The sequence below is a fragment of the Pseudomonas sp. 14A genome, assembly GCF_018132745.1.
GTDB classification, from domain to species: domain Bacteria; phylum Pseudomonadota; class Gammaproteobacteria; order Pseudomonadales; family Pseudomonadaceae; genus Aquipseudomonas; species Aquipseudomonas mercuritolerans.
On sequence record NZ_JAGRQJ010000018.1, the window covers coordinates 57,160 to 172,502 of the forward strand.

Sequence of the window (115,343 nt, forward strand, 5' to 3'; positions counted from 1 at the left end):
TATCTGTCATTCACCCGACCGTACCTCGACTTCCCGATCGTCATCCTCGCCCATGTCGGTGGCGCCCAGCCGCGCAAACTCGATGATCTGTATGGCCTGAAAATCGCCGTGGTGGACAACTACGCTCCCCACGAACTGCTGCGCACTCACCACCCCGACCTGAATCTGGTCGCCATGCCCAACGTCAGTTCGGCGCTGCAAGCTTTGGCGACCGATGAAGTGGACGCGGTGGTCGGCGATCTCGCTTCCAGCGTCTGGAGCCTGCGCCAGCTCAAGCTCGACGGCCTCTACGTCAGCGGCGAAACCCCGTATCGCTATCAACTGGCAATGGCCGTGCCTCGCGATAACAAGATGTTGGTGGGCATCCTCGATAAAGTCCTCGCCGATATGACGCCGGCAGAAATCAGCAGCATCCAGGAACACTGGGTCGGTAACGTGCTCGACCACCGGACGTTCTGGTCAGATCTGCTGATGTATGGCCTGCCCGGCCTGTTGCTGCTGATGACAGTGCTGGCCGTGGTGATTCGCATCAACCGCCGCCTGAGCTCGGAAATCACCCGGCGCATCGACCTTGAGCAGGAATTGCGCAGCAGCGAATATCACTACCGCGGCCTGGTCGAGAGCCTGTCGGCGATTGCCTGGGAAGCGCGGATGAGCGACTTCACCTACAGCTATGTTTCGCCGCATGCTGAAGACTTGCTCGGCTATCCACAGTCCCATTGGCTGATTCCGGGCTTCTGGCACAACATCATTCACCCCGCCGACCTGACCCGCACGCAGAACTATTGCAAGGAAGCGCTACGCCAGGGCCGCGATCACATCGTCGATTACCGCGTGATAACCGCTGACGGCCGCTGCCTGTGGGTGCGCGATATCGTCAGCCTGATCGAGCATGGCCACGAACCGGTGATGCGCGGGCTGATGATCGATATCAGTGAAATCAAGCGCACCGAAGAGGCGCTGCGCCTGTCCGAGCAAAAGTTCGCGTCGGTGTTCGAGCAGTGCCCGGACATTCTGGTGATTGCGCGTCTGTCCGACGGCTGCCTGCTAGAGGTCAACGAAGCCTTCGAGGAGCAGATCGGCCTCAGGGCCGAGGACGTCATCGGCCAGACCGCCACCAACCTCAATATCTGGGGCATTCCCGGCGTCGGGCCGGGCCTCTTGCAGCGTTTGCAGGCCGGCAGCATCCGTAATCTGGAAATGCCCTTTCGCCGCAACAACGGCCAAGTCTTCACCGGGCTGATTTCCGCCGAGCCTTTCGACCTCGACACCACGCCGGCGCTGGTGGTCGTGGTGCGCGACATCAGCCAGCTCAAGGAAACCCAACAGCAACTGCAAACTTCTGAAGAGAAATTCGCCAAGGCTTTCCATGCGTCGCCGGACGGCCTGCTGCTGTCACGCCAGAGCGACGGCCTGCTATTGGAGGTCAATGAAGGCTTCAGCCGCATCACCGGTTTCAACAGCGCGATGTCGGTGGATCGTTCGACGCTGGATCTGGGCATCTGGGTCAACCTCAACGAACGCAAACAGATGCTTGACCTGCTGCAACGCGACGGTTTCGTCCGCGACTTCACATGCCACATCCGTCGCAGCGACGGGCAGATTCGCCTGTGCGAAGTGTCCAGTCGCCCGCTGCCGATCGGCGACGAGGATTGCATGCTGACCATCGCCCGCGACATCACTGAACGCCATCTCATGCAGGAAAAACTGCAGCAGGCCGCGACCGTTTTCGAGAGCACGGCAGAAGGCGTGCTGATCACCGATACCCAACAACACATCAGCGCGGTCAACCGTGCCTTCACCGAAATTACCGGCTACAGCGAAAGCGAAGCACTGGGCCACACGCCACGCTTGCTGGCGTCAGGGCTGCATGACAGCGCTTTCTACGCAGCGATGTGGCATCAATTGACCGACGAGGGACACTGGCAAGGCGAGATTTCCAACCGGCGCAAGAACGGCGAGCTGTACCCGAGCTGGCTGACCATCAGCGCCGTGCGCAATCGCGACAAATTCATCACTCACTTCGTTGCGGTGTTTGCCGATATTTCCAGCCTCAAGCATGCCCAGGCCAAGCTCGATTATCAGGCTCACCACGATCCGCTCACCGGCCTGCCCAATCGCACCCTGTTCGAAAGCCGCCTGCAGATGGCCCTGACCAGCCAACAGGAAAATGGCGGCCAGGGCGCGGTGCTGTTTCTCGATCTCGACCGCTTCAAGCACATCAACGACAGCCTCGGCCACCCGGTCGGCGACCTGTTGCTCAAGGGCATCGCCGTGCGCTTGAAGGAGCAACTGCGCGATATCGACACAGTCGCACGGTTGGGCGGCGACGAGTTCATCATCCTGTTGCCAGGCTTGCAGCAAGCCAGCGACGCCGACAACATCGCGACGAAACTGCTCAACTGCTTCGGCGCGCCGTTTCAGGCCGGCGAACACGAGTTCTTTATCAGCGCCAGCATTGGCACCAGCCTCTATCCGCGCGACGGTTGCGATGTGGCCACCCTGGTGAAAAACGCCGACGCGGCGATGTACCGCTCCAAAGCCAAAGGACGCAACCGCGTCGAAAGCTACACCCGCGACCTCACCGCCCAGGCCAGCGAGCGCATAGCGCTGGAGCACGAACTGCGCCGTGCCATCGAGCGTGATGAGCTGTTTCTCTATTACCAACCGAAAATCAGCCTGGTCGATCACAGTCTGGTCGGTGCAGAGGCGCTGATTCGCTGGCGCCACCCAACCTTCGGCGACGTGCCGCCCGAGCATTTCATTCCGTTGGCGGAAGAGAACGGAATGATCCTGCAGATCGGCGATTGGGTGCTGGAAACCGCTTGCAGGCAAATGTTCGAGTGGAACGAGATCTACCAACCGCTGGGGCCGCTGTCGGTGAACCTCGCCGGCGCGCAACTGCGTCAACCGAACCTGTTGGTGCGCATCGAACAACTGCTCAAGGACAACCGCCTCAGGCCGGATTTACTGCAACTTGAAATTACCGAGAATTTCATCATGAGTCAGGCCGAAGAGGCGCTGGCAGTGCTGCACCAACTCAAACACCTCGGCGTGCAGCTGGCGATCGATGACTTCGGCACCGGCTATTCCTCGCTCAGCTACCTCAAACGCCTGCCACTGGACATCCTCAAGATCGACCAGTCCTTCGTCCGCGGACTGCCTGACGACCCCCACGACGCGGCGATTGTGCGCGCCATCATCGCGCTCGGCCGCAGCATGCAGTTCACGGTAATTGCCGAAGGCGTGGAAACCCAGGCGCAACAACAATTCCTCGCCGCAGAAGGTTGTGAACAGATCCAAGGCTACATCGTCAGCCTGCCCCTGCCACCGGACGAATTCGCCGCGACGTTTCTGCATGTAACCGTATCGGATTTTTCGGATAGCACAGCCGCGAAACCGTCGCTATAATCCGCCGCCTACTGAGGGCCTATAGCTCAGTTGGTTAGAGCAGAGGACTCATAATCCTTTGGTCCACGGTTCGAGTCCGTGTGGGCCCACCAACTCCAAAGCCGCGCATTGCGCGGCTTTCGCGTTTCTGGCGGAACCATCGCGGATACAGTCCTATGGTCAAAAGGTACAAATTAGGTACAGTGCGGCTTCGCTTGCACGCCTTTGGAGTCCTTCAGATGGCCACAATCGTTAAAACCCCTGCCGGCACCTGGAAGGCCGTCATCCGCAAAACCGGATGGCCGACCAACGCCAAAACCTTCCGCACCAAACGCGACGCCGAGGACTGGTCACGACGCACCGAAGACGAAATGGTGCGCGGCGTGTACATCCAGCGCAGCGGATCCGAGCGACTTACGCTCGAAAAGGCGCTCCAGCGCTATCTCCGTGAAGTGAGCCCTACCAAGAAGCCGACTACACAGCGAGCAGAGGCCACCAAGGCGCAGCAGTTGATACAGCATCTGGGCAAGTATTCCCTCGCAGCGTTATCGTCCGAAGTGATCGCCAATTATCGCGACACCCGACTGGGCTCACTCACCAACCGCGGCAATCCCACGAGTAACAATACGGTGCGGCTGGAGCTGGCTTTGCTTAGCCATCTGTTCACGGTTGCGATTCAAGAGTGGGGGCTCGGATTAACCTTTAACCCAGTGCTCAATATTCGTAAGCCGAGCCCAGGCGAAGGTCGAAATAGACGCCTCATGGCTGATGAGGAAAAACGCCTATTGGCAGCAGTGAACAAGCACAGCAACCCCATGCTGGCGTGGATTGTCCAGATTGCCTTGGCAACGGGCATGCGCGCTTCTGAGATCGCGAGCCTACGTCGCTCACAGATTGATATCCAAAAACGGATAGTGCGGCTCTCAGACACGAAAAACGATAGCGCTCGTACCGTCCCTCTGAGCAAATTAGCTACCGAGGTATTTCGTACCGCCCTGGCGAACCCGGTACGTCCTATAGATTGTGATTTGGTCTTCTTCGGCGAACCAGGAAAGGACCAAAAGCGTCGCCCTTATGCGTTCACGAAAATCTGGGGCACGATCAAGAAAAAGGCTAACGTACCCGATTTCCGATTCCACGATCTTCGACACGAGGCTGTCAGCAGGCTTGTCGAGGGAGGACTTTCTGATCAGGAGGTTTCCGCGATCAGCGGTCATAAATCAATGCAGATGCTCAAGCGCTATACGCATTTACGTGCCGAGGATCTGGTGCGTAAGCTCGATCAGTTTGGCTGAGTGCGTAATTGCATGGACTTGACCACCCATTTGCATCGGATTTGACCAGCGCACTGGGTGGCCTTGACCGGCAAAAAACGGCCAGAAGCAGGCGTTTACGCTCAAGACGCATGGCACCTCGCTAAATAATAAATGACACTGGTATCATTGCCCGCCATACGTTTAATAGAACTCGAAAACTAAACTTTTTAGAGAGAAAAGGGAATTTCCATGCTCGAGAACGAACGATTGATAAAGGAGATACTCACTGGATTCTCTACATACCAGCATTACGTCCAGAACTGCGGTAAAACTGGAAATCTAGATACAAACAAAGCTGCAGAAGGGTTTGTGGCACCGCTTCTGAATACGATCTTTGGCTGGAATCTTGAGCTAGTTGGTTCAGCAAACTACCCTGGTATAGATTTGGTCGATCGAACACAAAAAATTGGCATTCAAATTTCATCCGACCAATCTTCAGGCAAGATAAATAAAACTCTTGAAGTCATCGCAACATCAAACTTAAAGCAGTCCATTAATAGTTTGTATTTCTTCTTTCTGCAGCCGAAGCAGAAAACCTATACCGTGAAGCTTTGCTGCGTGGGTGTGGTCTTTGATGTCGGTCAGCACGTTATGGATTTTGATTTGTTAATCCAGAAACTTAATACTTGCAATTTGGGTGTATTGCGAAAAACTGCAAGTGTCGTGAAGAGTTTTTTACCCCATTTATTTCAAGAAAAAACCGCCTTCCTAAAACAATCTCAAAAAGAACTAGCGGCGAATCTGACTTTCCTAGATCGGGCAGTTTTTTATCAGCTTGAACGGCACGAAGAACCTTTTGACATGTTGACAGCTATTCGAGAAGTTCGCATTAGCCTACAGAAGAGTGGTTCCAAGCTAATTTCCAACGCTGTAGCCGCTGAGGAATTCTCCAACATTTGTAGAACTCTACAAAACTGCGAAAATAGCGTACGGGAAAAATTTCCAATCTTGTGGGACAGCGTTAGTCGGAACTGCCGGCCTACGGCCGAAGACGCTCAAAAAGGTGAGTTCTGGAAATCTTTCGCTATCATGATGGGAATTCGCGACCCTATCGCTGCAAGCGCAGACCAAATCAAAGACGAACTACTAAGAATTAACGCGAATCTAAGTCAGTGAGATTTTTTATATTATATTTAGATCAGGGTCTTTTACACAGCGCTGCCTTATCGTCGCGCAATTAGGAATAATGGGTTCGGATTTAAATTATACGGTAAAAAATAGATCAGACCCGCGAAGACCAATCGAGGCCAGCACTTCAGATGCTTATTTCCAAAATAAAAGCAGGAAACAAAACTATACTAATGAGGGATAGCGCCACATCTAATATTTTCGATGTGTGTTCATTATCATTACTGATCGGACCCAACGGTTCAGGCAAAAGTATGTTACTCAAACAGATCGCCGAGTACTTTTCCGGACAGTTCAATAGTGTGATTGCAAGTGAAATCCAAGTCCATATGGTGAACGATGGCCCTTTGCACAGTTCCTCCGCTGTCGAGGATTGGGGCGTGATCTACTATTCAGCCGTCCCTTATGGGCCGACTTTCAAGAGGCTAGACAATTTGCTCGATGCTTCCGCTCGCCGCTCGAATAATCTCGATATGTTCGAAATCGCGAAGCAAGCCCGGGTGATGGAGTTTTTTGGATTTAAGCCAATTATCGAATTCAATGCCAACTGGAATATCTCGGAAACTATCCAAAATGTAATAGATGTTCTTTATGATCATGAAGTGCCTCCAAAACTAAGCTTGTTTCCAGGCACCCCTATTTTCGATCGGCTGTATGATATGGCCCTTGACCCGGAAGGGGTAAATGTGGTCAATTTTTGGGACCAAAAAGAGGCAGCCCGCTCAGCGCTGCATGCCTACCTTTCCTATGAGGTTGATCGCGGGTTAGCCATGGCAACACTACTGGTACTTCAGAAAGCAGTCAGACAAAAAAATAGTCGCGACATAATTCTAAGTATTTTAGATATATGCCTATCAACTCCTTTGAGCGGAAGACTTGCAAAACCTGAAAAATCGACCCAACGATACGTTGATGATATTTATAATGCGTACTATATATTGGGACACACTAATTTATTTCGTCGAGCTCAATCAAAATTAGCGTCGAAATTATCAAAGCGCTTTACACTTCCTATTGAACACTTCGCTCCATCCTCTCCAGAGGCCGCGAGCGTTGGATATTTTACTACTCGTCTAGATGGCATGAGCTCCGGTCAGGCAGCGCTGATGTCACAATTCTGCCGAATAGCGAAAGCGTTGAGTGCGATGGCAAAACGGCGAAAAAACATCTTGCTATTGATAGACGAGGGAGATGCCTTTCTACATCTAGAGTGGCAGCGAATTTATATACATCAGTTAAACCAATTCTTAGCGATGGAAAGAGATAAGCGCGGTTTGGAGACATTGCAAGTCGTAATGAGCACACATTCGCCTCTGCTGGCTACCGATGTGCCCAAGCAATTCGTATGCCGCCTGGATGACGGCGCTCATGGCAAAACACCCATTGCGTTTGCGGCCACGTTGCATGCCTTGCTTAATCAGTCTTTTCAGTCCAGAACGATCGGCGAATTTGCGTCTCAGCGTATTAATGAGCTCATCAATAATCTAAAAGAGGGTATTGAGGGTAAAAGGGATAAGATCGTCACGGACAGCATTGACAATCCGATCATCTTAGCAGAACTCGACAGGCTGGTGAGCTTTGAGGGGAACGAATGATCATTTCGATTTCTAGTAATTGGGATGATGCTAGAGCAGAACATCGGGCATTTCTCAAGAGCGTTATAGAACGCTATTTTAGAGCAGCAATGAAACAGGGTGGTCCTCATACAATCACATTTGGATTTATACGCCAGGTCGAAGCATTACTGCACTCTTCTGACTTACAAGATGTTACTAAAAGCATCATTACTTTTGAAGCTTACAAGAAGAAAGCAGGCGACTTTCGAGAGCAGTTCGTGATTGAACTTCAGAAAATTTTTAGCTACGATAACTTTATTAAGAAAAAAGTTGGCTGGGACGCCTACAAGCTCTGTGAAAAATCAAGAATTAAAGTATGCCCATATTGCCACCAGGTCGATGCCAAGACGGTACTTGATTCTAAACGGAAACGCGGTTATCGCCCTCCTCTGGATCACTTCTACTACAAGGATGCGTATCCCCATCTAGCGCTCACGCTTAGTAATCTCATTCCCGCCTGCACTAATTGCAACACCTCTCTGAAAGGTTCGGCGGACTTCCACAAATATCAACACTTACACCCTCTGTTTGACTCCGAACAGATATCGTTCCATCTCTACCATCCTCTTAAAAATAGCTACCTGCTGGATATGCTTGAAAGCGATCCGAATGGTATTAAAATTGGCGTGAGTGCACGGCGGTCAGGTTGCGATACCACAAAGCGCTCGCTAGAAACGTTCATGATAGTCGAACGATATGCTCAATCTCTATGTGACGCTGTGGAGTACGCCAATGCAAAACTTGCATGGGAAAATTTACAGGCCAATCCACAGCTGAATCTTACCACTAATGAAAAAACATTGACTAGATTTGACCGAGGAGATTATCGCAGCCGCACGTTAGGAAAGTTGTTTGCTGATATTCACGACCTTCTGGCACCGTAGCTGCCTGCAGTATTTGCGATTTAAGCGTGTTTATTGGCTGGGGCTAAACTCGCAATCGTCTAATAAAATCGTACTCCCAATCGCTCCTTGTGTAGAAAGGAGCTACAGCAGACTGTCTGCTTCTGGCCGATTCTGTTGAAAAAGTCGGTTTCGAATTCCCCGCGAGAAAGTACGCGCCTGAGATTGAAATCTGAATTTTTTGCAGAACTTTCAGGACTCGGAGTTCACGTAGCCGCGTGCAACTGAGGTGTTTTCATCCATCAATATTCTAGTATTTCGGGAAAGCCGGCTTTTTTCAACACAATCGGTCGACTTCAGCCAGTCAGGGCCACCCAGTGTGCTGGTCAAACCCGACGCAAACGACTGGTCAAGTCGAATGCAAATGTGTGGTCAGGTGGAGTGCAATTACCCAGCTGAGTTCCCGACCTTAAAAAGAATGTAGCAGCTATCCGGCTGCTGCCTTCTATTGTTTTCCTTCTGTTATATTTTGTTTTCTTTAGTTTTCCTGTGTTTTTTAGTTGTTACCAATTTGTTTTTCAACACAGCCACACTACTGTTGGCGACGACTTCCCAGCAACCCCCTACCTTTACTGTCACCAAACTTAATTGATAGCTTTCTCCGAACATTACAAATGATACGTAAGCCAACGTAACTACGGAGAAATATATGACTTCCGAACAATACCTTTTGGACCGGTTTGGCCCGTTGATGAGCATGGCTCAAGTCGCAAACTTGTTGGACCGTTCTGCAGACGGATTCAGAGTAGCGATGTACAGCGACTCAGAGCTCTCCAGAAAGCTGAAGCCTGCGGTTGTTCGCGTTGGGCGTCGAGTCTATTTCCGAACTCTGCAAGTCAACCAGGCACTGTCTCTTGATACCCCAGCTCTTCAGGCCTGAACATGAGCTACAGGACTATAGACTGGGTTTATAACCAGCAGCTACCTGCGCAAGACAAGCTCATTCTCGTTTATATCGCTAAATGCGAAAACGAACAGGAGCCCTGTTTTGCCAGCGTAAAACTGTTAGCTGCTAAATGCGGTGTTTCGGCCCGAACAGTACAAAGGATCTTGAAGAAGCTCTGTGAAGCCGGACTTGTCTCCTCTACCCCACGGTTTAGAACTGACGGCTCACAAACCAGTAACTTCTACACTATTAACGTTGAGCAGGATGTCACAGCTATGTCACCCCCCCATGACATTCAACTGACAGGGGGGGATGTCAGCCGGGTGTCACCGCCCGACGCCACGCAGATGTCACGCCTTGAACTACCAAATAAAATCAAATCAAAGCCACTACTACCTTCGGACACGTCACCCAGGCATCTGGTTTATCCACAAGGGTTGACGAAGCACTCCAAGGATTCAGTTGGCAGGATCCTGCAAGGAATCCCCACCGATGCCGCCCAGACGCTTCTGGATGAACTGGCCGGGGCTATGGCCGCAGGTTTCATCAAAAAGGGACCTGAATACTGGCTCTCTGGGGTAGCGATGAAATATCGGGCCGGGCAATTCAAACCGAACCTTGGTTTGGAGATAGCAAAAAACAGAAGACCTCAGGCGAGCCTTCCCTCACCAAACAAGCCGCCTGCAAGCGACGTGAAGGTGGACCGAGGAGTGGGGAACAGATTCCTCGCCCAGTTACGACCACAGCGAACGCCATGATGACGTTTTTTAAGAACTCTAGGCCTCTCCGCGCTCCGCTTGGGCAACCCCTTCGGTTGCACCCCGCATCCTATCCTTGCCGGACTGGCGGCAGGGGCAGGTCCTGCGGCTTCGCCTGGTTCCTACCCCTGGCGCTAGGCTTGGACGCTTGCAGCTGTATCAAGGGTAAAGGCTGCGCCCATCATCCTCGCCCGTTCGGTGCTCGCCCTGAAGGGCTCCGCTCCGCTGCGGCCTCCGGTGATGCCCTTGACACATCTTCCAGCTCAGACGGCGCTGTAGAGCGTACAAAATCACTCAAATCCAGATCACCGTCTACAAAAGCCTGAGCGCGAGCTTCATCCTCGGTGCTTAGGCTGTAACCCGAAAGCTCGGTCGATGCTCGAGCATAATCGACCGCTTCCTGCCTGCGCTTACGCTCTTCGTCGGTAATGGTATTGCGTAGCTTCATTGATCACTCCGAAACACCGACAGATTAATAACAAGACAAATTCAGCGCGGACTCAGTGGGTCAAGGGCGGCACCACAAGCCGCAGCCCGCGAAGCGGGACCGGGTGAGGATGCCGGCGAAGCGAACCCTTGACGCGCTTTTCACGATGACCCTATTGGCTGGGTTGCGGGAGGCGTTATCCCCGCAGCCCTGCCACCCGGCGAGGGGCAGGAAGTCCAGAGGGGCAGAGCCCCTTTGGGTGAGCCCGCCAGGGCGCGCAGGGCAAACATACATGCAGCCAGAAGAGGTCGATGGAGGACGATTAGCCTTGTCCAATCCTTCCACCTTTCGCATGGCCCCAATTCTTGCCTAAGTTTTGCACTACGTGTTGCCGGTAAGCTGGATTCCAGAGGGTATTACCCGCCACCAAATGATTTGTACGTCCAGCTGTCACCATCATGCCGGACTCCATATCACGCCGCGTACTCGGAGCATTCATCAACCGAGCAGCAGTTCGAATAGGCGAGGCAGCGCCCTGAGCCATCGCGCGCAGCGTGACTGCCGCACTACTGATCCCACCGGCAAGCTGCCCTGCAACTGAGTTCGCCTCACCCAGCAGCCAGAACATGACAATGGTGAAGGTGATCAGAACCAGAGACGTGAACAGTGGATTTTGCTCGCTATCCAGGTCAACGCTGTTTATCAGCGCATCGAACCCTTTGAATGCCAGCCCTACAACAGCCGCCATGAGGGCGATACGCAATACATAGGTCATAACCTGGCCAAACCAGCTATCGAAGAAACGAGCAGTGGCAGGCCACATCAAAGCGATGAGAAAGAAAGGGCCTATACCGAGCATGATCGTTAACCCCGCCTTAGCAACAACGATCATTCCGCCAGCCGGAATACCCAGCAAGCCGGTTGCTACCGCAATGATGCCGGCATTGAAATACTCACCAAATGCCATGCCGATTTCCGACCAATCACGATTGGCCGCCCGCTCCCAAAGGTCACCAGCGATTCCCCATCCTCGACCTAAGGCGTGATCTACTACTTGATACACGGATGTGGCCTCCCCGCCAGAGGAACCCGTGCCGGCAAAGGCCGAAGTGAAGCCCACCTCCAAGGACCGAATGCCCCCGACAATCCATTCCATATACATGTCAGCATTCAGCGCAAATGCTGCGATCAAAATGAGCTTGGCGCAGGTTTTCAGAAAGGTGGACATCGGCGCTTCGATATACCCCCAGCCGATCATGTAACCCATGACAGTCAGGTAAAGCGTGGTGCCCCCAAGCGCGAACAGCGTAAACATCGTAATGACGTTGCCGGCGGTTTGGCTCACGAATGCATTCAATGCAGTATCGAGAAAAGCCCCGATGAACTGAAAAATCATTGGCCCTTCCATGTTCAGTCTCCCTTCTTGCCGAGATCGACCGCACCTGGGGTTAGCCATCCGCGTCGGGCATTGGCTTTTTCGTTGTCGGCCTGCTGCGCATTAACGCAGTTCGGCGAAGCGGCCAATTCGCCAGAACTGGCTTTACATTTGGCAACCATCGCCTTTCTTTCCGAGTCGTGCTGTTTGTACCAGTCGACAGTTTGCACGGGGGTGTTTTCGCCACATCCAGCCAGTCCTACGGCGATCAGCAGAGTTAGAAAAAAACCTCTCATTTCCGCACCTCCTGCTTTTCTACATCGATCACAACACCTCGACTCGACCCATGACGAGCCTCATGTTGCTGCGCGAAATTCAAAGCGTAAGCAAGCTCAGCAGCATCGATGATGCAAAGCGTCGCGACAGTTCGCAGGGCGCTTTCCCGAGTGCCAGCCCAATGCCCAGCGAAGCGACTTCCAGAATCGCGTAACGCCAGCGCTGCACCACCTAAACACCCAACTGAAAGAAAAGCGGCAAGCACCGGTGAAACCGGTCCTTCCTGGTACGGCAATGGAATCCCGAACCAATCGACCGCTGCGATTACGAAGGGCAAAAATGCGAGCGATGCAACGAGGATGTCAGTGTGAACCAACGCAGGTGCGCGACGGCCCACCTCCCGAAGGAAGCCCATCTTGTGGATGCAGATCCAGAAACGGCGCATGGCTAGCAAGAGGAAAAAACAGACTGCCAGAATGGGAAGTTGAATGAACGAAATCATGACGTCCCCCCTCAGTTTAGGTTGTTCGATGCATTCGGCTGTATCCAACCACGTCGGGCATTGGCCTGGGCGTTGAGCTCCCGCTGCCGTTGTTGCTGCAAACGGTCCTCAGCCTGCGCCACCATCTGAAACATCTGAAGCTTGGTTTGCTCGTTCTGGATCTTCGCTTGTTCAATCGCAATCCGGCCTTGCAACTCCGCGATGGCCTTCGGATCTTGCGTCGTATTGATACGCGACATCAGCCCATCGATTTGCGAAAGTCGGCTTTTAGCCGCGTCATAGGCATCAAGGGCAACCGCTTTGTCTTGCGACGGTTTGACCGCCCGCGCTTCACACGCCCGTTGCGCGTCGCGGGAGTTGATGAAGCTGCAGCTATCAAATGTCTTGTTGGCGGCATAGACCTGTTTACCGCGACCAGTCAGGCCGGCATAGCCACCGTCCCTCACCGAGTCATAGACCTGTTGCCAGTCTTGCGGCAAGTAATCACGCAGAGCCGGGTTGTCCATGATGCTGCCCATTCCACGCGATCCGGTGATCGACTGGTACTGCTGCTTCATCTGGTCAATCTGCGACGTCATCTGCTCGACTTGCTGCGCCCAGCGCGCAGTGTTGGCCGCGAACTCGGCCATCGTCATCGGCGAATCACTTGCTTGGGTGGTTACTGTTACAGGGATTTGCGCGAACGCTGCTGACGGCATCGCAATGCCTACAGCCAAGAACCAAGACGGTAGGGGATTTTTCATATTCGCCACTCCAAAGGTTGGGGGCGAACGCAGGATCGTACTGTTCCGATCTGTCGGTCTGTTTAGGAACCGCGCCCGGCACGCTGGGCGTTCTTGGGGCGACTAGGCGGCCATTCTGTTCTTGGCGGTCAGGCCCTTCTTCTCAGGCCGGCACCCGGTACGCGCGAGGCGTTCTTGGGGTAGAGCAACGTTCGTTAGAAGACCAAAACTATTCATTCTGGCGTGCGACATTTTCCCATTTTGGCTAGAAGATGTCGATCACGCAAAAACGTTTAGCCAGCAATTTGCTCGCAGTTTAATGAGCACACTCCCCGGTCGAAAACTTCGTCATGACGAAGAAATGCAAAGGTATGAGGACTAGTGCAGGATAGGCTAATCGCCGGTAAAGTGTCATACATTCTGTACGCCACTTGGTCAACCTAGCCTAACCAAGGTTCGTTTTATGGGTATTGAGAAGAAATCACCGATTCTTAGTGTGAGGCTAGGGCCTGACCTTAAAGAGCGCTGGGAAGCATATTGTGAAAGGCTAGGCCGGGCACCCAGCTCGGCCATCAAAGAGGCGATTGAGCAACAGCTAAAAGCAGCCGACGCCTTACCAGCTCCCAAAGCGTACCGACAGACTGAAAAGCTGAGAGAGCCCAAGGAGCGATTCGAAATCCTTCTAACGATTTCCGAAAAGGCCGCCGTTAAAGAGCGCGCTCGGATTGAGCGCTGTTCTATGCGGCGCTGGATCGTCGATGCAATCCGTACCGGCCTCACTCACGAACCACAATTCGGAATGTCAGAAATCGACGCCTTAGGCGAGTCCAACTATCAGTTGCTCGCCTTAGGCCGGAATTTGAACCAGATTGCTCGGCGCTTAAACGAAGGGAGTCCCGAGCCGTTCACCCTGGAACATATCGAGGCGCTTCGCCGCTTGATCGATAAGCACACCGAAGTCGTAAGTAACGCGATTCGGGCCAATCTTGAGCGCTGGAGCCTCGAATGATACGAGGTGGCTCAGATTTGAAATCAACGAATGAGCCGCAGCCATAGCCTGGGACGCAGCGTAAGACTGGACGAAAATACTGGCGAAGCCAGCCATTATGTCGCCACAAGCGGGTTAACGCAGCAGACTGAGCCTCTATAGGGCAGAATCTGCGCCAATTCCGCAATACTATCGTGCCATTACGTGAAGTTTCGGTAATATTCGGTGAACTCAGGACTACCGAAGGTCAGAAAATGGATTTCACCCTCTCCGTCGATCAGATGCCGGGCACGCTGACCTGGATCACGCCGGCTACACTGCTCATCAATTTGCTCAAACCGCATCCAGGCAAAGTCGACATGGGCGAACAGTTAACGGATCGATGCGCCCACTGGAGCCCCCAACGGCAGACGTTACTCGCCCTACACAATGCCGCGACACGTGAAATCCCCCGAACGCCCGCACATTTTTCTTGCACTCAGCCATCGCGGTGCTGGAAACGAATGCCCCAGATCGGGGAATTTTCGATAGCTAAAAGCAGACGCAGCGAACTCATATGCCATATAAGCGTGCGCCTAGGCCGAGACTCTCAAAAGGCTGAAGAATCTACAAGTTATAAACAACTCATAATTCGGGCAAAATCATGATTGAATTTATCTCTCAGAACAACAAAAAGAACCTGATTTTATTTGTACATGGTTTTTGCGGCGGAGAGGCAACTTGGCGAAATGGCACTGCAAAATCCTTTCCAGAGCTACTTCTCGACGACCCTGAAATTTCAGGCAATTACGACGTCGCCTATTTTTCATACTTTACGAAACTGCTAAATCTTTTTGCAAAAGCAGGAAAAGTATCAACTATCCTGAAGAGAGTCTTCTCCACCTCTCACGGAAAATTAGCAAACAACATAAGCATTGAAGAGATCGGAAACCTACTTAGAACCGAGATACGCTTTCGGCTTCAATCTTATGAAAACCTAATAATAGTCGCGCACAGCATGGGCGGACTGGTAACAAAAAGCGCAATAACCAAGGACATTCAAGAAAAGACCCCTTCAAAAATCAAACTCTTTATTTCCTTAGCTGTACCTCACCATGGTGCCGAAGCAGCCACATATGGCAGTCTAATCAGCGAAAACCTTCAAATTGAAGGACTAGCACCTCTCAACGACTTCATACATAAAATTAGTGATGAATGGCTGAAAACCAGCATCAGACCTACCACTAAATATTTTTATGGAACTTATGACACAATCGTAAAAAAAACTAGTGCAGCCCCATCCGACAAAGAAAAATCAGATATTATTCCGGTCAGCGAAGACCACACAAGCATAACTAAGCCTGAGGGTCCGAATAGCACGGTCTACATTGCAGTTCGTCAAACAATATTGGACTTTGAAAAATGCGATCCTGGGATGTCCAATCTAGAATTCCAAGAACTTTTAGACGACACCAATTTTGACGACGAGCTATTTGTACTGAAGCTTATTAGCGCAGACATTCATAAAACCTCTATAAGGGAAGCCAAGGAAGTGTTTCTCAACGCCGAGTACATAAGAAAAATATTCAATAGCCCGTCCGACCAGAAGCGACTTGCTGATTTGTATAAAAAAATTAGAAAAATATACCAAACCAGCTACTCAAAATACGTCCATGACGGCATTCCTAATTCAGGGCTGTTATTAACGGATGTCCATGAGACGATTCTAAAGGAAGACAAAACTTTTTTAGACACATTTATCCCATTCATTAATGCCATCCATAAACAAGGGATGCTTCACCAGCTTTCTAATTCAGAGGATGAAGAAATTTGGTGGACTAAAAACATCCCAGCCTCCTCCTTGAAAAAACTTCTCAAGGAGGCAGAGGATGACTAGCCTACCCTACATACAGCCTGAGAGAGAACTTCATTACAATCTCGGAGTGCTATTGTTAGTACTAGGCTCTTTAGCTGAAACAAAAAAACGCAAAAAAATATTGAGCATTGATAGAATTCAATCATTTTACTTCCTGACTACCCGTCCGTCGCTGCTCAATAGGGTTCTCCTCCTAGCTAACAAAAACCAAATCAATATTGATGAAAGTGATTACTACACGGTCGGAAACTTATCACCAAATATTGAAGAGCTTTTCGATAGAAATCGTTTACTAACGATGCTTAAGATTCTCGCATCTAAAAATTTTTTATCTATCGAGTACTCAAACAGCGAAGGTTTTTTATTTGGCTTAACAGAAATCGGAAAACTTAAATCCCAAGAATTAACTGAAGGGTACTTTCAGAAAATCTCTTATTTCATTGAGTTACTATCAGAGCTCCAATCACAAACCCCTACAAAACTCAACGGATATATAAATTCAGCTTTAAGGCAGGAGGTACGGTGAATACATCTCAAGGTCTTCTCTTGAAGAATTTAGTTCTTCACGGACATAGAAAAGATTATCGAGTCCCTTTCTATCCAGGTATCAATATAATTTACGGTGATGCTGACACTGGAAAATCAAGTATCCTGCGACTTGTTTATTATCTGCTCGGGGGTAAAGAGATCAAGCTGGACAAAGAAATAACATCCTCCGTGAAATACGCGACTCTTGAAATACATATTAACGGTCACCCCTATTGTATAAGTCGAGATATATTCAATGCATCAAAAGACGTAGATGTTTACTTTTGCGAGCTATCCAAGATATCAGAAACATTCCCAGAGAAATATAAATCCAGCGTAAGCAAAGGGGACGACCAAAACAAGAGCCTCTCTGACTTTTTGTTAGAGGTTTTAGAATTCCCTTCTGTCCGACTGAAGCAAGCTCCGACAAAAGACTCGTCCGAAACAGCTAGATTAAGCTTTCTTGATCTTTTTAAGTTTATGTACCTTGATCAAGACGATGTTGGCAGCGCTAATATGCTAGACATAGGAAACTACGTCCTCGAAACGAAAAACAGAGAGGTTTTAAAGTATATATTCAATGTTCTAGACTCTAGTATTTCCGAGCTAGAAGTGGAAATTTCAAAAAAAACGCACGATAAAACACAGCTGATCACCCAATACACAGCAATTACCACGTTTTTGAATCAAACAGAGTTCAAAGATACCGAGGCGCTAGACGAGGAAATCAACAATATAGACTTAATCAAAATTGAGCTAAAAGAGCAGATTTCAGATTTAAACAAGAGAATGACAAGCGACAACGCGCTCTACGAGGGCCTTAAGGAAGCGCTAAACACGATTAGCCTTAAAATCGAGCAACAAGAAGACACAAAAAACTCCACATTACGGAATATAGAACGATTCACTCGACTACTCAACGAGTATCAAAATGATATCGAACGAATAAAGGCTGGCTTATCCGCTAAAGAGATCATCGGCAGGGATATCCCAGAGCAAACAAACTGTCCAATTTGCGAAACCAGTATTGAAATCCAAAATCTGTCTGAGAAATTTGACATCCCCAGCGACACCCGTCTAAAAAACGAGCTCACATCGATCACCCGTAGAACCAAGGACCTTAAGCAATTAATCTCCGAAAATAGGAGTGATCTTGAGAAGGCCAACAATCTACTTTCAGCCCTATATTTAGAAAAAAACAAAGCTCGGGAAATGATAGATGATGAGCTTAAAAGTTCTATATCACCTTACTTGGCTGAGCGAGACGCAATTATCTCTGAACTAGCTCAGATTGATGAGCGGAGAGGAAAAGCAGTTCACTCCCTGCGAGTTCGGAATACTCAGACAGGGATTGCAGATCAAATAGGCCGCCTAGCAGGCAACATCGAAAACCTAAAAATCAAACTAGATGAGCTGAAAAAGAATTCACCATCTCTCGACGACGTAATGAAAGACTTAGGCATCGATCTCAATAATTTTATAAAAGACGTTAAGATCAAAAACCACTACGGCGTGGGAATAGACAACAAAACCTTTTTCCCGGTTGTCAGAGACACAGAGTATCGAAAAATCAACTCTGGTGGTCTTCGCACGATTGTGTCCATAGGGTATCTAACTTCAATCCTTTCTCAAAAACTGCGGAAGGATACCAATCTTCCGGGGCTGCTTATGGTTGACACCGTAGGAAAATTCTTGGGTAAGACTCCCGAAAATCCGGAATCGGACCAACTTGCTACGCTCAACGACGCAGACGGCGTGGCAGATCCGGAGAAATACAAGAACCTTTTCGAAGCTCTAATTAAAACCGCAGAAAAATTTGATGAGAACAATAAGCTCTGTCAAATTATATTGGTGGATAATGATATCCCGCAGAATGTTGCTTTTGAAATACAAGGATTGGAAATAGCACACTACAGGTCAAATGGAGTAAATGGGTTACCGACCGGCCTCATTGATGACTGGGATTCAGTTGACACAAATAATCGCTCACAAACACAACCAGAATAAGGCAACTTTTTCTCAAAACTACAAACGCCTCATATATATCTAAATGGACACTGCGACTACACTTAAAGGAATATATAGATCCATGGACATCAGAAACGCCGACTACGAAACGCAATTTGCTCTACATCAAGTATGCACGTCTTCAGATCCGCTTCTAGCACTACGTGCATATGAAAAAAACCAACATCTACTAAAAGACTGGAGAATCATCTATGCAGCTGAAGATGATGCGGGGCCATTTAAACTAAGGCGCAAAGGATTCGCTGACAGAGGATTTATATCAACGTGTTTTCGGGGAAAGTCACTTTGGATACTAGACTCAGAAGCCATCAGTACTTTATCTCCAGTAAGATTCCAGATAGGATATGGCACCTTCGTTGATTCAAATGCAGCCAGCTTTATCAAAGCACTTGCATACCGCGAGAACCCATCTCCGGAGCTAATTAAGCACGGCCTATCTATAAGGGAAAACTTTAATAGCGAGGAACTGGCAAACCTCAATCCGTACTTGTATCTGTGGGAGGCACAAAGATCCTGGAACTCACAGACCATTGAAAATGGCCGGATGACTCTCGCGGCAATACATGCGCTATCACTAGACCCATATCCATTAGATGAAGGTTGGGGAGTACGATTTAGAACGTTTTATAAAGAGCAAGCAGAAGCTTACGCAGATGAGCTACTAGCCGACTTTCAGAAGCAATTAGACGGTGGATTACATGAAGGTATCGAACAGCAAGTAAACCTTGTTGAAAGCATGATCTTGCGCACCAAAATAATTGAAGCAAGCTCTTCCAAATCAGTAGAACATAAGATGGAAGAGCTTGTGCAATTTATGCATGAAGACTTATCGACTTTTATGCTACGAGAGTTAATTGTTTGTGCCGATATCATATGTCGTAGCGGGCGGTCTGCGCTTTCAAAAAAACTTAACTCCGTACTGGACAAAAAAGATCCGCTTGCCGTAATAAAGAATTGCTCATGGGACCTTTATCTCCCGCGAGCGTTGGATGCGATGGCGAATACAAATACCCTACCCGAAGCTGACTTTTACCTCGGTAATTTAGTAACCTTCGACACGGATGTAGCTGACATTTTGAAACTGACAGAGCTGCGAGCAATGGCACTACACCGAGAATCACCACTCACATTTCCTTTCTTTAACGAAGAATTCGTGGACTGGCTAGTAACTCGGCTGGGTGAAAAACGCATGAGTTCTCTTTCGGATATTTTTCAAGCTGAAAGCTTTGAGCTCCGAGCAAAGCAACGTAGTCATGAAAAAGTTAAAAGCATACTTATGGAGGATCGCGCAAAATTACTCTTCCTAAAAAAATCAAAGCAATAACTTTAGACGTTTCGGAACCCTGATTAACGCGTCATTTATGTAGTACATTTACTGACCGGTGGATCAGAATTCCCGGCCTATGATTCCAGCAACAGGGGAGCTTAGGCCTCATACACGAGCCCGCCCTCTGAAATCTGGCTGATAGGGCCTGCAAAAATCAGTACAACCACGGTACAGTACCCAGCTTGAGCTACCTTCTCAGAATTACGCTCAACACCAGTAACGACGGGGCCTCCAGCTATGCCAACCTACGTTCACCTTCGAACGATTTCTCTAGGCATAGCAACTCGCCCAGCAACTCATAATCCTTTGGTCCACGGTTCGAGTCCGTGTGGGCCCACCAAATTGAAAAGCCGCGCTTGATGCGCGGCTTTTTTGTGGGTGCAGTTATCAAGTCTTGCGAATTCCGACCCAGGAAGAAAGCTGCGTTATCTGTAGGAACATTCTGAAGCGATGTTTCAGGGACGTTTGCAGCCTTGTTAGGCTTTCCTGCGAGCAATTAATCTCCTGACGCATCGCCGCCCAGGATTGTTTCCATGCTCATGAATGCTGCTCCAACAATCAGGGAGGCAGCCGGCCAAGCAACCTGGATCGATCTTGCCCTACCCGACTTGAGAACACTCTCGAAAGAACTTCGATCAGCCGCAATTGCAGAAATAAAAAGGGCTGACGATGCAGCGGGTGCCTTGGGAATACTCTTGGAATACTTCGGATTCATCGATGAGTCCGTTATGGCCGTCACCATCCTGACGCCGATTGGAAACGTTGCGGTTGCCAGAGAAAAACTGGCCCACATCGTTGAAAAACGCACGGACTCCCGCGAGCGCTATGTTCGACACGCTATCGATACCTTAACGGGACCCTTTGAAATATGGAAAGTCCAATACGATAACGGCGGACACCGCGTGGCATTTATCAATGCCTATGAGGCAAAAAATGACATGCTTGTGGTTGTGGACATTCGGGATGGACACGTTCTCTGGAATTTTATGAACGCTCCGGCGAGAGCCATGAACAGGCATCGAAAAGGCGAGCTTTTGTATAGGCGGTACATTCTTACGGACAAAAAAAGGGCAGCCATCGGGCTGCCCGTAACATCTAAATCCTGATATTTGCATCCCCAGGAAATGGGATGAAGAGGTCTCACCTGACACCGATGTTGCAGCATCGCTGAGGTACCTACATCTGCTAATGCCCTGCAAGGCAGCAGATTTCGCGCTCTTGTTGGCATTCTTGGGAAACAGGGCAGACAAGTCAAATCAATTGTCAGAACATTTGTTTCACCAAGTTCACCTGTGACCACTTTGCTATGGCGCAAAAGCCTTTCCTTATTTGCCTGTAAAGTGCGCCTCCCTCCGACTCAACGCCAATGGAGCCTCCCTTGCCAGACACCCGCCACCCCAGCCTCGATGAAATCGACCGCCAACTGATCGCCGCGCTGCAGATCAACGCCCGTGAAAGCGTGGCCATGCTCGCCCGTCAGCTAGGCATTGCTCGCACGACGGTGACGTCGCGTCTGGCACGCCTGGAAAAGGCCAAGGTAATCACCGGTTATGGTGTGCGCTTGGGTCAGCGTGTGGTCGATGGTGGCTTGCAGGCCTACGTCGGAATCAAGGTGCAGCCGCGTTCCGGCAAGGACGTGCTGCGACGTTTGAGTGCGATGGCGCAGGTGCAGCAGCTGTGTGCGGTGAGTGGCGAGTTTGATTATGTGGCGTGGTTGCGCACCGATTCGCCGGAGCAGTTGGATCAGTTGCTGGATCAGATCGGCAGCGTCGATGGGGTGGAGAAGACCACGACGTCGATCATTCTGAGCAGCAAGATTGATCGCGGGCAGCCGGTCTGAGCATTGGCCGGGCATTCTGGCTGAGCCGCTTCGCAAGCGTGCTCGCTCCCACTTTTTTGGTCGGTATGCAGCCCGCAATCGTCAGTCTGCACAACAATCAGGCAAAACGACGACACATTGCGTCTTATTAACGCGCTCCACGCTCCCTAGAATGGCTGGCATCTTTTCCTATACTCAGACGCGAATCCTGCGTCGGGTCGTCAACAAGGTCAGCCATGAACAAGAACAACCGCCATCCTGCAGACGGAAAAAAACCAGTCACCATTTTCGGTCCGGACTTTCCGTTCGCGTTTGACGACTGGATCGAGCATCCCGCCGGGCTGGGCAGCATTCCCGAGCAACACCATGGCGCCGAGGTGGCGATTGTCGGTGCAGGCATTGCCGGTCTGGTGGCTGCGTATGAACTGATGAAACTCGGTTTGAAGCCGGTGGTGTACGAGGCGTCGAAACTCGGTGGTCGTCTGCGCTCGCAGGCCTTCAACGGCACCGATGCTATCGTCGCCGAGCTCGGTGGCATGCGCTTTCCGGTGTCCTCCACCGCGTTCTATCACTACGTCGACAAGCTCGGCCTGGAAACCAAGCCTTTTCCCAACCCGTTGACCGGCGCTTCTGGTAGCACCGTGATCGATCTGGAAGGCGAAACCTATTACGCCGAAAGCCTGAAGGATCTTCCTGCTTTGTTCCAGGAAGTCGCTGACGCCTGGGCAGATGCGCTGGAAGCCGGTTCGCAGTTCTCCGATATCCAGCAAGCCATTCGCGATCGCGATGTGCCGCGCCTGAAAGAGCTGTGGAACAAGCTGGTGCCGCTGTGGGACGACCGAACCTTTTATGACTTCGTCGCCACCTCCAAGGCCTTCGCCAAACTGTCGTTCCAGCACCGCGAAGTGTTCGGTCAGGTCGGTTTCGGCACCGGCGGCTGGGATTCGGACTTCCCCAATTCGATGCTGGAAATCTTCCGCGTGGTGATGACCAATTGCGACGATCACCAGCACCTGGTGGTCGGTGGCGTCGAGCAGGTGCCGCAGGGCATCTGGCGCCATGTGCCGGAACGCTGCGTGCACTGGCCGGCCGGCACCAGCCTGAAATCCCTGCACCGTGGCGCGCCGCGTTCCGGTGTGAAGAAAATTGCTCACGCACCGGAGGGCCGTTTCGCCGTAACCGACAACAACGGTGACACCCGTGAATATGCCGCTGTGCTGACTACCTGCCAGAGCTGGTTGTTGACCACTCAAATCGAGTGCGACGAAACCCTGTTCTCGCAGAAGATGTGGATGGCCCTCGACCGCACGCGCTACATGCAGTCGTCGAAGACCTTCGTGATGGTCGATCGGCCGTTCTGGAAAGACAAGGATCCGGAGACCGGCCGCGACGTGATGAGCATGACCCTCACCGATCGCCTGACCCGTGGCACCTATCTGTTCGACAACGGCGACGACAAGCCGGGGGTGATCTGCCTGTCGTATTCGTGGATGAGCGACGCGTTGAAAATGCTCCCGCATCCGGTGGAAAAACGCGTTGAGCTGGCCTTGAACGCACTGAAAAAGATCTACCCGAAAGTCGACATCGCCGCGCGCATCATCGGCGATCCGATCACCGTGTCGTGGGAAGCCGATCCGTATTTCCTCGGAGCTTTCAAAGGCGCCCTGCCCGGCCATTACCGCTACAACCAGCGCATGTATGCGCACTTCATGCAGGACGACATGCCGGCCGAGCAACGCGGAATTTTTATCGCTGGCGACGACGTGTCGTGGACACCGGCGTGGGTCGAAGGCGCGGTGCAGACTTCGCTCAACGCGGTGTGGGGCATCATGAAACATTTCGGCGGCTCGACACATAAAGAGAACCCGGGCCCGGGTGATGTGTTCAAAGACATCGGCCCTATCGCCCTGCCCGAGTAAGAGGATTCCCCGATGCGCGTAGCCGTTTACCAATGTCCACCGCTGCCACTGGACCCCGTCGCCAACCTGCAGCGCCTGCATCAGGTAGCGATGGAGGCCAAGGGCGCCGACTTGCTGGTGCTGCCGGAGATGTTCATGACCGGCTACAACATCGGCGCCGAAGCGGTCAGCACGCTGGCCGAGGTCTACAACGGTGAATGGGCGCAGCAGATCGGCCGGATTGCCAAGGCTGCGGGTCTGGCGATCGTTTACGGTTACCCGGAGCGCACCGCCGACGGGCAGATCTACAACGCCGTGCAACTGATCGACGCCCATGGCGAGCGCCTGTGCAATTACCGCAAGTCACACCTGTTCGGCGACCTCGACCGGTCGATGTTCAGCCCCGGTGACTCCGACTTGCCGGTGGTTGAATTGAACGGCTGGAAGCTCGGCTTCCTGATCTGCTACGACCTGGAGTTTCCGGAAAACGCGCGGCGCCTGGCCTTGGCCGGCGCCGAGCTGATTGTGGTGCCGACGGCGAACATGATTCCGTTCGATTTCGTCGCCGATGTCACCGTGCGCGCCCGCGCTTTCGAAAACCAGTGCTACGTGGCTTACGCCAATTACTGCGGGCATGAAGGCGAGATTCAGTACTGCGGGCAAAGCAGCATCGCCGCGCCGGACGGTAGCCAAATCGCGCTGGCAGGTCTGGACGAAGCGTTGATCGTCGGTGAGCTGGACCGCCAACGGATGAACGACTCACGCCAGGCCAACCGCTACCTCAGCGATCGCCGTCCAGAGCTTTACGGCGCGCTCAACCGCCGCTAATCCGCTAGCATGGGCACTTCACTGTTCTGGAAGTGCCCATGCCTGCGTCGACTCATCCTCGCCCTCACACAGAAACCCTGGCCAACGGCTTGCGCGTGACCCTGCGCCACGCGCCCGGCCTCAAGCGCAGCGCTGCTGCGTTGCGCGTGACGGCCGGCAGCCATGACGTGCCGTTGGACTGGCCGGGGCTGGCGCATTTTCTTGAGCACTTGCTGTTTCTCGGCACCGAGCGTTTTCCCACGGACGAAGGGCTGATGGCCTACGTGCAACGTCACGGCGGGCAGGTGAATGCCAGCACCCGCGAGCGCACTACGGATTTTTTCTTCGAGTTGCCTGTGTCGGCCTTCAGCGCGGGGCTCGAGCGTCTGTCAGACATGCTCGCCCGGCCACGTATGAATCTGGACGATCAACTGCGTGAACGGGAAGTCCTGCAGGCCGAATTCGTCGCCTGGTCGCAGGATCCGACAGCGCAACAGCAGTTTGCCTTGTATGAAGGTTTATCAGCGGAGCATCCGTTGCGCGGTTTTCATGCGGGCAATCGGGACAGTTTGCAGGTCGAATCGCCTGGGTTTCAGTTGGCATTGAAAGATTTCCATCAGCGGTTTTATCGAACCGGGCAAATGAACCTCAGCCTGGTCGGTCCGCAGAGTGTTGATGAATTGCGGGAGCTGGCGCAGCAATTCGCAGCGGTTTTGCCGGTTGGGGATAAAGTTGCCCAGGCCGCACCGCCACCGTTGGCAGTGAAAAGTTATCAACAGGTTGGCGCTCACACGAACCTGTTATTTGCTTTCGATGCCTTGCCCGAGTCACCCGCCGAGGCGATGGCCTTTCTCTGCCATTGGTTGAACAGCGCCAAACCCGGTGGATTGCTTGCACATTTGCGCCAGCAAAAACTGGCAGATGGTTTGAAAGCCGCGCCGCTTTATCAATTTGCCGGGCAAGCAATGCTGCATCTTCAATTCAATGCCGACGGCGAGCAGTTGAACGCCATTCACGAACAGCTGCTGGATTGGCTGAGCTTCTTCGCCCGTCAGGACTGGACGCCGTTGCGCGAGGAATACGCCGCCCTGCTTCAGCGCCAGCAGCAAGTCAGCGGCGCATTGCAACTGGCGCGAACCGACATCGAGCAGCATGCATTCGGCCTGTCCGAATCAGCTGCCGCCGCGCTTGAGCGCATCCTGCGGGAAATCGGCGTTGTGGATAACTTCAGCGAACAGTGGCGCCTGCCCGCAGCCAATCCTTTCCTGCGCGCCAGTGAACCGCTGGCCAACGCCGGGCTGATTCGCGGCCAGACCAGCGCCCACCGTGGCCTGCGCACCTTCGCCCAGGATCGCTCGCGCAGTCGTCGCGAGCGATCGCCGATGCAGTTCAGCCAGGCGCTGCCGGACAACAGCGATGAGGGCGCGATTTACCTGCGCTGGCAGGTCGAGGCGGCAGCCAGCGCAGATCTGCTCTCCAGATTGCAGCGCAGTCTGCGCCAGACCCGACAGGATGCGTCCGAAGCCGGAGTGGACTTGTCTTTCAGCGCCACAGGTAACCAATGCCTGCTGAAAATGACCGGATTACAGGAACCGATGCCCAGCGTCCTCGAGCATGCGCTGAAATGTCTGACGATGATCGACGCCGATTCGCCGCGCGACGAGGTGCAGATACCGTCGATGCCGATCCGCCAACTACTCGAAGCGTTGCCGGAAAAATGCCTGCCCATGATTGAAACCAGCGATGACGCCCATCAGCTGTGGACAACTTCGCGCTGGGACGACCTAGCTCTAGGCCTTTACCAACAAACCCAATCAGCCTTGGGCCTGGCGCTGAGCCGCATTCCCGGCACACCGGACAATCAGCTACCGGTGACACCGATCACCCAAGCCCAGTACCACTGGAGCCAGATCAACACGGCCTCCAGCGAACACGCCTTGCTGCTGGTCTGCCCGACTGCCAGCCGCGACATCGCTGATGAAGCTGCATGGCGCCTTCTGGCTCAGGTGTGCCAGACGCCTTTTTACCAGCGCCTGCGTGTCGAATTGCAATTGGGGTACGCCGTGTTCAGCGCGCTGCGTCAGTTGCATGGCAGGACTGCGATTGTCTTTGGCGTGCAATCGCCGACGACTGCGGCGGGCAAGTTGCTCGAATACATGCATGAGTTTTTCAATGGCATTCCCGCGTTGATCGAAACGCTCGATGACGCAAGCCTCAAGCAACAGCGCCAAAGCCTCGCCGATCAGTTCGACGATGCCACACTGTCCAGCAGCGATGCTGCCGAGCTGCTGTGGCAAGGCAAACTTGCCGGCCATTCGTCGGATTACCGTGAGCAGTTGGTCGCGGCGATCCAGCAGCTGAATCGCCAGGCCTTGCTCGATGCTGCGCAACGTCTGATCAATGCCGAGGGCGGCTGGCATTGCCTGGCCAATGAATCGATGCCGGACGCGCCGTGGCCAGCGACAAACTGATCATTACCGAGGCTGCAAGGAGCTTTCTCAAAGATTCACGGGTCACGCCGTTGAAATTTTGAGTAACATAGCCGCCTAACTAATTGGAACATCATCGCGCTGCCGTGGACTATAACTATGGATAGCGCTATCCCAACCCTCAGAAGGAGACATCTCATGGCCTGGACCAAACCTGCTTACACCGACCTGCGTATCGGCTTCGAAGTCACCATGTACTTCGCCAGCCGCTGAGTTCTGCTAACGCAGAATCGCAGTGCAACGCCTCGGCTCGCCGAGGCGTTTTATTTTCCGCGTTGAAATGATGGAGCGTTCATGTTCGTCCAGATTCTGGGTTCGGCCGCCGGTGGCGGTTTTCCGCAGTGGAACTGCAACTGCGTCAACTGCGCAGGCTTTCGCGACGGCAGCCTGAATGCCAAGGCCCGCACCCAATCGTCCATCGCCATTTCCGATGACGGCGTGAACTGGGTGCTGTGCAATGCCTCGCCGGACATCCGCGCGCAACTGCAAAGCTTCGCCCCGATGCAACCGGGCCGGGCCCTGCGCGACACCGGCATCAGCGCGATCATCCTGATGGACAGCCAGATCGACCACACCACCGGCCTGCTCAGCCTGCGCGAAGGCTGCCCGCATCAGGTCTGGTGCACGGACATGGTTCACGAAGACCTCAGCACCGGTTTTCCCCTGTTCAAGATGCTCACCCACTGGAACGGCGGGCTGGACTGGAACCGTATCGAGCTCGACCAGAGCTTCACCGTAGCGGCCTGCCCGAACCTGCGTTTCACCCCGCTGCCATTGCGCAGCGCCGCGCCGCCGTATTCGCCGCACCGTTTCGATCCGCATCCGGGCGACAACATCGGTTTGATCGTTGAAGACCTCAACACCGGCGGCAAGCTGTTCTACGCGCCGGGGCTGGGCAAGGTCGATGCGCCGCTGCTGGAAATCATGGCGGGCAGCGATTGCCTGCTGGTCGACGGCACGCTGTGGGATGACGATGAAATGCAGCGCCGTGGCGTCGGCACCCGCACCGGTCGCGAGATGGGCCATCTGGCGCAGAACGGCCCCGGCGGCATGCTGGAAGTGCTGGAGCAGTTGCCCGAGCAGCGCAAGGTACTTATCCACATCAACAACACCAACCCGATCCTCGACGAGGATTCCCCGCAGCGTGCGGAGCTGGTGCGGCGTAATGTTGAAGTGGCGTTTGATGGCATGAGTATCGTGCTTTAAGCAATCGAGACCGCTGCGCGGTCTATCGCGAGCAGGCTCGCTCCCACATTGGAATGCGATCAACTGTGGGAGCGAGCCTGCTCGCGAAGAGGCCAGCACAGACACCAGAGATTTCCAGGGTTGTTCCCGGAGAACAGAGATGACCGACACCCCGCTGTCCCCCGCCGAATTCGAAGCGGCCCTGCGCGCCAAAGGCGCCTACTACCACATCTACCACCCGTACCACGTGGCGATGTACGAGGGCCGTGCGACCCGCGAGCAGATTCAGGGCTGGGTCGCCAACCGCTTCTACTATCAGGTGAACATCCCCCTGAAAGACGCGGCGATCCTCGCCAACTGCCCGGATCGGGAAATCCGTCGCGAGTGGATTCAGCGCTTGCTCGACCACGACGGCGCACCCGGTGAAGATGGCGGCATCGAAGCCTGGCTGCGTCTGGGCCAGGCTGTTGGCCTCGACCCGGAGCAATTGCGCTCCCAGGAACTGGTGCTGCCCGGCGTGCGTTTCGCTGTCGATGCATACGTCAACTTCGCCCGTCGCGCCAGTTGGCAGGAAGCCGCCAGCAGCTCGCTGACCGAATTGTTCGCGCCGCAGATCCACCAGTCGCGCCTCGACAGCTGGCCGCAGCATTACCCGTGGATCGACCCGGCCGGCTACGAATACTTCCGCACCCGTCTCGGTCAGGCGCGGCGTGACGTCGAACATGGGCTGGCGATCACGCTTGAGCACTACAAGACTCGCGAAGGCCAGGAGCGCATGCTGGAAATTCTCCAGTTCAAACTGGACATTCTTTGGAGCATGCTCGATGCCATGAGCATGGCTTATGAACTGAACCGTCCGCCGTATCACAGCGTGACTGAACAACGGGTCTGGCATAAAGGAATCACCTTATGAGTTTCGACCGCAGCCAAGTGCCGAAATGGCGCCCGGGCTATCGTTTCCAGTACGAACCGGCGCAAAAAGGCCATGTCTTGCTGTACCCGGAAGGCATGATCAAGCTCAACGAAACGGCCGCGCTGATCGGCGGCCTGATTGATGGCGAGCGCGATGTTGCGGCGATCATCGCCAACCTCGAAGAGCAGTTCCCCGACGTGCCCGAGCTTGGTGACGACGTCGAGCAATTCATGGAGGTTGCCCGTGAGCAACACTGGCTCACCCTTGGCTGATCTGCCGGCCAAACCGCAAGTCGGCCTGCCGCTGTGGCTGCTCGCCGAGCTGACCTACCGCTGCCCGCTGCAATGCCCGTACTGCTCCAATCCGCTGGATTTCGCCGAGCAGGGCAAAGAGCTGACCACCGAACAATGGATCAAGGTGTTCCGCGAAGCGCGGGAGATGGGCGCGGCGCAATTGGGCTTTTCCGGCGGCGAACCGTTGGTGCGCCAGGACTTGGCCGAACTGATCCGTGAAGCGCGGCAGTTGGGTTTCTATACCAACCTGATCACCTCCGGCATTGGCCTGACCGAGCAGAAAATCAGCGACTTCAAAAAAGCCGGGCTCGATCACATCCAAATCAGTTTTCAGGCCAGCGACGAGCAAGTGAACAACCTGCTCGCCGGCTCGAAAAAGGCCTTTGCGCAGAAGCTGGAAATGGCTCGTGCGGTGAAGGCCCACGGCTACCCGATGGTGCTGAACTTCGTCACCCATCGGCACAACATCGACAAGATCGACCGCATTATCGAACTGTGCATTGCGCTGGAGGCTGACTTCGTCGAACTCGCCACTTGCCAGTTCTACGGCTGGGCGCAGCTCAACCGTGTCGGTCTGTTGCCGACCAAGGAACAACTGGTGCGCGCCGAACGCATCACCAACGAATACCGGGCCAGGCTGGAAGCCGAAGGGCATCCCTGCAAGCTGATTTTCGTCACCCCGGATTACTACGAAGAACGCCCGAAAGCCTGCATGAACGGCTGGGGCAGCATCTTCCTGACCGTCACGCCGGACGGCACCGCCCTGCCCTGCCATGGCGCCCGCCAGATGCCGGTGCAGTTTCCCAACGTGCGCGATCACAGCATGCAACACATCTGGTACGACTCGTTCGGCTTCAACCGTTTTCGCGGTTACGACTGGATGCCCGAGCCGTGCCGCTCTTGCGACGAGAAAGAAAAAGACTTCGGCGGCTGCCGCTGCCAGGCGTTCATGCTCACCGGCGATGCCAGTAATGCCGACCCGGTGTGCAGCAAGTCCGAACATCACGGCGTGATCCTCAAGGCCCGCGAAGAAGCCGAGACCGCCACCCAAACCATCGAACAACTGGCCTTTCGCAATGAACGAAACTCACGCCTCATCGCCAAGGGCTGAGCCTTTCAGCGCCGCCCAGGCCGTCGCTGCCGGGACAGACTTCGCCGAACTGCAGCTCGGCGCCCATGGTGTGTTCTGGAATGAATATCGCCCCGAGGATGCCGCGTGCCGAATCTGGCATTGGCGTGATGGCGTGGCGAAACGTCTGACGCCGGACGGCTTCAGCGTGCGTAGCCGCGTGTACGAATATGGCGGTGGTGCGTTTTGTCTGACGCCTGACGGGGTGGTTTTCGTCAATGAAGCGGATCAGCAGATGTATCGGCAGGCGCTGGATGGCGAGCCGGTCGCGCTGACATCGACTGACTGCCGCTACGGCGATCTGCAATTCGCCGCTGGCCGGGTGTTGGCGGTCGAAGAGCAGCAGGATCGACATCGCCTGGTGGCGATTGATCTGGCGAGCGGTACGCGACAGGTGCTGGCCGAGGGTGCGGATTTCTATGCATCGCCAACGCTGAGCCCGGACGGCCAGCGGTTGGCATGGATCGAGTGGAGCCGACCGCATCAGCCGTGGACCTCGACGCGGTTGATGGTCGCGCAAGGCGATTTTTCTGCGCCTCGTTGTGTTGCCGGTGAGCAGATTGAGGAGTCGATCCAACAGCCGCGCTTCGACGCGGACGGCCGGCTCTACTGCCTGACAGATCGTGGCGGCTACTGGCAGGCGTGGGTCGAAACGTCCGATGGCTTGCACGCGCTACCGAGTGCAGAGGCCGATCACGCGCCCGCGCCCTGGCAACTGGGCGGCTGCACTTGGCTGCCTGTCGGTGATCAATTCTTAGCCAGCTGGAGCGAGGATGGTTTCGGTCGCCTGGCCCTTGGAGTTGAAGATTTCAGCGGTGGCTACAGCCGCTTCCGCCACCTGGCGATGGATCAACAGTTCATCTATTGCATTGCCGCATCGCCGGTGAGCCCGTCAGCAGTGATTGCCATTGATCGTGTCTCTCATGCAGCGAAAATCCTCGCTGGCGGCGTGGCTCCATTGCCCGCCGAACGCATCAGCCGTCCGCAGACCTTGCGTTATCCGAGCGGCTCCGGCGAGGCGCACGGCTTCTTCTACCCGGCCATGAGCGGTGAAGCGAAACCGCCGCTGGTGGTGTTTATCCACGGCGGCCCGACGTCGGCGTGCTATCCGATCCTCGATCCGCGCATCCAGTACTGGACGCAGCGCGGTTTCGCCGTCGCCGACCTCAACTATCGCGGCAGCAGTGGCTATGGTCGTGAATATCGGCAAGCGCTACATCTGCGCTGGGGCGAGGTGGATGTCGAGGATGCCTGCGCGGTGGTCAGCTATCTCGCTGGCCAAGGTTTGATCGATGGTGACCGCGCGTTCATTCGCGGTGGCAGCGCGGGCGGGTACACGACACTGTGCGCGCTTGCGTTCAGACAGGTTTTCCGCGCAGGTGCCAGCCTCTACGGCGTCAGCGACCCGGTGGCTTTGGCACGGGCCACGCACAAGTTCGAGGGCGATTATCTGGACTGGCTGATCGGCGATCCCGAGCGAGATGCCGAACGCTATGCCGCCCGCACGCCATTACTGCACGCAGACAACATTCGCGTGCCGGTGATTTTCTTTCAAGGTGAACTGGACGCGGTGGTCGTGCCGCAACAGACCCGCGACATGGTCGCGGCGCTGGAGCACAACGGCATCCCTGTCGAAGCGCATTACTACCCTGACGAACGCCACGGCTTTCGTCGCGCGGCTAACCAGGCGCATGCGCTGGAGCGGGAATGGACGTTTTATCGGCGAGTGATGAGGCTGGTTGACTGAAAACCGTGTCGTCCCATTCGCGAGCAGGCTCGCTCCCACATTGGATCTGCGTCATTCACAAATCTCCTGTGGGAGCGAGCCTGCTCGCGAAAGCTATCTAATAGACGCTACCGGACTCAACGCTTGGCGATGATATACACCGCATGCACGATCCCCGGAATGTAGCCGCACAACGTCAGCAGAATGTTCAGCCAGAACGCCCCGCCAAACCCGACCTGCAGAAACACGCCCAGTGGCGGCAACAGAATAGCGATGATGATACGAATGAAATCCATGGGGCAGCTCCTGAATGGGGGTTGGCTCACTTGAGCCATACAAGCTAATCGACCTGCGCCGTTCGTCAGGGTTCAGTGCAATAGCTGCGTCAGGCTCAAGCGAGAATTTTCAACCCATGTTTTTGTACGATGCTCAGTAGTTTGAGCGCCATACCGCTGGGATGTTTGTCACCCGATTCCCATTGCTTGACCGTGGATGCACTGGTGTTGAGATAGCGTGCAAACACCGGCTGGCTGACCTTGTTACGCTCGCGTAGCGCCTTGATCTCCTCAGCCGGGATCGCTAAGGGAACCGATGCCAGACAGGAGTCATCGAATTCTCGCATCGTTGCTTTGTTGATTGCTCCGACAGCAAGCAACGCCCCGGCTGATTCGTGTATCGATTCAAAGACTTCACTTTTGAATTTCTTACTCATGACATATCTCCACAAACTCCTTCATCGCCAACAAGTCGCTGATCTGCTCTTCGGTCAGTTGCGCATAAACCTTTGCCAATTTACGTAAATCCTTCAATTCTGTTGGCGTGATATTGCTTTGATCCTGCTTGGCGAAAAGCACTTGGTAGATCCAGTAATGTCCACCTTTTGCCAAAACAATCGAACGGTGGCGGTTCGCCTTCAAGCGCTTCTTCCACACGCCTCCGCCAAGATCGTCCGCCTGTCCCTGAAGCATCTGGTGAAACGCCTCCTGCAACTCTTCATCTGTGATCCACGCCCTGCTGGCCTGGAGGGCGAAGCGTTTGGTCTTGAACAACCTCAATGGCATAGGTATCCCTTCCAAAAACATACCACCCAGTGGTACAGATCGCAAAACGGCTTTTTCGGTGATACTGATCAGGCCGTGGCCGCATCCCTTGCTGGCATTCTCTAAAAGACCATCCGCGGTACGATCCCTCAAGCTCTAAATCCCGTCTGTAAAACCCGGCCACAAAAAAACGCCCTACGCCAAAAGAATCAGGCGTGGGGCGTGCGTTATACCGCGAGACGGTTCGGGTAATCGGTTGGAGCTGCTCAGCTCAGACGGCAATGCCCTTGCGGCATTGCAACTGGGCGGTGCGCACTCGCGAGAAGGCGCGGCCCAGGCGCAGCAGCATTTCGTCGATGTTGGCTTTGCCGACAGTGAGGGCCGGGGTGAAGCGCAGGCAGTCAGGCTGCGCGGCGTTCAATATCAGGCCTTCGTGAAGTGCGGCGTGAACGACGGCGTCGGCGCATTCGTCGGACAGCGTCAACCCGTAAAACAGGCCTTGGCCGCGCAACTCGCCGTGACCGTAGCGGTGCGCCAGTCGCGCCAGGCCTTCGCGCAGGTGCTGGCCGTTGTCGTTGACCTGCTGAAAGAAGCTGCGGTCATGGATGCTGTCGAGCACTACCAGACCGGCCGCCGTGATCAAGGCGTTGCCGTGATGGGTGCCGCTCAGCTCGCCAGTGGCGAAGCAGCAGGCCTTGCCTCGCGCCAGCAAGGCCGACAGCGGCAAGCCGCCGCCAAGGCCTTTGCCGAGCACGACGATATCGGCGCGAATCCCGTAGGACTGTTCGGCGAGCAAGCTGCCGCAGCGGCCCAGACCAGTTTGCACTTCGTCGAGAATCAGCAGAATGCTCAGGTCACGACACAGTCGCTCGACCCCTTTGAGGTAGTGCTCGGTCGCCGGAATGACCCCGGCATCGCTCTGGATCGGCTCCAGCATGATCGCCACGGTCTGCGCATCAACCGCCGCATGCAGCGCCGGCAAGTCGTTGAATGGCACTCGATCGACCGTCGACAGACTGCGGCCATGGCAGCCCTGCTGCGCCACGATGATCCGCGAAGCGCCGCCACGATGCAGTTGCCCCCATTTGCGCGCCAGTTTGATCGCCGCGTCACAAGCCTCGCTGCCACTGTTGAGCAGGTACGCCTGATCGCTGGACGTACTGGCGCACAAACGTTCGGCCAGGCTGAGCATGCCGCGATTGTGCAGATTGAAGCCTGGATTGATCAGCGCCTGGGCCTGATTGGCGATGGCTTTGACCAGCGCCATGGGGCTGTGGCCAAGGCTGTTGGCGCCGCCGGCCTGGGAAAAGTCGAGGTAGGCGCGATCGTTGCTGTCCCACAGCCATGAACCCTGGCCGCGAACGAACACTTGATGCGGCCGCTCGACACTGGGCATCAGGCGTTGGGCATTGAGATGGTCGGTCATAGCGGATGGCCCCGCCTCTAAGCAGAGGTCATCCAGACTCGGCGTCTGGCGCCGCAAACTGAACAGATTCATGCAGAAAAACCTCGCTTGAGGTTTTTTGAACTGCCTATGTAATCACGAACGAAGCAAATGGAATTCGTCACGCTTTCTGGCCCTGCAAGCCTTGTGAATGCGGTTAGACTAGGCGCGCAAACGGCTTCAGGCCATTTCGATTTTTCAGCCATTTCGATAAGCGCTACTTATGGATTTCAAACAACTGCGTTATTTCGTCGCGGTCTACGAAGAAGGCCATGTCGGCCGTGCGGCTGAGCGCTTGTCGATCTCGCAACCGGCGCTGTCGCAACAGATCCGTCAGCTGGAGCAGAATCTCGACGTCACCCTGTTCGAACGCAGCAGTAAACGCCTGCTGCCGACCCTCGCTGCGCACACGCTGTACAACCACGCGTTGCCGCTGCTCGATGGCTTGCAGCGGGCGCGCGAGGCGTTGGGTAATTTCAAGGGGCAGGCGTTGCGCACCCTGGCGATCGGTGTGCTGCAAACGGTGCACACCAGCCTTGTGCCGCAAATGCTCGAGCGTGTGCGCAAGGCGCAGCCGCATCTGGTGGTGCAGATCTATGAACTGACCGGGCTGGAAATCGAGCGGCGTCTGCTCAATGGTTCGCTGGACATCGGCATCAGCTATCTGCCGCCGCGCCAACCCGGTCTGCACGGGGTGTTGCTGTATGAAGACGAACTGACGCTGGTGATCCCGGCAGACCATCCCTTGCGCGAGTTCAAGAAGGTCTCGATGCGCCAGGCTGCTGAGCTGCCCATGTTGCTGCTCGGCGAAGAGTTCCAGATCCGGCAGATCTGGCAGGCACAACTGACCAGCCTCGGTCGACGCCCGCAGGTGCAGGCCGAGCTGAACAATATGTTGGGGATTCTCGACAGCCTGCCGCACACCCGGCTGGCGACGGTGCTGCCGGGACGTTCGCAAAAGGAATACGACGATGGCGATCTGCTGTGGAAACCGCTGAGCGAACCACGGGTGCCGTTGAAAGTTGGCCTGGTGTGCCGCGATGTACAGCGCCAGCAGGCCTCGCTGGCACTGCTGCGGACATTGCTTGAAGAGGTAATCGATCGCGAAATGAAGCCGCCTCTCGATCCGCTTGCCTGAAACTTTTCTTCAGGCAAAAGAAAACCCCGCCGAAGCGGGGCTTTGCAGACTGTTTCCCTGACATCCATTTCACTCCGCCACCCTGGCAGAATCCTACGTGTCCGTGTTGTTTACTTTGCGCTTCCTGCGCGACGTCCATGAAATGTAGATTAGCCGTGGATCCAATATACGGATATGGGAGAACAGCAGCACGTCACGTAAGCAAATGCTTACATGACGTCTACGGGATCAAAACTGCGCCGCATCCAGCAGGAACAGCGACTCGCTACCGGCCTTGACCGACGCGCTCAACGAGTGGATACGCGGCAGCAAACGGGCGAAATAGAAGCGTGCGGTGCCCAGCTTGCTCGCATAGAAATCATCTTGCGCTTCCTTGCCCAGCGAGGCTTTGGCCATCAACGCCCACATGTAGGCGTAAGCGGTGTATCCGAACGCTTGCAAATATTCGACCGAGGCCGCGCCGATTTCGTTCGGATTGTTTTTCGCCCGGTCCAGCAGCCACGCGGTCAGCTCGTCGAGGGTGTCGACGGCATCGTTCAACGGCTTGGTGAACTCGCCCAGATCAGCACTGGCGGTAGCGGTGAAATGGCGGATCTCTTCAGCGAACAACTGGTAGAACGCGCCGCCACTGCCAACGATCTTGCGCCCGACCAGGTCCAGCGCCTGAATACCGTTGGTGCCTTCGTAGATCTGGGTGATGCGCACGTCACGCACCAGTTGCTCCTGGCCCCACTCGCGGATGTAGCCGTGGCCGCCGAAAATCTGCTGGCCGTGGACGGTGGTTTCCAGACCCAGGTCGGTCAGGAACGCTTTCGCTACCGGCGTCAGCAACGCCACCAGATCTTCCGCGCGCTTGCGGGTGGTCGCATCTTCGCTGAACTTGGCGGTATCCAGTTGCATCGCCACATACGTGGAGAACGCACGACCGCCTTCGTTCGAGGCTTTCATGGTCAGCAGCATGCGCCGCACGTCCGGGTGGACGATGATCGGGTCAGCGACTTTGTCCTTGTTCTGCGCGCCGGTCGGCGAACGGCTCTGCAGACGATCGCGCGCATATTCAACAGCGTTCTGATAAGAGCGCTCGCCGGTGGCCAGGCCCTGAATGCCAACGCCCAGGCGCTCGTAGTTCATCATGGTGAACATCGCCGCCAGGCCTTTGTTGGGCTCGCCGACCAGATAGCCGACGGCTTCGTCGAAGTTCATCACGCAGGTCGCCGAAGCCTGGATGCCCATCTTGTGTTCGATCGAACCGCAATTGGCCGGGTTACGCGCACCAAGGCTGCCGTCGGCATTGACCATGAACTTTGGCACCAAAAACAGCGAAATGCCTTTCGGACCGGCCGGGGCGTCCGGCAGCTTGGCCAGTACCAGATGAATGATGTTTTCGGTGAGGTCGTGCTCGCCGCCGGTGATGAAGATCTTGGTGCCGCTGACCGTGTAGGAACCGTCAGCCTGAGGTTCGGCTTTGGTGCGGATGATGCCCAGGTCGGTACCGGCGTGCGGCTCGGTCAGGCACATGGAACCGGCCCAGATGCCGGCGTACATGTTCGGCAGGTACGCAGCTTTCAGTTCTTCACTGGCGTGGGCGTTGATCGACAGGCAGGCGCCGGCGGTCAGCATCGGGTACAGACCGAACGCCAGGCTGGCGGAGTTGACCATTTCTTCGACCTGCGCCGACACGGCTTTGGGCATGCCCATGCCGCCGTAGGCCGGATCACCGCCGACGCCGACCCAACCGCCTTCGGCATAAGTCTGATAGGCCTGTGGGAAACCGGCCGGCGTGGTGACGGCACCGTCCGCCCAATGGCAACCTTCCTCGTCAGCGGCACGGCTCAGCGGCGCGATGCTTTTGCTGGTGACCTTGCCGGCCTCTTCGAGAATCGCTTCAACGGTTTCGGCATCGACGGTCTCGGCCAGCGCTGGCAGCTCGGCCCAGAGTTTGGCGACTTCGAACACTTCATTGAGGACGAAGCGCATATCGCGCAGCGGCGCTTTGTAGTCAGCCATGGCAAACCTCGCAAGATCTAAACAGGTGATTCGTGGAATGATGTTTTCGTTGAGCCCGAGTGTACCTCAACAACTTTTGCGACACATAGGGTCAACCGGTGACTGATTTGTTATTTTTAGTCACCACAAAAAATCGCAACCTCGCCAGCTCCTTCAGACAAAACGCGATCCGGTGGAGCTGCCGAAGGCTGCGATCTTTTGATCTGCCCTATAAAGCAAACGCCTGCGCGGGCAAATTCATCAAACAATCACTGCCTGCCTCGATCGCTGCCTGATGCGCAGCCGTGCGCGGCAACAAACGCTTGAAGTAGAACTCGCACGTCGCCAGTTTGCCTTTGAGGAAATCAGCCTCACCCTCGCCCGCCTCCAACTGTGCCTGGGCAACCAACGCCATGCGCAGCCACAGGTAGCCAAGGATGATGTAGCCGCTGTACATCAGATAATCGACCGATGCGGCACCGACTTCGTCCGGGTTCTTCATGGCGGCCATGCCGACCTTCATGGTCAGGTCGCCCCACTGTTGATTGAGCCCGTTGAGTTGCGCGACGAAGCTGCCCAGTTGGGGATGGTCGGCGTTCGCTGCGCAGAACTTGTGGACGATTTTGGTAAAGCCGCGCAGCAGCTTGCCCTGACTGCCCAGCACCTTGCGCCCAAGCAGGTCCAGCGCTTGAATGCCGTTGGTGCCCTCATAGATCGGCGCAATCCGGCAATCGCGCACCAGTTGCTCCATGCCCCACTCGCGAATGAAACCGTGGCCGCCAAACACCTGCATGCCGTGGTTGGTCACTTCCAGCCCGGTGTCGGTCATGAACGCCTTGCAGATCGGCGTGAGGAACGCCAACAGGTCTTCGGCCTCCTGACGCGCCTCGGCGTCGCTGCTCAGGTGCGCGACATCGAGCATCTGCGCGGTGAAATAGGTCAGCGCGCGGTTGCCTTCGTTGAAGGCTTTCATGGTCAGCAACATGCGCCGCACATCGGGGTGGACGATGATCGGATCGGCAGGTTTTTCCGGAGCCTTGGCGCCGGTCAGCGCGCGCATCTGCAGGCGGTCATTGGCGTACTTGATCGCGCCCTGAAAACTCGCCTCGCCCAGACACAGCCCTTGCATGCCAGTGCCGAGGCGCGCGTGGTTCATCATGGTGAACATGCAGTTGAGGCCTTTGTTCGGCTCGCCGATCAGGTAACCGGTGGCGGCATCGAAGTTCAGCACGCAGGTGGCTGAAGCCTTGATGCCCATCTTGTGCTCGATCGAGCCGCAGGAAACGCCATTGCGCTCACCCGCTTCGCCTGCTGCATCGGGCAGAAACTTGGGCACGATAAACAGGGAAATGCCCTTGGTTCCGGCCGGTGCGTCCGGCAGCTTGGCCAGGACCAGATGGATGATGTTGTCGCTCAGGTCATGCTCGCCGGCGGAAATGAAAATCTTGCTGCCGGTGATCGCGTAGCTGCCGTCGGCCCGTGGCACCGCGCGGGTCTTGATGATGCCCAGATCAGTGCCGCAGTGGGCTTCGGTCAGGCACATGGTGCCGGTCCACTGGCCGGCGGTGAGTTTGCTCAGGTAAGTGTCTTTCTGCTCGGCGGTGCCGTGGGCGTGAATCGCCGACATAGCGCCGTGGGTCAGGCCGGGGTACATGCCCCAGGACGTGTTGCTGGAGCCGACCATTTCGCTGATCACCAGCCCCAGCGAGCTCGGCAACCCTTGGCCACCGTAAGCCGGATCAGCCGCCAAACCGTGCCAGCCGCCCTCGACATATTGTGCGAAGGCCTGCTTGAAGCCTGTAGGCGTTGTCACCACACCGTTGTCGAAATGGCAGCCCTCTTCATCGCCGCTGCGATTGAGCGGGGCCAGAACGTTCTCGCAGAACTTCGCGCCTTCTTCGAGGATCGCGCTGATCATGTCCGGGCTGGCGTCATGCGCGCCGAGACTGGCGTAGCTGGTATGGAAGTCGAAGACGTGATCGATCAGAAAGCGCATGTCGCGCAGGGGAGCTTTGTACTCGGGCATGGTGGCTTCTCCGTCAGCAGATTCCTCAAACCTACTGCTGGCCATCACGCGCGACAATCACTGTACAGGCGCTGAATGCGCCGTCATCACTCAACCCGCAGCAGTGTCCATGCGCACCGCGCCACGGCGGTTCTGCCCGAATGCCATGACGCAGTTACGCCCGGCGCCCTTGGCGCTGTACAACGCCTGGTCGGCGGACTTGAGCACTTCTTCGGGAGTGCGCTGCTCGACACGTTCGGCGACACCGATACTCACCGTCACCGACACTGCCGACGCCCCGGAACCGCTGCGGCGCTGGCGCCCTTGCTGGTCGTCCTGCGGGCGGTTTTCCTGGTTGCGCAACTGAATGCTGTAGGAAGCGATCGACTCACGAATCACTTCCAGGTGCGGCATGCACTCCTCAAGGGTTTTGCCTGCAAACACCAAGGCAAATTCCTCACCGCCGTAGCGATACGCCCTACCGCCGCCACTGATTTTCGACAGCTTGCTCGCAACCAGACGCAAGACCTGATCACCGACATCGTGGCCGTGGGTGTCGTTGAATTTCTTGAAGTGATCGACATCGCTCATCGCCAGCACATAGTTGCGCCCCAGACGCTGCATGCGCTCGTTGAGCGCGCGACGGCCCGGCAGACCGGTGAGCTCATCGCGGAAGGCCATTTGATAGGCCTCATGCGCAACCGCCGCGGCGATCATCAGCATCACCTGGCTGCACATGATGTTCAGGGTGAACGGCAGAATGAAGGTCTTCGGCAGCATCCAGAACACCCCGAGCAAGCCGACCAGTTGCGCCGCGTGCAGCGGACGCGGGTTGCGCCAGTATTGCCAGGCCAGGAGCAGGAAGGCCGAGATGAACACCGGATAGGACAACTGGATCAGACTCATCCATGCGCCATGCAGCGCCGGCCAGCGAATCTCCGACAGCCACAGCAGCAGCGCCTGTGGGTAACTTTGCTCCAGGCCCAGCGCCACGCTGCCGAATGCCAGCAGCACAGCGAACCGCGCAACCATGTCCTGAAAGAGATGGGTTCGTTCCTGCCATGCGGCGAATAATCCAAACAACAACGGCAGCAGCAGGCAGACCAGATGAAACACCACCGCAGCGTCTTCGCGAACCTTGCCGTTGTCGCGGTAGAAATCGGTCTGGGTGTCCAGCAGAAAGTAGGCGATGTACACCGTGAGCATCAGAAACAGTTCGCGCTGACGCCGATACACCGCGCAATACGCCCCGCCCAGCAGCAGGACCAGGGTCGGCAGGACGTTGAACAGGGACGTGAAAAACACGCTGAGGTCTTTGACATACGCAGCCGCCAGCCCCGCAAGCAATAACAGCAGTGATGGCAGGAAATGGCTGAAACGTACAGCGGAAGAACGCGGCAAGGGTAAGCTCCGACCCGTCATAGCAAAGAGATGGCATTGTGCCTGCAAAGTGCGGCCAAGCCCATACAATGTGATCCAGATCACACACGGTCTCTGTAACGGCCGGAAGCTCGACTATCTGAGCGATCCGCCAATAAAAAAACCGCTGCCCCCCTAACGGGAGCAGCGGTTTTCGTCAGACTGCGTTAAGGCTTAGTAGCCCAGCGCGAAGTCTTCTTCTTTCATGTCCATCAGGTTGCCAGCACCCGACAGCATAGTGGCCACGTGCGTACGGGTACGCGGCAGGATGCGCTGGAAGTAGAAGCGCGCGGTTTGCAGCTTGGCGGTGTAGAACGCCTCGTCGCTGGTGCCGGCAGCCAGTTTTTCCGCAGCCAGACGCGCCATGTCAGCCCAGAAGTAGGCCAGGCAGGCATAACCGGAGTACATCAGGTAGTCCACGGAGGCCGCGCCGACTTCTTCGCGATCTTTCATGGCCGCCATACCAACCTTCATGGTCAGCTCGCCCCACTCTTTATTCAGTGCAGCCAGTGGCGCGACGAATTCCTGGACGGCTTCGTTGCCTTCGTTGGTCTGGCAGAACTTGTGGACGATCTTGGTGAAGCCTTTCAAAGCTTCGCCTTGAGTCATCAGCACTTTACGGCCGAGCAGGTCGAGAGCCTGGATGCCGGTGGTGCCTTCGTACAGCATCGAAATGCGGCTGTCGCGAACGTTCTGCTCCATGCCCCACTCGGCGATGAAGCCGTGGCCGCCGTAGATCTGCACGCCGTGGTTGGCGGCTTCAAAACCGACTTCGGTCATGAACGCTTTGGCGATCGGGGTCATGAACGCCAGCAGCGCGTCGGCCTTCTTCTTCTCTTCTTCATCGACGCCGTATTTGACGATGTCGACCTGCTTCGCAGTGAAGTACACCATCGCGCGGTTGCCTTCGGCGAACGCCTTCATGGTCAACAGCATGCGGCGCACGTCCGGGTGGACGATGATCGGGTCAGCGGCTTTGTCCGGCGCTTTCGGGCCAGTCAGCGAGCGCATTTGCAGGCGATCACGAGCGTATTTCAGACCGCCCTGGAAGCCGATTTCGGCGTGAGCCAGACCTTGCAGCGCGGTACCGAGACGAGCGGTGTTCATGAAGGTGAACATGCAGTTCAGGCCTTTGTTCGCCGGGCCGATCAGGTAACCGGTGGCGCCGTCGAAGTTCATCACGCAGGTGGCGTTGCCGTGGATGCCCATCTTGTGTTCCAGCGAACCGCAGCTCACTGCGTTGCGCGCGCCAATGGTGCCATCGGCGTTTGGCAGGAACTTTGGAACGATGAACAGCGAGATGCCTTTGGTACCAGCCGGTGCATCCGGTAGACGCGCCAGTACGATGTGGACGATGTTATCGGCCATGTCGTGTTCACCGGCCGAGATGAAGATCTTGGTGCCGGAAACTTTGTAGGAACCGTCGGCCTGAGGCTCGGCCTTGGTGCGCAGCATGCCCAGGTCGGTGCCGCAGTGCGGTTCGGTCAGGCACATGGTGCCGGTCCATTCGCCGGAGACCAGTTTGGTCAGATAGGCTTCCTGCTGCTCAGGGGTGCCGTGCTCGGAGATGGTGTTCATCGCACCGTGCGACAGTCCTGGGTACATGCCCCACGACCAGTTGGCTTCGCCGACCATTTCGCTGACCGCCAGGCCCAGCGACTCAGGCAGACCTTGGCCGCCATGCTCGACGTCGTGGGCCAGGCTTGGCCAGCCGCCTTCGACGAATTGCTTGTACGCCTCTTTGAAGCCAGTCGGGGTTTTCACGCCGGACTCGCTCCAGGTGCAGCCTTCGATGTCGCCCACGCGGTTCAGCGGCGCCAGTACCTGCTCACAAAACTTGGCGCCTTCCTCGAGGATGGCGTCAACCATGTCCGGCGTGGCATCTGCGCACGCTGGCAGGCTCTGATAGTGCGCTTCGTAGCCGAGCAGCTCGTCACGAACGAAGCGAATATCACGCAAGGGGGCCTTGTAGTCAGGCATAGCGATAAACCTCTGCTGATGTAACCGGGAATGAACGACCGTGTTGAGTTGTTGTGACGGTCAAACAGTTGTTTGAAACATACGTTTACGCCGAAATCTTGTCAAGCGTCGTTCTTTTGCCGTTCGTCATCAGTTTTGCCAAATGTCGAAGACGACAAATCGCCGCGACTTCAAACAAGCCACGAGCGTTGAAGAAAGATTAGTTGAGCAAGAAGGACTTAAACGAAAAACGCCGCGACAGGGCGCGGCGTTTCGAGGTCTACAACAATTTCGATCAGGCGAAGGTATCGATGATCGTCCCGAGCACTTCGTCGGAAGCCTTGGCCACCTTCACACCCAGCTCTGCCTGGATCTTGCCCTGCGACAGCTCGACGATATTGCTCGTCAGATCCGATTCTTGTGCGCGATCCACACCGCGCAGGCGATTGACCTGCACTTCGGACGACTGGCTGGTCACCGAACGTTCGATAGTGTTATTGGCGATCTGACTGGCAGCCTGATCGACGCGGTTCTGCCCGGACTGAATCGAGCTCAGCCCCGCATAAAAAGCTGTGTTACCTGAGATTTCCATAGTCGCTCTCATCCTTGCAAAGGATCAATGGTCGCCATTGAAGCAGACGCGCCGGCAAAACGCCCGTCAAAAACACTAATGGCACAGTGCCTGTTCATAGCGAGAAACTTAATCGAGCAAATCCAGTTGCAAATGCTCGGCCACCGCTTCGGCGCTCAACGCCTTGAGTTTTGGCACCCGCCCCAGGCACGGCGCGGGGATGCGCTCGGCCAGGGTCGCAAGGTTTTCCTCAAGCCGCGAAGTTTTCGGATCGATGATATTCGCCACCCACCCCGCCAATTGCAGGCCATCGCGGGCAATCGCCTCGGCGGTCAGCAACGCATGACTGATGCACCCCAGCCTCACGCCCACCACCAGAATCACTGGCAGCTTCAGTGCGATCGCCAGGTCCGAGAGATTGTCCTGATCGGCCAACGGCACCCGCCAGCCGCCCGCGCCTTCGATCAGGGTGAAATCGGCGTTCATCGCTAGAATCCCGCGCATTGGCGCCAGCAGCGATTGCACCGTCAGCGCCACACCTTCTTCGCACGCCGCCAGATGCGGAGCGATCGCTGGCTCAAACGCCACCGGGTTGACCTGTTGATAAGTCAGCGGCAACGAACATTCGGCCAGCAGCGCCAGGGCGTCGGAATTGCGCAAGCCCTTGGGCGTGACGTCGCAACCCGATGCCACCGGTTTGCCCGCCGCCGTGCTCAAGCCTGCCGACCGCGCAGCATGGAGCAATCCGGCAGCGACGGTGGTCTTGCCGACATCGGTGTCGGTACCGGTGATGAAATAGGCTGCGCTCATAGAGGTTTCTCCAACACGGCGTACACCACCTGATACGTTGCCGGCAGCCCCGACGCCTGACGGAACCGCTCATACGCGTCGATCAGCCCGAGAATCCGCGCCCGTCCTGTCAAACCGCCCGGCCGCCCGGGATTCAGATTATGCGCGCCCAGCGCCTTCAGCTCGTGAGTCAGGCTGCGCACATCCGGGTAATGCAACACGTGCGGCTGATTCTCCAGCGCCAAAATGCGCATGCCACTGCCGGCACATAACTGTTCATAGCGGGCGAACTCGCGGAAGCGATTGACGTGCACCAACCCGTCGACCTGCTGCCAACTCTCACGCAACTCGAACAACGTTCCTGTACACAGACTAGCAAAGGCAAAAATCCCGCCCGGTTTCAGCACGCGCAAGGCTTCGCTGAGCACCGCCTCGAAGTCGGCGCACCACTGCACCGCGAGACTGGAGAAAATCAGATCGACGCTCGCATCCTGCAACGGTAGCCGTTCGGCATCGCCGGCAATGAAATGCTCAGCGCCACCCAACGGCCGTGCGTGATTGAGCATGCCCTCGGCGATGTCCAGCGCGACACCGCTGCCCTGGGTGAAACGCGAGGCCAGCGCGCGGGTGAAATAGCCAGTGCCGCAACCGAGATCGAGCCACCGCGACGGCATGAAACTCCCAGGCAAACGCTCAAGCAGCTGCGTGCCGACGTCACGCTGAAACTCGGCGACGCTGTCGTAACTGGCCGCAGCACGAGAAAAAGACGCCGCCACCTGGCGCTTGTCGGGCAAGCCCCCAGGCAGCACAAGGGACAGGTCAGTCATCAGCGCACTCATGAAGAAAAGCCTGGATCGCGCCCGCGACTCCGTGCGGGTCTTCCAGCAGAAAAGCATGGCTGGCCTGTTCGATCAGACCAATTTCGATATCCGGCAACAGCTCGAACAATGCGCCGGCCGCTTCCGCCGGGACCAGCGCGTCCTGACCGCCGAACAGATGCAACTGCGGGCCGCGAAACCCCTGCAACGCCTGGCGCGTATCCAGTTGCGCAAGCAGCTCCAGACCCGCCATCAGCGCAGTCGGCGCGGCTGCCGGCGCACCACCGAGCAGCAACCGCGACAAGCCACGCGCGTCTGGTGAACCTTGCGCACATAAAAGAGAGAAGCGTTTGAGCGTGGTACGCGGATCGGCCTGGCAACCGGCAAGAAATGCATCGAAAGTCTCGCCGGGCATCGCGGTCGGCCATTGCTCATGGGCGACAAACGCAGGATTGCTCGCCAGCGTGAGCAGCCCGCAGCACGCCTCACCGCGTCGTGCCGCCAACTCAGACGCGAGCATGCCGCCCAGCGACCAGCCACCGAGCCAGACTTCCTGTGGAATGCGCGCATCGAGTTCGTCGAGCCAGTCTTCAAGATCAGCGGAATCCAGCTCCGGCAGCGGTTCGATCTCGACCTGCAGATGTTCGTCGAGGCCACGCAATGCTGCGGCCAGCGGCTCCAGCGGCGACACGCCGAGGCCCCAGCCGGGCAGCAGAATCAGACGATTACGCATGGCCTGGCTCCAATGACAATCGGGCGAAACAATCTGCCAACCCTTCCAGCAACAGTTGCACCTGCGCCTCGCTGTGGGCGGCGGTCAGAGTAACGCGCAACCGCGCGCTGCCGGCCGGCACGGTCGGTGGGCGAATTGCGGTCACCATCAAGCCGCGCTCGCGGAGCATTTGCGACAGTCGCACGGCGCGCCCGGCATCGCCGATCATGATCGGCTGGATCGGCGTGAAGCTGTCCATCAGTTCCAGTCCGATCTGCTCGGCGCCGTGGCGGAACTGGCGAATCAGCGTCTGCAAGTGTTCACGGCGCCAGTGTTCGCTGCGCAACAGCTCGAGGCTTTTCAGCGTCGCGCAGGCCAGCGCCGGCGGTTGGCTGGTGGTGTAGATGTACGGGCGGGCGAACTGGATCAGGCTTTCGATCAACTCTTCGCTGCCAGCGACAAAGGCCCCGGCGGTGCCGAAGGCTTTGCCGAGGGTACCGACCAGCACCGGCACATCGTCCTGATTCAAACCGAAATGCTCGACGCTGCCGCCACCGTTGGCGCCCAGCGGACCGAAGCCATGCGCGTCGTCGACCATCAGCCACGCGCCTCTGGCCTTGACCGCGCGGGCCAGCGCCGGCAGGTCGGCAATGTCACCGTCCATGCTGAATACACCATCGGTCACCACCAGCGTGTTGCCAGTGGCTTTCTCCAGGCGCTTGGCCAGACTCTCGGCGTCGTTGTGCAGATAGCGGTTGAAACGCGCGCCGGACAACAGGCCTGCGTCCAGCAACGAGGCGTGATTGAGCCGGTCTTCCAGCACCGTATCGCCCTGCCCGACCAGCGCGGTGACCGTGCCGAGGTTGGCCATATAGCCGGTGGTGAACAGCAGCGCACGTGGGCGTCCGGTCAGATCGGCGAGTGCTTCTTCCAGCGCGTGATGAGGGCTGCTGTGGCCGATCACCAGATGCGACGCGCCACCGCCGACACCCCAGCGCTCGGCACCGGCGCGCCAGGCTTCGATCACCTGCGGATGATTGGCCAGGCCCAGATAGTCGTTGTTGCAGAAAGCGAGCAGCGGTTGGCCGTCCACCACGACTTGCGGGCCTTGCGGCGAGTCGAGCAGCGGGCGCTGCCGGTAGAGGTTGTCGGCACGGCGGGCAGCAAGGCGTGCGGCGAGATCGAAAGACATGCAGGCCTCGATTTTCAAATGACACAGATCCCCTGTGGGAGCGAGCCTGCTCGCGAATGGGCGTCACATCCAACATGGATGTTGGCGGCCAAACCGCTTTCGCGAGCAGGCTCGCTCCCACAGGGGTTTTGCATTCCTTCAGCGCAATGCGCGCGGTTTATTACACCGCAGCGTTGTAGAACTGCTCACTACTCTTCTGCTCCACCAGCGCCTGCTCGATCGCAGCTTGATGAACCTCATCGGAATGCTCTTCGCGAGCCTCCGGCTGGATACCGAGGCGCGCGAACAGCTGCATGTCCTTGTCCGCCTGCGGGTTGGCGGTGGTGAGCAATTTGTCGCCGTAGAAAATCGAGTTGGCGCCGGCGAAAAATGCCAGGGCCTGCATCTGCTCGTTCATCGCTTCGCGGCCGGCGGACAGGCGCACGTGGGATTGCGGCATGAGGATGCGCGCCACGGCGAGCATGCGGATGAAGTCGAACGGGTCGATGTCTTCGGCGTTTTCCAGCGGCGTTCCGGCGACTTTCACCAGCATGTTGATCGGCACCGACTCCGGGTGCTCGGGCAGGTTGGCCAGCTGGATCAGCAGATTGGCGCGGTCGTCCAGCGATTCGCCCATGCCGAGAATGCCGCCGGAGCAGATTTTCATCCCAGACTCACGCACGTAGGCCAGCGTTTGCAGACGCTCGCTGTAAGTGCGAGTGGTGATGATGCTGCCGTAGAACTCCGGCGAGGTGTCGAGGTTGTGGTTGTAGTAATCGAGACCGGCCTTGGCCAGCGCTTCGGTCTGCTCCTGATCGAGACGGCCGAGGGTCATGCAGGTTTCCAGGCCCAAGGCTTTCACCCCTTCAACCATCTTCAACACATACGGCATGTCTTTGGCCGACGGATGTTTCCACGCCGCGCCCATGCAGAATCGCGTCGAACCAATGGCTTTGGCGCGGGCCGCCTCTTCGAGGACCTTCTGCACTTCCATCAGCTTTTCTTTTTCCAGCCCGGTGTTGTAGTGCCCGGACTGCGGGCAGTACTTGCAGTCTTCCGGGCAGGCGCCGGTCTTGATTGACAGCAGTGTCGAGACCTGCACGCGGTTGGCGTTGAAATGTGCGCGGTGCACCGTTTGCGCCTGGAACAGCAAGTCGTTGAATGGCTGTACGAAGAGTGCTTTGACTTCGGCCAGAGACCAATCGTGACGCAGGGTGGCTGTGGTGCTCGCGCTCATGGGCAATTCCTTGGTTATGCTTGGCTGGCGCCGGGGGAAATGGAATATCCACAGGCGCTACACGGATGTTCGGCATATTTAAGGAAGAGTGATGCGCTGTCAACCGCAATACCAAGGACAGGTTTACATCTGTTTAAAAAACGTACAGACCTGTTTGCTGTGCGATGAGCCCGCAGAAGCACAAATGCCAATGTGCGAGGCCTGCGAAACCGAATTGCCCTGGCTCGGCAGCCATTGTCAGAGCTGCGCTTTGCCGCTGGCGGCGGATGGCCTGACTTGCGGCGAGTGCCTGCTAGAGCCTCCGGCCTTCGAGCAGGTTGCCGTGCCGTGGGTTTATGGTTTCCCGGTGGACAGCCTGATCACGCGCTTTAAACACAACGCGAAATGGCCGTTTGGTCACCTGCTCGCCGACGTTCTCGGCCAATACCTGCAGCATCGCTTCGCCGAGGACTTGCCGCGACCCGATGTGTTGCTACCGGTGCCGTTGGCGAATAAACGACTGCGTCGGCGAGGATTCAATCAAGCGGCGATGCTCGCGCGCTGGTTGAGTGTGTCGCTGGATTTGCCCTGTGAAGAACAGGTGCTGCGGCGAGTCATGGACACCGATGCCCAGCAGGATCTCGATGCCAAGGCGCGCAAACGCAATTTGCGCAATGCCTTTGCGCTGGCGCCTGATGCAGAGCTAAGCGGCCGCCATTTCGCGCTGGTGGATGATGTTCTGACCACGGGCGCGACCGTTCAGGCACTGGCGCGGTTGTTGATGAATGCAGGTGCGGCGCAGGTTGATGTGTATTGCCTGGCCCGGACGCCGAAGCCCGGTACCTGAAGCGAATACAGATCTCATGTGGGAGCGAGCCTGCTCGCGAATGGGCGTCACATTCAACAAAGCTGTGGTTGGTCAAACCGCTTTCGCGAGCAGGCTCGCTCCCACAGGGGCTCGGCGTCAGACTTGACTCGCGCGTTGCAAGTGGCCAACGTCCCTCTCATCGCCCGAGCCAGAAGCGTTCTGCCATGTCCCTGCCCACCCTGCTCTCCCAGCACATTGTCCGCCGCCCGCAGCGCATTGCCCTGCTGCAACACATCGCCGAGCAAGGCTCGATCACCCGCGCGGCGAAGAGTGCGGGGCTCAGTTACAAGGCAGCGTGGGATGCGATCGATGAGCTGAACAACCTGGCGCAGAAACCCTTGGTCGAGCGCGTGGTGGGCGGCAAGGGCGGCGGCGGCGCCAGACTGTCCAGCGAGGGCGAGCGAGTGCTGCGCCTGTATCAGAAATTGCAGGCGTTGCAGGCACAGGTGTTGGAAGCGGCCGAAGACGCCAGTGATCTCGACCTGCTCGGGCGGCTGATGCTCAGGACCAGCGCGCGCAATCAGCTGCATGGCACGGTCGCGGCCATTCAGGCGCAGGGGCACAACGATCTGATCCGCCTCGAACTGGCAGAAGGCATTGCTCTGGAGGCACAGATCACCCACGACAGCACCGTGCATCTGGAATTGCAGATCGGTACCGAAGTGATGGCGCTGATCAAGGCTGGCTGGCTTGAACTGCTCGGCACCGATCAGCCGGCCACGCCCGGACACAATGTCCTGCGCGGCACCATCGAAGCCATCCTCGATGCCGAGGACGGCCCCAGCGAGGTGCGCATTTCCCTGCCCAACGGCCAGACACTTTGCGCCTTGGCCGAACCGCTGCACTTGCGCAACCAGCAACTCGGCGTGGGGTCTGCGGTGCAGGTGCAATGTGCGCCGTCCAACGTGCTGATCGGCACGCCGCTCTGATTCGCACTTGCCACAAAAGCGTCATCGACCCGCATTAAGGTGTTGCCCATAACCAAGCAGGGAGCCTGATGTGAGCCTATTAGAAGAAAACCAATCCACTGACCTGGAAAAAATGGTCGGCCTCAGCCGTCGCGGTTTCATCAGCGCCGGCGCGTTGTGCGGGGCGGCGATGTTCCTCGGCGGCAACCTGCTGAGCCGCAGCGTCATGGCCGCCAGCGTCAGCGCCGGCAACAGCCGCCTGCTCGGTTTCGAGAGCATTCCGGCGGCGACCACCGACGCCATCAGCCTGCCCAAGGGCTACAAGTCTTCGGTGCTGATCAGTTGGGGCCAGCCGTTGCACAAGAACGGCCCGGCCTTCGATCCGAGCGGTAACGGCACCGCTGCCGCACAGGAAGTGCAGTTCGGCGACAACAACGACGGCATGAGTCTGTTCGCCTTCCCGGACGACAAGAACCGCGCGCTGATGGCGATCAACAACGAATACACCAACTATCGCTACCTGTATCCGCATGGCGGCATGCCGCAGTCGGCTGAGGATGTGCGCAAGGCATTGGCCTGCGAAGGCGTGTCGGTGATCGAAGTGCAGCGCAAGAACGGCCAGTGGCAATTCGTCCAGGGCTCGCGCTACAACCGTCGGATTCACGGTAACTCGCCGCTGCGCATCAGCGGTCCGGCCCGCGGCCACGACTTGATGAAAACCGCCGCCGACAAGCACGGCAAGAAAGTCCTCGGCACGTTCCAGAACTGCGCCAACGGCAAGACGCCGTGGGGCACCTATCTGACCTGCGAAGAAAACTTCACCGACTGCTTCGGCAGCAGCAACGCCCAGCAGCAATTCGATGCGGCGCAAAAGCGCTACGGCGTTGTCGCCAGCAGCAAAGACATCAACTGGCACCCGCACGACCCGCGCTTCGACATGGCCAAGAACCCCAACGAACTCAACCGCCACGGCTGGGTGGTCGAGATCGATCCGTTCGACCCGCAATCGACTCCGGTCAAACGCACCGCGCTGGGCCGCTTCAAGCATGAAAACGCCGCGCTGGCCGAGACCGACGATGGTCGCGCTGTGGTGTACATGGGTGACGACGAGCGTGGCGAGTTCATTTACAAATTCGTCAGCCGCGACCGCATCAACCATCGCAATCAGAAAGCCAACCGCGACATCCTCGATCACGGCACGTTGTATGTGGCCAAATTCGACGCCGGCGACGGCAACCCTGATCACCCGAAAGGCCAGGGCCAGTGGATCGAGCTGACCCACGGCAAGAACGGCATCGACGCCAGCAGCGGGTTTGCCGATCAGGCAGAAGTGCTGATCCACGCGCGCCTTGCCGCCAGCGTCGTCGGCGCAACACGCATGGATCGACCGGAGTGGATCGTTGTCAGTCCCAAGGACGGCCAGGTTTATTGCACCCTGACCAACAACGCCAAGCGCGGCGAGGACGGCCAACCGGTGGGCGGGCCGAACCCGCGCGAGAAGAACGTTTACGGGCAGATTCTGCGCTGGCGCACCGACCGCAACGATCACGCCTCGAAGACGTTTGCCTGGGATCTGTTTGTGGTCGCCGGCAACCCGGGCGTGCATGCCGGGACGCCGAAGGGTGGCTCATCCAACATCACCCCGCAGAACATGTTCAACAGTCCCGACGGTCTGGGTTTCGACAAGGCCGGCCGCCTGTGGATTCTCACCGACGGCGATTCGAGCAACGCCGGCGACTTCGCCGGCATGGGCAACAACCAGATGCTCTGCGCCGATCCTGCGACCGGTGAGATTCGCCGTTTCATGGTCGGGCCGGTGGGTTGTGAAGTGACCGGGATCAGCTTCTCGCCGGATCAGAAGACCCTGTTTGTCGGCATCCAGCATCCCGGCGAGAACGGCGGTTCGACCTTCCCCGAGCATCTGCCCAATGGCAAGCCAAGGTCTTCGGTGATGGCGATTACCCGCGAAGACGGCGGGATTGTCGGCGCCTGATAAACCGCTCTCGCGAGCAGGCTCGCTCCCACAGGGAATCGCATTCCAAGGTGGGAGCGAGCCTGCTCGCGAAGAGGCCCGGGCAGACACCAACACCCTTCGCGCCGCCATCTGCGCTACCATGCCGAGCCGGACGCAGCAGCCTGCTGCGCGCAGGAGTCAGCATGGCCCACCCGTTTGAAACCCTCACCCCCGATCTCGTCCTGGATGCCGTTGAAAGCATCGGTTTCCTCAGCGACGCGCGCATTCTGGCGCTCAACAGCTACGAAAACCGTGTGTATCAGGTCGGTATCGAAGACTCCGAGCCGCTGATTGCCAAGTTCTATCGTCCGCAGCGCTGGACCAACGAGGCCATCCTCGAAGAGCACCAGTTCACTTTCGAACTGGCCGACATCGACATTCCGGTGGTAGCGCCGCTGATTCATAACGGCGAAACCCTGCATGAGCATGCCGGCTTCCGCTTCACCCTGTTCCCGCGTCGTGGTGGCCGGGCGCCGGAGCCGGGCAATCTTGATCAACTGTATCGCCTCGGCCAGTTGCTTGGGCGCATGCATGCGGTGGGCGGCACCAAGCCGTTCGAGCACCGCGAAGCCCTCGCCGTGCAGAACTTCGGCCATGCCTCGCTGAACACTTTGCTCGAAGGCAATTTCATTCCCAAGAGCCTGCTGCCAGCTTACGAGTCGGTTGCCCGCGACCTGCTCAAACGCGTCGAAGACGTCTACGCCGCCACGCCGCACCAGAACATCCGCATGCACGGCGACTGTCACCCCGGCAACATGATGTGCCGCGACGAGATGTTCCACATCGTCGACCTCGACGATTGCCGCATGGGCCCGGCGGTGCAGGACATCTGGATGATGCTCGCCGGCGATCGCCAGGAGTGTCTGGGGCAGTTGTCGGAACTGATGGACGGCTACAACGAATTCCATGATTTCGACCCGCGCGAGCTGGCGTTGATCGAACCGTTGCGCGCACTGCGCCTGATGCACTACAGCGCCTGGCTGGCGCGGCGCTGGGACGACCCGGCGTTCCCGCACAGCTTTCCGTGGTTTGGTACCGAGCGGTATTGGGGCGATCAAGTGTTGGCATTGCGTGAGCAACTGTCCGCGCTTAACGAAGAACCCTTGAAGTTGTTCTGAATTAAAGATCAAAAGATCGCAGCCTTCGGCAGCTCCTACATGGATCGCATTCCCCTGTAGGAGCTGCCGAAGGCTGCGATCTTTTCGCTTTCTGACACGACACATCTATACAACCTCCTTACAATCCCTCCTTTGTCAGCTGCCTGAGCAAGGATTCTGCATGCAAGCCGCCAACCCGCGTCGCGGGTACATTCTGGGCCTGAGCGCCTACATCATCTGGGGCCTGTTCCCGATCTATTTCAAAGCCATCGCCGAAGTCCCGGCCGTCGAGATCATCATCCACCGGGTGCTGTGGTCGGCGCTGTTCGGTGCGTTGCTGCTGATGGTGTGGAAACACCCGGGCTGGCTGCGCGAGCTGCTCGACAATCCCAAGCGCCTGGCGATTCTGGCGCTGAGCGGCACGCTGATCGCGGCCAACTGGCTGACCTACGTGTGGTCGGTGAACAACGGCCGCATGCTCGAGGCGAGTCTGGGTTACTACATCAATCCGCTGGTAAACGTGCTGTTAGGCATGGTGATCCTTGGCGAACGGCTGCGGCGCATGCAGTGGGTGGCGGTCGGGCTGGCTGCTATCGGCGTGGCGCAGCAGGTGTGGCAGGTCGGCAGTCTGCCGTGGGTGTCGCTGGCGCTGGCGCTGACCTTCGGTTTCTACGGCCTGATCCGCAAGCAGGCGCCGGTCAAAGCGCTGCCGGGGCTGGTGGTGGAGACCTGGATGCTGGTGCCGATCGCGATTGCATGGTTGCTGTTCAATCAGACTGCGACGAGTGTGCAGCCGGCCTTCTGGACCACCTCCGAAGCCTGGTGGCTGGTGGCCGCCGGCCCGGTGACACTGGTGCCGCTGGTGTGTTTCAACGCCGCCACCCGCCACTTGCCCTACACCACCATCGGCTTCCTGCAATACATCGCGCCGACGCTGGTGTTGCTGCAAGCCGTGCTGCTGTTTGGCGAGCACTTATCTTCGAGCACGCTGGTCGCGTTCATGTTTATCTGGGCCGGTCTGGCGGTCTATAGCGTCGATGCGTGGATAAGTTTGCGCCGGCGCACCTGATCAAAAAACGCACAAAGCTCCGCAGGCCACGGTCCTCGTGGCCTGCATCGTTCCTTCCCAAGCTTATCCACAGCGTGATCCCCGCCGTTTGTGCGCAAGTCACTGAATGTTGGCGTTTTTTTGATCAAAGGGCGCAAAGCCCCGGCCGGCGTGGCGTGGCGGTCTGTCTCTACAGGTTATCCACAGGCAGGTGCACGTTAAACCTGAATAACCCTGTCTGCGCTTAAACCTCTGTGCGTAACACCAGTTCGACCATCAGATCATCGGCCAGGGTTTCCAGGCGCGCCTGCAACACATCCAGCGACAGCGTCAGTGGTACCGCGAGAATCGCCTCGGCGTGAAACAGCGGCTCGCTGCTCATCGGCGCCGGGCGCACCTCAGTTACCAGCCGCTCCAGGTTCACACCCTGCTCGCTCAACAGCCGAGTGATATCGCGGACGATACCCGGCCGGTCATTGCCGACCAGTTCCATGGCGATCGGTTTCCACGTGCAGGACTGCTCCACTCCGCTTTCGGCAATCAGTACCCGAATGCCATGGGCCGACAGCGCTTGCAGGGCATCGACCAGTTCGTCGTAAGCCTCCGCCGGCACACCCACGCGCAGAATCCCGGCGAACTGTCCGGCCATGCGTGACATGCGGCTTTCCAGCCAGTTGCCGCCGTGCTCGGCAATGCATTGGGCGATGCGCTCGACCTGCCCGGGCTTGTCCGGGGCGAAAACGGTGAGTACGAGATGGTCCATGGCGCAGCCCTCTTGTCATGACTTTTGTTATCGAAGGGCAAGTATAGGCAAGGGCTGATTTTGTGTTGAATCGACTGGCCCCTTCGCGAGCAGGCTCGCTCCCACAGGGGTCGCATTCCAAATGTGGGAGCGAGCCTGCTCGCGAATGGCAGCACTGGGGATCTGCGCGACAGACAAATCGTGTACAACTTTCGATATTTAGCTGGAACAATCCAATGCTTTTTTGAGAACATCCCGTTCCGCGACGTGACCGCAATGCGTCATGAGGTCGCAGAACGACGTAATTAGTCTGATTTTCACAAGCGCAACTCATCATGTAGTATGCCGCAGCGCGCACTACATAACGCTGGATCGATGTCTGCCCAAGGCCCTTCGCAACCCTGAAAGCCCCGTCAGCAAGGCCTCCAAGCCGTTGATTGGTCCTAGCCCAGCCGCCAGCAATGGCATGTACTGGTCCGCAGGTTTGTGGTTTAAATGGCCAGAAGCTTCATTGTTAAATTGACGAGCTGAAAAGCGAAATAGCTGAGCAGAGTGAGGCAAGCAATGACTGAACACGTTCAAGTCGGTGGCCTGCAGGTCGCCAAAGTCCTGTTCGACTTCGTGAACAACGAAGCCATTCCCGGTACCGGCCTCACCGCCGAACAATTCTGGGAAGGTGCCGACAAGGTCATTCACGACCTGGCGCCGAAGAACAAAGCCCTACTCGCCAAACGCGATGACTTCCAGGCGCGCATCGATGCCTGGCATCAGCAGCATGCCGGCCAGGCGCACGATGCCGTGGCCTACAAAGCTTTCCTGCAAGAGATCGGTTATCTGCTGCCAGAAGCGGCTGATTTCCAGGCGACGACGCAAAACGTCGACGATGAAATCGCCCGCACCGCCGGCCCGCAATTGGTGGTGCCAGTAATGAATGCGCGCTTTGCGCTCAACGCTTCGAACGCCCGCTGGGGTTCGCTGTACGATGCTCTCTACGGCACCGACGCGATCAGCGAAGACGGCGGTGCGGAAAAAGGCAAAGGCTACAACAAGGTGCGTGGCGACAAAGTCATCGCCTTCGCCCGTGCTTTCCTCGACGAAGCCGCACCACTGGCCGCCGGCTCCCACGTCGATTCGACCGGCTACAAAATCGCTGACGGCAAACTGGTCGTCACTCTGAAGGGCGGCAGCAACAGCGGCCTGCGCGATGACGCTCAGTTGATCGGCTTCCAAGGCGACGCCAACGCGCCGATCGCGGTGCTGCTCAAGCACAACGGCCTGCACTTCGAAATCCAGATCGACGCCAGCACTCCGGTCGGCCAGACCGACGCCGCCGGCGTCAAAGACATCCTCATGGAAGCGGCGCTGACCACGATCATGGACTGCGAAGATTCCGTGGCCGCCGTCGATGCCGACGACAAAGTGGTGATCTACCGCAACTGGCTCGGCCTGATGAAGGGTGACCTCGCAGAATCCGTGTCCAAGGGCGGCCAGACCTTCACCCGCACCATGAACCCGGATCGCACCTACACCGCGCCCAATGGCGGTGAAGTGACCCTGCACGGTCGTTCGCTGTTGTTCGTGCGCAACGTCGGCCATCTGATGACCATCGATGCGATCCTCGACAGTCAAGGCAACGAAGTGCCGGAAGGCATTCTCGACGGTCTGGTGACTTGCCTGGCCGCAATGCACAACCTCAACGGCAACACCTCGCGACGCAATACCCGCACCGGTTCGGTGTACATCGTCAAACCGAAAATGCACGGCCCGGAAGAAGCGGCGTTCACCAACGAGCTGTTCGGGCGTATCGAAGATGTCCTGCGCTTGCCGCGCAACACCCTGAAAGTCGGGATCATGGACGAGGAGCGCCGCACCACGGTCAACCTCAAGGCCTGCATCAAGGCGGCCAGCGAGCGCGTGGTGTTCATCAACACCGGTTTCCTCGACCGCACCGGTGACGAAATCCACACCTCCATGGAGGCCGGCCCTGTCGTGCGCAAGGCTGACATGAAGGCCGAGAAGTGGATCGGCGCCTACGAGAACTGGAACGTCGATATCGGTCTGAGCACTGGCCTGCAAGGTCGTGCGCAAATCGGTAAAGGCATGTGGGCCATGCCTGATCTGATGGCCGCGATGCTCGAACAGAAAATCGCTCACCCACTGGCCGGCGCCAACACTGCCTGGGTCCCTTCTCCAACCGCCGCTGCGCTGCACGCGCTGCACTACCACAAGGTTGACGTGTTTGCGCGTCAGGCCGAACTGGCCAAACGTGCGCGCGCCTCGGTGGACGACATCCTGACCATTCCATTGGCAGTGAACCCAAGCTGGACGCCAGAGCAGATCAAGAACGAACTGGACAACAACGCCCAGGGCATTCTCGGTTACGTGGTGCGCTGGATCGACCAGGGTGTGGGCTGCTCGAAAGTGCCGGACATCAACGACGTCGGCTTGATGGAAGACCGTGCGACGCTGCGCATCTCCAGCCAGCACATCGCCAACTGGCTGCGCCACGGTATCGTCAGCCAAGAGCAAGTGATGGAAAGCCTCAAGCGCATGGCGCCGGTGGTTGACCGCCAGAACGCCAACGACCCGCTGTATCGCCCGCTGGCACCGGACTTCGACAGCAACATCGCCTTCCAGGCGGCGGTCGAACTAGTGATCGAAGGCACCAAGCAGCCGAACGGCTACACCGAGCCGGTGCTGCACCGTCGTCGTCGCGAGTTCAAGGCCAAGAATGGTCTGTGACTTGAGTTGATGGTTGGAATGAAAAAGGCCCTGATCGAGAGATCAGGGCCTTTTTTGTTTGTGAGGTGGATTGGATTCTTGTGGTGGGCTTGAGATCCATCCCCCTCACCCCAGCCCTCTCCCCCAAGGGGTAGAGGGGAAAGGGAGCAGATTGGGGAAGCTTCAACTCCTGAGTTCGACTCATGAATTTCAGGTCGGTGTACCTCTGACATTCACCGCGGTCAGTCCCCTCTCCCTCCGGGAGAGGGTTAGGGTGAGGGGCTTCTAGGGCTCGATGCCCAATTCATGTTTCACCAACTCAAGCAGCTTCCCCGTATCAATCGGCTTGAGCAGAAAATCCACCACGCTCAAGTGCATCGCTTCGATCGCGTCTTTTACGTCGGCATCGCCGGAGACGATGATGATCGGCATCGCTGCCCGTACCGATTCGCGCACCTGGCGAATCAGCTCGAGGCCGTCGACATTGCCCATGCGCAGGTCGGTAATCACAAGGCCGATCGAAGGCTTTTCATCGAGCATTTTCAGCGCGGTTTCACCGCTGGCTGCGGTCATGCAATGAATGCCATCGAGCGCGAGAATCTCCGACAACAGCTCGCGGGCGTCCTTGTCGTCGTCGACGATCAGGACACGCTGCGGCGGCAGATCAGGTTCGAGCATCACTGCGCTGAGCGCTTCCCGCTCGGCGTCGCTCAAAATATCGTGGTCGGACATGGCGCTCTCTAAATGTTCAAACAATCCCTGGCAAGTCGTCAGACATCACCGGACAGCGCTTCAATGTGCACTTCGTCGGAATTTTTTCCAAGTGGCCAGCGCAAGCTTTTCCGAGCTTTTGCGTAGGTTATTTCCGAAAATCGGCCAATGGTGGCAAAACCTAGACTTACGTCCAATGGGCACCCTGCCCGCCGGGGCCGACCATGGCTGCAACGATCCGACAACAACAATTCGAAAAAGACTGCGGTAATGGTTATGAGCAAAGCGGACGCCTTCACCCAGGCAGGGAAAACCGCGGTATTGCAGAACATTCAGGGCACCCTGCAATTCCTTCAGCGCTTCCCGCCCTTCAATCAGATGGAACACGCCCACCTCGCCTATCTGGTGGAGCAATGTCAGCTGCGTTTTTTCGCCCAGGGCGAGAGCATCATCAAACCGGCCGACGGCCCGGTGGAACACTTTCATATCGTCAAACAGGGTCGGGTGGTCGGCGAACGCCAGCACATCACCAAGCCTGGCACCGAAACCACCTTCGAAATCACCACCGGCGAGTGCTTTCCGCTGGCCGCGCTGCTCGGTGAGCGCGCCACGCGCACCGAACACCTGGCGGGCGAAGACACCTTCTGCCTGCAACTGAACAAACTGGCGTTCATCAAACTGTTCGCCCTGTCCAGCGCCTTCCGCGATTTCGCCTTGCGTGGGGTCAGCAGCCTGCTCGATCAGGTCAACCAGCAAGTGCAACAAAAAGCCGTGGAGACCCTCGGCACCCAATACTCGTTGAACACTCGTCTCGGTGAACTTGCGATGCGCCATCCGGTGACCTGCAGCGCCGAGACGCCGTTGCGTGAAGCGGTGAAGCTGATGCACGAGCAACAGGTCGGCAGCATCGTCGCGGTGGATGAGCACAAGGCGCCGCTGGGGATTTTCACCCTGCGCGATTTGCGCCATGTGGTCGCCGAAGGTGTCGGTGATTTCAGCGACGCCATCGAACAGCACATGACTCGATCACCGTTTTATCTGTCGCCGGATCACAGCGCCTTCGATGCGGCGATCGCCATGACCGAGCGGCACATTGCTCACGTCTGCCTGGTCAAGGATCAGCGCTTGTGCGGCGTGGTGTCCGAGCGTGATCTGTTCTCCCTGCAACGGGTCGATCTGGTCCACCTCGCCCGGACCATCCGCAGCGCGCAACGGGTCGAACAACTGGTGACCCTGCGCGGCGAGATCGGCCAACTGGTCGAGCGCATGCTCGCCCACGGCGCGTCGTCGACGCAGATCACCCACATCATCACCCTGCTCAACGATCACACGGTGTGCCGGGTGATCGAACTCACCCTGGCGGAAAAAGGCGACCCGGGCGTGCCGTTCAGCTGGCTGTGTTTCGGCAGCGAGGGCCGGCGCGAGCAGACGCTGCACACCGACCAGGACAACGGCATCCTGTTCGATGCCCGCGACGCGGCGCACGCAGCAGAAATACGCGGCAAGCTGCTGCCGATTGCCCAGCAGATCAACCACAGCCTGGCGCAGTGCGGCTTCACCCTGTGCAAGGGCAACATCATGGCCGGCAATCCCGAGCTGTGTCTGTCGCGGGCCGAATGGGCGCGGCGCTTCGCGGCGTTCATCCGCGAAGCCACGCCGGAGAACCTGCTGGGCTCGAGCATTTATTTCGACCTGCGCGTGGTCTGGGGCGATGAGCAAGGCTGCGAGCAATTGCGCCGGGGCATCCTCGATCAAGTCGCTGACAACCGTCTGTTCCAGCGCATGCTCGCCGAAAATGCGCTGCGCAACCGCCCTCCCGTTGGGCGCTTCCGTGAATTCGTGCTGGCACGCAAGAACGGCGAGAAGGCCACGCTGGATCTGAAAATCCAGGGCCTGACGCCGTTCGTGGACGGCGCCCGACTGCTGGCGCTGGCCAACGGCATCGACGCCAACAACACCCTCGAACGCTTTCGCCAACTGGTCGATAAAGAGGTCATCGAGCCGCTCGACGGCGCGGCGTATGAAGAGGCCTATCACTTCATTCAACAAACGCGGATGCAGCAGCATCAGTTGCAGACCCGGGAGAACCAGCCGTACTCCAACCGCGTCGATCCCGACAGCCTCAATCATCTCGACCGGCGCATCTTGCGCGAATCCCTGCGCCAGGCGCAGCGCCTGCAAAGCAGCCTGACCTTGCGGTATCAGCTATGAGCCTGTTCTCCTGGCTGCGCCCGGCCAGCCCCGTGGTGTCGGCGGACTTGCAGCAGCGGCTGGCGAAGCTGCCGGCGCTTGCCGAGCTGAACGAATGCAGCCTGCGCGAGCAGCGCTGGGTGGTGCTGGACCTGGAAACCACCGGCCTGAATATGAGCAAGGATCGGGTCCTGTCGATCGGCGCGGTGGTGATCGAGGACGGCGCGATCGATTTCCGTCAGCAGTTCGAACGCACCTTGCAATGCCGCGAATTGAAGCTCAGCCCCAGCGTGCTGATTCATGGCCTCGGCCCTAGTGCAATTGCCGCAGGCAGCGACCCGGCGGAAGCGTTGCTGGAGTTGCTGGAGTTCATCGGCGACAGCCCGGTGCTGGCGTTTCACGCGCCGTTCGATCAGCACATGCTCGGGCGCGCAGTGAAGGAGCACTTGGGGCACAAGCTGCAACATGTGTTTCTGGATGTGGCGGATATCGCGCCGCTGTTATGTCCGCAGGCGCAGATTCGCGAGGCGGGGCTGGATGAGTGGATCGAATGGTTCCGGCTTGAAGTGTTCGAGCGGCATAACGCGAGTGCCGATGCGCTGGCCACGGCGGAGCTGGCATTGATTCTGTTCAGCCGGGCGCGGGCGCAGCAGATTTACAGTCCGTTGCAGTTGCAGCAGCGGTTGAATCAGTGGAAGCGCAGGCAGCAGGCGCCGTCCTTTTAGAATCATTCAGATCAAAAGCCCCTCATCGGAACGCCGCCCGCCCAGACCTCTCCCGGAGGGAGAGGGAGCCGATCGTGGTGTCTGAAGCCTTATATCGACCTGAAAGACCGAGTCGATTGAGGAATCGTGAAAATCGTTCAGGTCGGTGTACCTCCAGAATATCACCCGATCAGTCCCCTCTCCCCCCGGGAGAGGGCTAGGGTGAGGGGCTGCCCTTGAATCATCACCTGACCAGTGGCCAATTGCTAACCATTCCCACCTCTGCCAGAATCGCGAACTATTCTCGTTAGTTAACATTTCCCAATCGGTGATGTCCGGTGTCGTCAGTGCCCAACCCCCACAGTGAGCTCGTCGGTGCGATGTATCGCGACCATCGCGGTTGGCTGCTGGCGTGGTTGCGGCGCAATGTGGCGTGTCCGCAGCGTGCCGAGGATTTGAGTCAGGACACGTTTGTGCGCCTGCTCAACCGCGACGAACTGCTGACGCCGCGCGAACCTCGGGCGTTTCTGGTGGCGATCGCCAAGGGCCTGTTGTTCGACTATTTCCGCCGCGCCGCGCTGGAACAGGCCTACCTCACCGAACTGATGCTGATCCCCGAAGACGAACAACCGTCGGTGGAAGAACAGCAAATGATCCTCGACGACCTCAAAGCCATCGATCGCCTGCTCGGCAAGCTGTCGACCAAGGCGCGCGCAGCCTTCCTGTATAACCGCCTCGACGGCCTCAGCCACGCCGAGATCGCCGCCAGACTCGGCGTCTCAGTGCCGCGCGTGCGGCAGTATCTGGCGCAAGGCCTGCGCCAGTGCTACATCGCCCTGTACGGTGAGCCGACATGACGGCGGCCAGTTCGCGGCCGGTGCCGGCTCATGTGCTGGACGCGGCGATTGCCTGGCAATTGACCCTCGATTCGAGCACCGCGCTGGAACGCGAGGAGTTCGCCAAGTGGCATGCGGCCCATGAAGAACACGCCCGCGCCTGGCGCCAGTTGGGCATGCTCGATCAGCGTTTCAGCGTCGCCAAGGGCCCGGCCCGAAGTGCGTTGCTGCAATCGCGCGAAGGCATCCGTCGGCGGGTGCGCAAACTCGGCAGCGGGCTGGCCAGTGTAGTGATGGTCGTCGGGCTGGGGCTGTTTGTCAGTGAGCGTTTTCTGCCGCTGGATTACTGGCTCGCCGATCAGCGCACCGCCACCGGTGAACAGCGCACGGTGCGCCTGTCCGACGGCTCCCTGCTCAACCTCAATACCCACAGCGCAGTCGACGTACGCTTCGATGACAAGCGCCGCTTGATCGTGTTGCAGGAAGGCGAAATCCTCGTCGAAACCGGGCATGGCGATGCGCGGCCGTTTATCGTCGAAACTCGCGAAGGCAGCATGCGTGCGCTGGGCACGCGGTTTCTGGTCAAGCGCGAGGACGATGGCACACGCCTGAGCGTGTTGCAGTCAGCGGTGGCGGCCCATGCCCAGGCCAACCCGCAAGAACAGATTCTGCGCGAAGGCCAGCAGGTGTTGCTGCGCAGTGACGGGTTGGGTTCGATTGCTGCCCTCACCCCCGGCGCCGATGCCTGGACGCGCGGCATGCTGGTGGTGGACAACGCACGGCTCGGCGATTTGGTGCACGAGTTGGGGCGCTATCGTCGCGGGCATCTGGGCGTGGCGCCGGAAGTGGCCGATCTGCGCATTACCGGCAGCTTTCCATTGCATGACACCGACAAGGCCCTGAGTGCATTGCTGCCGACCTTGCCGGTGCAGATCGAGCGGCATACGCCGTATTGGGTCACCGTGGCGAAGGCTGATATCAAGCCTGAGTAATGCGTCGGCAGGAAAACCGCCTTCGCGAGCAGGCTCGCTCCCACATTGGAATGCGATCACCTGTGGGAGCGAGCCTGCTCGCGAAGGCGCCATCAGCCGCACAACCATTTCCTGCAAAAAGAATTTCCACCCAGCCCTATCACTTTTCCAATCTCGTCCGGCACACAGGCAATTGAGAAATATTTCCATTCAGGAGCCGCCGTATGTCCCGTTCGCCAGACACCTTGTTGCGCCCCAGTCTGCTGGCTTTTGCCATCGCTTTCGGCACGCCGCTGATCAGCAGCCCGTTGCTCGCCGCTGAGCAAGCTTCCAGCGTGCGCGCCTACAACCTGCCGGCGGCGCCGCTGTCGACCACCCTGAACCAGATCGCCAGCCAGGGCGGCCTCGCCCTGTCGCTCAATCCTGCGCTGGCCGCCGGCAAGACCTCAGCGCCGGTCGACGGCCAGTACGACGCCGCCGGCGCCCTGCGCGCGGCCTTGCGCGGCACCGGCCTGCAACTGGAACAGAGCAGCGCCGGCACCTACACCCTGGTGGCCGTGCCGGAAGGCACGCTGGCCCTGCCGGAAACTTCGGTCATCGGTGTGGAAAACTTCGAAAGCGCCTGGGGCCCGGTCGAAGGCTACACCGCGACCCGCACCGCCGCCGGCACCAAGACCGACACCGCGCTGGTCGAAGCACCGCGATCGATTTCGGTGGCGACCCGCCAGCAGATGGACGACCGCAGCGTGCACAGCCTCGATGACGCCGTGCGCTACATGCCGGGTATCACCGCCAGCAGCTACGGCAGCGACACCCGTGCCGACTGGTTGCGCGTACGCGGTTTCGAACCGACCCAGTTCCTCGATGGCCTGCCGCTGCCCAAAGGCGTGTACGCCAACCCGAAACAGGAAACCTGGAACCTCGACCGCCTCGCCCTGCTGCGTGGCCCGGCTTCGTCGGTGTACGGCCAGACCCCGCCGGGCGGTTTGCTCGACATGGTCAGCCGCCGCCCGAGCGCTGAAGCCAGCAGCGAAATCCAGCTGCAATACGGCAGCGACAACCACCGCCAGATCAACTTCGCCAGCACCGGCAAGATCGATGACGCCGGGCAGTTTCTCTATGGCCTCAGCGGCGTGGTGCGCGACAGCGGCACCCAGGTCGACCACGTCGACAACAAGCGCTACAACATCGCGCCGAGCCTGACCTGGAACATCGACGACGACACCAAACTCACTCTGCTGAGCCAGTTCACCCGCGACGACACCGGCATTACCAGCCAGTTTCTGCCGATCCAAGGCACGAAGATCAAATCGCCGCTCGGTGATATTTCCCATCACAAGAATCTCGGCGATCCGGATTGGGAATACTACGACCGCACCTACTACGCGCTGGGTTATGCCTTCGAACATCGGTTGAACGATGTCTGGCAGTTCAAGCAGAACCTGCGCTACACCAAGTCGGACCTGTCGTTCCAGTCGCTGACACCCGGTTCCTACCCGTTTACCACCGTGGATGCAGAGGGCAACGTCGGCCGCACCAGCACCAGCGTCGACGAAGACATCAGCCAGTTTGCCGTGGACAACAACTTCCAGGCCGACTTCGCCACCGGTGAGGTTCGCCACACCTTGCTGCTGGGTCTGGATCACCAGCGCAGCAACACCAACTACACCTCGATCTTTGGCGATGGTCTGCAAACCAACGTCATCAACCCGATCTACGGCCAGCCGATCGTACGTCCAGCACGCTCCACCGCGTTTTACGACTACAACCAGAAGACCTACCAGACCGGTCTCTACGTGCAGGACCAAATGGCCCTCGACCAGTGGCGCCTGACCCTCGGCGGCCGTGAAGACTGGGTGCACACCAGCACTGAATTCTTCAACAAGGGCGATGCGACCAACACCCAGCGTGACAAGAAATTCAGCGGCAACGCGGCGCTCAGCTACGTCTTCGATAACGGCTTCGTGCCGTACCTGTCCTACGCCGAATCCTTCCAGCCGACCACCGGCGCCGATGCCACTTCGACCGGCTCGCTCAAGCCAACCGAAGGCAAGCAGTGGGAACTGGGCATCAAATACCAGCCTCCGGGCAGCAAGACCCTGCTGACCGCCGCCGTGTATGACCTGACCCAGAAGAACGTCGCGGTGAATACCTTCGTCAACAACGTCTCGGTGACCAGCCAGACCGGCGAAGTGAAGGTCAAAGGCCTCGAGCTCGAAGCGGTGTCGGATGTGACCGACAACCTCAAAGTCATCGCCGCCTACACCCTGGCCAAGTCCGAAGTGCAGAAAGGCGTCGACAAGGGCAATCGTCTGCAACTGATGCCCAACCAACAAGCCTCGCTGTGGACCGACTACACATGGCACGCCGGCGTGCTCGACGGTTTCGGTATCGGTGCCGGCGTGCGCTACACCGGCAACACCTACGGCGACAAGGCCAACACCTGGCTGGGCAAGGCTGACGCCTACACCGTGTTCGACGCCAGCGTGCATTATGATCTGGGCCGTCTGGACAACAGCCTCAAAGGTGCGTCGCTGGCGGTGAACGCGACCAATCTGTTCGACAAGGACTACATTTCCACCTGCGACAGCTTCTACTGCTACTACGGCGACCAGCGCAGTGTCGTCGCCAGCGCCACCTACAAGTGGTAAGCCAGTGAGCTGAACCAGGCCCTGTTCCCAGGCCGTCCGTACCGGGCGGCTTTGGTGTTTTTGAAGGTCATGCAATGAAAAGTAAAACCATCCGCCGCTGGTCGTTCATCCACACCTGGACCAGCCTGATCTGTACCGTGTTTCTGCTGATGCTGGCGCTGACCGGTCTGCCGCTGATTTTCAGCCACGAGATTGATCACGCGCTGGGCAACGCCCCGGAGCTGCGTGAGATGCCGGCCGACACGCCGCAACTCAACCTGCAGCAACTGGTGGATGCCGCGCAGAAACACCGCCCGGGCGAAGTCATGCAGTACTTCGGTTATGACGACGAAGAGCCGAACGCGGCGTTCGCGATCATGGCCAGGACGGCCGACACCGAGCCGAACTCTTCGCACACCTTCATGCTCGATGCGCGTACTGGCGAAGCGCTGGAAACCCCTTCGGCCAACGGTGGCTTGATGCTGTTCATCCTGCGCCTGCACGTCGACATGTTCGCCGGGCTGCCGGGCAAGCTGCTGCTGGCGTTCATGGGCCTGTTGTTTGTCGTGGCGATCATCTCCGGCACGGTGCTGTACCTGCCATTCATGCGCCGCTTGAAATTCGGCACCGTGCGTCAGGACAAATCCACGCGGCTGCGCTGGCTCGATCTGCACAATTTGATTGGCGTCGTGACCCTGACCTGGTGCCTGGTGGTGGGCGTGACCGGGGTGATCAGCGCCTGCGCCGACCTGCTCATCGCCGCTTGGCGCAACGACGCGTTGACCACGCTGATCGCGCCGTATCGCGATGCGCCGCCCCTGACCCAACTGGCGCCGGCCACGCGGCTGCTCGACATCGCCGAGGAAGTCGCACCGGGGATGAAGCCGGATTTCATCGCCTTCCCCGGCACGCGCTTTTCCAGCGAGCACCATTACTCGGTGTTCATGAAAGGCGGCACGCACCTGACCTCGCATCTGCTGACGCCGGTGCTGATCGATGCCACGACACTGCAAGTGACAGCTGTGGCCGAACGGCCGTGGTACATGGACGCCATGGGCATGTCGCAGCCGCTGCACTTTGGTGACTACGGCGGCATGCCGATGAAGATTCTCTGGGCGACGCTGGATGTGCTGACGATCATCGTGTTGGCCAGTGGTATCTATTTGTGGGTGGTGCGGCGCAAGGCGGCAAAGCCTGTATTGGAAACCGCGGAGGCCTCGGCATGAAGCCGCGTCAGTCGAGTTTCTGGAAGGTCTTCAGCACACCGATCGTGATCGCCCTGCTCAGCGCGGCGGGGCTGTTTGCGGCGTTGCTGGGGGATGGAATCTGGGATGCCTTGAGCTGGGTCGGGCTTGGCGTTCCGGCATTTCTGGCCATAAGAGGTTTTCTGCCGCGAAGCTGAAAAACCCTTGTGGGAGCGAGCCTGCTCGCGAAAGCGCCCGGACACTCAACGTCAAAGTCGACTGTCACGACGCCTTCGCGAGCAGGCTCGCTCCCACATGGGTTCTGCGCCGGACGCGAGCAGGCTATGCTGCCCGATCATTGTCCTGATCGAGACCTTGCCATGTCCGCCCCCAGCATGACCCTGTACCACAACACTCTGTCGCCCTTCGTCCGCAAGGTCATGGTGCTGCTGCACGAAACCGGTCAGCAGGATCGTGTCGCGCTGCAGGACTGTGTGCTCAGCCCGGTCGGCCCGAACCCGGCGCTGATTGCCGACAACCCGTTGAGCAAGATCCCCGCCCTGCGCCTGGCCGATGGCAATGTCATCCATGACAGCCGCGTCATCCTTGAGTACCTCGACCAGCAGCACGTCGGCAATCCGTTGATCCCCCGTGAAGGTGCGGCGCGCTGGCGGCGCCTGACGCTGGCGTCGATGGCTGACGGGATCATGGATGCTTCAGTGATGGTGCGTTATGAAACCGTCCTGCGCCCGGTGGAAAAACACTGGGACCAATGGCTCGACGCCCAGCGCGACAAGATCCGCCGCGCCCTCGCCGTGCTTGAGAACGAAGCGATTGCCGAGCTGACCAGTCACTTCGATGTCGCGGCGATCAGCGTGGCCTGCGCGCTGGGCTATCTGGACCTGCGCTTCCCGGACATGGACTGGCGTGCAGCCAATCCACAACTGGGCAATTGGTATTTTGAAGTGAGTCAGCGACCGTCCATGGTGGCGACGATGCCCAAGCCTTAGATCTGGGCTGCCTGTTCCGGCCTCTTCGCGAGCAGGCTCGCTCCCACAGTTGACCACATTCCAATGTGGGAGCGAGCTTGCTCGCGAATGCACCAACTCGGTTTCGGAGGTAGTGACGCAATAAGCAGCGTCACCAAAACCTCCGCTTCACGCTGTTCCTCGCGTAACCCAAGCCACCCGCTCATTGCATCGCCTCCACGTCAAACTCCAGCGGCTTGGCGGACTTCAAACCAATTCCGTACCAGTCCAGTTTGCGCGTGAGCACCATGAACACCCCGAGCAGACCGAACAGCATCAGCGAGCCCATCAGCAGCGCGTAATCCTCGGCGCTGAGCAAGCCGTACAGCAAGCCATACAGCGCCGCCAGCCCGGCCGAAAAACTCAAGCCATGCCGCGCGCTGCGCAGGACGTGGCTGACATAGAAGCCGATCAGCAACACGCAGCCACTCGCCGACAACAGATACGCCAGCGCAAAACCGATGTGTTCGGACAGCGACAACAGCAGCAGGTAAAAGATCGCCAGCGCGACACCGACCAAGGCATATTGCACCGGGTGCACCGCCAGGCTCTTGAGCACTTCGAAGAGGAAGAAACCGGCGAAGGTCAGGACGATGAACAGCAGCGCGTATTTGATCGCCCGGTCGCTCTTCAGGTACTGATCCACCGGATCGATGAAGCTGACGCCGAAGCTGCGCCCGTTGAGTGCATCACAGTCGCCAGCGACGCAGCGCTCCATCGCCTCTTGCAGGTTGGTGGAGAAAAACGAGGTCTGCCAGTCGGCGCTGAAACCCTGATCGTTGATCTCGCGCTTGGCCGGCAGGAAGTTGCCGACGAAGCTGGGGTGCGGCCAGTTGGCGGCGAGGCTGACACTGCTGGTCTTGCCCACCGGCACCACACGCAGCGAGCCGGTGCCTTGCAGGCGCAGGTCGAAACCAAACGTCAGTTGCGTGGCTTTGCTGGCGTCGAGCGCCGGCAGGGTCACGTGTACGCCCTCACCGATCCAGGCGACTTCGCTGCCGGGCACGAAGTCCAGTTGCTGGCCGGCAAATTCCAGTTTCAGGGCATTTTCGATGCCACGAATGTCGCTGATACCCACGGCAAGGAACGGCGCGTCGAATTGGTAATCGGCAAAATTCTCCTTGATGCCCAACTGCGCCGGCAGGGAAAAATGCCCATCGATGCGGTTGTCGGCGTGGAACAGTCGCGCCTCGTAAATGCCGCGTTTGCGCAGTTCGGTTTGCACCTGGCCGTCGAGTTCAAAACGCTCCGGCAGAAAGTACAGACGCCCGCGCGCTTCACTGACTTCTTCGTAGCGCTTGTTGGTTTTCTCGTTGGTCTTCCAGGTGCGCACCACCTTGCGATACGGCACCACCATCACCGGTCCGGTCAGCTGCTGGCTGTAACTGGAGCTGCGCGCGATGTCTTCGAGCACACCGTCGCGCAGTTGCTGACGCTCATCGATGATGCCGTCGATCATCAGCAACGAGATCAGCAACAGCAGGATCAGCAAGGCGATCGCGCCGAGTTTGATGGTCAGATTCTTGTTCATGGGACTCTCCCTGTTTGGATGGGGGGAGTCTGGCGATGCGGTGTGGAGGGAATGTGCGGGGAATATGGAGATTGTGTGGAGAATGCATTCCCCTGTGGGAGCGAGCCTGCTCGCGAAGGTCGCGACTCGGTTTCAAGGCAGGCGCAATACCACCTCAACCCCGCCCTCGACATTGCCAATGCGCATCACCCCACCATGCAACTTGACCACTTCTTCAACGAAGTTCAGCCCCAGCCCGGTGCTCTTGCGTCCGCTGTCCGGGCGCGGCAACGAGTAGAAGCGTTCGGTCAGGCGTGGCAAGGCGTAATCGGGAATCGGCGTGGTCTGGTTGAACAGGCGGAATTCGATCTGCTCACCAACCCGCTCGGCACTCAAGCGCAACAAGCCCTGCGCCGGGGTGAAATCCAGGGCGTTCTCGAGCAGATTGCCCAACGCCTGACGCAGCAGAAAAGGCTCGCCAATCAGCAGCAACTCCTCACCGATCGCTTGCTCGACGCGCAGTTGTTTGCCCTCGATCCGCGCGGCCTGCGCCTTGAGCAATTCTGCGACCAACAGCGCCAGCGGCACTGCCACCCTTTCTTCCAGCCCTTGGCGCTGTTCCACCTGCGCCAGGTTAAGCAGGCGCTCGATCAACTGCTGCATTCGTGCGCTTTCGCTGTCGATATTGCTGACAAAGCGCAAACGCTGGACGGGCGGCATCTCGCTTTGCAGCAACTCCGCCGCGCCCCGAATCGCCGCCAGCGGACTTTTCAATTCATGGGTCAGGGTGTGCACGTAACGCTCGACGTAGGCCTTGCCTTCGAGCTGGGTGCGCATCTGCTCAACCGCTGTGGCCAGTTGCTCCAGCTCACCGCCGCGATAATGCGGCACTTCCACGCGCCGGCCTTCGCTCACCGCTTGGGCATAACCGGTCAAACGGTGCAGCGCGCGGCTGAGCCACCATGAGAGCAAGGCACCGAAGAGCAGGCCGAGGCCGATCAGTCCGGCGCCGTAAAACAGCAAGCGCCGCTCGGTGCGATCAACGTAGGGTTGCAGCGAACTGTTGGGCTTGGCCACGGTGACCACGCCGATGATCTTGCCGTTGTCGCGGATCGGCGCGCCGACGTGCATCACTGAAGAGCTCGGATCGTCAGGATCACTGCGGCTGGAGCGCGCGCCGTACTCGCCGCGCAGGGTCAGGTAGACGTCGTTCCAGCGCGAATAATCCTGGCCGACCGCGACGCCGCTGGAGTCGAGCACAACGATGCCCTTAGCGTCGGTGACGTAGATGCGGTGGTTGACCTGGTTTTTCGGCAAGCCCCAGATGGTCGCTTGCGGCTGCCGCTCGCCATAGGCACGGAGCAATTGCGGCCAGCGGTTCTCGCTGAGGGTGCCGGCCTTGAAATCGTCGCGCAGGATTTCTGCCATCAGGTTGGCGGTGTCCACCAGCGTCTCTTCGGTGGACTGGCGCACGCCGGGGCGAATTTCTTCCATCACCGTGTTGAGGACGAAATAACCGGTCAGGCCGACAAACAGCACATACACCAGAAAAATCCGCAGCCCCAGCGACATCAGCTGTGCCCCGGGCTGTAGCTGTAACCGAGGCCGCGATGGGTCTGGATCGGCTCGGCCTCGGCGCACACCAGGCGCAACTTGGCGCGCAGGCTTTTGATGTGACTGTCGATGCTGCGCTCGTACCCGGCATCAGCGGCAACGCCCAGCGCATCAAGCAATTGCTCGCGGCTGAACACCCGCTCAGGTTGTTCGAGCAGGCATTGCAACAAGCGGAATTCATGGCGGGTCAGGCTCAGCGGCTGGCCGCGATAGCTGATCTGTACGCGTTCGGCATCGATGCGAAACAGCGTTGAGCCTGCTTCCAGGGTTGCGCGCGGCGCCATGCGTTTGAGGATGGCCTTGACCCGCGCCGCCACTTCACGCGGGCTGAACGGCTTGACCACGTAATCGTCGGCACCGATCTCCAGACCCACCACGCGGTCGATCTCGGCGTCGCGGGCGCTGAGAAACAGCACCGGCACTTCCGTGAAGCGCCGCAATTGCTTGCAGGTTTCGAAGCCACTGATGTCCGGCAGACCGATATCGAGAATGATCAGGTCGGCCGGGGTTTGCCGCTGATGCTCCAGCGCCGCCGCGCCAAGGTTCAGCCACGTGGTGCTGAACCCCTCGCCCTGCAAGGCAAAAATCAATGTGTCGGCAATCGCCGCTTCGTCTTCGACAATCAGGATGTGCGGCATGGCGTCCGAGCCCGTGGCAGTTAGTGCGCGAACGGTGCCCCAAGCCCGGGGTTACGTCAATCAGACCACTTAGCAGTCAGGCTTGTCGGCGGTGTAACGCCGCGCCGGATTGACCGCCGCGCCGAACTCGCGCAAGGCCTTGGCGCCGATCAGCAGCGGATAGTTGAAGTGGCTGCGGTCGGTCAGGTTGACCTCGACGGTGCGCTTGACGTTGCCCAGGCACAGTTCCAGATCGACCACCGGGCGCTTGGCGACATCGCTGCTGTCACGCTCTTCATCGTCCTCGTCGGAACGGCTTTTGATCTTGCTGATGCGCGCGACCTTGTGCTCGAAAACCTTGTTGCTGGCGTCCTTGGTGGCGAGGCGGAAACGTACCCAGTCTTCGCCGTCGCGGGTGAAGGTCTCGATGTCCTTGGCCGACAGCGAGGCGGTCAGCGCACCGGTGTCCATCTTGGCCTTGAGCACTTCGCCGCCGATTTCCGGCAGCGCGATGTATTCGTAACGACCGTACAGCGTCGGCTCGGCGGCCATGACCGGCAGCGCGACGAGGGCAAACAGAGCAAGGAGGGATTTCACGTAAGGGGCTTCCTTGGGAGGTTGGGCAACGGGATTTTAGACCGTCGCGCGGTTGATCGTTCCCACGCTCTGCGTGGGAATGCATCCAGTGACGCTCTGCGTCACAGGGGACGCGGAGCGTCCCGGGCGGCGTTACCACGCAGAGCGTGGGAACGATCAGGTTAACGGGACTGAAGTGAAACATTCGTCAGCACCGATTTGGCCTGCTGCGCGAAGCTGCTTATCATGGCTCGCCCCTGCCACTTCATAGAGTTGCTTATGCGCCGCCTGCTCACCGGCTGTTTCGTCACCCTGTTGCTGTTGCTCAACACCCTGATCCTGATCGGGCCGTTGATGGTGTTTGCCCTGCTCAAACTGGTCGCACCCGGGCGCTGGCGGGATTACGCATCAGGTGCGGTGATGTGGATCGCCGAGACCTGGGCCGAGATCGACAAGCTGATCTTCCGGCTGTGCATTCCGACCCAGTGGGACATTCGCGGCGGCGACGATCTGCGCCGCGACACGTCTTATCTGGTGGTCAGCAATCATCAATCCTGGGTGGACATTCCGGCACTGATCCAGACCCTCAACCGGCGCACGCCGTTCTTCAAATTCTTTCTGAAAAAAGAGCTGATCTGGGTGCCGTTTCTCGGCCTGGCGTGGTGGGCGCTGGATTACCCGTTCATGAAGCGCTACACCAAGGCCTTTCTGGCGAAGAATCCCGAGCTGGCGGGCAAGGACCTGGAAATCACCAAAGCGGCGTGCGAGCTGTTCAAGCGCCAGCCGGTGACGGTGGTGAATTATCTGGAAGGCACGCGCTACACCCTGGCGAAAAGCACCCAGCAGGAATCACCGTTCAACCACTTGCTCAAACCCAAGGCCGGCGGCGTGGCGTTCGTGCTGGCGGCGATGGGTGAACAACTCGACGCGATGCTCGATGTGACGGTGGTGTATCCGCAGGAAAAAATCCCGGGGTTCTGGGATCTGATCAGCGGCAATGTGCCGCGAGTGATCATCGACATCAGGACCCGCGAACTCGACCCGGCGCTGTGGCAGGGCGATTATGAGAAAGATCCGGCCTTTCGCCAACACGTCCAGAACTGGGTCAACCAGCTCTGGATCGAAAAGGATCAGCGCATCGCCGAACTGCGCAACGAGCGCGGCTGACTCAAGTGCCGGTGCCGACACCCCAGATGCTGCCCAGGCTGCTCAACAGCGAACCACCGACGCCCTGCTGACCGAGGTATTGCAGCAACACCGGGGCAAACTGGCCGATCATGCCGCTGTCCATGCCCAGCGCACTGAACGCATTGTTGAGGTCGTTGCTGTCTTTGACATTGCCCAGTGCATTCTCAAGGCCTGCGGACTTGCCGGACGAACCGAGCAAAGCCCCGAGCGCCGCCAGATTGCCGCTGCCACCGGACAACTTGTCGATGCCCGGCACTTCCTTGGCCAGTTGCGAATAGTCGGTGCTGCTCAACTGATTCTTCGCCAGCCCGAGCATCGCACTGGTACCGCCAACGGCCTGCTCCGGCGTGACGTCCAGCGCACTCAGCGCACTCAACAAACCAGCGGTCTCCGAGGTCGGCGCCGCAGCGGCCGCCTTGTCACCACCCTGCATCCCCGCTACCGCCCCGGCCACGTCGTTCAAACTGAAACCGGCAAACACCGGCCCGGCGGCCAGAGTCAGGAGCGATGCCAGGGCAAAACCGCGTGAAATCTTCATTCAGACATCCTCTTGGGAAAAGCTGCCACCGGACAACGGCGACGAAACTGCCGGTTTGACCGGGTATCGGGCGGCATGTTCCTGGCGACGCATCCCATTCTCTATGCACTCACCTATATGAATTGTTCAATCTTTGAATAGCCACTTCGTTATTCGACTTCAAACTGAAAACACGACTGTTTATTTCGACTAGAACTAAAAAACTGTCAGATCTGACAGTTGGCAGTCATAACGATGCAAGTGAATATCTCTACTCCTATTACGTAACAGAGTACGAAATGATGAAGTTGAAAATTGTCACTGGCGCCCTGCTTGGTCTGACCATGATGAGTACTGCCTATGCTGCAACCTGCCCAACGATATCAGTGACCCATGCGCAAGGCGCGGAAGATGTCACCTTCACTTCTGCCCGACTTAAAGATAAAGACACTGTCAATTCAGTTGTCATCTGCCGATACGAAGGTGACGCAGACCTTGGCGTCTCGGCTGGCTACAGAAACGACACTCCGGTTCAAGCCACCGGTAGCAATTGGAACGGTGATGAGTGTGCAACCAAGGATGGTGACGCCCGCAAATGCGCCTTTAAATAACTGGTCGAACACAGAACGAAAAAGGGCAGCCCGATCGGCTGCCCTTTTTACATGGGTAGAACTTACGCCGCACTGAACAACTTATGCGGATCAATCACAAACTTCTTCGGCACGCCGGCATCGAACTCGCCATAACCTTCCGGCGCCTGATCGAGGCTGATCACTTGCACGCCGACCACTTTGGCAATGTTGATGCGGTCCCACATGATCGCCTGCATCAACTGGCGGTTGTACTTCATCACTGGCGTCTGGCCAGTGTGGAAGCTGTGGGATTTGGCCCAGCCCAGGCCGAAGCGGATGCTCAGGCTGCCCATTTTTGCGGCGGCGTCGACGGCACCTGGATCTTCGGTGACGTACAGGCCAGGGATACCGATCTTGCCGGCAACGCGCACCACGCCCATCAGTGAGTTGAGTACGGTGGCCGGGGCTTCGGCCTTGACACCGTCGTGGCCGTGGCCGCGTGCTTCAAAGCCAACGCAGTCCACCGCGCAGTCCACTTCCGGCTCGCCCAGCAGTGCAGCGATCTGTTCGTGCAGCGGGGTGTCCTTGGACAGGTCGACGACCTCAAAACCCTGGGCCTTGGCGTGGGCCAGGCGGATGGTGTTGACGTCGCCGACAATCACCACCGCCGCACCGAGCAAACGTGCGGAAGCGGCAGCGGCCAGACCGACCGGACCGGCGCCGGCGATGTACACGGAGCTGCCCGGGCCAACGCCGGCAGTCACGGCGCCGTGGTAACCGGTCGGGAGGATGTCGGAGAGGCAGGTCAGGTCGCGGATTTTCTCCATGGCCTTGTCGCGATCCGGCAGTTTCAGCAGGTTGAAGTCGGCGTACGGCACCAGCACGTATTCAGCCTGGCCACCGGTCCAGTCGCCCATGTCGACGTAACCGTATGCGCCGCCGGCACGGGCCGGGTTGACGGTCAGGCAGACGCCGGTGTGTTGCTCCTTGCAGGAACGGCAGCGCCCGCAAGCTACGTTGAACGGAACGGAGACCAGATCGCCGATCTTCAGGTTTTCGACGTCGGAGCCCTTCTCGATCACCTCGCCGGTGATCTCGTGGCCCAGTACCAGACCGGTCTGCGCCGTGGTCCGGCCGCGCACCATGTGCTGGTCGGAGCCGCAGATGTTGGTGGAAACCACTTTGAGAATGACCCCGTGCTCGATCTTGCGACCGCGCGGGTCTTGCATTTTCGGATAGTCGATTTTCTGTACTTCGACCTTGCCAGCGCCGAGATACACCACACCACGATTGCCAGACATGCTTTCACCTCGCTGTTGTTTTTATGGAACCGCGTTGCCCGGGTTGGGCAGCGCGTTGAGTGCTCGGGTATTGCTTGTTGGTCTTGCGTTGTTTGTTATGGCCCCTTCGCGAGCAGGCTCGCTCCCACATTGGAATACATACCCCTGTGGGAGCGAGCCTGCTCGCAAAAGCGATCTAGAGAACGACGGTTCTGTTGGCGTTCAGGAACACCCTTCTTTCGATGTGATACCCAACCGCCCGCGCCAGCGTCAGGCCTTCGATATCGCGCCCCTTGGCAATCAGGTCCTCGGGGTAATGACTGTGATCCACCGCCTCGACGCCCTGGGCGATGATCGGCCCTTCATCGAGATCGTTGTTGATGTAATGCGCCGTCGCGCCCACCAGTTTCACGCCTTTGTTGTAGGCCTGGTGATAAGGCTTGGCGCCTTTGAAGCCCGGCAGCAGCGAGTGATGAATGTTGATCGCCTTGCCATCGAGCTTGCGGCACAGCTCCGGCGATAGCACCTGCATGTAGCGGGCGAGGATCACCAGTTCGGCACCGGCCTCTTCGATCACCTGCCAGACCTGACGCTCCTGCGCCGGTTTGTCATTGGGGTCGAGAGGGAAATGGTAGTAGGGAATCTGGTGCCAGTCGGCCAACGGCTTGAGATCCGGATGGTTGGACACCACCGCGGCCACGTCCATCGACAACTGGCCGATGCGCTGGCGATAGAGCAAGTCGTTGAGGCAGTGATCGGCCTTGGACACCATGATCACCACTTTCGGCCGGTAGTTCGGCGCGGTCAGCTCGAAGAGCATGCCGAACGCCGCTCCGCGCTCGGCCAAACCTGCGCGGAAGGATTGTTCGTCGAAACCATCAGGCTGACGGAATTCCACGCGGATGAAGAAGCGCCCCGAGAGGCGGTCATCGAACGAGTGGTGCTCGGTGACATAACAGCCCTGCTCGAACAGAAAACGCGTGACCGCGTCCACCGTGCCGAGGACGCTGGGGCAGTCGGCGGTCAGAATCCATGTGTCTGGGGCGCGGCTCATGGTGCGGTGACTCCTGTTCTTGTGCGGGGTGTCAGGGGGATTTTTTTCCCTCACCCTAGCCCTCTCCCGGAGGTAGAGGGGACTGACCGAGGTGTTCTTTCGAGCTACGCCGACCTGAAATATCGCGGCGAACTCAGGCTCGAAAAACACACAAACCTGCTCCCTTTCCCCCCTCTCCCCCCTGGGGGAGAGGGCTGGGGTGAGGGGGTGGCTCTTGATCTTTTTCAGGCCTGAACGCTCAACCCGTACTCGGCCGAAGCATCCTGCAACCACAACCACCAGTAATCCGAGAAGCTGCGACGGATCAGCAGCTCCCAAGTGTCTTCGGCGGTATGGCGAATCATCAGCTGCGACTTGGCGAACACCGTGCCCACCGCTTTACCGACCGGAAAGTTGTTCGGGTGCACGTCATAGCTGGTGGACTTCATCAGCACCTGGCGCACGTTCGGCCCGCTCAGTTCGAGGATCTGCTGGCCACCACTGACGTTGACGATGGCGATGTGCAGATCACCCAGCGCTTCACGCAGTTTCTGCTCGGCGGCGAATTCTTCGCCGCTTGGCACGATCAGCAGCCACTCGTCCGGGCCCATCCATTGCAGGCTGGTTTCGCCTTTGACGATCACGCTCAGCGCGCCGGGCAATTCAATGCCAAGCGCTTTGTGCACACCGGCCGCGAAGGCTGCATCGTGGCCATCGCCACGAATGGTCAGGTGGCCGAGGAGTTTCTTTTCCCGCACGATCACGCCGGCGTTCTTGCGGCCCTTGCCGACCAGGCTGGCGAGGTCGGCATGGTGCAGCGACGACTCGGCACGGGCGCCGGTGGTCGGGCGTTGCTGGTAAACATTGGCTGTGGTCATAAAGCACCTTCTGAATTCTGTTGGTTCCTGTGGTTGCTGTGCCGCCGCCTTCGCGAGCAGGCTCGCTCCCACAGGGGAACGCGATCGAATGTGGGAGCGAGCCTGCTCGCGAATAGCCGCCCGCCCACCGCTCCCGAGGTTGTCAGATGTTCTGGCGATCACCCTTCGGATCAAAGAACACCGAAGAAACAATCTCCGCCTCGATCACGCTGCCATCGGCCAGCGGTGCGAACACCCGCTCACCCATGCGCTTGAGACCGCCCTTGACCACGCCCATGGCAAACGAATAACCGAGGGAGTTGTGCGCGTAACTCGAGGTCACGTGGCCGACCACGGTCATCGGGATCGCCTGCTTGGTGTTGAACACCAGCTGCGCACCTTCCGGCAGCCATTTAGTCGGGTCGATCGGCTTGAGGCCCACCAGTTGTTTGCGCTGGTCTTTCACGCAATCTTCGCGGTTCATGCCGCGCTGGCCGATCCACGAGAACGGTTTGCTGCGACCGACACACCAGCCCATGTTCAGGTCGTCCGGGGTCATCGAGCCGTCGGTGTCCTGGCCGACGATGATGAAGCCCTTCTCGGCCCGCAGCACGTGCATGGTTTCGGTGCCGTACGGGGTCAGGTTGTACTGCTTGCCGGCCTCGACGATTTTCTCCAGCACGCCCATCGCATAATCGGCCTGCACGTTGACTTCGTACGACAGCTCACCGGTGAACGAGATACGGAACACCCGCGCCGGCACATCGCCGACCAGACCTTCTTTCCAGGTCATGAACGGGAACGCTTCGTTGCTCAGATCGATGTCGGTCACGGCGCTGAGCAGCTTGCGGCTGTTCGGCCCGGACAGGGTCATGGTCGCCCAGTGGTCGGTGACCGACGTGAAGTACACCTTCAGCTCCGGCCATTCGGTCTGGTGGTACAGCTCCAGCCACTGCAGTACGCGCGCGGCGCCGCCGGTGGTGGTGGTCATGACGAAATGGTTGTCGGCCAGACACGCGGTCACCCCGTCGTCGAAGACCATGCCGTCTTCCTTGCACATCAGACCGTAGCGCGCCTTGCCCACGTCGAGCTTGGTCCAGGCGTTGGTGTACACGCGGTTGAGAAACTCGCGGGCATCCGGGCCTTGAATGTCGATCTTGCCGAGGGTCGAAGCATCGAGCAGGCCAACGCTGTCGCGCACGGCTTTGCATTCGCGCTTGACCGCCGCGTGCAGGTCTTCACCGTTTTTCGGGAAGTACCAGGGACGCTTCCACTGACCGACGTCTTCAAACTCGGCGCCGTTCTTCACGTGCCATGCATGCAGCGCGGTGTAGCGCACCGGTTCGAAGATGTGCCCGCAATGCCGACCGGCCACGGCGCCGAAGGTCACCGGCGTGTAGTTCGGACGGAACATGGTGGTGCCCATCTGCGGGATGGTCACGTTCAGCGACCGGGCGGCAATGGCCAGACCGTTGACGTTGCCGAGCTTGCCCTGATCGGTGCCGAAGCCCAGCGCGGTGTAGCGTTTGACGTGCTCGACCGACTCGAAACCTTCGCGGGTCGCCAGTTCGATGCCACCGGCGGTGACGTCGTTCTGGAAGTCGACGAATTGCTTCGGTGCTCGCGCCGAGTTCTTCTCGTGCGGCACCTGGAACAGCGCCAGAGTCGGCTCTTCGAGACGGCTCAAGGCTTTCGGCAACACGCCTTCAACGGTCTGGAAACCGGCTTCAGCAGCAGCGCGCACGCCACCTTCGAAACCGTCGGCCAGCGAATCGCCGAGCGCGTAGACGCCATTGATGCCACCGACGCACACGCGTTTCTGCGGTGCTTCGCCCGGTACGAAACCGAGAATGTCTTCACGCCAGACCGGTTTGCCGCCCAAGTGCGACGCCAAGTGAACCACTGGGCTGTAGCCGCCGGAACTGGCAACCAGGTCGCAGTCGAGCCACTCGCCTGGGCTAGTCACAGCGTGTGCTTTGACGTCAATCGCAGCGACGCGGGCAGCGCTGACACGCTTGCTGCCACGCACTTCAATGACCGCGCTGCCGGTGAGGATGCGAATGCCTTTGGCGCGCGCTTCTTCGACCAATGCACCGCGCGGATTGCTGCGGGCGTCAGCGATGGCGACGACTTGCAGACTGGCATCGAGCCAATCCAGAGCGACGCGATAGGCGTGATCGTTGTTGGTCGAGAGCACCAGTTTCTTGCCTGGCGCTACGCCATAACGACGCACGTAAGTCGACACCGCACCGGCGAGCATGTTGCCCGGCACATCGTTGTTGCCGTAGACCAGTGGACGCTCGTGGGCGCCGGTCGCCAGCACCACGCGCTTGGCGCGGACACGGTGGATGCGCTGACGCACCTGACCGATCGGCGCGCGGTCACCGAGGTGATCGGTGAGGCGTTCGTGAATGGTCAGGAAGTTGTGATCGTGGTAACCGTTGACCGTGGCGCGCGGCAACAGCAGCACGTCCGGGGTGTTTTTCAATTCAGCGATGACGCTGGCAACCCATTCCATCGCCGGCTTGCCGTCGAGGCTTTCGCGCGAGTCGAGCAGGCTGCCGCCGAACTCTTCCTGCTCATCGGCCAGAATCACGCGGGCACCGCTGCGCGCAGCGGCCAGGGCAGCGGCGAGACCGGCCGGGCCGGCACCGACGATCAGCACGTCGCAGTGCTGGTTCATGTAGTCGTAGGTGTCCGGATCGTTCTCGGTCGGCGAACGGCCGAGGCCGGCAGCCTTGCGGATGTACTTCTCGTAAGTCATCCAGAACGATTGCGGGTACATGAAGGTTTTGTAGTAGAAACCCGGCGGCATCAGCTTGCCGCCGACCTTGCCGAGAATCCCCATCATGTCGTTGTTGACGCTCGGCCAGCCGTTGGTGCTGGTGGCGACCAGGCCCTGATACAACGCCTGTTGCGTGGCGCGCACGTTGGGGATCTGCGTGGCTTCGGTAGCACCGATCTGCAGCACCGCGTTCGGCTCTTCGGAACCAGCCGCGAAGATGCCGCGAGGGCGCGAATACTTGAAGCTGCGGCCGATGATGTCGACGCCGTTGGCAATCAGGGCGGCGGCCAGCGAGTCGCCTTCGTAGCCTTTGTAGGTCTGGCCGTTGAAGGTGAAGCTCAGCACTTTGTTGCGGTCGATCCGTCCACCGTTGGACAGGCGATTGGTCTGGCTCATACCTTCTCTCCCAGCGCCGTCGTGGCTGTTTTCGCAGTGCCAGCCTTGTCGGTGAATTGCGGCTTCTCGCCGATCTTGTAGCTCTCGAGAATCTCGTAGGTCACGGTATCGCGAGTGACGTTGAAGTACTGGCGGCAACCGGCAACGTGGTCCCACAGCTCGTGATGCAGACCGCGCGGGTTATCGCGGAAGAACATGTAGTCGCCCCACTCTTCATCGGTGCAGGCGTTCGGATCCAGCGGACGCGGGATGTGCGCCTGACCGGATGCGTGGAATTCCTCTTCAGAGCGCAGTTCGCCGCAGTGAGGACAGAAGATATGCAACATGGGGATTTCTCCTGTTAGTGGGCAACCGCAGCAGCGCCGTGTTCATCGATCAACGCACCGTTGTGGAAACGGTCGATGGAGAAAGGTGCAGCCAATGGGTGCATTTCACCCTTGGCCAGACTCGCGGCAAACACGTTGCCCGAGCCGGGTGTAGCCTTGAAGCCACCGGTGCCCCAACCGCAGTTGAAGAACATGTTCGGTACTGGCGTTTTCGAGATGATCGGGCAAGCGTCCGGGGTGGTGTCGACGATGCCGCCCCACTGGCGGTTCATGCGTACCCGCGAGAGCACCGGGAACATCTCGACGATGGCCTGAATGGTGTGTTCGATTACCGGGTACGAACCACGCTGGCCGTAGCCGTTGTAGCCGTCGATACCGGCGCCGATCACCAGGTCGCCCTTGTCGGACTGGCTGATGTAACCGTGGACGGCGTTGGACATGATCACACTGTCGATAATCGGTTTGATCGGCTCGGACACCAGCGCTTGCAGCGGGTGGGATTCGATCGGCAGGCGGAAACCGGCAAGCTTGGCCATGTGCCCGGAGTTACCGGCCGTCACCACGCCGACGCGCTTGGCGCCAATGAAACCCTTGTTGGTTTCAACGCCGATGCACACGCCATTTTCCTTGCGGAAACCGATCACTTCGGTCTGCTGGATCAGGTCCACGCCCAAGGCATCGGCGGCACGGGCGAAGCCCCACGCCACGGCATCGTGACGGGCGACGCCGCCGCGACGCTGCACGGTCGCGCCCATGATCGGGTAGCGGGTGTTTTTCGAGCAGTCCAGGTACGGAATCTCGTCCGCAACCTGCTTGGCGTCGAGCAATTCGCCGTCGACGCCGTTGAGGCGGTTGGCACTGACCCGACGCTCGGAATCACGGATGTCCTGCAGGGTGTGGCACAGGTTGTAGACGCCACGCTGGGAGAACATCACGTTGTAGTTGAGATCCTGCGACAGGCCTTCCCACAATTTCATCGCGTGTTCGTAGAGGTGCGCCGACTCGTCCCACAGGTAGTTGGAACGCACGATGGTGGTGTTGCGCGCGGTGTTACCGCCGCCCAGCCAGCCTTTCTCGACCACGGCGACATTGGTGATGCCGTGCTCCTTGGCCAGATAGTAGGCCGTCGCCAGGCCGTGCCCGCCGCCGCCGACGATGACCACGTCGTAGACTTTTTTCGGGGTGGGCGTGCGCCACATGCGCTGCCAGTTCTCGTGGTGGCTGAGCGAGTGTTTGAACAGGCCGAAGCCGGAATAGCGTTGCATAGTCATTACTCCAAAACCGACTCAGCGATAAACCGGGAAGTCTGCGCACAGGGCCGAGACCTGCTGGGCGACATTGGCCTCGACATCGGCGTCGCCGAGGTTGTCGAGGATGTCGCAGATCCAGCCGGCGAGGGTTTCGCACTGGCTGACCTTGAAGCCGCGCGTGGTCACCGCCGGGGTGCCGATGCGCAGGCCCGAGGTCACGAACGGCGACTGCGGGTCGTTCGGCACGGCGTTCTTGTTCACCGTGATGTGCGCGCGGCCCAGCGCGGCGTCGGCGTCCTTGCCGGTCAGGCCCTGACGGATCAGGCTGACCAGGAACAGATGGTTGTCGGTGCCGCCGGAGACCACATCGTAGCCACGCTTGATGAACACGCTGGCCATCGCCTGGGCGTTGTCGATCACTTGTTGCTGATAAGCCTTGAAGCCAGGCTCCAGCGCTTCCTTGAAGCACACCGCCTTACCGGCGATGACGTGCATCAGCGGTCCGCCCTGGGCGCCGGGGAAAACGGCGGCGTTGAGCTTCTTCTCGATCTCTTCGTTGGACTTGGCCAGGATCAACCCACCACGCGGACCGCGCAGGGTCTTGTGCGTGGTGGTGGTGACCACGTCGGCGTACGGCAGCGGATTCGGGTACAGGCCCGCAGCGACCAGACCGGCGACGTGGGCCATGTCGACGAACAGCAGCGCCCCGACCTTGTCGGCGATCTGACGGAAGCGCGGGAAGTCCAGAGTCTTCGAGTAAGCGGAGAAACCGGCAACGATCATTTTCGGTTTGCACTCGACCGCCAGACGCTCGACTTCGTCGTAGTCGATCAGCCCGGTGTCGGTGTTGATGCCGTACTGCACGGCGTTGTAGAGCTTGCCCGAGGACGACACTTTCGCGCCGTGGGTCAGGTGACCGCCGTGGGCCAGACTCATGCCGAGGATGGTGTCACCCGGCTGGATCAACGCAAGGTACACGGCGCTGTTGGCCGAGGAGCCGGAGTGCGGCTGGACGTTGGCATAGTCGGCGCCGAACAGTTGCTTGGCGCGTTCGATGGCCAGTGCTTCGACTTTGTCCACATGCTCGCAGCCGCCGTAGTAGCGCTTGCCCGGATAGCCCTCGGCGTATTTGTTGGTCAGGCCGCTGCCTTGCGCCTGCATGACGCGTTTGCTGGTGTAGTTCTCCGACGCGATCAGCTCGATGTGATCTTCCTGACGTTGCTCCTCGGCATTCATCGCCGCCAGCAGTGCATCGTCGTAACCCTGGATCTGGTCTTGCTTGCTGAACATCGCGTCTCTCCCAGCGGCATCTGTGCGCCATTCGTCTCGGTAAGGCACTGGCAACGATGGCAGTGCCCTTTGATGCGATGGTATGGCCGGTGCAGACAGCTCAAATGCCTGCGGACGCCACGCAAAGGTGCGTTTACGACATGGCTGGAAATGACCCGAAGAATGCACTCCCCCTGTAGGAGCTGCCGAAGGCTGCGATCTTTTGACTTTGACTTTGAAGATCAAAGGATCGCAGCCTTCGGCAGCTCCTACAGGGGTCAGGCAATGATTTGGCGGACGGCGAGCAGCAAGAGGAAATGCGCGGGATACAGCGCATACGCCCAGCGCCGCATCGGTGGAGGCCGGACATGTCGCCCATGTCGCAACAAGAACATTCCGAGCATCGGCGCAAACACACACGTCGCCAGACCAAGCATCGCCACGCTGTTGCCGAAGCGCGCCGATTCAAGCAGCACCTGCCATTGGTTCGCCGCCAGACACACCAGCCCCGGCAACAGGCTGAAATACCAGGGTCGGCGGAACACCAGCAGCATCGCCAATGGCAACAATACGCCGAAGAAACCGAACATCAGTCGTTCTGAAAAAACCGCCGCAACCACCAGCGCGGCCAGCGCGAGCAACCGTGGCACCGACGCTGAGTCCTGCCAGCCGCGCGCCACCAGCAAGCCCAGCGCCAGCGTCGGCATCACGTTGAACGTGTCAGGGTCGGGGATATAAAAGCGATAAGGGATTTCGCTGATTGCACTGAACAGCAACAGCCAGCCCAGATAGCGCCATTCCATTTTGCGCGAACCGTCTCGTGCCAGATTCGCCGCCATCGCCAGGCAAAACCATGGAAACGCCAGGCGCCCCGGCACATACAGCCAGTCGGCGGAGAAGCCGACATATCGCAGGTGATCGAGCAACATGCTCAGCAACGCCAGCCACTTGAGCAGATCCAGGGCACCGTCGCGTTGGCTCAGGTGCATAATCGGCCCATAAACTGGTAGTTTTCCCCACCCGACATCGCATGTGCTCCCCGGAAGATCTTCGGTAAAGTGCGCATCCTCATTGACCACGAGCCTTCACAAGAGTCTCGATTACGGAAGCCGGCCATGACCGACAAGAGCCAACAATTCGCCAGCGACAACTATTCCGGGATCTGCCCGGAAGCCTGGGCTGCCATGGAACAGGCCAACCACGGCCACCAGCGCGCTTACGGCGACGATGAATGGACCGCCCGCGCGGCGGATCATTTCCGCAAACTGTTCGAAACCGACTGCGAAGTGTTCTTCGCCTTCAACGGCACCGCCGCCAACTCGCTGGCGCTGTCGTCGCTGTGCCAGAGTTACCACAGCGTGATCTGCTCGGAAACCGCCCACGTCGAAACCGACGAATGCGGCGCTCCGGAATTCTTTTCCAACGGCTCGAAGCTGCTGATCGCCGGCACTGAAAACGGCAAGATCACCCCGCAATCGATCCGTGAGGTCGCGCTAAAGCGTCAGGACATCCACTACCCGAAACCGCGTGTGGTGACCCTGACTCAAGCCACTGAAGTCGGCAGCGTCTACACCCCGGAAGAAGTCCGCGCCATCAGCGCAACCTGCAAGGAACTGGGCCTGCACCTGCATATGGACGGCGCGCGGTTCTCCAACGCCTGCGCATTCCTCGGCTGCTCGCCCGCCGACCTGACCTGGAAAGCCGGCGTCGACGTGCTGTGCTTCGGCGGCACCAAGAACGGCATGGCGGTGGGTGAAGCGATCCTGTTCTTCAACCACAAACTGGCCGAAGACTTTGATTATCGCTGCAAGCAGGCCGGGCAACTGGCGTCGAAGATGCGCTTTTTGTCGGCACCGTGGGTCGGCATTCTGGAAAACGACGCCTGGCTCAAATACGCCCGCCACGCCAACCACTGCGCGCAACTGCTGGCAGAACTAGTCAGCGACATTCCCGGCGTCGAACTGATGTTCCCGGTGCAGGCCAACGGCGTGTTCCTGCAACTGTCCGAGCCGGCCATCGCTGCGTTGACTGCAAAGAACTGGCGTTTCTACACCTTCATCGGCAAGGGCGGCGCACGTTTCATGTGCTCCTGGGACACCGAAGAAGAGCGCGTGCGCGAACTGGCGCGCGATATTCGCGAAGTGATGTCGGCCTGATTCCGCTCCCTAGTTGCATTCCCATGCTCAGCACGGGAATGCAACCCAGAGGCTGCGCGTCGCAGACCTGCATTTTCAGAATCGGACTACACCAAGGCCTACAGAAAGCACGAAAATCCCGCCATAGACTGCCCGCTCCCGATTCAAGGAGCGCACGCGATGGCAATTCCCGGCTACATGACGATCACGGGCAAGACCCAAGGGCTGATTTCGGCAGGCTGCTCAACGCCTGATTCGGTCGGCAACAGATATCAGGCGGCACACACCGATCAAATCATGGTGCTGTCGTACAGCCACAACCTCGCCAACCTCGACAACTCTCACCGAGCCACCCACGCGCCGGTCATTGTCACCAAAGTCGTCGACAAATCTTCACCGCTGCTGGCCCAGGCACTGGCCAACCGTGAAGAGATCGACTGCAAGATCAACTTCTACCGAACCTCCCCTCAGGGTCAGCAGGAAAAATACTTTTCTGTCTCGATCGACGGCGCGGTGCTCACCGAACTGAACCTGGATATGGCCCACGTCATTCTGCACAACGACGCGGAACCTCAGGAGCAGGTCGCCATTCGCTATCGTGGCATCAGCTGGGTGCATCACCTCGCCGGGACCAGCGGCCATGCCTCATGGGGCGAAGAAGGTTGACCGATCAGCGCCACGACCTCAGCGACGTTCGACACGCTGCCGGCAAGCTGCTCGCACAGGCACAGACAGTCGGCTCACGTCATCTGGCATTTGGCAGTGCGCGCGTGCAGTTCAATCAGGAGGTCGCGCGCTTCGCCAAGGGCATTGTCGATGATGTCGCCAGCGGCCGCCTTCCAGCGGACATTGGCCTTGACGCCCTCGCACAGGAACAGCGCCACCTTCTGAACCAATCCAGAGTTCTGGTACGCGGCACCAAAGGCGCCGTTCCTGAAGGGGTGAAAAAACGCCCGTTATCGATGCTCAGGCAGCCTGCCTCGCGCTCCGATCCAGACAGGTTGCTGCGCGCGATTCATCAGCAGAACCTCAGGGTGGCGCGCGTTAATAACAGCAGCACCGCGCGCAGCCCTCACCCCGTCAACGACTTGAAGTTCTTCCCCAGCGAGCACTGGCCGCAAGATCGTCCGGCCCCATCGGAGCCGGGTTTTTACATCGTGCCGAAAAGCATTGTCGCCGAGAAGCTTGAGGCACAACTGCTCCCCTCCGCCAACCCGAATGTCATCGCCAGATTCAGAAGTTTGAATCCGACCCCGGACATGATTAAAGCCGGTTCGATGATCGTGCTGAGCGACCCTGACAATCAGCAATGCACATACGAAGAAGCATTGCTGATGCAGACCGCGCGTTTCGTCAGTGCGACGCTGGAGCCGCTGACCGTGGAAGAAGCGGATTTCATGGCGCAGCACTATGGCGTGATCCAGACCGCACTCGCCTATGAATCAAAAGTGATCGGGGTCGTCACGGCCATGGCAGCCAATCATCTGGATGGCATAAAAAATGTTCTCGCAGATCTTGAGAAGTTGCATGTTCATACGCTGGACGTAAAAGGCAGCCTGAACTCGAAGCAATTCAAAAAACAACGTGCGCAGTTGCTGAAAAAACTGGACGTCAATCTCAACCAGTTCACGCGGCAAAGCATTGGTCTCCCGGATCACCCGAGCCTCAAGACCGCTCTCGGCATCGATCATCCTCACCTAGTGCATCGTTGGAGAAAGGCTGGCGGCGTCGGCCAAAACCCGGGGTATGCCACGCATATTCGGGCTATCAGCCAAGCGTCACAGTACGTCAAATATGGTGGCTGGATCGGCACAGCAGTAGGCGGTGGCGCCTCGGCCTTGAAGGTGCAGGATGTGTGCCTGCATGGGAATACCGAGGCGTGTGAAAAGGTGAAATTCACGGAAACCGGAAGCTTTATGGGTGGCATGGTTGGAGGAGCAATCAGCAGTCGCATCTTGACCGCGCCAGTAGCAGCGAAAATTTGTCTGGGAATAGGCGTTCCGACAGGAGGAGTTGGCACCTTGGTCTGCGGTGCAGTAGCGGTGGGCGTCGGATCTCTTGCAGCGGTAATAATAGGTGAAACATTGGGCGAAGATGCTGCTGAGATAATTTACCAAGATACTCGATGAGTCGCCTGACCAAACATTGCCCAGGACAAAACGAGCGAACACTCCAAGCAGAACTAAATAGCGTTTTTCTTTATGAAACCACGAACAAAAATATGCAAAACATGCAGCGCCAAAAATAAAAAGACATTTTCCAAATGTCATGTTTGTGGCAGCAGGTTTGAAAAACGCCTGCCGCAGCCAAGAAAATGGTTTGCCCTTACACCGAGAAGGCGTGGACTTCTGATATGCGACCTGACGACCCTATGCTTGTTTATCGTTGCTGCTCGCGCAATTTACAAACAGAGCATTCAATTACCTTACAGAATTCAGAGAAAAACCCAGTGGTACGAATTTAACGGATTGGAAATAGCAGCCCCCTTGTCAGCAATGTTTATGCTCGCGGTTTTGATGATGACTTTTTCAATCATCATTGGAGACCAAGGCAAACATTTCAATACAAAGCCATTTGATCGCGTCTTGATTTTCAGCTTCGTCACAACTCCACTGCTTTATTTCAGCGCGTCGTTTTTTGGACACCCCGTCCGGTAGCTCTGGCGCGTAAAAGCGGTAGAACTTCACACAGATACAACATCGATAAACAACTGCCATGACTTGTCCGTCATGGCAATTAGGAAGCCTTTACTTTTCTTCATTAAAACTCAATCCGCACATCCCCCTTCGGCACGCTGCAGCACGACAGGATAAATCCTTCCGCCTCGTCATCCTCGGTAATCCCGCCGTTGTGCTCCATCTCCACTTCGCCGCCCAGTTTCATCACTTTGCACGTTCCGCAGATACCCATGCCGCAGGCTTTCGGGATCATCAGGCCGAGTTTGGCGGCTGCTGCGTGGACGGTTTCGCCCGGGGCCACGCGAATGCTTTTGCCGGAGGCGGTGAATTCCACCTGATGCAGATCCGCGGCATCGATTTCCGGCGCGTCGGCGGCTTGTTCGGCCTGTTCCACCGCGTCGGCGCGGGCCTCGGGTGGCGTGGCGCCGAAGGATTCTTCGTGGTAGCGCGACATGTCGTAGCCGGCCGCTTCCAGCAAGCGTTTGACCGCAGTCATGTAAGGCGTCGGGCCGCAGCAGAACACTTCGCGTTCGAGGAAGTCCGGAACCATAAGTTCGAGCATCTTGTGGTTCAGGTAACCGCGATAACCGGCCCATGGCTCACCGAGACCGTGTTTTTCGCAGATCAGGTGCAGGCTGAAGTTGTCGATCCGCGACGCCATGTGCTCAAGCTCGCGGTGGTAAATGATGTCTTTCGGCGACCGCGCGCTGTGCACGAAGGTCATGTCGACATTGGCGTTGGTGTCGTAGAACCAGCGCGCCATCGACATGCACGGGGTAATGCCGACGCCGCCGCTCAAATACAGAACCTTCGGGCTCGGGAAGTCGATCGCGTTGAACAGCCCGACCGGGCCGTGCACCGCCAGTTCTTGCCCCTCATGCAAAGTGTCGTGCAACCAGTTCGAGACCTTGCCACCCGGCACGCGTTTGATCGTCACCGAAAAGCTGTACGGCACCGACGGCGAGCTGGAAATCGTGTACGAACGCATGATCGGCTGGCCTTCGATTTCCAACTCCAGGGTGACGAACTGCCCCGGCTTGAAGAAGAACAGGATCGGCTGGTCGGCCATAAAGCAGAAGGTGCGCACATCCCAGGTTTCCTGGATGACTTTGACGCAACGGACAATGTGTCGGCCATTGGCCCAGGTCTGGGTGGTGACCGGATTCAGGAAGCTGTTGGACATGCTGTTCTCCACGGCCGACTGTCGGCCTCTTGTCGGCGATTCTGCGTATAGCGCAGACCGTGCGTTTACCTATCCGCGACATTGACATACTTATCGCGACCAGCCCTTGAACACCGGGGCTTGCGCGTCGGGAACAGATTGCGCCATGTCGCGCATGGATAAGGTTCCCCCCAGCGCCGGCCCCACACTCGCCCCAACACAAGACGACTTCTTTACACCTTGCGTAGCAACCGTTTTGCAGCACACCTGATCAGCCACTTTCGCCGGCCACGCAGAGGGCCATGAGGATTACATCGATGGACGTCACCGCAAAAATCAGCCTGGGCGATCCGCTGGAACCCGCACGCAAGGCCACCGCACAAATGCTGCAGGAGCGCGAGCGCACCTTTTCCCTGCCGCAACCGTTCTACAGCGACGAGCGCCTGTTCGATATTGATATGCAGGAGATCTTCCAGAAGGAATGGTTGATCGCCGGCATGACCTGCGAGATCCCGGCCAAGGGCAACTACCTGACCCTGCAGGTCGGCAAGAACCCGATCATCGTCATTCGCGGCGCCGAGGGCGTGGTGCACGCGTTCCACAACGTCTGCCGCCACCGTGGTTCGCGCCTGTGCACCAGTGAAAAAGGCAAGGTCGCCAAACTGGTCTGCCATTACCACCAGTGGACCTACGAACTGGACGGTCGCCTGTTGTTCGCCGGCACCGAGATGGGCGCCGACTTCGACATGAAGCAGTACGGCCTCAAACCGGTGAACGTGAAAACCGCAGGCGGTTACATCTTCATCAGCCTGGCGGAAAACCCGCCGGCCATCGATGACTTCCTGTCGACGCTCAACCATTACATGGAACCGTACGACATGGAGAACACCAAGGTGGCGATCACCACCACCTTGATGGAAAAGGCCAACTGGAAACTGGTGCTGGAAAACAACCGCGAGTGCTACCACTGCAACGCGTCGCACCCGGAACTGTTGAAAACCCTGCTGGAGTGGGACGACGTCACCGACCCGCGCGCCGATCAGGCCTTCAAGGATCACGTCGCCGCCTCCGCCGCTGCCTGGGAAGCGGAAAAGATCCCTTACGCCCACGCCAGTTTCGGCTTGCGCAACCGTATCGTGCGCATGCCGCTGCTCAAGGGCACCGTGTCGATGACCCTCGACGGCAAACAGGGCTGCGCGAAACTGATGGGCCGCATCAAGAACCCGGATCTTGGTTCGATGCGCATCCTGCACCTGCCGCATTCGTGGAATCACTGCATGGGCGATCACATCATCGTCTTCACCGTGTGGCCGATCAGCGCCCAGGAAACCATGGTCACCACCAAGTGGCTGGTGCACAAGGACGCGGTGGAAGGCGTTGATTACGACGTCGAGCGCATGCGCCAGGTTTGGGACGCGACCAACGATCAGGACCGGCGTCTGGCTGAGGAAAACCAGCGCGGGATCAACTCCACCGCTTACCAGCCGGGGCCTTACTCCAAGACCTATGAATTCGGCGTGGTCAACTTCGTCGACTGGTACAGCGAGCGGATGTTGAACAACCTCGGGGCCGAGCCTGCGCCTTACCTAAAAGGCGTACCGGTCCAGGGCTGATCAAGAGCAAAAGATCGCAGCCTGCGGCAGCTCCTACAGGTGGAACGCATTCCCCTGTGGGAGCGAGCCTGCTCGCGAAGGCGTCCTTACCCACGCTACATCTTTCAGTTGATCAATTTCCGACCAATCACCCCCGCCCCCATACCCATCAAGCCCTCCAGCCTTCCGCAAACAAGTTATCCACATACCCGCCCACAGCAAATGGGGGTAACTGTGGATGAGTCAAAAAATATCTTGCTGATTTGCAAAGAAAAACCGTGACTTATTCTGAATCACAGTTTCTGAAAACGATCGATCGTTTTTTGATCAGCCTCGTGCAGGCCAAGTATTTAAAGGCCTGTAGCGGGTAGCGAACACGTTATCCACAGAAGCGCCAACAGAGATCGGGGACAACTTTGATTCACCTGTGGAAAAACCCCAATGACTGGGGAAAACCCCTCGCGTTGACGGCTCTTGGCGCTAGGAAGGCGCATTTGATCAATAATTGATCAAACCCGTGTAGACCCTGATCCATATGGCCTACAGCGGATAGCGAACATCTTATCCACAGAAGCGCCAACAGAGATTGGGGGCAACTTGTCGAGTTATTAGCGGAAAAAAGCCCGAAAAACCCGTGACTTAGGCTGGTTGTTTTTTGACCGGGTGGCTGCATGGCTTGATTGGCGAGGGATGTAGGGAGGGGCGAACACGTTATCCACAGATCCACCAACAGGGATTGTGGGTAAAGCGCTACCCTCACCCCAGCCCTCTCCCGAAGGGAGAGGGAGCCGACCGAGGTGGAATGGAGAAATGTACAGACCTGCGACCTGTGCGGTGACCTTGGCTTGGCCAAACCTGAGCTCACGCTGATCGTTCAGGTCGACGTCAAACCTGAGAGCGCCACCGTAGGTCCCCTCTCCCTCCGGGAGAGGGCTAGGGTGAGGGGCTTTTAGCGCACGACGCCTTCTTCGATCAGCAACTTGAGGATGGCTTCGGCACCCGCCTGCGCGGTTACACCTTTCAAAACCTGCCCCCCGCCGCCACTGGCCTTGGCCGTCGCGGCCTTCATCCGGTCGGCGCCGCTCTTGGCCTTGATCACCTTCAAGCGCTTGGGCCTTGGCTTGGCCGGTTGCAGCGTGGCGACGGCCAACAATTGGTCCTCCACCACTTCAACGTCATCAGCGGCCAATTCGCCCCGTCGTGCCGGGCCATACGCGCTCTGCCGAGGCTTCGGTGCGGCGTTATCCACAGTGGCCAGAAACGGCAGCTTCACCTTCAAGCGGCGTCGCTGGCCGCGCGGCAACGCTTGCAGGACCAGCGCCGACCCGTCATTGATCGATTCGACCTGCGCCAGACCCACTACCAGCGGCCAGCCCAGACCTTCCGCCAGCAGGAACGGCAACATCCCCGAACCTTCGCCGGTTTCCGCCTGACTGCCGGTCAGCACTACTTGCGCCCCGGCATCGCGCAGGTATGCGGTCAGCGCCGGCAAGGCATCGGCGCCAGCGGGTTGTTCCAGCACATGCAGCTGTTCCAGGCCCATGCCCAGATAGGCACGCAGGGCCGGTTCGGCAACATCACCGGCGTGCAGCACTTGCAGGTTATCCCCAGCCAGTTGCAGGCCCAGTTCCACCGCGCGCGCATCCTGATCGGCGCGCCGTGGCCGACCTGAGGTCGGGTGAGCGCCAATCGAGACCAGACTGATAACGTTCGTGTTCATAGGGTTTCCTTAAGCCGCATCGCGCTTGGCTTCGTTGCGGTAAGCCGCGACCGCTTCGATCAACGCTTGCAGAATCTCTGCGCTTTCGCCGATCACCGAGAGGTCGGCACGCTTGATCATGTCGCACCCCGGATCGAGGTTGATCGCTACAACCTTGTCGCAAGCGCCAATGCCTTGCAGGTGCTGAATCGCGCCAGAGATACCCACAGCCACATAGACCCGCGCAGTGACCCAGGTGCCGGACGCGCCAACCTGGCGATCCCGGGCCATGAAGCCGTCGTCCACCGCAACCCGCGAAGCGCCTTCGGTGGCGCCGAGGGCTGCTGCCGTTTCGTGGAACAACTGCCAGTCCTTGACGCCGTTGCCGCCGGAGAAGATGAACTCGGCTTCGGCCATCGGAATCGCTGCCGGATCCACCGCCACGGCACCAAGATCTTCGATTCGCGACAAGCTGCGCGCAACGCTTGTGGATAACTCCACTGGCAACGCTTCGTGACGGGTTTCGCTGACCGGTTCTGCGCATTCGGCAGCGGCGAGAATCAACCGCGCCACTGGACGCGCCAGGTCTTGTAATCCGGCCCCGGCGCGGCCGATGCATTCCTGATCCTTGACCTGCCAGACCCGCGTGGCCGGGCGCTCGCCCAAGGCTGCAGCAAAGCGCCGGCCGAGTTCGCCGCCACCGCTGCGGCTGTCCGGCAGCAACCAGTGATGCGGATTGAATTGGTTATCCACAGCGCGCAAACCCTGCACCCGTTGTTCCGGTGCATAACCGCTGAATTCCTCGCCTTCCAGCACCAGCAGGCGATCGACGCCAGCAGTTTCGAAAGCGCTTTCCTTGTGCTCGCCGAACACCACGGCGAGCACTGCACCATCGCTGCCGGCCAGTTGGTGAGCGAGGCCGAGCAGATCGCGGTCGTGGCTGCTCAGGCGACCGCCGACCATATCCGGCACCACGCTGATGTAGAACGCCGGAGCCGGTACCTGATGCAGCGGCAACTGCACTTCAACAGCAGCCGAGCGTTTGACCGTCCCACCCTGCTGCGCGCCGCTGCGGTCAATGCGTTTGATGCCGTTAGGGCCGATAAAACCCATGCCGTGCAGATTCTTGCGGATGACGCCGTTGGGCCCCATCCAGCTGTGTTGCGCCGGTTGCATCGCCGCGTGCAGCGGATGCAAACGGTTACGGGCAATCCATTCGGCGCGCGGGTCGCGGCGGATAATGTCGCTCATCAGTGCACCTCCGCAGGTTCACGTTTGGCCGGCGTAGCAGGCTTGCTTGGCGCGGCGTCCTCGAGCAACGCGTCGGCGACCAGTTCGGCGATGTCCTTGATCAGCGGACGCGGTTCGACCACGCCTTCGAGCATCGCCGTGCACTGTGGACAACCCACCGCCACCAGTTCGGCGCCGGTTTCGCGGATGTCTTCCATGCGCATGTCGGGGATGCGCTGCTTGCCCGGAATGTCAGTGATCGGCGCGCCGCCGCCACCGCCGCAGCAGCGCGAGCGGAAGCCAGAACGCTGCATCTCTTTGACTTCAATGCCGAGGGCACGCAGCACTTCGCGCGGCGCTTCGTACTCGCCGTTGTAACGGCCCAGGTAGCACGGATCGTGATAAGTCACGCTGTTGCCTTTGTGCTGACCGAGGTTGAGCGCGCCGGCCTGAATGATCTCGGCCATGTAAGTGCTGTGGTGCTGCACCAGATAGTTGCCGTCGAAGGCGCCGTACTCGTTTTTCAGCACATGGAAACTGTGCGGATCGCAGGTGACGATGCGGTTGAAGCTGTATTTGGCCAACGTCTGGATGTTGCGCTTGGCCAGCAACTGGAACGTCGCTTCGTCGCCGAGACGCCGGGCCACATCGCCGCTGTCACGTTCTTCGAGGCCCAACACGGCGAAGTCGACTTTTGCCGCTTTCAGCACTTTGACGAACGCGCGCAGGGTGCGCTGGTTGCGCATGTCGAAAGCACCGTCGCCGACCCAGAACAGCACGTCGGTGGACTTCTTTTCGCTGAGCAGATTGAGGTTCAGATCCGCCGCCCAGTTCATCCGCCCGCCTGGGGCGAAACCGCCGGGGTTATCGGTGGCGATCAGGTTTTCGAGGACTTCGGCACCCTTGTTCGGCGTCGCGCCTTTTTCCAGGGTCAGATGCCGGCGCATGTCGACGATGGCGTCGACGTGCTCGATCATCATCGGGCATTCCTCGACGCAGGCACGGCAGGTGGTGCACGACCACAAGGTCTCGGCATCGACCAGACCGTTGACGATCGGTTGGTGCGGATTGCCGCCGTGCTCGCCGATCGGTTTGCCCGGATACGGGCTGCCGGCGAACTTGGCGTCAGTGCCGCCAGCGAGGCCGACGACCATGTCTTGAATCAGTTTTTTCGGGTTCAGCGGCTGGCCGGCGGCGAAGGCCGGGCACGCTGCTTCGCACTTGCCGCACTGCACGCAGGCGTCGAAACCGAGCAACTGGTTCCAGGTGAAATCCTTGGGTTTTTCCACGCCCAGCGGCGCATCGGGATTGTTCAGGTCCAGCGGTTTCAAACCGGTCGAGCGCCCGCCGCCGAAACGTTCCGGGCGACGGTGCCAGGCCAGGTGCAGAGCACCGGCAAAGGCGTGCTTCATCGGCCCGCCCCAAGTCATGCCGAAAAACAGTTCCGACACGCCCCACAGCACGCCAACACCGAGGATGGCGGCGAGCACCCAACCGCCGAAGTTCGCCGGCAGGATCCCGGCCACCGGCAGGGTCACCAGGAAAAACGACGCGGAGAAGGCCAGCAGGCTTTTCGGCAGGCGCATCCACGGGCCTTTCGACAGACGCGCAGGCGGATTGACCCGGCGCAGGTACATGAAGATCGCGCCGACGAACATCACCGCCGACATCAGCAGCAAGGCGTAGCCAAGGATGCGGTTATGCAGGCCAAAACCGTGCACGAGAATCGCCAGCACGATCGATGCGACCGCACCGCCCGCCGTGGCGACGTGGGTGTTGGCAATGTATTTGTCCCGCGCGACGACGTGGTGCAGGTCGACCATGTAGCGCTTGGGCATGGCCAGCAGACCGCCGAGCAGATCGACCTTCGCCGCCCGCCCCCGGCGCCACATGTTCATCCGCCGCAACGCGCCGAGGACCGCAAGGCCCAGGGCTGCGAACAACAGGATTGGAAGAAGGGTGTTCAACATCAGAGTCACCTCTGGCGAGCGGCAAGCTGCAAGCTACAAGCGGCAAGAAAGAGCAGCATGGATCGGCTGTGCTTTTACTTGCAGCTTGCAGCTTGTGGCTTGCCGCTGAGCCGTCAAAAATCCTTACAGAGCCGAAGTGCGTCGTAAATGGCGGCATGGGTATTACGCTGCGCCACGCAGTCGCCGATGCGGAACAGCAAGTAGCCGTCGCCCGCTTCGCTCAGCGAAGGTTGCGGCTGGATCGCGAACAGCGCTTCGACGTCGATCTGGCCCTTGTTGCGCGAGCCGTCCTTGAGGGCGTAGTAGATTTCCTCGTCCGGGCGCACGCCGTTTTCGACGACCACCTGATCGACCACCCGTTCCTCTTTCGCGCCGGTGTATTCGTTCTCCAGCACTGCGATGAGCTTGTCGCCCTCGCGGTAGACCTTCTCCAGCATCATGTCGCCGGTCATGATCACTTCTTTCGGGTACATGCTGCGGTAGTAGGTCGGGAACGACGTGCCGCCGATGGCCACGCCCGGTTTGATGTCGTCGGTGACGATCTCGACCTGGCTGCCCTTGTCGGCGAGGAAGTCGGCGACCGACATGCCGGTGAACTCGCAAATGGTGTCGTAGACCAGCACGTTCTTGCCCGGCGCAACCTTGCCGTCGAGCACGTCCCAGCTGCTGACCACCAGCCCTTCGGCCGCGCCCCAGTGCTCGTTCTGCTCAAGGTAAGGATGACCGCCGACCGCCAGCACCACGACATCCGGACGCAGGTCCATGATGGTGTCGGCATCCGCCGCTGTGCCCAGGCGCAGATCGACTTTCAGCCGCGCCAGTTCCAGCTGGAACCAGCGCGTGATACCGGCGATCTGGTCACGCTGCGGTGCTTTCGATGCGGTGGTGATCTGCCCGCCGATGAAGTCTTTTTTCTCGAACAGCGTGACGTCGTGGCCACGCTCGGCAGCCACGCGCGCGGCTTCCATCCCGGCCGGGCCGGCACCGACGATCACCACTTTGCGTTTCGGCCCGGTGGATTTCTCGATGATGTGCGGCACGCCCATGTATTCACGGGAGGTCGCGGCGTTCTGGATGCACAGCACGTCCAGACCCTGATACTGGCGGTCGATGCAATAGTTGGCGCCGACGCACTGCTTGATCTGGTCGATCTGGCCCATCTTGATCTTGGCGATCAGGTGCGGGTCGGCGATGTGCGCGCGGGTCATGCCGACCATGTCGACGTAACCGCCTTCAAGGATGCGCGTGGCCTGGTTCGGGTCCTTGATGTTCTGCGCGTGTAACACCGGCACCTTGACCACTTCCTTGATCCCGGCAGCCAGGTGCAGGAACGGCTCCGGTGGATAACTCATGTTCGGAATAACGTTGGCCAGGGTGTTGTGGGTATCGCAACCCGAGCCGACCACGCCGATGAAATCGAGCATGCCGGTGTCGTCGTAATACTTGGCGATCTGCTTCATGTCCTCGTGGGACAAGCCGTCCGGGTGGAACTCGTCACCGCACAGGCGCATGCCCACGCAGAAGTCGTCACCGACCTCGGCGCGCACAGCTTTCAGGACTTCGAGACCGAACTTCATCCGCCCTTCGAAGCTGCCGCCCCATTCGTCGGTGCGCTTGTTGACGCGCGGGCTCCAGAACTGGTCGATCATGTGCTGATGCACTGCCGACAGTTCGACGCCATCGAGGCCACCAGCCTTGGCCCGGCGCGCAGCCTGGGCGTAGTTGCCGATCACCCGCCAGATCTCTTCCGGCTCGATGGTCTTGCAGGTGGCGCGGTGCACCGGTTCACGGATGCCCGAGGGCGACATCAAGGTCGGCCAGTTGAAACCGTCCCAGCGCGAGCGACGACCCATGTGGGTAATCTGGATCATGATCTTGGCGCCATGCTTGTGCATGGCGTCGGCCAGATTCTGGAAGTGCGGAATGATCCGGTCGGTGGACAGATTGACCGAACTCCACCATTCCTGCGGGCTGTCGATCGCCACGACGGACGAACCGCCGCAGATGGCCAGGCCGATACCGCCCTTGGCTTTCTCTTCGTAGTATTTGACGTAGCGGTCGGTGGTCATGCCACCGTCAGTCGCGTAGACCTCGGCGTGCGCGGTGCTGAGCACGCGGTTGCGGATGGTCAGTTTGCCGATCTGGATCGGCTGGAACATTGCTTCGAAAGCCATGGCACGGTCCTCGGCTTACAACGGCTTGACGATGAACAAGCCGTCATCGTGGCCCTCTTCGGAGCCTCCGTAGACTTGTTCGGCGACAGTACGGATCTTGCTGCCACGGGCTTCGAGAATCTGGTCCATGGCGCCGGCGAACCAGCCGGTGAACATGTAATCAACCTTGCGCCCGACCTTGCCGTAGACATAGACGAATGCCGAGTGCTCGAGCTTGACGCTGGCGGTGCCCTTGTCGAGGTCGATGTCCTGAATCTTGAACAGGCCCCAGCCGCGCTGCGACAGGCGCTTCATGTAGTGCTCGAACACCGCGACGCCTTCCAGACCGTGGCATTCGGCTTCCTTTTCACACCAGTGCCAGGCGGATTTGTAGCCGGCCTTGTAGAGGATCTCGGCATAGGCTTCAGCGCCGAGCACTTCCTCGATGCCCATGTGGTTGTTGACGAAAAAGTGACGCGGCACATAGAGCATTGGCAGGGCGTCGGAGGTCCAGACACCGGTCTCGCTGTCGACTTCGATTGGCAATTGCGGGGCGATCTTGGCCATGGAAACTTAACTCCAGAAAAATGATGGTTCAGTGTTGGCCGCGGCCCTCACCCCAGCCCTCTCCCGCAGGAGAGGGGGCAGATCGGCGGCGGTCTTGAGAAAGCGTTATTCGCCCCAGACGTTCTTAAGAACGCTTACCCAGTTCTCGCCCATGATCTTGCGCACCACGCGCTCGGAATGGCCGCGCTTGAGCAGGGTTTCGGTGAGGTTGGGGAATTCGCCGACGGTACGGATGCCCAGCGGGTTGATGATCTTGCCGAAACTGGTCAGACGGCGGGCGTAGCCCTTGTCGTGGGTCAGGTATTCGAAAAAGTCCTGGCCGTGACCCTGAGTGAAATCGGTGCCGATGCCGATGGCGTCTTCGCCAACAATGTTCATGGTGTATTCGATCGCTTCGGCGTAATCGTCAATGGTCGAATCGATGCCCTTGGCGAGGAACGGCGCGAACATGGTCACGCCGACAAAACCGCCGTGGTCGGCAATGAACTTCAGCTCTGCATCGGATTTGTTGCGCGGGTGCTCTTTGAGACCCGACGGCAGGCAGTGCGAGTAGCAGACCGGTTTTTTCGATTCGAGAATGACTTCTTCCGAGGTCTTGGAACCGACGTGGGACAGGTCGCACATGACGCCGACGCGGTTCATCTCGGCGACAATTTCGCGACCGAAACCCGACAGGCCGCCGTCGCGTTCGTAGCAACCGGTGCCGACCAGATTCTGGGTGTTGTAGCACATCTGCACGATGCCAACGCCGAGCTGCTTGAACACCTCGACATAGCCAATCTGGTCTTCGAAAGCGTGGGCATTCTGGAAGCCGAAGAGGATACCGGTCTTGCCCTGCTCCTTGGCCCGACGGATGTCGGCGGTAGTGCGCACCGGCATCACCAGGTCGCTGTTTTCGCGGATCAGTTTCTGGCTGGCAGCAATGTTGTTCACGGTCGCCTGAAAGCCTTCCCACACCGACACAGTGCAGTTGGCCGCCGTCAGACCGCCCTTGCGCATGTCTTCGAACAGCTCGCGGTTCCATTTGGCAATGATCAGACCGTCGATAACGATGCTGTCGGCGTGTAATTCGGCTGGGCTCATCAGGCGTCCCCTTATTGGCGATTCATGCGCCGAATCGTCTGCCGGCGCTTTGGGGCCAGCATATGCCTCGGTGCCGGGGCGACCGGGTGCAAAAACGACAGGGGAATTGCCGAAAGCGTCAATCCGCGACAAAGGGTCGTCGGCCGCCGTCCTCCGCTGGCTGTTCAAGCCCGCGCGCTTGCGCCAGAATCTGCCGCAGCCTGCACCTACCAACGGATTAGAGCGACCCCAATGAAATCGATCTTCCTCGCCCTGGCACTGATTGCGACCGGCGCCCACGCCGCCGAAGAATCCGAGAACAACCCGTGCGACGCGGTGGAAAACGACATCCAGACCCCGGAATGCTCCGCCTACAGCCGCAGCACCGCCGAAGACCTGCTCAAAGACAACTACGCCAGCCTCAACGAACGCATGCAGACCGCCTACGGCAAGAACCCGACGCAACTGGCCGACATCACCGCCAAACTGAAAACCGCCCAGCAACAATGGTTGAAGACGCGGGATGCGGATTGCGCGGTGGAAGCGTTCCCGGCAACGGCGGGGAGCAAGGCGTTCACCATTGCGCAAAATGATTGTGTCGCGCGGATGAGTGATGAACGGTCGGAGTTTTTGGAGTCGATCGGGCAGGAGTGATAGAAGGTCTGGACGGCTGTTGCGGCTTCATCGGCGTAACCTCGTCCTCAACCATCATATTGCGATCGAGCCGACAGGCTGTGCCTTGATGGCCAGTAGCGACGCACACGCGCAACATGCCGACACGCCTTGTTTATTGGTCACTGGAAAAATATAAGCAAAGATTCGCGAATCTTATAAAAGACTTATATTCTTCTATGAACAGCATCCACTGGACTCGCAAAGCTGTTAAGCAGCTTTTGAAATTGCATTCCGTGCACCAAGGGAAGGTTCGCGACGCCGTCACGGCGCTTGCCGACATGCCCGATGTTGACAACGTAAAAGCATTGGTTGGTCGTGACTACGCTTACCGACTGCGTGTCGGCAATTATCGAGTCATGTTCGACTGGGATGGCGCAATCAAAGTGGTCAGTATACAAGAGGTCAAAAAACGTGATGAACGCACCTACTGACATTCAAATAATCAATGACGCCGAGGGTAATCCTGCATTCGTGGTTATCCCCTACGCTCAATATGTCGCACAGAAAATACAGCCCGATCTGATTCCCCATGAGGTAGTAAGTCGAATCGTTGATGGCGCAACACCGATCCGCGCCTGGCGCGAACATCTCAACCTGACTCAGGAAGAAGTGGCGAATCGCATGGGCATCTCGCAACCGGCGTTTGCCCAGCAGGAAACAGTCGCCAAACCCCGCAAGGCCACCCGCGAGAAAATCGCCGCCGCGTTCGGCATCACAGCCAGTCAGCTTGAGCTGTAAGCTGCCCTCTTTATTCCAAGGAATTCCCATGAACATCTGCGGCATTGAAATCAAAGGCAGCGAAGCGATCATCGCCGTGGCGGCGCTCGACGGTTCGACGTTGAGCCACGTCCCTCTCGCCACGAAAAAGATTGCCCTGGATGACGATGACGAGGCGGCAAATGTGCGGCGGTTCGCGGCGCAGGTGGCGTCGTTTGTGCGGGAGAATTCGGTGGACCGGATTGCGATCAAGAAGCGCAGCAAAAAGGGCGAGTTTGCCGGTGGGCCGACGACGTTCAAGATTGAGGGCGTGTTTCAACTGCTTGATGGTTGTGAGGTGACGCTGCTGTCGCCGCAGACGATCAATGCGCAGGCCAAGAAGCATAATTTCGAGCTGCCGGGGACGCTGAACAAATATCAGCATGAGGCGTACAAAGCGGCGTGCTCGGCGTTGGTGAAGAAATAGCCCTCTCTCAGACGCCGAAAATTAAATGTGGGAGCGAGCCTGCTCGCGAATGCAATGTGTCAGGCAACATCAGTGTTGGATGACAGACCGCTTTCGCGAGCAGGCTCGCTCCCACATTGTTTTCATGCAGGCCCATTCACGCCTGCGCGGTACGCCGGTCTTCCCGGGGGCAGCGGGCGAAACGCGCGCGATAACTGCGGGTGAAATACGACGGCGATTCAAAACCGCAGGCAATGCTGACTTCGAGCACGCTCATATCGGTCTGGCGCAGCAATTGCCGGGCTTTCTCCAGCCTTAAGCGCAGATAGAAGTTGCTCGGCGTATCGTTCAGATGCAGCCGAAACAAGCGCTCCAGTTGCCGCCGCGTAACCTTGATCGACTCGGCCAGTTGCAGCGTAGTCAGCGGCGGTTCGCTGTGTTGTTCCATTTCGCCAATCACCTGCACCAGTTTCTTGTTGCTGATGCCGTAGCGCGTGGCGACTTCCATGCGCTGGTGGTCTTTGCGCGGGCGGATGCGCCCGAGCACAAACTGTTCGCTGACCTGAATCGCCAGTTGCGGGCCGTGGGCCTGGGCGATCAGGTCGAGCATCAGATCAATCGAGGCCGTGCCACCCGCCGAAGTGATCCGCCGCCGATCGATCTCGAACAGTTCCTGCGTCACGCTGAGCTGTGGATAAGATTCCTTGAACGCATCGATCGCCTCCCAGTGCAGGGTCAGGCGATGGCCATCGAGCAGACCCGCTTCGGCGAGGACGAAGCTGCCGGTGTCGATCGCACCGAGGGTTACGCCGTCGTTGTCCAGCCTGCGCAACCAGTGTTCCAGCGTCGGCGTGATGAACTTCAGCGGTTCGAAGCCGGCCACCACCAGCAAGGTCGCGCCTTTCTTCAGCGGCTCCAGTGCCGCATCGGCGTTGACCGACATGCCGTTGCTCGCCAGTACCGCGCCGCCATCGGCGCTGAGCACATGCCAGCGGTACAACTCGCCGCGAAAGCGGTTGGCCACGCGCAACGGTTCGATCGCGGAAATAAAGCCGATGGCGGAGAACCCCGGCATCAGCAAAAAGTAGAAATCCTGGGACATGGGCGCACTCGGTTGGCGGGTCGCGTGGCTCGTTGATACGCCGATTATCGGCGGCGTTCAAGCGTGCAGGTCGCTACAGTGCAAATGCCAGTCGCCGCAGTGCGCTTTCACGGGTGCATAGCTGCGTAACTTGGCCTCACCGGCGCGCAGATGCCGGGAACCACAATAATCGAACTGCCGAGGAACCCGACATGAAACGACTGATCAGCAGCTGCGTTCTTGCACTCAGCGGTACCGCTTTCTTCAGCACCGGCGTGATGGCGGCCGAACCGGCCTCCTGCAAGAACGTACGCATGGGCGTGGTCAACTGGACTGACGTGATCGCCACCAGTGCCATGACCCAGGTCCTGCTCGACGGCCTCGGCTACAGCACCAAACAGACCAGCGCCTCGCAGCAAATCATCTTTGCCGGGATCCGCGATCAGCGCCTGGACCTGTTCCTCGGCTACTGGAACCCGCTGATGACCCAGACCATCACGCCATTCGTCGAGGCCAATCAGGTGAAAGTGCTCGAAGCACCGAGCCTGAAAGACGCCCGCGCCACCCTCGCCGTGCCGACCTATCTGGCTGACAAGGGCCTGAAAACCTTCGCCGACATCGCCAAATTCGAGAAGGAATTGGGCGGCAAGATCTACGGCATCGAACCAGGCTCGGGCGCCAACACGCAGATCAAAGCGATGATCGCCAAGAACCAGTTTGGCCTGGGCAAATTCCAACTCGTCGAATCGAGCGAGGCCGGCATGCTCGCCGCCGTCGACCGCGCCGTGCGCCGCAAGGAAGCCGTGGTGTTCTTCGGCTGGGCGCCGCACCCGATGAACGTCAATATCCAGATGACCTATCTGACTGGTAGCGAAGACGCCCTCGGCCCGAACGAAGGCATGGCCACGGTGTGGACGGTCACCGCGCCGAAATACGCCGAGCAATGCCCGAACATCGGCCGCCTGCTGACCAACCTGACGTTCACCGCCGAATCCGAGAGCCGGATGATGCAGCCGCTGCTCGATCACAAGGATGCCTTCGAGTCGGCGAAGCAGTGGCTCAAGGATCACCCCGAAGACAAACAGCGCTGGCTTGAAGGTGTGACGACTTTCGATGGCAAACCGGCTGCTGAAAATCTGCAACTGACCAGCAAATAACCTTGCGATCAAAAGCCCCCTCACCCTAGCCCTCTCCCAAGGGAGAGGGGATTTAACGACGCTTCGCAGCCCCGCCACGGGCTGCGGACAGACCCATCACGCCTGAAGGAAACGCACCATGAACCACGACGTCATCATCACCTGCGCACTTACCGGTGCTGGCGACACGACCGCCAAGAGCCCACACGTGCCGGTCACCCCGAAACAGATTGCCGCTGCCGCGGTGGAAGCGGCCAAGGCCGGCGCCACCGTCGTGCACTGCCATGTGCGCGACCCGCAGACCGGCAAGTTCAGCCGTGACGTGGCGCTGTACCGCGAAGTGATGGAGCGCATCCGCGAGGCGGACGTCGACATCATCGTCAACCTCACCGCCGGGATGGGTGGCGACCTGGAAATCGGCGCGGGCGAGAACCCGATGGAGTTCGGCCCGAACACCGATCTGGTCGGCCCGCTGACGCGTCTTGCCCACGTTGAAGAACTGCTGCCGGAAATCTGCACCCTCGATTGCGGCACGCTGAACTTCGGCGACGGCGACACCATTTACGTCTCTACCCCGGCGCAACTGCGCGCCGGCGCCAAGCGCATCACCGAACTGGGCGTGAAGGCCGAACTGGAGATTTTCGACACCGGGCATCTGTGGTTCGCCAAGCAGATGATCAAGGAGGGCTTGCTCGACAACCCGTTGTTCCAGCTGTGTCTGGGCATCCCGTGGGGCGCGCCGGCCGACACCACCACGATGAAAGCCATGGTCGACAACCTGCCCGCCGACGCGGTGTGGGCCGGCTTCGGCATCGGCCGCATGCAGATGCCGATGGCCGCACAAGCGGTGCTGCTGGGCGGCAACGTGCGGGTCGGGCTGGAAGACAACCTGTGGCTGGACAAAGGCGTGCTGGCGACCAATGGCCAATTGGTTGAACGCGCCACGGGAATCCTCAGCCGCCTCGGTGCCCGCGTGCTCACACCGGCAGAAGGCCGGAAGAAAATGGGCCTGACCCAGCGCGGCTGATCCATCACCCATTTCACCTGTAGGAGCTGCCGAAGGCTGCGATCTTTTGACTTTGATTTTTTAGAAGCAAGATCAAAAGATCGCAGCCTTCGGCAGCTCCTACAGGGCTCTTCGAACTCTTCAGGAAATCACCATGCGCTTTATCACCGAAATCAAAACCTTCGCCGCTCTGGGCAGTGGTGTCATCGGCAGTGGCTGGGTCGCCCGCGCCCTCGCCCACGGCCTCGACGTGGTGGCCTGGGACCCGGCGCCCGGCGCCGAAGCGGCATTGCGCCAACGCGTAGCCAATGCCTGGGGCGCGCTGGAGAAGAACGGCCTGGCGCCCGGCGCTTCGCAGGACCGTCTGCGTTTTGTCGCAACCATCGAGGAATGCGTGCGTGACGCCGATTTCATCCAGGAAAGCGCCCCGGAACGGCTGGAACTGAAGCTCGATCTGCACAGCAAGATCAGCGCCGCCGCCAAGCCCGATGCGCTGATCGGCTCCAGCACTTCAGGCCTTTTGCCCAGCGAGTTCTACGAGAGTTCGACACACCCTGAACGCTGCGTGGTCGGGCATCCGTTCAACCCGGTTTATCTGTTGCCGCTGGTCGAAGTCGTCGGCGGCAGAAACACCGCGCCGGAGGCGGTGCAAGCGGCGATGCAAGTCTACCAATCCCTCGGCATGCGCCCGTTGCATGTGCGCAAGGAAGTGCCGGGGTTCATCGCCGATCGCCTGCTCGAAGCGCTGTGGCGCGAGGCGTTGCACCTGGTCAATGACGGTGTGGCGACTACAGGCGAAATCGACGATGCGATTCGCTTTGGTGCCGGCCTGCGCTGGTCGTTCATGGGCACGTTCCTGACCTACACCCTGGCCGGCGGCGATGCCGGCATGCGCCACTTCATGTCGCAGTTCGGCCCCGCATTGCAGTTGCCGTGGACGTATCTGCCAGCGCCGGAGCTGACCGACAAGTTGATCGATGATGTGGTCGATGGCACCACTGATCAGCTCGGTCGGCACAGCATTTCCGCGCTGGAGCGCTATCGTGATGATTGTTTGCTGGCGGTGCTCGAGGCGGTGAAGACCACCAAGGAAAAGCATGGAATGAGTTTCAGCGAATAGACCTTGCAGAGCGCTTCCGGCCTCTTCGCGAGCAGGCTCGCTCCCACAGGTAAACGCATTTCAATGTGGGAGCGAGCCTGCTCGCGAAGACGGCAGTCCAGTCATCATCAATGTTGGAACCGAAACCATGCCCCACCTCACCACCTACCAAACCACCATCATCCCCGACTGGGTCGACTACAACGGCCACCTGCGCGACGCCTTCTACCTGCTGATCTTCAGCTACGCCACCGATGCGCTGATGGACCGCCTCGGCATGGACAGCAGCAACCGCGAGGCCAGCGGCCATTCGCTGTTCACCCTCGAACTGCACCTCAATTATCTGCACGAAGTGAAACTCGACACCGAGGTCGAAGTGCGCACGCAAATCATCGGCCATGACAGCAAGCGCCTGCACCTCTACCACAGCCTGCACAAGGTCGGCGATGAGCAAGCGCTGGCCGGCAATGAACAGATGCTTTTGCACGTCGACCTCGCCGGCCCGCGCTCGGCACCGTTCAGCCCGGATACGTTGCATCGCCTGCAAGCCATCGTCGCCGATCAGACCGACCTGCCCGCTCCCGCTTACATCGGCCGCGTGATCGCGCTGCCACCCGCTCGGTAAATCCCCCCCATCGCCAAGGAGCCGCCATGAACACCGCCGTCGCTGTTGCCGATTTTCGTACTTATCCGTTGATCAGCGCGCTCGGTGGCGTGCAGGGTCTGGCGGATCGCGTTGTCATCGAATGGGCTGACGGACGTGTCAGCCCGTTTCACCACGTATGGTTGCGCGACAATTGCCCGTGTGATCAATGTGTCTACATCGTCACTCGCGAGCAGGTTTTCGAGAGCGTCGATGCCGCCGAGGATTTGCGACCGCTGGCCACGCGCATCGACAGCGATGGTTGCCTGCGTATCGACTGGCAGGACGGTCACCTCAGCCGCTTTGACCCGGGCTGGTTGCGCGCACATGCCTATGACGATGAATCCCGCGCCGAACGTCTGGCCGGCAAACCGCAGCCCCATTTGTGGCACAGCGATCTGCAGTTGCCGGTGTTCGACTACACCGCGCTGATGAACGACAACGCCGCGCTGCTGCAATGGTTGCTCGCCGTGCGCGACATCGGCCTGACCCAAGTGCGCGGCGTGCCCGCCGAGCCGGGCTCGCTAAAGCTCATCGCGCAGCGGATTTCCTTCATCCGCGAAAGCAACTTCGGCGTGCTGTTCAATGTGCAATCCAAAGCCGACGCCGACAGCAACGCCTACACCGCCTTCAACCTGCCATTGCACACGGATCTGCCGACTCGCGAGCTGCAACCGGGGCTGCAATTTCTGCATTGTCTGGTGAATGATGCCGAGGGTGGCGAGAGTATTTTCGTCGATGGTTTTGCGATCGCCGAGGCCTTGCGTCAGGAGGAGCCGCAGCTGTTTGAGGCCCTGTGTGAAATCCCCGTGGAATTTCGCAACAAGGACCGGCACAGCGACTATCGCTGCCTGGCGCCGATCATCGCTGTGGATGCGCTGGGCCGGGTGGCGGAGATTCGCATGGCCAACTTTCTGCGCGGGGCGTTCGATACGTCGGTGGCGCAGATGCCGCTGCTGTATCGAGCCTATCGGCGCTTTATTGCGATGACCCGCGAGCCGCGGTTTCGGCTGATGCAGCGGCTCAAGCCGGGCGAGTTGTGGTGCTTTGACAACCGCCGCACGCTGCATGCACGCAATGCCTTTGATCCAGCGACCGGGGCGCGGCATTTTCAGGGCTGCTATGTCGATCGGGATGAGTTGTTGTCGCGGATTCTGGTGTTGCAACGTTGAACCGCGTCATCGTTCTTCGCGAGCAGGCTCGCTCCCACAGGGGTACGCATTGCAAAGTGGGAGCGAGCCTGCTCGCGAAAGCGTCAGCGGGAACAACAAATCTCTGGCTGATTCAAAGCAAAAAAAACTCCGATCAAGCCGTGACAGGATCGGAGCTGAGGAGGGTACTGTTGAGGAGCTGCCAGGCGAGGGTGACCAAACCTTCGTGAAGCGAGCTGGAGCCAGTGTGCCTAGTCGCCCATCCAGTCGGTTAGCCGAAAACGACCTGTTCATAGTCGTCCCGGCCACCGCGACAAAACGCCCTTGCCGCGTCCGGTCGGGGCCACCAGAATCGAGCCAAGACCTCCGTTGCCACAGAAGGATTTGCGTAATGATGTACGCCGATTTGATTGACCAGGAAGATCTGTTGGGCCAGCTCAAGGCCTTGGGTATACAGGTGCCGAGCGGTACCACCGCCGAGCAGGCCTGCGAGTGTGCGGTGCGCGGCCTGGATAATGTTCGCGCATTCGAACTGCGCAAGATGGTCAAGGACATGTACACCAGCGGCGCCAGCATTCAGCCGGCGGTGCGTCAGGCGATCGACAAGCAGTTGTTGCCGGCCCTCTCGGATTATCAGCAGTCCCACAGCGCCTGAGAAAAGATCAAAAGATCGCAGCCTTCGGCAGCGCCTACAGGGGAACGTATTCCAAATTTAGGAGCTGCCGAAGGCTGCGATCGTTTGCTTTACAGCCTTACGCTGGCAAACGTCGACTCATTGCGCGCCTGACTCAGCGCTGACATCGGCCCCGACAGCGGCGACATCACGATGGCCTGCGGCAGTGGCAGCATCGCCACCTGCTGGGTGGTGTTGGAGCCGACGCGCTCGTCACGCGGCGGGATGCCGAAGTATTCGCGATAGCACTTGGAGAAGTGCGGCGTGGAGACGAACCCACACACCGACGCCACTTCGATGATCGACATCGGCGTCTGCTTGAGCAGTTGCCGGGCGCGGATCAGGCGCAGCTTCAGGTAGTAGCGCGACGGCGAGCAGTGCAGGTATTTCTGGAACAACCGCTCCAGCTGTCGACGCGACACCGCGACATACACCGCCAGTTCATCCAGATCGATCGGCTCTTCCAGGTTGGCTTCCATCAGCGCGACGATTTCCTGCAACTTCGGCTGGTTGGTGCCGAGCATGTGCTTGAGCGGCACACGTTGGTGATCCTGTTCGTTGCGGATGCGCTCGTAGACGAACATCTCCGAGATCGCTGCCGACAGTTCGCGACCGTGATCGCGGCTGATCAGGTGCAGCATCATGTCCAGCGGCGCGGTGCCGCCGGAGCTGGTGAAGCGGTTACGGTCGAGGGTGAACAGGCGTGTGCTCATGGCCACGCGCGGGAAAGCTTCCTGCATCGCCGCCAGACATTCCCAGTGCACGCTGCAATCGAAGCCGTCGAGCAGACCGGCGCAGGCCAGCGCCCAACTGCCGGTGCACACCGCGCCCAGGCGCTTGGACTGGCGCGCCTGGCTTTGCAGCCACGAGACGTGTTCACGGGTCACGGTACGTTGAATGCCGATGCCGCCGCAGACGATCACCGTGTCCAGGGGCGGGGCTTTGTGCATGGAGGCGTCGGGAGTGATCTGCAGACCGTCACTGGCCCAGACCTGGCCGCCATCGACGGTGAGGGTGCTCCAGCGATACAGCTCGCGACCGGACAACTGGTTGGCCATGCGCAGCGGCTCAACGGCGGACGCCAGGGAAATCAGCGTGAAATTGTCCAGCAGCAGAAAGCCGATGGATTGAGGCGCACGGTTCTGGGGTTGGGCCCCGGAGTTGAACGACGTCATCGCGGTATCTCCTCACACAAAGCGGGTGGCGGCCTCAGGCGGAGGCTCTTGTTATTGCCCGCGTCTCACAGAGAAAGCAGGCTTTGTTATGACAGAGCAATTGCCGTGCCTGAAATTGGACGGCCATTCAATAACTCCTGAAAACGACCTCGCGACGCGTCTATACGAGACCTCGGAACATGCCATTTCGAAGTGCCATCAAGCGCCACGAGAGCCCTGCCGCGCAGCCTGTGAGCAGATCGGTAGCACTTGTGGGAACTGGCCTGCAGCGGATTTGCACAGAGTGTCACCGCAAGCACGGACGACGGACGGTCGAGTAGCGACTGACAAGTCACGACTGACAGTGACGCTTGTCTGATTGCGACGCGCCAAAAGGTGGCGTGGCTGGATCGGGGTGTTCTTTTGTTGAGCAGTTTTGACTGGTCTGGCGCCTTCGCGAGCAGGCTCGCTCCCACACTGGAATCTGGGGTTCACAAATATTGTGTTCACTGGAGATCTATTGTGGGAGCGAGCCTGCTCGCGAAGAATCCACCTCGGTGTGGCTGGCTCAGCACTCAACCGCACTGACCGCCAAGCCACCGCGCGAAGTTTCTTTATATTTGTCATGCATATCCGCGCCGGTATCGCGCATGGTGCGGATCACTCGGTCCAGCGAGATAAAGTGCTGACCGTCGCCGCGCAGAGCCATTTGCGCCGCGTTGATGGCTTTCACTGCCGCGATTGCATTGCGCTCGATGCACGGCACTTGCACCAGCCCACCGACCGGGTCGCAGGTCAGACCAAGGTTGTGCTCCAGGCCGATTTCCGCCGCGTTGCACAATTGCTCGGGCGTGGCGCCGAGAATCTCCGACAGCCCCGCCGCTGCCATGGCGCAGGCCGAACCGACCTCGCCCTGACAACCGACCTCGGCGCCAGAGATCGAAGCGTTCTTCTTGCACAGAATGCCGACCGCCGCCGCGCCGAGGAAATAGTCGACGACGTTGGCGTCGGTGACCGCTTCGCTGAACTTCATGAAATAGTGCAGCACCGCCGGGATGATCCCCGCCGCGCCGTTGGTCGGTGCAGTGACCATGCGCCCGCCGGCAGCATTCTCTTCATTGACGGCCAGGGCGAACAGATTGACCCACTCCATCGCGCTCAGGGTCGAGCCGATGACATTGGGCTTATTCAGCTCTTGCAGGCTGCGGTGCAACTTCGCCGCACGCCGCCGCACGTTCAGGCCGCCGGGCAGAATGCCTTCGTGCTTGAGGCCTTGCTCGACGCAATCCTGCATCGCCCGCCACAATTTCATCAGCCCGGCACGGATCTCTTCTTCGCTGCGCCAGACCTTTTCGTTGGCCATCATCAGTTCAGCGACGCGCAGGTTGTGCGTTTTGCACAACTGCAGCAGCTCGACCGCGCTGGAGAAGTCGTAGGGCAATTCGGTGCGATCCAGATCGACCACACCACTGGACGCTTGCGCCTCATCAACGACAAAGCCGCCGCCGACCGAATAGTAGGTGTCACGGTGCAGCTCAGCGAACTCGCCTTCGGCCACCAGCGTCATGGCGTTGGGATGGAATGGCAGGTTTTCATCGATCAGGCGCATGTCCCGCGCCCACACAAACGGCACCGACAGGCGACCATCCAATAACAACGTATGGGTTTCGCGCAGCGCCTGAATGCGCGGGCCGATCTGCGCCGGGTCGATTGCGTCCGGCCACTCGCCCATCAGGCCCATGATCACCGCGTTGTCGCTGCCGTGGCCGATGCCGGTGGCGGAAAGCGATCCGAACAACTGCACCTCGATGCGCCGCACCTGTTCCAGCTGATGCTTGCCGCGCAGCGACTCGACGAACAATGCGGCGGCGCGCATCGGACCAACGGTGTGGGAACTGGAAGGGCCGATGCCGATTTTGAACAGGTCGAAAACGCTGATAGCCATTGCTGCGAAGCTCCTGAGAATACCGGTCCGGGCGGCAAAAGCGCCCGCTGGCGGAGCTGCTACGCTCAAGCTGCGATCCGCCGAATGCCGGCATCATCGGGCTTTTGTCGGCGCGCACGGCGTCTGACACCGACGCAGTCATGTCCAGCAGCGTCGTCACGTTTTCGCCCCGCAAATACGCCGTTTTTATGCCGTTGAGCAGGTCATCGGGGGCGGAAAAAAGCTGTAAGCGACGTCACCGACACTGGAAGCGACCATCCCTGTACTGGATACGACCCTCCCTGTAGGCGTCAGATTTTCACTGGTACATGATCGGGATGACTCGATTGCAAGGCGCTGCGGTAGAGCTGTCGTCAGAACGCCACCAACCGCAACCCATAAGTGCGGTGGTCCACAGTCGGAACACTGCCAAAAAAAACACCAAGGAGTCCATCCATGAAAGGTTCCCCGTCGTTGTTGTTGGCCGCCCTGCTGAGTCTGCCGTTACTGGCGCAAGCCGCAGAACCGGCACAGTGCAGCCTCGTTAACTTCTCTGATGTCGGCTGGACCGACATCACCGCTACCACCGCCACCACTTCCGTTGTTCTCAACGCCCTCGGTTACAAGACCAAGACCACCATGATCTCCGTGCCCGTGACCTACAAGTCGCTGGCCGACGGCAAGAACATGGACGTGTTTCTCGGCAACTGGATGCCGACCATGGAGAACGACATCAAGCCGTATCGCGATGCCGGCACCGTCGACACCGTGCGCACCAACCTCAAGGGTGCCAAATACACCCTCGCCGTGCCGCAAGCCCTGTACGACAAAGGCCTGCATGACTTCGCCGACATCGCCAAATTCAAGAAAGAACTCGACGGCAAGATCTACGGCATCGAGCCGGGCAACGACGGCAACCGGCTGATCCAGAGCATGATCGACAAGGATGCCTTCGGCCTGAAAACCGCTGGCTTCAAGATTGTCGAATCTTCCGAGGCCGGCATGCTCTCGCAAGTCGACCGGGCGCAGAAGCGCGACACCGCCGTGGTCTTCCTCGGCTGGGCACCGCACCCGATGAACAAGCGCTTCAAGATTCAATACCTGACCGGCGGCGACGATTTCTTCGGCCCCGATTTCGGCGCAGCCACCGTGGCGACCAACACCCGCAAGGGTTACGCCGAAGAATGCAGCAACGTCGGTCAGCTGTTGAAAAACCTGGAGTTCACCGTCGACATGGAAAGTGAACTGATGGGCAACATCCTCGACGACAAGATGAAGCCTGACGCGGCCGCCAAGGCCTGGCTGAAAAAGAATCCACAGGTGCTCGATACCTGGCTCGCTGGCGTGACCACCATTGACGGTAAACCAGGCCTGGAGGCCGTGAAAGCCAAGCTCGCGCCTTGATTTGAGGGGCACCGCTTATGCCGGGCAGGCGTGCCTGCCCGGGCTGTTAATTTCCTTGCATGCGGACGTTCACTACCATGCTGATTGATCAGAAAATACCTTTAGGCCAGTACATCGCGGGCTTCGTCGAATGGTTGACGCAACACGGCGCCAACACCTTCGACGCAATCGCCGTGACACTGGAAACGATGATCCACGGCGTGACGTTTGCGCTGACCTGGTTCAACCCGTTGGTGCTGATTGGCCTGATCGCCATCATTGCCCATCTGATTCAACGCAAGTGGGGCCTGACCGCGTTCGTGGTCGCCTCGTTCCTGCTGATCCTCAACCTGGGTTACTGGCAGGAAACCATGGAAACCCTCGCCCAGGTGCTGTTCGCCACCCTGGTCTGCGTGTTGATCGGCGTGCCGCTGGGCATCGTCGCCGCGCACAAACCGATGTTCTACACCATGATGCGGCCGGTGCTCGATCTGATGCAGACCGTACCGACCTTCGTTTACCTCATTCCTACCCTGACCCTCTTCGGGCTGGGTGTGGTTCCGGGCCTGATCTCCACAGTGGTGTTCGCCATCGCGGCGCCGATCCGCCTGACCTACCTGGGCATCCGTGATGTCCCGCAAGAACTGATGGACGCCGGCAAGGCCTTCGGCTGCTCGCGTCGCCAACTGCTCTCAAGGATCGAACTGCCGCACGCCATGCCGAGCATCGCGGCCGGCATCACCCAGTGCATCATGCTGTCGCTGTCGATGGTGGTGATCGCGGCACTGGTCGGCGCCGACGGACTCGGCAAACCGGTGGTCAACGCACTGAACACTGCTGATATTGCGCTGGGCTTCGAAGCAGGCCTGGCAATCGTACTGCTGGCGATCATGCTCGACCGTATCTGCAAACAACCCGACGCTAAAGTAGGGGGTGACGCATGAGCATAATTCGCTTCGAAGACGTCGACGTAATCTTCTCCAAGGACCCGCGCGAGGCACTCAAGCTGCTCGATCAGGGCATGACCCGCAACGAGATCCTGAAGAAGACCGGTCAGATCGTCGGCGTGGAAAAAGCCACGCTGGACATCAACAAAGGCGAGATCTGCGTGCTGATGGGCCTGTCCGGCTCGGGCAAGTCGAGCCTGCTGCGCTGCATCAACGGCCTCAACACCGTGAGCCGCGGCAAGCTGTTCGTCGAGCATGAAAACCGTCAGATCGACATCGCGTCCTGCACGCCCGCCGAGCTGAAAATGATGCGCACCAAGCGCATTGCCATGGTGTTCCAGAAGTTTGCCCTGATGCCCTGGCTGACAGTGCGCGAGAACATCAGTTTCGGTCTGGAAATGCAGGGTCGACCGGAGAAGGAACGCAAGAAACTCGTCGATGAGAAACTCGAACTGGTCGGCCTGACCCAATGGCGCAACAAGAAGCCGGACGAACTTTCCGGCGGCATGCAACAGCGCGTCGGCCTCGCCCGTGCGCTGGCCATGGACGCCGATATTCTGCTGATGGACGAACCGTTCTCGGCTCTCGACCCGCTGATCCGCCAAGGCCTGCAGGATGAACTGCTGGAGCTGCAACGCAAGCTGAGCAAGACCATCGTGTTCGTGAGCCACGACCTCGATGAAGCGCTCAAACTGGGTAGCCGCATCGCGATCATGAAAGACGGCCGGATCATCCAGTACAGCGTGCCGGAAGAAATCGTTCTCAACCCGGCGGACGACTATGTGCGCACCTTCGTCGCCCACACCAATCCACTCAACGTACTCTGCGGCCGCAGCCTGATGCGCACGCTGGACAAGTGCAAACGCATCAACGGTTCGGTGTGCCTCGATCCGGGCGGCGACTCGTGGCTGGACCTGGCCGAAGGCAACACCATCAAAGGCGCACGGCAGAACGGTTCAGTGCTGAATCTGCAGAACTGGGCACCGGGGCAAGCGGTGGAAGGCCTGGAGCGCAAGCCAACGCTGGTGGACTCGAACATCGGCATGCGTGACGCGCTGCAGATCCGTT

At 58.8% G+C, this 115,343-nt stretch carries 102 protein-coding genes and 1 tRNA gene (2 of these 103 only partly in view); 58 read left to right on the forward strand and 45 right to left on the reverse strand.

Features of this window, described 5'->3' with window-relative positions; genetic code table 11:
* The 8 genes from PS14A_RS22855 to PS14A_RS22885 all read left to right on the forward strand — a co-directional run.
* A protein-coding gene (locus tag PS14A_RS22855; RefSeq protein WP_212617275.1) for a bifunctional diguanylate cyclase/phosphodiesterase crosses the window boundary here: on the forward strand, positions 1 to 3,411 show its 3' portion. Its footprint begins 336 nt before the window's first position; only the last 3,411 of its 3,747 coding nucleotides appear in the window; the start codon falls outside the window, past its left edge; the stop codon is at positions 3,409 to 3,411.
* A gap of 15 nt (positions 3,412 to 3,426) precedes the next feature.
* Positions 3,427 to 3,503 (forward strand) — tRNA-Ile (locus tag PS14A_RS22860).
* A 126-nt stretch (positions 3,504 to 3,629) separates the two neighbouring features.
* A complete protein-coding gene (locus PS14A_RS22865; protein ID WP_212617276.1) occupies positions 3,630 to 4,685 on the forward strand; it encodes a site-specific integrase in 1,056 nt (351 codons plus the stop codon).
* 210 nt (positions 4,686 to 4,895) lie between these two features.
* Positions 4,896 to 5,822 (forward strand): SMEK domain-containing protein, encoded by a 927-nt coding sequence (locus tag PS14A_RS22870; RefSeq protein WP_212617277.1) that lies wholly within the window; start codon positions 4,896 to 4,898, stop codon positions 5,820 to 5,822.
* 143 nt (positions 5,823 to 5,965) lie between these two features.
* On the forward strand, positions 5,966 to 7,429 hold the full coding sequence (locus tag PS14A_RS22875) for an AAA family ATPase (RefSeq protein ID WP_212617278.1): 1,464 nt from the start codon (positions 5,966 to 5,968) through the stop codon (positions 7,427 to 7,429).
* Positions 7,426 to 8,334 (forward strand): hypothetical protein, encoded by a 909-nt coding sequence (locus tag PS14A_RS22880; RefSeq protein ID WP_212617279.1) that lies wholly within the window; start codon positions 7,426 to 7,428, stop codon positions 8,332 to 8,334. Before PS14A_RS22875 ends, PS14A_RS22880 begins: the two co-directional genes overlap by 4 nt.
* A 667-nt stretch (positions 8,335 to 9,001) precedes the next feature.
* On the forward strand, positions 9,002 to 9,232 hold the full coding sequence (locus PS14A_RS26670) for a hypothetical protein (RefSeq protein WP_033045894.1): 231 nt from the start codon (positions 9,002 to 9,004) through the stop codon (positions 9,230 to 9,232).
* A gap of 2 nt (positions 9,233 to 9,234) precedes the next feature.
* Positions 9,235 to 9,996, forward strand: coding sequence for a helix-turn-helix domain-containing protein (locus PS14A_RS22885; RefSeq protein WP_212617280.1), 762 nt, complete (start codon positions 9,235 to 9,237; stop codon positions 9,994 to 9,996).
* A 181-nt stretch (positions 9,997 to 10,177) separates the two neighbouring features.
* Here the strand turns inward: PS14A_RS22885 and PS14A_RS22890 are convergent, their stop codons facing one another.
* The 5 genes from PS14A_RS22890 to virB5 all read right to left on the reverse strand — a co-directional run bounded on the left by PS14A_RS22890 (position 10,178) and on the right by virB5 (position 13,319).
* The gene (locus tag PS14A_RS22890; RefSeq protein ID WP_152632659.1) at positions 10,178 to 10,444 is read right to left on the reverse strand and encodes an antitoxin VbhA family protein; all 267 of its coding nucleotides are present in this window, start codon (positions 10,442 to 10,444) and stop codon (positions 10,178 to 10,180) included.
* Between the two features lie 301 nt (positions 10,445 to 10,745).
* The gene (locus PS14A_RS22895) at positions 10,746 to 11,831 is read right to left on the reverse strand and encodes a type IV secretion system protein (RefSeq protein WP_212617281.1); all 1,086 of its coding nucleotides are present in this window, start codon (positions 11,829 to 11,831) and stop codon (positions 10,746 to 10,748) included.
* Positions 11,832 to 11,833: 2 nt separating this feature from the next.
* Positions 11,834 to 12,094 (reverse strand): EexN family lipoprotein, encoded by a 261-nt coding sequence (locus PS14A_RS22900; protein ID WP_212617282.1) that lies wholly within the window; start codon positions 12,092 to 12,094, stop codon positions 11,834 to 11,836.
* A complete protein-coding gene (locus PS14A_RS22905) occupies positions 12,091 to 12,576 on the reverse strand; it encodes a hypothetical protein (protein WP_212617283.1) in 486 nt (161 codons plus the stop codon). Before PS14A_RS22905 ends, PS14A_RS22900 begins: the two co-directional genes overlap by 4 nt.
* A gap of 11 nt (positions 12,577 to 12,587) precedes the next feature.
* Positions 12,588 to 13,319, reverse strand: a complete 732-nt coding sequence (gene virB5, locus PS14A_RS22910; protein WP_212617284.1) for a P-type DNA transfer protein VirB5 — start codon at positions 13,317 to 13,319, stop codon at positions 12,588 to 12,590.
* A 442-nt stretch (positions 13,320 to 13,761) separates the two neighbouring features.
* Between virB5 and PS14A_RS22915 the strand changes: the two genes are divergently transcribed.
* The 16 genes from PS14A_RS22915 (at position 13,762) to PS14A_RS22990 (ending at position 32,304) form a co-directional block, all read left to right on the forward strand.
* A complete protein-coding gene (locus PS14A_RS22915; RefSeq protein ID WP_181108006.1) occupies positions 13,762 to 14,307 on the forward strand; it encodes a plasmid mobilization relaxosome protein MobC in 546 nt (181 codons plus the stop codon).
* 622 nt (positions 14,308 to 14,929) lie between these two features.
* Positions 14,930 to 16,162 carry an ABC-three component system protein gene (locus tag PS14A_RS22920; RefSeq protein WP_178963776.1) on the forward strand — a complete coding sequence of 411 codons (1,233 nt, stop codon included), beginning with the start codon at positions 14,930 to 14,932 and terminating at the stop codon, positions 16,160 to 16,162.
* Positions 16,155 to 16,667: an ABC-three component system middle component 4 gene (locus PS14A_RS22925; protein ID WP_178963777.1), complete on the forward strand. Its 513-nt coding sequence runs from the start codon at positions 16,155 to 16,157 to the stop codon at positions 16,665 to 16,667. Before PS14A_RS22920 ends, PS14A_RS22925 begins: the two co-directional genes overlap by 8 nt.
* On the forward strand, positions 16,664 to 18,676 hold the full coding sequence (locus PS14A_RS22930) for a hypothetical protein (RefSeq protein WP_212617285.1): 2,013 nt from the start codon (positions 16,664 to 16,666) through the stop codon (positions 18,674 to 18,676). The genes PS14A_RS22925 and PS14A_RS22930 overlap by 4 nt, the downstream gene beginning before the upstream one ends.
* 82 nt (positions 18,677 to 18,758) lie before the next feature.
* Positions 18,759 to 20,021, forward strand: a complete 1,263-nt coding sequence (locus PS14A_RS22935; RefSeq protein ID WP_212617286.1) for a hypothetical protein — start codon at positions 18,759 to 18,761, stop codon at positions 20,019 to 20,021.
* A gap of 536 nt (positions 20,022 to 20,557) precedes the next feature.
* Complete coding sequence (locus PS14A_RS22940) at positions 20,558 to 21,130, forward strand: PBECR2 nuclease fold domain-containing protein (protein ID WP_249121393.1); 573 nt, start codon at positions 20,558 to 20,560, stop codon at positions 21,128 to 21,130.
* Positions 21,131 to 21,402: 272 nt separating this feature from the next.
* A complete protein-coding gene (locus PS14A_RS22945; RefSeq protein ID WP_073476545.1) occupies positions 21,403 to 21,864 on the forward strand; it encodes an Lrp/AsnC family transcriptional regulator in 462 nt (153 codons plus the stop codon).
* A gap of 215 nt (positions 21,865 to 22,079) precedes the next feature.
* Positions 22,080 to 23,762 carry an NAD(P)/FAD-dependent oxidoreductase gene (locus tag PS14A_RS22950; protein ID WP_024014552.1) on the forward strand — a complete coding sequence of 561 codons (1,683 nt, stop codon included), beginning with the start codon at positions 22,080 to 22,082 and terminating at the stop codon, positions 23,760 to 23,762.
* Between the two features lie 12 nt (positions 23,763 to 23,774).
* Positions 23,775 to 24,569: a carbon-nitrogen hydrolase family protein gene (locus tag PS14A_RS22955; protein WP_212617287.1), complete on the forward strand. Its 795-nt coding sequence runs from the start codon at positions 23,775 to 23,777 to the stop codon at positions 24,567 to 24,569.
* 38 nt (positions 24,570 to 24,607) lie between these two features.
* The gene (gene pqqF / locus PS14A_RS22960; RefSeq protein WP_212617288.1) at positions 24,608 to 27,019 is read left to right on the forward strand and encodes a pyrroloquinoline quinone biosynthesis protein PqqF; all 2,412 of its coding nucleotides are present in this window, start codon (positions 24,608 to 24,610) and stop codon (positions 27,017 to 27,019) included.
* 156 nt (positions 27,020 to 27,175) lie between these two features.
* Entirely contained in the window at positions 27,176 to 27,250 is a 75-nt protein-coding gene (gene pqqA / locus PS14A_RS22965; RefSeq protein ID WP_003444522.1) for a pyrroloquinoline quinone precursor peptide PqqA, read from the forward strand.
* A gap of 81 nt (positions 27,251 to 27,331) precedes the next feature.
* Positions 27,332 to 28,243, forward strand: coding sequence for a pyrroloquinoline quinone biosynthesis protein PqqB (gene pqqB / locus PS14A_RS22970; protein WP_212617289.1), 912 nt, complete (start codon positions 27,332 to 27,334; stop codon positions 28,241 to 28,243).
* Between the two features lie 139 nt (positions 28,244 to 28,382).
* Positions 28,383 to 29,135, forward strand: a complete 753-nt coding sequence (gene pqqC / locus PS14A_RS22975) for a pyrroloquinoline-quinone synthase PqqC (protein WP_212617290.1) — start codon at positions 28,383 to 28,385, stop codon at positions 29,133 to 29,135.
* Positions 29,132 to 29,407 (forward strand): pyrroloquinoline quinone biosynthesis peptide chaperone PqqD, encoded by a 276-nt coding sequence (gene pqqD / locus PS14A_RS22980; protein WP_212617291.1) that lies wholly within the window; start codon positions 29,132 to 29,134, stop codon positions 29,405 to 29,407. The genes pqqC and pqqD overlap by 4 nt, the downstream gene beginning before the upstream one ends.
* Positions 29,379 to 30,539 carry a pyrroloquinoline quinone biosynthesis protein PqqE gene (pqqE, locus tag PS14A_RS22985; RefSeq protein WP_122506064.1) on the forward strand — a complete coding sequence of 387 codons (1,161 nt, stop codon included), beginning with the start codon at positions 29,379 to 29,381 and terminating at the stop codon, positions 30,537 to 30,539. Before pqqD ends, pqqE begins: the two co-directional genes overlap by 29 nt.
* Entirely contained in the window at positions 30,505 to 32,304 is a 1,800-nt protein-coding gene (locus PS14A_RS22990; RefSeq protein ID WP_212617292.1) for a S9 family peptidase, read from the forward strand. Before pqqE ends, PS14A_RS22990 begins: the two co-directional genes overlap by 35 nt.
* Positions 32,305 to 32,420: 116 nt before the next feature.
* On the opposite strand, the gene PS14A_RS22995 is transcribed toward PS14A_RS22990, so the two are convergent.
* From PS14A_RS22995 to PS14A_RS23010, 4 genes are all read right to left on the reverse strand, one after another.
* The gene (locus tag PS14A_RS22995) at positions 32,421 to 32,579 is read right to left on the reverse strand and encodes a YqaE/Pmp3 family membrane protein (protein ID WP_003228885.1); all 159 of its coding nucleotides are present in this window, start codon (positions 32,577 to 32,579) and stop codon (positions 32,421 to 32,423) included.
* A gap of 95 nt (positions 32,580 to 32,674) precedes the next feature.
* Positions 32,675 to 32,995: a DNA-binding transcriptional regulator gene (locus PS14A_RS23000; RefSeq protein WP_039757682.1), complete on the reverse strand. Its 321-nt coding sequence runs from the start codon at positions 32,993 to 32,995 to the stop codon at positions 32,675 to 32,677.
* Entirely contained in the window at positions 32,988 to 33,344 is a 357-nt protein-coding gene (locus tag PS14A_RS23005; RefSeq protein WP_039757680.1) for a type II toxin-antitoxin system RelE/ParE family toxin, read from the reverse strand. Before PS14A_RS23005 ends, PS14A_RS23000 begins: the two co-directional genes overlap by 8 nt.
* A 250-nt stretch (positions 33,345 to 33,594) precedes the next feature.
* On the reverse strand, positions 33,595 to 34,821 hold the full coding sequence (locus PS14A_RS23010) for an aminotransferase class III-fold pyridoxal phosphate-dependent enzyme (RefSeq protein WP_212617293.1): 1,227 nt from the start codon (positions 34,819 to 34,821) through the stop codon (positions 33,595 to 33,597).
* A gap of 169 nt (positions 34,822 to 34,990) precedes the next feature.
* On the opposite strand from PS14A_RS23010, the gene PS14A_RS23015 reads away from it, so the two are divergent.
* Positions 34,991 to 35,905, forward strand: coding sequence for a LysR family transcriptional regulator (locus tag PS14A_RS23015; RefSeq protein WP_212617294.1), 915 nt, complete (start codon positions 34,991 to 34,993; stop codon positions 35,903 to 35,905).
* 228 nt (positions 35,906 to 36,133) lie between these two features.
* On the opposite strand, the gene PS14A_RS23020 is transcribed toward PS14A_RS23015, so the two are convergent.
* From PS14A_RS23020 to bioB, 10 genes are all read right to left on the reverse strand, one after another.
* The gene (locus PS14A_RS23020; protein ID WP_212617295.1) at positions 36,134 to 37,912 is read right to left on the reverse strand and encodes an acyl-CoA dehydrogenase C-terminal domain-containing protein; all 1,779 of its coding nucleotides are present in this window, start codon (positions 37,910 to 37,912) and stop codon (positions 36,134 to 36,136) included.
* 208 nt (positions 37,913 to 38,120) lie between these two features.
* Entirely contained in the window at positions 38,121 to 39,917 is a 1,797-nt protein-coding gene (locus PS14A_RS23025) for an acyl-CoA dehydrogenase C-terminal domain-containing protein (RefSeq protein ID WP_212617296.1), read from the reverse strand.
* 90 nt (positions 39,918 to 40,007) lie between these two features.
* A complete protein-coding gene (locus PS14A_RS23030; RefSeq protein ID WP_041476719.1) occupies positions 40,008 to 41,297 on the reverse strand; it encodes a GGDEF domain-containing protein in 1,290 nt (429 codons plus the stop codon).
* A gap of 192 nt (positions 41,298 to 41,489) precedes the next feature.
* Positions 41,490 to 43,295: a phenylacyl-CoA dehydrogenase gene (locus tag PS14A_RS23035; RefSeq protein ID WP_024014564.1), complete on the reverse strand. Its 1,806-nt coding sequence runs from the start codon at positions 43,293 to 43,295 to the stop codon at positions 41,490 to 41,492.
* 274 nt (positions 43,296 to 43,569) lie between these two features.
* Complete coding sequence (locus tag PS14A_RS23040; protein WP_071173831.1) at positions 43,570 to 43,866, reverse strand: pyrroloquinoline quinone biosynthesis protein PqqE; 297 nt, start codon at positions 43,864 to 43,866, stop codon at positions 43,570 to 43,572.
* Between the two features lie 108 nt (positions 43,867 to 43,974).
* Positions 43,975 to 44,655, reverse strand: coding sequence for a dethiobiotin synthase (bioD, locus tag PS14A_RS23045; protein ID WP_212617297.1), 681 nt, complete (start codon positions 44,653 to 44,655; stop codon positions 43,975 to 43,977).
* On the reverse strand, positions 44,652 to 45,461 hold the full coding sequence (gene bioC / locus PS14A_RS23050) for a malonyl-ACP O-methyltransferase BioC (RefSeq protein WP_212617298.1): 810 nt from the start codon (positions 45,459 to 45,461) through the stop codon (positions 44,652 to 44,654). The genes bioD and bioC overlap by 4 nt, the downstream gene beginning before the upstream one ends.
* Positions 45,454 to 46,185, reverse strand: a complete 732-nt coding sequence (locus PS14A_RS23055; protein ID WP_212617299.1) for an alpha/beta fold hydrolase — start codon at positions 46,183 to 46,185, stop codon at positions 45,454 to 45,456. Before PS14A_RS23055 ends, bioC begins: the two co-directional genes overlap by 8 nt.
* Positions 46,178 to 47,356 carry an 8-amino-7-oxononanoate synthase gene (gene bioF, locus PS14A_RS23060; protein WP_212617300.1) on the reverse strand — a complete coding sequence of 393 codons (1,179 nt, stop codon included), beginning with the start codon at positions 47,354 to 47,356 and terminating at the stop codon, positions 46,178 to 46,180. Before bioF ends, PS14A_RS23055 begins: the two co-directional genes overlap by 8 nt.
* A gap of 160 nt (positions 47,357 to 47,516) precedes the next feature.
* Positions 47,517 to 48,572, reverse strand: a complete 1,056-nt coding sequence (bioB, locus tag PS14A_RS23065) for a biotin synthase BioB (RefSeq protein WP_016772860.1) — start codon at positions 48,570 to 48,572, stop codon at positions 47,517 to 47,519.
* A gap of 91 nt (positions 48,573 to 48,663) precedes the next feature.
* Here bioB and PS14A_RS23070 point away from each other — a divergent pair, with 91 nt between their 5' ends.
* The 5 genes from PS14A_RS23070 (at position 48,664) to rarD (ending at position 54,507) form a co-directional block, all read left to right on the forward strand.
* A complete protein-coding gene (locus PS14A_RS23070) occupies positions 48,664 to 49,398 on the forward strand; it encodes a ComF family protein (protein WP_212617301.1) in 735 nt (244 codons plus the stop codon).
* Between the two features lie 185 nt (positions 49,399 to 49,583).
* The gene (locus tag PS14A_RS23075; RefSeq protein ID WP_212617302.1) at positions 49,584 to 50,348 is read left to right on the forward strand and encodes a TOBE domain-containing protein; all 765 of its coding nucleotides are present in this window, start codon (positions 49,584 to 49,586) and stop codon (positions 50,346 to 50,348) included.
* A gap of 70 nt (positions 50,349 to 50,418) precedes the next feature.
* Positions 50,419 to 52,320: a PhoX family phosphatase gene (locus PS14A_RS23080; protein WP_024014570.1), complete on the forward strand. Its 1,902-nt coding sequence runs from the start codon at positions 50,419 to 50,421 to the stop codon at positions 52,318 to 52,320.
* Positions 52,321 to 52,484: 164 nt separating this feature from the next.
* A complete protein-coding gene (locus tag PS14A_RS23085; protein ID WP_016772856.1) occupies positions 52,485 to 53,459 on the forward strand; it encodes a serine/threonine protein kinase in 975 nt (324 codons plus the stop codon).
* Positions 53,460 to 53,619: 160 nt separating this feature from the next.
* A complete protein-coding gene (rarD, locus tag PS14A_RS23090) occupies positions 53,620 to 54,507 on the forward strand; it encodes an EamA family transporter RarD (RefSeq protein WP_122603156.1) in 888 nt (295 codons plus the stop codon).
* A gap of 223 nt (positions 54,508 to 54,730) precedes the next feature.
* Here the strand turns inward: rarD and PS14A_RS23095 are convergent, their stop codons facing one another.
* Positions 54,731 to 55,249, reverse strand: a complete 519-nt coding sequence (locus PS14A_RS23095) for a glycine cleavage system protein R (RefSeq protein WP_016772854.1) — start codon at positions 55,247 to 55,249, stop codon at positions 54,731 to 54,733.
* 543 nt (positions 55,250 to 55,792) lie between these two features.
* Between PS14A_RS23095 and PS14A_RS23100 the strand changes: the two genes are divergently transcribed.
* On the forward strand, positions 55,793 to 57,970 hold the full coding sequence (locus tag PS14A_RS23100; protein WP_130927167.1) for a malate synthase G: 2,178 nt from the start codon (positions 55,793 to 55,795) through the stop codon (positions 57,968 to 57,970).
* A 264-nt stretch (positions 57,971 to 58,234) separates the two neighbouring features.
* Here the strand turns inward: PS14A_RS23100 and PS14A_RS23105 are convergent, their stop codons facing one another.
* On the reverse strand, positions 58,235 to 58,681 hold the full coding sequence (locus PS14A_RS23105) for a response regulator (RefSeq protein ID WP_137214245.1): 447 nt from the start codon (positions 58,679 to 58,681) through the stop codon (positions 58,235 to 58,237).
* 255 nt (positions 58,682 to 58,936) lie between these two features.
* On the opposite strand from PS14A_RS23105, the gene PS14A_RS23110 reads away from it, so the two are divergent.
* From PS14A_RS23110 to PS14A_RS23145, 8 genes are all read left to right on the forward strand, one after another.
* Positions 58,937 to 60,871 (forward strand): putative nucleotidyltransferase substrate binding domain-containing protein, encoded by a 1,935-nt coding sequence (locus tag PS14A_RS23110; RefSeq protein ID WP_343287064.1) that lies wholly within the window; start codon positions 58,937 to 58,939, stop codon positions 60,869 to 60,871.
* Positions 60,868 to 61,575 carry a 3'-5' exonuclease gene (locus tag PS14A_RS23115; protein ID WP_137214246.1) on the forward strand — a complete coding sequence of 236 codons (708 nt, stop codon included), beginning with the start codon at positions 60,868 to 60,870 and terminating at the stop codon, positions 61,573 to 61,575. The genes PS14A_RS23110 and PS14A_RS23115 overlap by 4 nt, the downstream gene beginning before the upstream one ends.
* A 359-nt stretch (positions 61,576 to 61,934) precedes the next feature.
* Positions 61,935 to 62,411 (forward strand): RNA polymerase sigma factor, encoded by a 477-nt coding sequence (locus PS14A_RS23120; RefSeq protein ID WP_249121407.1) that lies wholly within the window; start codon positions 61,935 to 61,937, stop codon positions 62,409 to 62,411.
* Positions 62,408 to 63,382, forward strand: a complete 975-nt coding sequence (locus PS14A_RS23125; protein ID WP_212617304.1) for a FecR family protein — start codon at positions 62,408 to 62,410, stop codon at positions 63,380 to 63,382. Before PS14A_RS23120 ends, PS14A_RS23125 begins: the two co-directional genes overlap by 4 nt.
* Positions 63,383 to 63,585: 203 nt before the next feature.
* Entirely contained in the window at positions 63,586 to 66,012 is a 2,427-nt protein-coding gene (locus PS14A_RS23130) for a TonB-dependent siderophore receptor (RefSeq protein ID WP_212617305.1), read from the forward strand.
* Between the two features lie 74 nt (positions 66,013 to 66,086).
* On the forward strand, positions 66,087 to 67,217 hold the full coding sequence (locus tag PS14A_RS23135) for a PepSY-associated TM helix domain-containing protein (RefSeq protein WP_212617306.1): 1,131 nt from the start codon (positions 66,087 to 66,089) through the stop codon (positions 67,215 to 67,217).
* Positions 67,214 to 67,393, forward strand: coding sequence for a hypothetical protein (locus tag PS14A_RS23140; protein WP_016772844.1), 180 nt, complete (start codon positions 67,214 to 67,216; stop codon positions 67,391 to 67,393). Before PS14A_RS23135 ends, PS14A_RS23140 begins: the two co-directional genes overlap by 4 nt.
* Before the next feature lie 162 nt (positions 67,394 to 67,555).
* Positions 67,556 to 68,185 carry a glutathione S-transferase gene (locus tag PS14A_RS23145; protein WP_212617307.1) on the forward strand — a complete coding sequence of 210 codons (630 nt, stop codon included), beginning with the start codon at positions 67,556 to 67,558 and terminating at the stop codon, positions 68,183 to 68,185.
* A gap of 181 nt (positions 68,186 to 68,366) precedes the next feature.
* Here PS14A_RS23145 and creD read toward each other — a convergent pair whose 3' ends face one another.
* The 4 genes from creD to PS14A_RS23165 form a co-directional block, all read right to left on the reverse strand.
* Complete coding sequence (creD, locus tag PS14A_RS23150; RefSeq protein WP_212617308.1) at positions 68,367 to 69,734, reverse strand: cell envelope integrity protein CreD; 1,368 nt, start codon at positions 69,732 to 69,734, stop codon at positions 68,367 to 68,369.
* Between the two features lie 132 nt (positions 69,735 to 69,866).
* Positions 69,867 to 71,285 (reverse strand): two-component system sensor histidine kinase CreC, encoded by a 1,419-nt coding sequence (creC, locus tag PS14A_RS23155; RefSeq protein ID WP_212617309.1) that lies wholly within the window; start codon positions 71,283 to 71,285, stop codon positions 69,867 to 69,869.
* A complete protein-coding gene (gene creB / locus PS14A_RS23160; protein WP_212617310.1) occupies positions 71,285 to 71,965 on the reverse strand; it encodes a two-component system response regulator CreB in 681 nt (226 codons plus the stop codon). The genes creC and creB overlap by 1 nt, the downstream gene beginning before the upstream one ends.
* Positions 71,966 to 72,034: 69 nt before the next feature.
* A complete protein-coding gene (locus PS14A_RS23165) occupies positions 72,035 to 72,541 on the reverse strand; it encodes an ATP-dependent zinc protease (protein WP_016772839.1) in 507 nt (168 codons plus the stop codon).
* A gap of 258 nt (positions 72,542 to 72,799) precedes the next feature.
* Between PS14A_RS23165 and PS14A_RS23170 the strand changes: the two genes are divergently transcribed.
* On the forward strand, positions 72,800 to 73,687 hold the full coding sequence (locus PS14A_RS23170) for an acyltransferase (protein ID WP_123443809.1): 888 nt from the start codon (positions 72,800 to 72,802) through the stop codon (positions 73,685 to 73,687).
* A 1-nt stretch (position 73,688) separates the two neighbouring features.
* Here the strand turns inward: PS14A_RS23170 and PS14A_RS23175 are convergent, their stop codons facing one another.
* Entirely contained in the window at positions 73,689 to 74,246 is a 558-nt protein-coding gene (locus PS14A_RS23175) for a DUF2780 domain-containing protein (protein WP_041476745.1), read from the reverse strand.
* A 278-nt stretch (positions 74,247 to 74,524) separates the two neighbouring features.
* Here PS14A_RS23175 and PS14A_RS23180 point away from each other — a divergent pair, with 278 nt between their 5' ends.
* Positions 74,525 to 74,836: a hypothetical protein gene (locus tag PS14A_RS23180; protein ID WP_212617311.1), complete on the forward strand. Its 312-nt coding sequence runs from the start codon at positions 74,525 to 74,527 to the stop codon at positions 74,834 to 74,836.
* Between the two features lie 62 nt (positions 74,837 to 74,898).
* On the opposite strand, the gene fdhA is transcribed toward PS14A_RS23180, so the two are convergent.
* The 8 genes from fdhA to PS14A_RS23220 form a co-directional block, all read right to left on the reverse strand.
* The gene (gene fdhA / locus PS14A_RS23185) at positions 74,899 to 76,098 is read right to left on the reverse strand and encodes a formaldehyde dehydrogenase, glutathione-independent (RefSeq protein ID WP_212617312.1); all 1,200 of its coding nucleotides are present in this window, start codon (positions 76,096 to 76,098) and stop codon (positions 74,899 to 74,901) included.
* 175 nt (positions 76,099 to 76,273) lie between these two features.
* The gene (purU, locus tag PS14A_RS23190) at positions 76,274 to 77,131 is read right to left on the reverse strand and encodes a formyltetrahydrofolate deformylase (RefSeq protein WP_137214254.1); all 858 of its coding nucleotides are present in this window, start codon (positions 77,129 to 77,131) and stop codon (positions 76,274 to 76,276) included.
* Positions 77,132 to 77,355: 224 nt separating this feature from the next.
* Entirely contained in the window at positions 77,356 to 77,988 is a 633-nt protein-coding gene (gene soxG, locus PS14A_RS23195; RefSeq protein WP_016772832.1) for a sarcosine oxidase subunit gamma family protein, read from the reverse strand.
* A 142-nt stretch (positions 77,989 to 78,130) separates the two neighbouring features.
* Positions 78,131 to 81,148: a sarcosine oxidase subunit alpha gene (locus PS14A_RS23200; RefSeq protein ID WP_212617313.1), complete on the reverse strand. Its 3,018-nt coding sequence runs from the start codon at positions 81,146 to 81,148 to the stop codon at positions 78,131 to 78,133.
* On the reverse strand, positions 81,145 to 81,474 hold the full coding sequence (locus tag PS14A_RS23205; RefSeq protein ID WP_016772830.1) for a sarcosine oxidase subunit delta: 330 nt from the start codon (positions 81,472 to 81,474) through the stop codon (positions 81,145 to 81,147). Before PS14A_RS23205 ends, PS14A_RS23200 begins: the two co-directional genes overlap by 4 nt.
* Before the next feature lie 14 nt (positions 81,475 to 81,488).
* Positions 81,489 to 82,739 (reverse strand): sarcosine oxidase subunit beta, encoded by a 1,251-nt coding sequence (locus PS14A_RS23210; protein ID WP_016772829.1) that lies wholly within the window; start codon positions 82,737 to 82,739, stop codon positions 81,489 to 81,491.
* A gap of 21 nt (positions 82,740 to 82,760) precedes the next feature.
* Positions 82,761 to 84,014, reverse strand: a complete 1,254-nt coding sequence (gene glyA, locus PS14A_RS23215) for a serine hydroxymethyltransferase (protein ID WP_024014589.1) — start codon at positions 84,012 to 84,014, stop codon at positions 82,761 to 82,763.
* 257 nt (positions 84,015 to 84,271) lie between these two features.
* On the reverse strand, positions 84,272 to 84,982 hold the full coding sequence (locus tag PS14A_RS23220) for a TraX family protein (protein WP_212617314.1): 711 nt from the start codon (positions 84,980 to 84,982) through the stop codon (positions 84,272 to 84,274).
* A gap of 126 nt (positions 84,983 to 85,108) precedes the next feature.
* Here PS14A_RS23220 and PS14A_RS23225 point away from each other — a divergent pair, with 126 nt between their 5' ends.
* The 3 genes from PS14A_RS23225 to PS14A_RS23235 all read left to right on the forward strand — a co-directional run bounded on the left by PS14A_RS23225 (position 85,109) and on the right by PS14A_RS23235 (position 88,257).
* Positions 85,109 to 86,149, forward strand: a complete 1,041-nt coding sequence (locus PS14A_RS23225) for a low specificity L-threonine aldolase (RefSeq protein WP_016772826.1) — start codon at positions 85,109 to 85,111, stop codon at positions 86,147 to 86,149.
* A 159-nt stretch (positions 86,150 to 86,308) separates the two neighbouring features.
* Complete coding sequence (locus PS14A_RS23230) at positions 86,309 to 86,794, forward strand: Hcp family type VI secretion system effector (RefSeq protein WP_212617315.1); 486 nt, start codon at positions 86,309 to 86,311, stop codon at positions 86,792 to 86,794.
* The gene (locus tag PS14A_RS23235; protein WP_249121395.1) at positions 86,791 to 88,257 is read left to right on the forward strand and encodes a hypothetical protein; all 1,467 of its coding nucleotides are present in this window, start codon (positions 86,791 to 86,793) and stop codon (positions 88,255 to 88,257) included. The genes PS14A_RS23230 and PS14A_RS23235 overlap by 4 nt, the downstream gene beginning before the upstream one ends.
* A 399-nt stretch (positions 88,258 to 88,656) precedes the next feature.
* Here the strand turns inward: PS14A_RS23235 and PS14A_RS23240 are convergent, their stop codons facing one another.
* Together PS14A_RS23240 and gbcB are read right to left on the reverse strand one after the other, a co-directional pair.
* Entirely contained in the window at positions 88,657 to 88,845 is a 189-nt protein-coding gene (locus PS14A_RS23240) for a hypothetical protein (protein ID WP_212617317.1), read from the reverse strand.
* A 43-nt stretch (positions 88,846 to 88,888) separates the two neighbouring features.
* Positions 88,889 to 89,989, reverse strand: a complete 1,101-nt coding sequence (gene gbcB, locus PS14A_RS23245; RefSeq protein WP_212617318.1) for a glycine-betaine demethylase subunit GbcB — start codon at positions 89,987 to 89,989, stop codon at positions 88,889 to 88,891.
* A gap of 296 nt (positions 89,990 to 90,285) precedes the next feature.
* On the opposite strand from gbcB, the gene gbcA reads away from it, so the two are divergent.
* On the forward strand, positions 90,286 to 91,581 hold the full coding sequence (gbcA, locus tag PS14A_RS23250; protein ID WP_016772823.1) for a glycine-betaine demethylase subunit GbcA: 1,296 nt from the start codon (positions 90,286 to 90,288) through the stop codon (positions 91,579 to 91,581).
* 928 nt (positions 91,582 to 92,509) lie between these two features.
* On the opposite strand, the gene PS14A_RS23255 is transcribed toward gbcA, so the two are convergent.
* The 6 genes from PS14A_RS23255 to PS14A_RS23280 all read right to left on the reverse strand — a co-directional run bounded on the left by PS14A_RS23255 (position 92,510) and on the right by PS14A_RS23280 (position 100,262).
* A complete protein-coding gene (locus PS14A_RS23255) occupies positions 92,510 to 93,280 on the reverse strand; it encodes an electron transfer flavoprotein subunit beta (RefSeq protein WP_024014592.1) in 771 nt (256 codons plus the stop codon).
* Positions 93,281 to 93,289: 9 nt separating this feature from the next.
* Positions 93,290 to 94,510: an electron transfer flavoprotein subunit alpha/FixB family protein gene (locus PS14A_RS23260; RefSeq protein ID WP_212617319.1), complete on the reverse strand. Its 1,221-nt coding sequence runs from the start codon at positions 94,508 to 94,510 to the stop codon at positions 93,290 to 93,292.
* Positions 94,510 to 96,459 carry a dimethylglycine demethylation protein DgcB gene (gene dgcB, locus PS14A_RS23265; RefSeq protein ID WP_212617320.1) on the reverse strand — a complete coding sequence of 650 codons (1,950 nt, stop codon included), beginning with the start codon at positions 96,457 to 96,459 and terminating at the stop codon, positions 94,510 to 94,512. The genes PS14A_RS23260 and dgcB overlap by 1 nt, the downstream gene beginning before the upstream one ends.
* 113 nt (positions 96,460 to 96,572) lie before the next feature.
* Positions 96,573 to 98,633, reverse strand: a complete 2,061-nt coding sequence (gene dgcA, locus PS14A_RS23270) for a dimethylglycine demethylation protein DgcA (RefSeq protein WP_041476756.1) — start codon at positions 98,631 to 98,633, stop codon at positions 96,573 to 96,575.
* Positions 98,634 to 98,648: 15 nt separating this feature from the next.
* Positions 98,649 to 99,179 carry a 4-vinyl reductase gene (locus tag PS14A_RS23275; RefSeq protein WP_039757633.1) on the reverse strand — a complete coding sequence of 177 codons (531 nt, stop codon included), beginning with the start codon at positions 99,177 to 99,179 and terminating at the stop codon, positions 98,649 to 98,651.
* Between the two features lie 105 nt (positions 99,180 to 99,284).
* Positions 99,285 to 100,262 carry a dipeptidase gene (locus PS14A_RS23280; protein ID WP_024014597.1) on the reverse strand — a complete coding sequence of 326 codons (978 nt, stop codon included), beginning with the start codon at positions 100,260 to 100,262 and terminating at the stop codon, positions 99,285 to 99,287.
* A 231-nt stretch (positions 100,263 to 100,493) separates the two neighbouring features.
* Here PS14A_RS23280 and PS14A_RS23285 point away from each other — a divergent pair, with 231 nt between their 5' ends.
* From PS14A_RS23285 to PS14A_RS23300, 4 genes are all read left to right on the forward strand, one after another.
* Positions 100,494 to 100,895, forward strand: a complete 402-nt coding sequence (locus PS14A_RS23285; protein WP_212617321.1) for a lysozyme inhibitor LprI family protein — start codon at positions 100,494 to 100,496, stop codon at positions 100,893 to 100,895.
* A gap of 197 nt (positions 100,896 to 101,092) precedes the next feature.
* Positions 101,093 to 101,347 carry a type II toxin-antitoxin system RelE/ParE family toxin gene (locus PS14A_RS23290; RefSeq protein ID WP_137214263.1) on the forward strand — a complete coding sequence of 85 codons (255 nt, stop codon included), beginning with the start codon at positions 101,093 to 101,095 and terminating at the stop codon, positions 101,345 to 101,347.
* Complete coding sequence (locus tag PS14A_RS23295) at positions 101,331 to 101,654, forward strand: helix-turn-helix transcriptional regulator (RefSeq protein WP_137214601.1); 324 nt, start codon at positions 101,331 to 101,333, stop codon at positions 101,652 to 101,654. Before PS14A_RS23290 ends, PS14A_RS23295 begins: the two co-directional genes overlap by 17 nt.
* Positions 101,655 to 101,682: 28 nt before the next feature.
* Positions 101,683 to 102,099: a DUF3010 family protein gene (locus PS14A_RS23300; RefSeq protein WP_016772815.1), complete on the forward strand. Its 417-nt coding sequence runs from the start codon at positions 101,683 to 101,685 to the stop codon at positions 102,097 to 102,099.
* A gap of 136 nt (positions 102,100 to 102,235) precedes the next feature.
* Here PS14A_RS23300 and PS14A_RS23305 read toward each other — a convergent pair whose 3' ends face one another.
* Positions 102,236 to 103,180, reverse strand: coding sequence for a GlxA family transcriptional regulator (locus tag PS14A_RS23305; protein WP_041476759.1), 945 nt, complete (start codon positions 103,178 to 103,180; stop codon positions 102,236 to 102,238).
* Positions 103,181 to 103,371: 191 nt separating this feature from the next.
* Here PS14A_RS23305 and PS14A_RS23310 point away from each other — a divergent pair, with 191 nt between their 5' ends.
* From PS14A_RS23310 to PS14A_RS23335, 6 genes are all read left to right on the forward strand, one after another.
* Positions 103,372 to 104,316, forward strand: a complete 945-nt coding sequence (locus PS14A_RS23310) for a choline ABC transporter substrate-binding protein (RefSeq protein ID WP_137214265.1) — start codon at positions 103,372 to 103,374, stop codon at positions 104,314 to 104,316.
* 118 nt (positions 104,317 to 104,434) lie between these two features.
* Positions 104,435 to 105,322 carry a 3-keto-5-aminohexanoate cleavage protein gene (locus tag PS14A_RS23315; RefSeq protein ID WP_212617322.1) on the forward strand — a complete coding sequence of 296 codons (888 nt, stop codon included), beginning with the start codon at positions 104,435 to 104,437 and terminating at the stop codon, positions 105,320 to 105,322.
* Between the two features lie 133 nt (positions 105,323 to 105,455).
* Positions 105,456 to 106,421: an L-carnitine dehydrogenase gene (locus tag PS14A_RS23320; protein WP_016772811.1), complete on the forward strand. Its 966-nt coding sequence runs from the start codon at positions 105,456 to 105,458 to the stop codon at positions 106,419 to 106,421.
* Positions 106,422 to 106,548: 127 nt separating this feature from the next.
* Positions 106,549 to 107,025, forward strand: coding sequence for a thioesterase family protein (locus PS14A_RS23325; RefSeq protein WP_016772810.1), 477 nt, complete (start codon positions 106,549 to 106,551; stop codon positions 107,023 to 107,025).
* 26 nt (positions 107,026 to 107,051) lie between these two features.
* On the forward strand, positions 107,052 to 108,215 hold the full coding sequence (locus tag PS14A_RS23330) for a gamma-butyrobetaine dioxygenase (protein WP_212617323.1): 1,164 nt from the start codon (positions 107,052 to 107,054) through the stop codon (positions 108,213 to 108,215).
* 370 nt (positions 108,216 to 108,585) lie between these two features.
* Complete coding sequence (locus tag PS14A_RS23335; protein ID WP_016772808.1) at positions 108,586 to 108,849, forward strand: hypothetical protein; 264 nt, start codon at positions 108,586 to 108,588, stop codon at positions 108,847 to 108,849.
* 89 nt (positions 108,850 to 108,938) lie between these two features.
* Here PS14A_RS23335 and PS14A_RS23340 read toward each other — a convergent pair whose 3' ends face one another.
* Positions 108,939 to 110,042 (reverse strand): GlxA family transcriptional regulator, encoded by a 1,104-nt coding sequence (locus PS14A_RS23340; RefSeq protein WP_007949927.1) that lies wholly within the window; start codon positions 110,040 to 110,042, stop codon positions 108,939 to 108,941.
* Positions 110,043 to 110,589: 547 nt separating this feature from the next.
* Entirely contained in the window at positions 110,590 to 111,966 is a 1,377-nt protein-coding gene (locus PS14A_RS23345) for an L-serine ammonia-lyase (RefSeq protein ID WP_212617324.1), read from the reverse strand.
* A gap of 435 nt (positions 111,967 to 112,401) precedes the next feature.
* On the opposite strand from PS14A_RS23345, the gene PS14A_RS23350 reads away from it, so the two are divergent.
* The 3 genes from PS14A_RS23350 to choV all read left to right on the forward strand — a co-directional run.
* Positions 112,402 to 113,349: a choline ABC transporter substrate-binding protein gene (locus tag PS14A_RS23350; protein WP_016772806.1), complete on the forward strand. Its 948-nt coding sequence runs from the start codon at positions 112,402 to 112,404 to the stop codon at positions 113,347 to 113,349.
* A gap of 77 nt (positions 113,350 to 113,426) precedes the next feature.
* On the forward strand, positions 113,427 to 114,272 hold the full coding sequence (gene choW, locus PS14A_RS23355; protein WP_016772805.1) for a choline ABC transporter permease subunit: 846 nt from the start codon (positions 113,427 to 113,429) through the stop codon (positions 114,270 to 114,272).
* Positions 114,269 to 115,343 carry the 5' portion of a choline ABC transporter ATP-binding protein gene (gene choV / locus PS14A_RS23360; protein WP_016772804.1) on the forward strand. 104 nt of this gene lie beyond the right edge of the window, so only the first 1,075 of its 1,179 coding nucleotides appear in the window; it begins with the start codon at positions 114,269 to 114,271; its stop codon lies beyond the right edge, outside the window. The genes choW and choV overlap by 4 nt, the downstream gene beginning before the upstream one ends.

Excerpts from the sequence above, each read along its gene's own strand:
- PS14A_RS22865 (WP_212617276.1), top strand. The coding sequence starts at position 3,630 with ATGGCCACAATCGTTAAAACCCCTGCCGGCACCTGGAAGGCCGTCATC.
- PS14A_RS22870 (WP_212617277.1), top strand. The coding sequence starts at position 4,896 with ATGCTCGAGAACGAACGATTGATAAAGGAGATACTCACTGGATTCTCT.
- PS14A_RS22875 (WP_212617278.1), top strand. The coding sequence starts at position 5,966 with ATGCTTATTTCCAAAATAAAAGCAGGAAACAAAACTATACTAATGAGG.
- PS14A_RS22880 (WP_212617279.1), top strand. The coding sequence starts at position 7,426 with ATGATCATTTCGATTTCTAGTAATTGGGATGATGCTAGAGCAGAACAT.
- PS14A_RS26670 (WP_033045894.1), top strand. The coding sequence starts at position 9,002 with ATGACTTCCGAACAATACCTTTTGGACCGGTTTGGCCCGTTGATGAGC.
- PS14A_RS22885 (WP_212617280.1), top strand. The coding sequence starts at position 9,235 with ATGAGCTACAGGACTATAGACTGGGTTTATAACCAGCAGCTACCTGCG.
- PS14A_RS22890 (WP_152632659.1), bottom strand. The coding sequence starts at position 10,444 with ATGAAGCTACGCAATACCATTACCGACGAAGAGCGTAAGCGCAGGCAG.
- PS14A_RS22895 (WP_212617281.1), bottom strand. The coding sequence starts at position 11,831 with ATGGAAGGGCCAATGATTTTTCAGTTCATCGGGGCTTTTCTCGATACT.
- PS14A_RS22900 (WP_212617282.1), bottom strand. The coding sequence starts at position 12,094 with ATGAGAGGTTTTTTTCTAACTCTGCTGATCGCCGTAGGACTGGCTGGA.
- PS14A_RS22905 (WP_212617283.1), bottom strand. The coding sequence starts at position 12,576 with ATGATTTCGTTCATTCAACTTCCCATTCTGGCAGTCTGTTTTTTCCTC.
- virB5 (WP_212617284.1), bottom strand. The coding sequence starts at position 13,319 with ATGAAAAATCCCCTACCGTCTTGGTTCTTGGCTGTAGGCATTGCGATG.
- PS14A_RS22915 (WP_181108006.1), top strand. The coding sequence starts at position 13,762 with ATGGGTATTGAGAAGAAATCACCGATTCTTAGTGTGAGGCTAGGGCCT.
- PS14A_RS22920 (WP_178963776.1), top strand. The coding sequence starts at position 14,930 with ATGATTGAATTTATCTCTCAGAACAACAAAAAGAACCTGATTTTATTT.
- PS14A_RS22925 (WP_178963777.1), top strand. The coding sequence starts at position 16,155 with ATGACTAGCCTACCCTACATACAGCCTGAGAGAGAACTTCATTACAAT.
- PS14A_RS22935 (WP_212617286.1), top strand. The coding sequence starts at position 18,759 with ATGGACATCAGAAACGCCGACTACGAAACGCAATTTGCTCTACATCAA.
- PS14A_RS22940 (WP_249121393.1), top strand. The coding sequence starts at position 20,558 with ATGCTCATGAATGCTGCTCCAACAATCAGGGAGGCAGCCGGCCAAGCA.
- PS14A_RS22950 (WP_024014552.1), top strand. The coding sequence starts at position 22,080 with ATGAACAAGAACAACCGCCATCCTGCAGACGGAAAAAAACCAGTCACC.
- PS14A_RS22955 (WP_212617287.1), top strand. The coding sequence starts at position 23,775 with ATGCGCGTAGCCGTTTACCAATGTCCACCGCTGCCACTGGACCCCGTC.
- pqqF (WP_212617288.1), top strand. The coding sequence starts at position 24,608 with ATGCCTGCGTCGACTCATCCTCGCCCTCACACAGAAACCCTGGCCAAC.
- pqqB (WP_212617289.1), top strand. The coding sequence starts at position 27,332 with ATGTTCGTCCAGATTCTGGGTTCGGCCGCCGGTGGCGGTTTTCCGCAG.
- pqqC (WP_212617290.1), top strand. The coding sequence starts at position 28,383 with ATGACCGACACCCCGCTGTCCCCCGCCGAATTCGAAGCGGCCCTGCGC.
- pqqD (WP_212617291.1), top strand. The coding sequence starts at position 29,132 with ATGAGTTTCGACCGCAGCCAAGTGCCGAAATGGCGCCCGGGCTATCGT.
- PS14A_RS22990 (WP_212617292.1), top strand. The coding sequence starts at position 30,505 with ATGAACGAAACTCACGCCTCATCGCCAAGGGCTGAGCCTTTCAGCGCC.
- PS14A_RS22995 (WP_003228885.1), bottom strand. The coding sequence starts at position 32,579 with ATGGATTTCATTCGTATCATCATCGCTATTCTGTTGCCGCCACTGGGC.
- PS14A_RS23000 (WP_039757682.1), bottom strand. The coding sequence starts at position 32,995 with ATGAGTAAGAAATTCAAAAGTGAAGTCTTTGAATCGATACACGAATCA.
- PS14A_RS23005 (WP_039757680.1), bottom strand. The coding sequence starts at position 33,344 with ATGCCATTGAGGTTGTTCAAGACCAAACGCTTCGCCCTCCAGGCCAGC.
- PS14A_RS23010 (WP_212617293.1), bottom strand. The coding sequence starts at position 34,821 with ATGAATCTGTTCAGTTTGCGGCGCCAGACGCCGAGTCTGGATGACCTC.
- PS14A_RS23015 (WP_212617294.1), top strand. The coding sequence starts at position 34,991 with ATGGATTTCAAACAACTGCGTTATTTCGTCGCGGTCTACGAAGAAGGC.
- PS14A_RS23020 (WP_212617295.1), bottom strand. The coding sequence starts at position 37,912 with ATGGCTGACTACAAAGCGCCGCTGCGCGATATGCGCTTCGTCCTCAAT.
- PS14A_RS23025 (WP_212617296.1), bottom strand. The coding sequence starts at position 39,917 with ATGCCCGAGTACAAAGCTCCCCTGCGCGACATGCGCTTTCTGATCGAT.
- PS14A_RS23035 (WP_024014564.1), bottom strand. The coding sequence starts at position 43,295 with ATGCCTGACTACAAGGCCCCCTTGCGTGATATTCGCTTCGTTCGTGAC.
- PS14A_RS23040 (WP_071173831.1), bottom strand. The coding sequence starts at position 43,866 with ATGGAAATCTCAGGTAACACAGCTTTTTATGCGGGGCTGAGCTCGATT.
- bioD (WP_212617297.1), bottom strand. The coding sequence starts at position 44,655 with ATGAGCGCAGCCTATTTCATCACCGGTACCGACACCGATGTCGGCAAG.
- bioC (WP_212617298.1), bottom strand. The coding sequence starts at position 45,461 with ATGACTGACCTGTCCCTTGTGCTGCCTGGGGGCTTGCCCGACAAGCGC.
- PS14A_RS23055 (WP_212617299.1), bottom strand. The coding sequence starts at position 46,185 with ATGCGTAATCGTCTGATTCTGCTGCCCGGCTGGGGCCTCGGCGTGTCG.
- bioF (WP_212617300.1), bottom strand. The coding sequence starts at position 47,356 with ATGTCTTTCGATCTCGCCGCACGCCTTGCTGCCCGCCGTGCCGACAAC.
- bioB (WP_016772860.1), bottom strand. The coding sequence starts at position 48,572 with ATGAGCGCGAGCACCACAGCCACCCTGCGTCACGATTGGTCTCTGGCC.
- PS14A_RS23070 (WP_212617301.1), top strand. The coding sequence starts at position 48,664 with ATGCGCTGTCAACCGCAATACCAAGGACAGGTTTACATCTGTTTAAAA.
- PS14A_RS23075 (WP_212617302.1), top strand. The coding sequence starts at position 49,584 with ATGTCCCTGCCCACCCTGCTCTCCCAGCACATTGTCCGCCGCCCGCAG.
- PS14A_RS23085 (WP_016772856.1), top strand. The coding sequence starts at position 52,485 with ATGGCCCACCCGTTTGAAACCCTCACCCCCGATCTCGTCCTGGATGCC.
- rarD (WP_122603156.1), top strand. The coding sequence starts at position 53,620 with ATGCAAGCCGCCAACCCGCGTCGCGGGTACATTCTGGGCCTGAGCGCC.
- PS14A_RS23095 (WP_016772854.1), bottom strand. The coding sequence starts at position 55,249 with ATGGACCATCTCGTACTCACCGTTTTCGCCCCGGACAAGCCCGGGCAG.
- PS14A_RS23100 (WP_130927167.1), top strand. The coding sequence starts at position 55,793 with ATGACTGAACACGTTCAAGTCGGTGGCCTGCAGGTCGCCAAAGTCCTG.
- PS14A_RS23105 (WP_137214245.1), bottom strand. The coding sequence starts at position 58,681 with ATGTCCGACCACGATATTTTGAGCGACGCCGAGCGGGAAGCGCTCAGC.
- PS14A_RS23110 (WP_343287064.1), top strand. The coding sequence starts at position 58,937 with ATGAGCAAAGCGGACGCCTTCACCCAGGCAGGGAAAACCGCGGTATTG.
- PS14A_RS23115 (WP_137214246.1), top strand. The coding sequence starts at position 60,868 with ATGAGCCTGTTCTCCTGGCTGCGCCCGGCCAGCCCCGTGGTGTCGGCG.
- PS14A_RS23120 (WP_249121407.1), top strand. The coding sequence starts at position 61,935 with ATGTATCGCGACCATCGCGGTTGGCTGCTGGCGTGGTTGCGGCGCAAT.
- PS14A_RS23125 (WP_212617304.1), top strand. The coding sequence starts at position 62,408 with ATGACGGCGGCCAGTTCGCGGCCGGTGCCGGCTCATGTGCTGGACGCG.
- PS14A_RS23130 (WP_212617305.1), top strand. The coding sequence starts at position 63,586 with ATGTCCCGTTCGCCAGACACCTTGTTGCGCCCCAGTCTGCTGGCTTTT.
- PS14A_RS23135 (WP_212617306.1), top strand. The coding sequence starts at position 66,087 with ATGAAAAGTAAAACCATCCGCCGCTGGTCGTTCATCCACACCTGGACC.
- PS14A_RS23140 (WP_016772844.1), top strand. The coding sequence starts at position 67,214 with ATGAAGCCGCGTCAGTCGAGTTTCTGGAAGGTCTTCAGCACACCGATC.
- PS14A_RS23145 (WP_212617307.1), top strand. The coding sequence starts at position 67,556 with ATGTCCGCCCCCAGCATGACCCTGTACCACAACACTCTGTCGCCCTTC.
- creD (WP_212617308.1), bottom strand. The coding sequence starts at position 69,734 with ATGAACAAGAATCTGACCATCAAACTCGGCGCGATCGCCTTGCTGATC.
- creC (WP_212617309.1), bottom strand. The coding sequence starts at position 71,285 with ATGTCGCTGGGGCTGCGGATTTTTCTGGTGTATGTGCTGTTTGTCGGC.
- creB (WP_212617310.1), bottom strand. The coding sequence starts at position 71,965 with ATGCCGCACATCCTGATTGTCGAAGACGAAGCGGCGATTGCCGACACA.
- PS14A_RS23170 (WP_123443809.1), top strand. The coding sequence starts at position 72,800 with ATGCGCCGCCTGCTCACCGGCTGTTTCGTCACCCTGTTGCTGTTGCTC.
- PS14A_RS23175 (WP_041476745.1), bottom strand. The coding sequence starts at position 74,246 with ATGAAGATTTCACGCGGTTTTGCCCTGGCATCGCTCCTGACTCTGGCC.
- PS14A_RS23180 (WP_212617311.1), top strand. The coding sequence starts at position 74,525 with ATGATGAAGTTGAAAATTGTCACTGGCGCCCTGCTTGGTCTGACCATG.
- fdhA (WP_212617312.1), bottom strand. The coding sequence starts at position 76,098 with ATGTCTGGCAATCGTGGTGTGGTGTATCTCGGCGCTGGCAAGGTCGAA.
- purU (WP_137214254.1), bottom strand. The coding sequence starts at position 77,131 with ATGAGCCGCGCCCCAGACACATGGATTCTGACCGCCGACTGCCCCAGC.
- soxG (WP_016772832.1), bottom strand. The coding sequence starts at position 77,988 with ATGACCACAGCCAATGTTTACCAGCAACGCCCGACCACCGGCGCCCGT.
- PS14A_RS23200 (WP_212617313.1), bottom strand. The coding sequence starts at position 81,148 with ATGAGCCAGACCAATCGCCTGTCCAACGGTGGACGGATCGACCGCAAC.
- PS14A_RS23205 (WP_016772830.1), bottom strand. The coding sequence starts at position 81,474 with ATGTTGCATATCTTCTGTCCTCACTGCGGCGAACTGCGCTCTGAAGAG.
- PS14A_RS23210 (WP_016772829.1), bottom strand. The coding sequence starts at position 82,739 with ATGCAACGCTATTCCGGCTTCGGCCTGTTCAAACACTCGCTCAGCCAC.
- glyA (WP_024014589.1), bottom strand. The coding sequence starts at position 84,014 with ATGTTCAGCAAGCAAGACCAGATCCAGGGTTACGACGATGCACTGCTG.
- PS14A_RS23220 (WP_212617314.1), bottom strand. The coding sequence starts at position 84,982 with ATGCACCTGAGCCAACGCGACGGTGCCCTGGATCTGCTCAAGTGGCTG.
- PS14A_RS23225 (WP_016772826.1), top strand. The coding sequence starts at position 85,109 with ATGACCGACAAGAGCCAACAATTCGCCAGCGACAACTATTCCGGGATC.
- PS14A_RS23230 (WP_212617315.1), top strand. The coding sequence starts at position 86,309 with ATGGCAATTCCCGGCTACATGACGATCACGGGCAAGACCCAAGGGCTG.
- PS14A_RS23240 (WP_212617317.1), bottom strand. The coding sequence starts at position 88,845 with ATGGCAGTTGTTTATCGATGTTGTATCTGTGTGAAGTTCTACCGCTTT.
- gbcB (WP_212617318.1), bottom strand. The coding sequence starts at position 89,989 with ATGTCCAACAGCTTCCTGAATCCGGTCACCACCCAGACCTGGGCCAAT.
- gbcA (WP_016772823.1), top strand. The coding sequence starts at position 90,286 with ATGGACGTCACCGCAAAAATCAGCCTGGGCGATCCGCTGGAACCCGCA.
- PS14A_RS23255 (WP_024014592.1), bottom strand. The coding sequence starts at position 93,280 with ATGAACACGAACGTTATCAGTCTGGTCTCGATTGGCGCTCACCCGACC.
- PS14A_RS23260 (WP_212617319.1), bottom strand. The coding sequence starts at position 94,510 with ATGAGCGACATTATCCGCCGCGACCCGCGCGCCGAATGGATTGCCCGT.
- dgcB (WP_212617320.1), bottom strand. The coding sequence starts at position 96,459 with ATGTTGAACACCCTTCTTCCAATCCTGTTGTTCGCAGCCCTGGGCCTT.
- dgcA (WP_041476756.1), bottom strand. The coding sequence starts at position 98,633 with ATGGCTTTCGAAGCAATGTTCCAGCCGATCCAGATCGGCAAACTGACC.
- PS14A_RS23275 (WP_039757633.1), bottom strand. The coding sequence starts at position 99,179 with ATGGCCAAGATCGCCCCGCAATTGCCAATCGAAGTCGACAGCGAGACC.
- PS14A_RS23280 (WP_024014597.1), bottom strand. The coding sequence starts at position 100,262 with ATGAGCCCAGCCGAATTACACGCCGACAGCATCGTTATCGACGGTCTG.
- PS14A_RS23285 (WP_212617321.1), top strand. The coding sequence starts at position 100,494 with ATGAAATCGATCTTCCTCGCCCTGGCACTGATTGCGACCGGCGCCCAC.
- PS14A_RS23290 (WP_137214263.1), top strand. The coding sequence starts at position 101,093 with ATGAACAGCATCCACTGGACTCGCAAAGCTGTTAAGCAGCTTTTGAAA.
- PS14A_RS23295 (WP_137214601.1), top strand. The coding sequence starts at position 101,331 with ATGAACGCACCTACTGACATTCAAATAATCAATGACGCCGAGGGTAAT.
- PS14A_RS23300 (WP_016772815.1), top strand. The coding sequence starts at position 101,683 with ATGAACATCTGCGGCATTGAAATCAAAGGCAGCGAAGCGATCATCGCC.
- PS14A_RS23305 (WP_041476759.1), bottom strand. The coding sequence starts at position 103,180 with ATGTCCCAGGATTTCTACTTTTTGCTGATGCCGGGGTTCTCCGCCATC.
- PS14A_RS23310 (WP_137214265.1), top strand. The coding sequence starts at position 103,372 with ATGAAACGACTGATCAGCAGCTGCGTTCTTGCACTCAGCGGTACCGCT.
- PS14A_RS23315 (WP_212617322.1), top strand. The coding sequence starts at position 104,435 with ATGAACCACGACGTCATCATCACCTGCGCACTTACCGGTGCTGGCGAC.
- PS14A_RS23320 (WP_016772811.1), top strand. The coding sequence starts at position 105,456 with ATGCGCTTTATCACCGAAATCAAAACCTTCGCCGCTCTGGGCAGTGGT.
- PS14A_RS23325 (WP_016772810.1), top strand. The coding sequence starts at position 106,549 with ATGCCCCACCTCACCACCTACCAAACCACCATCATCCCCGACTGGGTC.
- PS14A_RS23330 (WP_212617323.1), top strand. The coding sequence starts at position 107,052 with ATGAACACCGCCGTCGCTGTTGCCGATTTTCGTACTTATCCGTTGATC.
- PS14A_RS23335 (WP_016772808.1), top strand. The coding sequence starts at position 108,586 with ATGATGTACGCCGATTTGATTGACCAGGAAGATCTGTTGGGCCAGCTC.
- PS14A_RS23340 (WP_007949927.1), bottom strand. The coding sequence starts at position 110,042 with ATGACGTCGTTCAACTCCGGGGCCCAACCCCAGAACCGTGCGCCTCAA.
- PS14A_RS23345 (WP_212617324.1), bottom strand. The coding sequence starts at position 111,966 with ATGGCTATCAGCGTTTTCGACCTGTTCAAAATCGGCATCGGCCCTTCC.
- PS14A_RS23350 (WP_016772806.1), top strand. The coding sequence starts at position 112,402 with ATGAAAGGTTCCCCGTCGTTGTTGTTGGCCGCCCTGCTGAGTCTGCCG.
- choW (WP_016772805.1), top strand. The coding sequence starts at position 113,427 with ATGCTGATTGATCAGAAAATACCTTTAGGCCAGTACATCGCGGGCTTC.